95 protein-coding genes, 13 tRNA genes, 1 other RNA gene and 1 riboswitch (1 of these 110 running past the window's edge) are annotated in these 115,343 nt (G+C 73.1%); of the genes, 58 read left to right on the top strand and 51 right to left on the bottom strand.

The features are described 5' to 3' along the window. Nucleotides 1–782, top strand: partial view of a DUF4232 domain-containing protein gene (locus tag AC07FV_RS33440; RefSeq protein WP_479091403.1) — the 3' portion only. Its footprint begins 112 nt before the window's first position; only the last 782 of its 894 coding nucleotides appear in the window; its start codon lies off the left edge, out of view; its stop codon occupies nt 780–782. A gap of 77 nt (nt 783–859) precedes the next feature. On the opposite strand, the gene AC07FV_RS33435 is transcribed toward AC07FV_RS33440, so the two are convergent. Together AC07FV_RS33435 and AC07FV_RS33430 are read right to left on the bottom strand one after the other, a co-directional pair. Further along, nucleotides 860–1,318 (bottom strand): hypothetical protein, encoded by a 459-nt coding sequence (locus tag AC07FV_RS33435; protein ID WP_479091401.1) that lies wholly within the window; start codon nt 1,316–1,318, stop codon nt 860–862. Between the two features lie 121 nt (nt 1,319–1,439). Then, complete coding sequence (locus tag AC07FV_RS33430; protein WP_479091399.1) at nt 1,440–2,306, bottom strand: bifunctional DNA primase/polymerase; 867 nt, start codon at nt 2,304–2,306, stop codon at nt 1,440–1,442. Nucleotides 2,307–2,710: 404 nt separating this feature from the next. On the opposite strand from AC07FV_RS33430, the gene AC07FV_RS33425 reads away from it, so the two are divergent. The 3 genes from AC07FV_RS33425 (at nt 2,711) to AC07FV_RS33415 (ending at nt 5,806) form a co-directional block, all read left to right on the top strand. Then, a complete protein-coding gene (locus AC07FV_RS33425) occupies nt 2,711–3,037 on the top strand; it encodes a hypothetical protein (protein WP_384689369.1) in 327 nt (108 codons plus the stop codon). A gap of 281 nt (nt 3,038–3,318) precedes the next feature. After that, a complete protein-coding gene (locus AC07FV_RS33420) occupies nt 3,319–3,951 on the top strand; it encodes a SigE family RNA polymerase sigma factor (RefSeq protein WP_479091397.1) in 633 nt (210 codons plus the stop codon). Between the two features lie 178 nt (nt 3,952–4,129). Then, nucleotides 4,130–5,806: a long-chain fatty acid--CoA ligase gene (locus AC07FV_RS33415; RefSeq protein ID WP_479091395.1), complete on the top strand. Its 1,677-nt coding sequence runs from the start codon at nt 4,130–4,132 to the stop codon at nt 5,804–5,806. 47 nt (nt 5,807–5,853) lie between these two features. Here the strand turns inward: AC07FV_RS33415 and AC07FV_RS33410 are convergent, their stop codons facing one another. After that, the gene (locus AC07FV_RS33410; RefSeq protein WP_479091393.1) at nt 5,854–7,092 is read right to left on the bottom strand and encodes an MFS transporter; all 1,239 of its coding nucleotides are present in this window, start codon (nt 7,090–7,092) and stop codon (nt 5,854–5,856) included. Between the two features lie 134 nt (nt 7,093–7,226). On the opposite strand from AC07FV_RS33410, the gene AC07FV_RS33405 reads away from it, so the two are divergent. Continuing rightward, complete coding sequence (locus AC07FV_RS33405; protein ID WP_479091392.1) at nt 7,227–7,805, top strand: TetR/AcrR family transcriptional regulator; 579 nt, start codon at nt 7,227–7,229, stop codon at nt 7,803–7,805. A gap of 107 nt (nt 7,806–7,912) precedes the next feature. Here AC07FV_RS33405 and AC07FV_RS33400 read toward each other — a convergent pair whose 3' ends face one another. Next, nucleotides 7,913–12,247: a PAS domain-containing protein gene (locus AC07FV_RS33400; protein ID WP_479091391.1), complete on the bottom strand. Its 4,335-nt coding sequence runs from the start codon at nt 12,245–12,247 to the stop codon at nt 7,913–7,915. A 202-nt stretch (nt 12,248–12,449) separates the two neighbouring features. Next, nucleotides 12,450–12,911, bottom strand: a complete 462-nt coding sequence (locus AC07FV_RS33395) for an SSI family serine proteinase inhibitor (RefSeq protein ID WP_479091389.1) — start codon at nt 12,909–12,911, stop codon at nt 12,450–12,452. A gap of 179 nt (nt 12,912–13,090) precedes the next feature. Here AC07FV_RS33395 and AC07FV_RS33390 point away from each other — a divergent pair. The 3 genes from AC07FV_RS33390 (at nt 13,091) to AC07FV_RS33380 (ending at nt 15,094) form a co-directional block, all read left to right on the top strand. Next, a tRNA-Ser gene (locus tag AC07FV_RS33390) sits at nt 13,091–13,181 on the top strand. 203 nt (nt 13,182–13,384) lie between these two features. Beyond that, nucleotides 13,385–13,457, top strand: a tRNA-Arg gene (locus AC07FV_RS33385). A gap of 149 nt (nt 13,458–13,606) precedes the next feature. After that, nucleotides 13,607–15,094: a peptidoglycan D,D-transpeptidase FtsI family protein gene (locus tag AC07FV_RS33380; protein WP_479091387.1), complete on the top strand. Its 1,488-nt coding sequence runs from the start codon at nt 13,607–13,609 to the stop codon at nt 15,092–15,094. 49 nt (nt 15,095–15,143) lie between these two features. Here the strand turns inward: AC07FV_RS33380 and AC07FV_RS33375 are convergent, their stop codons facing one another. Then, nucleotides 15,144–15,536, bottom strand: coding sequence for a winged helix-turn-helix transcriptional regulator (locus AC07FV_RS33375; RefSeq protein ID WP_479091385.1), 393 nt, complete (start codon nt 15,534–15,536; stop codon nt 15,144–15,146). Nucleotides 15,537–15,674: 138 nt separating this feature from the next. Between AC07FV_RS33375 and AC07FV_RS33370 the strand changes: the two genes are divergently transcribed. The 9 genes from AC07FV_RS33370 to AC07FV_RS33330 all read left to right on the top strand — a co-directional run bounded on the left by AC07FV_RS33370 (nt 15,675) and on the right by AC07FV_RS33330 (nt 26,437). Further along, complete coding sequence (locus AC07FV_RS33370) at nt 15,675–16,091, top strand: hypothetical protein (protein WP_479091383.1); 417 nt, start codon at nt 15,675–15,677, stop codon at nt 16,089–16,091. A gap of 76 nt (nt 16,092–16,167) precedes the next feature. Next, complete coding sequence (locus tag AC07FV_RS33365) at nt 16,168–17,049, top strand: DUF2797 domain-containing protein (RefSeq protein WP_479091382.1); 882 nt, start codon at nt 16,168–16,170, stop codon at nt 17,047–17,049. 72 nt (nt 17,050–17,121) lie between these two features. After that, a complete protein-coding gene (locus AC07FV_RS33360; RefSeq protein WP_479091380.1) occupies nt 17,122–18,027 on the top strand; it encodes an amidohydrolase family protein in 906 nt (301 codons plus the stop codon). A 98-nt stretch (nt 18,028–18,125) separates the two neighbouring features. Further along, the gene (locus tag AC07FV_RS33355; protein WP_171991118.1) at nt 18,126–18,866 is read left to right on the top strand and encodes a response regulator transcription factor; all 741 of its coding nucleotides are present in this window, start codon (nt 18,126–18,128) and stop codon (nt 18,864–18,866) included. Beyond that, nucleotides 18,863–20,437, top strand: a complete 1,575-nt coding sequence (locus tag AC07FV_RS33350) for a sensor histidine kinase (RefSeq protein ID WP_479091378.1) — start codon at nt 18,863–18,865, stop codon at nt 20,435–20,437. The genes AC07FV_RS33355 and AC07FV_RS33350 overlap by 4 nt, the downstream gene beginning before the upstream one ends. Before the next feature lie 14 nt (nt 20,438–20,451). After that, nucleotides 20,452–21,834 carry a bifunctional glycosyltransferase family 2/GtrA family protein gene (locus AC07FV_RS33345; protein WP_479091376.1) on the top strand — a complete coding sequence of 461 codons (1,383 nt, stop codon included), beginning with the start codon at nt 20,452–20,454 and terminating at the stop codon, nt 21,832–21,834. Beyond that, nucleotides 21,831–23,969, top strand: a complete 2,139-nt coding sequence (locus AC07FV_RS33340; RefSeq protein ID WP_479091374.1) for a glycosyltransferase family 39 protein — start codon at nt 21,831–21,833, stop codon at nt 23,967–23,969. The genes AC07FV_RS33345 and AC07FV_RS33340 overlap by 4 nt, the downstream gene beginning before the upstream one ends. Before the next feature lie 68 nt (nt 23,970–24,037). Then, nucleotides 24,038–25,543 carry an MFS transporter gene (locus tag AC07FV_RS33335; protein ID WP_479091372.1) on the top strand — a complete coding sequence of 502 codons (1,506 nt, stop codon included), beginning with the start codon at nt 24,038–24,040 and terminating at the stop codon, nt 25,541–25,543. A 135-nt stretch (nt 25,544–25,678) separates the two neighbouring features. Continuing rightward, the gene (locus tag AC07FV_RS33330; RefSeq protein ID WP_479091370.1) at nt 25,679–26,437 is read left to right on the top strand and encodes a TetR/AcrR family transcriptional regulator; all 759 of its coding nucleotides are present in this window, start codon (nt 25,679–25,681) and stop codon (nt 26,435–26,437) included. A gap of 75 nt (nt 26,438–26,512) precedes the next feature. Here AC07FV_RS33330 and AC07FV_RS33325 read toward each other — a convergent pair whose 3' ends face one another. Further along, the gene (locus AC07FV_RS33325; RefSeq protein ID WP_479091368.1) at nt 26,513–26,983 is read right to left on the bottom strand and encodes a PPOX class F420-dependent oxidoreductase; all 471 of its coding nucleotides are present in this window, start codon (nt 26,981–26,983) and stop codon (nt 26,513–26,515) included. A gap of 9 nt (nt 26,984–26,992) precedes the next feature. After that, nucleotides 26,993–27,400: an STAS domain-containing protein gene (locus AC07FV_RS33320; RefSeq protein WP_479091366.1), complete on the bottom strand. Its 408-nt coding sequence runs from the start codon at nt 27,398–27,400 to the stop codon at nt 26,993–26,995. A 262-nt stretch (nt 27,401–27,662) separates the two neighbouring features. On the opposite strand from AC07FV_RS33320, the gene AC07FV_RS33315 reads away from it, so the two are divergent. Together AC07FV_RS33315 and AC07FV_RS33310 are read left to right on the top strand one after the other, a co-directional pair. Further along, nucleotides 27,663–28,370: an ANTAR domain-containing protein gene (locus AC07FV_RS33315; RefSeq protein ID WP_479091415.1), complete on the top strand. Its 708-nt coding sequence runs from the start codon at nt 27,663–27,665 to the stop codon at nt 28,368–28,370. Between the two features lie 18 nt (nt 28,371–28,388). After that, nucleotides 28,389–29,090, top strand: coding sequence for a GAF and ANTAR domain-containing protein (locus tag AC07FV_RS33310; RefSeq protein WP_479091365.1), 702 nt, complete (start codon nt 28,389–28,391; stop codon nt 29,088–29,090). Here the strand turns inward: AC07FV_RS33310 and AC07FV_RS33305 are convergent. The 3 genes from AC07FV_RS33305 to AC07FV_RS33295 all read right to left on the bottom strand — a co-directional run bounded on the left by AC07FV_RS33305 (nt 29,073) and on the right by AC07FV_RS33295 (nt 33,064). Further along, complete coding sequence (locus tag AC07FV_RS33305) at nt 29,073–29,894, bottom strand: YceI family protein (protein ID WP_479091363.1); 822 nt, start codon at nt 29,892–29,894, stop codon at nt 29,073–29,075. The two genes, AC07FV_RS33310 and AC07FV_RS33305, sit on opposite strands and share 18 nt — an antisense overlap. A 109-nt stretch (nt 29,895–30,003) precedes the next feature. Continuing rightward, nucleotides 30,004–32,478, bottom strand: a complete 2,475-nt coding sequence (locus tag AC07FV_RS33300) for an MFS transporter (protein WP_479091361.1) — start codon at nt 32,476–32,478, stop codon at nt 30,004–30,006. 85 nt (nt 32,479–32,563) lie between these two features. Further along, on the bottom strand, nt 32,564–33,064 hold the full coding sequence (locus AC07FV_RS33295) for a MarR family winged helix-turn-helix transcriptional regulator (protein WP_479091360.1): 501 nt from the start codon (nt 33,062–33,064) through the stop codon (nt 32,564–32,566). 205 nt (nt 33,065–33,269) lie between these two features. Between AC07FV_RS33295 and AC07FV_RS33290 the strand changes: the two genes are divergently transcribed. After that, nucleotides 33,270–33,467, top strand: coding sequence for a hypothetical protein (locus AC07FV_RS33290; protein WP_356602829.1), 198 nt, complete (start codon nt 33,270–33,272; stop codon nt 33,465–33,467). Nucleotides 33,468–33,571: 104 nt separating this feature from the next. On the opposite strand, the gene AC07FV_RS33285 is transcribed toward AC07FV_RS33290, so the two are convergent. The 8 genes from AC07FV_RS33285 to AC07FV_RS33250 form a co-directional block, all read right to left on the bottom strand. After that, entirely contained in the window at nt 33,572–34,510 is a 939-nt protein-coding gene (locus tag AC07FV_RS33285) for an RNA polymerase sigma factor SigF (protein ID WP_383643017.1), read from the bottom strand. A gap of 292 nt (nt 34,511–34,802) precedes the next feature. Next, a complete protein-coding gene (locus AC07FV_RS33280) occupies nt 34,803–35,714 on the bottom strand; it encodes an RNA polymerase sigma factor SigF (RefSeq protein WP_479091359.1) in 912 nt (303 codons plus the stop codon). Nucleotides 35,715–35,928: 214 nt separating this feature from the next. Next, entirely contained in the window at nt 35,929–36,222 is a 294-nt protein-coding gene (locus AC07FV_RS33275; RefSeq protein WP_479091357.1) for a Dabb family protein, read from the bottom strand. Then, nucleotides 36,222–36,398: a hypothetical protein gene (locus AC07FV_RS33270; protein ID WP_356602837.1), complete on the bottom strand. Its 177-nt coding sequence runs from the start codon at nt 36,396–36,398 to the stop codon at nt 36,222–36,224. Before AC07FV_RS33270 ends, AC07FV_RS33275 begins: the two co-directional genes overlap by 1 nt. 87 nt (nt 36,399–36,485) lie before the next feature. Continuing rightward, nucleotides 36,486–36,570, bottom strand: a tRNA-Ser gene (locus AC07FV_RS33265). A gap of 55 nt (nt 36,571–36,625) precedes the next feature. Further along, nucleotides 36,626–37,057 (bottom strand): tRNA adenosine(34) deaminase TadA, encoded by a 432-nt coding sequence (tadA, locus tag AC07FV_RS33260; protein ID WP_479091356.1) that lies wholly within the window; start codon nt 37,055–37,057, stop codon nt 36,626–36,628. A 101-nt stretch (nt 37,058–37,158) separates the two neighbouring features. Further along, on the bottom strand, nt 37,159–37,707 hold the full coding sequence (locus tag AC07FV_RS33255) for a tRNA adenosine deaminase-associated protein (protein ID WP_479091413.1): 549 nt from the start codon (nt 37,705–37,707) through the stop codon (nt 37,159–37,161). A 333-nt stretch (nt 37,708–38,040) separates the two neighbouring features. Then, nucleotides 38,041–38,283, bottom strand: a complete 243-nt coding sequence (locus AC07FV_RS33250) for a hypothetical protein (RefSeq protein ID WP_383643030.1) — start codon at nt 38,281–38,283, stop codon at nt 38,041–38,043. Between the two features lie 140 nt (nt 38,284–38,423). Here AC07FV_RS33250 and upp point away from each other — a divergent pair, with 140 nt between their 5' ends. Then, on the top strand, nt 38,424–39,059 hold the full coding sequence (gene upp / locus AC07FV_RS33245; RefSeq protein ID WP_383643033.1) for a uracil phosphoribosyltransferase: 636 nt from the start codon (nt 38,424–38,426) through the stop codon (nt 39,057–39,059). 40 nt (nt 39,060–39,099) lie between these two features. On the opposite strand, the gene AC07FV_RS33240 is transcribed toward upp, so the two are convergent. From AC07FV_RS33240 to AC07FV_RS33210, 7 genes are all read right to left on the bottom strand, one after another. Further along, the gene (locus AC07FV_RS33240; RefSeq protein ID WP_479091411.1) at nt 39,100–39,720 is read right to left on the bottom strand and encodes a LytR C-terminal domain-containing protein; all 621 of its coding nucleotides are present in this window, start codon (nt 39,718–39,720) and stop codon (nt 39,100–39,102) included. Nucleotides 39,721–39,867: 147 nt separating this feature from the next. Next, on the bottom strand, nt 39,868–40,164 hold the full coding sequence (locus AC07FV_RS33235) for a type II toxin-antitoxin system VapB family antitoxin (protein ID WP_003999914.1): 297 nt from the start codon (nt 40,162–40,164) through the stop codon (nt 39,868–39,870). Between the two features lie 175 nt (nt 40,165–40,339). Beyond that, entirely contained in the window at nt 40,340–40,495 is a 156-nt protein-coding gene (locus AC07FV_RS33230; RefSeq protein ID WP_479091354.1) for a hypothetical protein, read from the bottom strand. 100 nt (nt 40,496–40,595) lie between these two features. After that, nucleotides 40,596–41,123: a hypothetical protein gene (locus tag AC07FV_RS33225; protein WP_479091352.1), complete on the bottom strand. Its 528-nt coding sequence runs from the start codon at nt 41,121–41,123 to the stop codon at nt 40,596–40,598. Nucleotides 41,124–41,213: 90 nt separating this feature from the next. Beyond that, a complete protein-coding gene (locus AC07FV_RS33220; RefSeq protein ID WP_479091351.1) occupies nt 41,214–41,897 on the bottom strand; it encodes an HdeD family acid-resistance protein in 684 nt (227 codons plus the stop codon). Between the two features lie 150 nt (nt 41,898–42,047). Further along, nucleotides 42,048–42,650 (bottom strand): HhH-GPD-type base excision DNA repair protein, encoded by a 603-nt coding sequence (locus AC07FV_RS33215; protein ID WP_479091350.1) that lies wholly within the window; start codon nt 42,648–42,650, stop codon nt 42,048–42,050. 238 nt (nt 42,651–42,888) lie between these two features. Continuing rightward, the gene (locus AC07FV_RS33210) at nt 42,889–43,614 is read right to left on the bottom strand and encodes a siderophore-interacting protein (RefSeq protein ID WP_479091349.1); all 726 of its coding nucleotides are present in this window, start codon (nt 43,612–43,614) and stop codon (nt 42,889–42,891) included. Between the two features lie 82 nt (nt 43,615–43,696). On the opposite strand from AC07FV_RS33210, the gene AC07FV_RS33205 reads away from it, so the two are divergent. The 4 genes from AC07FV_RS33205 (at nt 43,697) to AC07FV_RS33190 (ending at nt 48,960) form a co-directional block, all read left to right on the top strand. Next, the gene (locus AC07FV_RS33205) at nt 43,697–45,769 is read left to right on the top strand and encodes a penicillin acylase family protein (RefSeq protein WP_479091348.1); all 2,073 of its coding nucleotides are present in this window, start codon (nt 43,697–43,699) and stop codon (nt 45,767–45,769) included. Then, on the top strand, nt 45,762–46,370 hold the full coding sequence (locus tag AC07FV_RS33200) for a GNAT family N-acetyltransferase (RefSeq protein ID WP_479091346.1): 609 nt from the start codon (nt 45,762–45,764) through the stop codon (nt 46,368–46,370). The genes AC07FV_RS33205 and AC07FV_RS33200 overlap by 8 nt, the downstream gene beginning before the upstream one ends. Further along, nucleotides 46,367–46,861, top strand: a complete 495-nt coding sequence (locus AC07FV_RS33195) for a cupin domain-containing protein (protein ID WP_479091345.1) — start codon at nt 46,367–46,369, stop codon at nt 46,859–46,861. The genes AC07FV_RS33200 and AC07FV_RS33195 overlap by 4 nt, the downstream gene beginning before the upstream one ends. 209 nt (nt 46,862–47,070) lie before the next feature. Continuing rightward, nucleotides 47,071–48,960, top strand: a complete 1,890-nt coding sequence (locus tag AC07FV_RS33190) for a copper resistance CopC/CopD family protein (RefSeq protein WP_479091344.1) — start codon at nt 47,071–47,073, stop codon at nt 48,958–48,960. Nucleotides 48,961–49,045: 85 nt separating this feature from the next. Here the strand turns inward: AC07FV_RS33190 and AC07FV_RS33185 are convergent. Continuing rightward, nucleotides 49,046–49,133 (bottom strand) — tRNA-Ser (locus AC07FV_RS33185). Between the two features lie 74 nt (nt 49,134–49,207). Between AC07FV_RS33185 and ffs the strand changes: the two genes are divergently transcribed. From ffs to AC07FV_RS33155, 6 genes are all read left to right on the top strand, one after another. Further along, nucleotides 49,208–49,302: signal recognition particle sRNA small type (ffs, locus tag AC07FV_RS33180), an RNA gene on the top strand. A 65-nt stretch (nt 49,303–49,367) separates the two neighbouring features. Then, nucleotides 49,368–51,737 carry a DNA polymerase III subunit gamma and tau gene (locus AC07FV_RS33175; RefSeq protein WP_479091343.1) on the top strand — a complete coding sequence of 790 codons (2,370 nt, stop codon included), beginning with the start codon at nt 49,368–49,370 and terminating at the stop codon, nt 51,735–51,737. A 140-nt stretch (nt 51,738–51,877) separates the two neighbouring features. Then, nucleotides 51,878–53,143, top strand: a complete 1,266-nt coding sequence (gene purD / locus AC07FV_RS33170) for a phosphoribosylamine--glycine ligase (RefSeq protein WP_479091342.1) — start codon at nt 51,878–51,880, stop codon at nt 53,141–53,143. Between the two features lie 306 nt (nt 53,144–53,449). Further along, nucleotides 53,450–55,396 carry a M48 family metalloprotease gene (locus AC07FV_RS33165; protein WP_479091341.1) on the top strand — a complete coding sequence of 649 codons (1,947 nt, stop codon included), beginning with the start codon at nt 53,450–53,452 and terminating at the stop codon, nt 55,394–55,396. Between the two features lie 189 nt (nt 55,397–55,585). Continuing rightward, nucleotides 55,586–57,085, top strand: a complete 1,500-nt coding sequence (locus tag AC07FV_RS33160) for a N,N-dimethylformamidase beta subunit family domain-containing protein (protein WP_479091340.1) — start codon at nt 55,586–55,588, stop codon at nt 57,083–57,085. Nucleotides 57,086–57,170: 85 nt separating this feature from the next. Beyond that, complete coding sequence (locus tag AC07FV_RS33155) at nt 57,171–58,070, top strand: phosphoribosylaminoimidazolesuccinocarboxamide synthase (protein WP_479091338.1); 900 nt, start codon at nt 57,171–57,173, stop codon at nt 58,068–58,070. Between the two features lie 59 nt (nt 58,071–58,129). On the opposite strand, the gene AC07FV_RS33150 is transcribed toward AC07FV_RS33155, so the two are convergent. From AC07FV_RS33150 to AC07FV_RS33115, 8 genes are all read right to left on the bottom strand, one after another. Beyond that, nucleotides 58,130–58,202 (bottom strand) — tRNA-Gly (locus tag AC07FV_RS33150). Between the two features lie 57 nt (nt 58,203–58,259). Continuing rightward, nucleotides 58,260–58,874 (bottom strand): response regulator, encoded by a 615-nt coding sequence (locus tag AC07FV_RS33145; protein ID WP_479091337.1) that lies wholly within the window; start codon nt 58,872–58,874, stop codon nt 58,260–58,262. Further along, nucleotides 58,871–60,112, bottom strand: coding sequence for a sensor histidine kinase (locus tag AC07FV_RS33140; RefSeq protein ID WP_479091336.1), 1,242 nt, complete (start codon nt 60,110–60,112; stop codon nt 58,871–58,873). The genes AC07FV_RS33145 and AC07FV_RS33140 overlap by 4 nt, the downstream gene beginning before the upstream one ends. Nucleotides 60,113–60,168: 56 nt before the next feature. Beyond that, nucleotides 60,169–60,984 carry an ABC transporter permease gene (locus AC07FV_RS33135; RefSeq protein WP_479091335.1) on the bottom strand — a complete coding sequence of 272 codons (816 nt, stop codon included), beginning with the start codon at nt 60,982–60,984 and terminating at the stop codon, nt 60,169–60,171. Then, nucleotides 60,981–61,952: an ABC transporter ATP-binding protein gene (locus AC07FV_RS33130; RefSeq protein ID WP_479091334.1), complete on the bottom strand. Its 972-nt coding sequence runs from the start codon at nt 61,950–61,952 to the stop codon at nt 60,981–60,983. The genes AC07FV_RS33135 and AC07FV_RS33130 overlap by 4 nt, the downstream gene beginning before the upstream one ends. 155 nt (nt 61,953–62,107) lie before the next feature. Then, nucleotides 62,108–62,180, bottom strand: a tRNA-Gly gene (locus AC07FV_RS33125). An 80-nt stretch (nt 62,181–62,260) separates the two neighbouring features. Further along, a tRNA-Gly gene (locus AC07FV_RS33120) sits at nt 62,261–62,332 on the bottom strand. 202 nt (nt 62,333–62,534) lie between these two features. Beyond that, nucleotides 62,535–62,852, bottom strand: coding sequence for a histone-like nucleoid-structuring protein Lsr2 (locus AC07FV_RS33115; RefSeq protein ID WP_479091333.1), 318 nt, complete (start codon nt 62,850–62,852; stop codon nt 62,535–62,537). A 339-nt stretch (nt 62,853–63,191) separates the two neighbouring features. Here AC07FV_RS33115 and purS point away from each other — a divergent pair, with 339 nt between their 5' ends. The 8 genes from purS to purM all read left to right on the top strand — a co-directional run bounded on the left by purS (nt 63,192) and on the right by purM (nt 72,219). Continuing rightward, nucleotides 63,192–63,464, top strand: a complete 273-nt coding sequence (purS, locus tag AC07FV_RS33110; RefSeq protein WP_063482444.1) for a phosphoribosylformylglycinamidine synthase subunit PurS — start codon at nt 63,192–63,194, stop codon at nt 63,462–63,464. After that, entirely contained in the window at nt 63,461–64,141 is a 681-nt protein-coding gene (gene purQ, locus AC07FV_RS33105) for a phosphoribosylformylglycinamidine synthase subunit PurQ (RefSeq protein ID WP_366767635.1), read from the top strand. Before purS ends, purQ begins: the two co-directional genes overlap by 4 nt. Beyond that, on the top strand, nt 64,138–66,396 hold the full coding sequence (gene purL / locus AC07FV_RS33100; protein WP_479091332.1) for a phosphoribosylformylglycinamidine synthase subunit PurL: 2,259 nt from the start codon (nt 64,138–64,140) through the stop codon (nt 66,394–66,396). Before purQ ends, purL begins: the two co-directional genes overlap by 4 nt. 240 nt (nt 66,397–66,636) lie before the next feature. Continuing rightward, nucleotides 66,637–67,854: a hypothetical protein gene (locus tag AC07FV_RS33095; RefSeq protein ID WP_479091331.1), complete on the top strand. Its 1,218-nt coding sequence runs from the start codon at nt 66,637–66,639 to the stop codon at nt 67,852–67,854. 10 nt (nt 67,855–67,864) lie between these two features. Next, complete coding sequence (locus AC07FV_RS33090; protein ID WP_479091330.1) at nt 67,865–68,662, top strand: sterol carrier family protein; 798 nt, start codon at nt 67,865–67,867, stop codon at nt 68,660–68,662. Nucleotides 68,663–68,715: 53 nt separating this feature from the next. After that, complete coding sequence (locus tag AC07FV_RS33085) at nt 68,716–69,504, top strand: META domain-containing protein (protein ID WP_479091329.1); 789 nt, start codon at nt 68,716–68,718, stop codon at nt 69,502–69,504. A gap of 62 nt (nt 69,505–69,566) precedes the next feature. Next, nucleotides 69,567–71,093, top strand: a complete 1,527-nt coding sequence (gene purF, locus AC07FV_RS33080; RefSeq protein ID WP_479091327.1) for an amidophosphoribosyltransferase — start codon at nt 69,567–69,569, stop codon at nt 71,091–71,093. A gap of 43 nt (nt 71,094–71,136) precedes the next feature. Then, entirely contained in the window at nt 71,137–72,219 is a 1,083-nt protein-coding gene (gene purM / locus AC07FV_RS33075; protein ID WP_479091326.1) for a phosphoribosylformylglycinamidine cyclo-ligase, read from the top strand. A gap of 78 nt (nt 72,220–72,297) precedes the next feature. On the opposite strand, the gene AC07FV_RS33070 is transcribed toward purM, so the two are convergent. Further along, nucleotides 72,298–72,549 carry a DUF3073 domain-containing protein gene (locus AC07FV_RS33070; RefSeq protein ID WP_053133512.1) on the bottom strand — a complete coding sequence of 84 codons (252 nt, stop codon included), beginning with the start codon at nt 72,547–72,549 and terminating at the stop codon, nt 72,298–72,300. Between the two features lie 310 nt (nt 72,550–72,859). After that, nucleotides 72,860–73,954, bottom strand: a complete 1,095-nt coding sequence (locus AC07FV_RS33065) for a Leu/Phe/Val dehydrogenase (protein WP_479091324.1) — start codon at nt 73,952–73,954, stop codon at nt 72,860–72,862. Nucleotides 73,955–74,174: 220 nt separating this feature from the next. Between AC07FV_RS33065 and AC07FV_RS33060 the strand changes: the two genes are divergently transcribed. Then, on the top strand, nt 74,175–75,026 hold the full coding sequence (locus AC07FV_RS33060) for a DUF8083 family protein (RefSeq protein ID WP_479091323.1): 852 nt from the start codon (nt 74,175–74,177) through the stop codon (nt 75,024–75,026). 532 nt (nt 75,027–75,558) lie between these two features. Next, nucleotides 75,559–75,765 (top strand): developmental transcriptional regulator BldC, encoded by a 207-nt coding sequence (gene bldC, locus AC07FV_RS33055; protein WP_003949541.1) that lies wholly within the window; start codon nt 75,559–75,561, stop codon nt 75,763–75,765. 431 nt (nt 75,766–76,196) lie between these two features. Here bldC and AC07FV_RS33050 read toward each other — a convergent pair whose 3' ends face one another. From AC07FV_RS33050 to AC07FV_RS33020, 7 genes are all read right to left on the bottom strand, one after another. Then, the gene (locus tag AC07FV_RS33050; RefSeq protein ID WP_053133502.1) at nt 76,197–76,391 is read right to left on the bottom strand and encodes a DUF6274 family protein; all 195 of its coding nucleotides are present in this window, start codon (nt 76,389–76,391) and stop codon (nt 76,197–76,199) included. A gap of 247 nt (nt 76,392–76,638) precedes the next feature. Continuing rightward, nucleotides 76,639–76,713: transfer RNA gene (locus AC07FV_RS33045), tRNA-Asp, on the bottom strand. A 95-nt stretch (nt 76,714–76,808) separates the two neighbouring features. Then, nucleotides 76,809–80,786 carry an ATP-dependent RNA helicase HrpA gene (gene hrpA, locus AC07FV_RS33040; RefSeq protein WP_479091321.1) on the bottom strand — a complete coding sequence of 1,326 codons (3,978 nt, stop codon included), beginning with the start codon at nt 80,784–80,786 and terminating at the stop codon, nt 76,809–76,811. Between the two features lie 130 nt (nt 80,787–80,916). Next, nucleotides 80,917–80,990: transfer RNA gene (locus AC07FV_RS33035), tRNA-Phe, on the bottom strand. Between the two features lie 24 nt (nt 80,991–81,014). After that, nucleotides 81,015–81,089, bottom strand: a tRNA-Asp gene (locus AC07FV_RS33030). A gap of 36 nt (nt 81,090–81,125) precedes the next feature. Next, nucleotides 81,126–81,198 (bottom strand) — tRNA-Glu (locus AC07FV_RS33025). Between the two features lie 80 nt (nt 81,199–81,278). Beyond that, complete coding sequence (locus tag AC07FV_RS33020) at nt 81,279–82,919, bottom strand: metallophosphoesterase family protein (RefSeq protein WP_479091320.1); 1,641 nt, start codon at nt 82,917–82,919, stop codon at nt 81,279–81,281. Between the two features lie 127 nt (nt 82,920–83,046). Here AC07FV_RS33020 and AC07FV_RS33015 point away from each other — a divergent pair, with 127 nt between their 5' ends. The 13 genes from AC07FV_RS33015 (at nt 83,047) to AC07FV_RS32955 (ending at nt 98,023) form a co-directional block, all read left to right on the top strand. Further along, nucleotides 83,047–83,397, top strand: a complete 351-nt coding sequence (locus AC07FV_RS33015) for a metallopeptidase family protein (RefSeq protein ID WP_043383624.1) — start codon at nt 83,047–83,049, stop codon at nt 83,395–83,397. A 96-nt stretch (nt 83,398–83,493) separates the two neighbouring features. Next, entirely contained in the window at nt 83,494–84,051 is a 558-nt protein-coding gene (locus AC07FV_RS33010; RefSeq protein ID WP_479091319.1) for a hypothetical protein, read from the top strand. A gap of 352 nt (nt 84,052–84,403) precedes the next feature. Continuing rightward, nucleotides 84,404–86,593 carry a DEAD/DEAH box helicase gene (locus AC07FV_RS33005; protein WP_479091318.1) on the top strand — a complete coding sequence of 730 codons (2,190 nt, stop codon included), beginning with the start codon at nt 84,404–84,406 and terminating at the stop codon, nt 86,591–86,593. 297 nt (nt 86,594–86,890) lie between these two features. Next, the gene (locus tag AC07FV_RS33000) at nt 86,891–89,236 is read left to right on the top strand and encodes an FG-GAP repeat domain-containing protein (protein ID WP_479091317.1); all 2,346 of its coding nucleotides are present in this window, start codon (nt 86,891–86,893) and stop codon (nt 89,234–89,236) included. 75 nt (nt 89,237–89,311) lie between these two features. Beyond that, a complete protein-coding gene (locus AC07FV_RS32995; RefSeq protein ID WP_479091316.1) occupies nt 89,312–90,847 on the top strand; it encodes an amino acid permease in 1,536 nt (511 codons plus the stop codon). A 118-nt stretch (nt 90,848–90,965) separates the two neighbouring features. Next, nucleotides 90,966–91,038: transfer RNA gene (locus AC07FV_RS32990), tRNA-Lys, on the top strand. 222 nt (nt 91,039–91,260) lie between these two features. Then, nucleotides 91,261–91,554, top strand: coding sequence for a hypothetical protein (locus tag AC07FV_RS32985; RefSeq protein ID WP_479091314.1), 294 nt, complete (start codon nt 91,261–91,263; stop codon nt 91,552–91,554). Next, on the top strand, nt 91,551–92,810 hold the full coding sequence (locus AC07FV_RS32980; protein ID WP_479091312.1) for a PP2C family protein-serine/threonine phosphatase: 1,260 nt from the start codon (nt 91,551–91,553) through the stop codon (nt 92,808–92,810). Before AC07FV_RS32985 ends, AC07FV_RS32980 begins: the two co-directional genes overlap by 4 nt. Before the next feature lie 46 nt (nt 92,811–92,856). Continuing rightward, nucleotides 92,857–93,987 carry a dihydrofolate reductase family protein gene (locus AC07FV_RS32975; RefSeq protein WP_479091311.1) on the top strand — a complete coding sequence of 377 codons (1,131 nt, stop codon included), beginning with the start codon at nt 92,857–92,859 and terminating at the stop codon, nt 93,985–93,987. A 55-nt stretch (nt 93,988–94,042) separates the two neighbouring features. Next, a tRNA-Met gene (locus AC07FV_RS32970) sits at nt 94,043–94,116 on the top strand. A gap of 185 nt (nt 94,117–94,301) precedes the next feature. Beyond that, nucleotides 94,302–95,519, top strand: coding sequence for a PP2C family protein-serine/threonine phosphatase (locus AC07FV_RS32965; RefSeq protein ID WP_479091309.1), 1,218 nt, complete (start codon nt 94,302–94,304; stop codon nt 95,517–95,519). 224 nt (nt 95,520–95,743) lie between these two features. Next, nucleotides 95,744–95,901: riboswitch (cyclic di-AMP (ydaO/yuaA leader) on the top strand. A 10-nt stretch (nt 95,902–95,911) separates the two neighbouring features. Beyond that, complete coding sequence (locus AC07FV_RS32960; protein WP_479091308.1) at nt 95,912–96,946, top strand: M23 family metallopeptidase; 1,035 nt, start codon at nt 95,912–95,914, stop codon at nt 96,944–96,946. Nucleotides 96,947–97,078: 132 nt separating this feature from the next. Further along, the gene (locus AC07FV_RS32955; RefSeq protein WP_479091306.1) at nt 97,079–98,023 is read left to right on the top strand and encodes an aldo/keto reductase; all 945 of its coding nucleotides are present in this window, start codon (nt 97,079–97,081) and stop codon (nt 98,021–98,023) included. 43 nt (nt 98,024–98,066) lie between these two features. On the opposite strand, the gene AC07FV_RS32950 is transcribed toward AC07FV_RS32955, so the two are convergent. The 4 genes from AC07FV_RS32950 to AC07FV_RS32935 all read right to left on the bottom strand — a co-directional run bounded on the left by AC07FV_RS32950 (nt 98,067) and on the right by AC07FV_RS32935 (nt 103,064). Further along, a complete protein-coding gene (locus AC07FV_RS32950) occupies nt 98,067–99,440 on the bottom strand; it encodes a PrsW family intramembrane metalloprotease (RefSeq protein ID WP_479091304.1) in 1,374 nt (457 codons plus the stop codon). Between the two features lie 10 nt (nt 99,441–99,450). Beyond that, on the bottom strand, nt 99,451–100,239 hold the full coding sequence (gene trmB, locus AC07FV_RS32945) for a tRNA (guanosine(46)-N7)-methyltransferase TrmB (protein ID WP_479091409.1): 789 nt from the start codon (nt 100,237–100,239) through the stop codon (nt 99,451–99,453). Nucleotides 100,240–100,334: 95 nt separating this feature from the next. Further along, nucleotides 100,335–101,567 carry an L-2-hydroxyglutarate oxidase gene (lhgO, locus tag AC07FV_RS32940; RefSeq protein WP_479091302.1) on the bottom strand — a complete coding sequence of 411 codons (1,233 nt, stop codon included), beginning with the start codon at nt 101,565–101,567 and terminating at the stop codon, nt 100,335–100,337. Between the two features lie 75 nt (nt 101,568–101,642). After that, nucleotides 101,643–103,064 (bottom strand): MFS transporter, encoded by a 1,422-nt coding sequence (locus AC07FV_RS32935; RefSeq protein WP_479091300.1) that lies wholly within the window; start codon nt 103,062–103,064, stop codon nt 101,643–101,645. A gap of 679 nt (nt 103,065–103,743) precedes the next feature. Here AC07FV_RS32935 and AC07FV_RS32930 point away from each other — a divergent pair. Next, nucleotides 103,744–105,867: an asparagine synthase-related protein gene (locus AC07FV_RS32930; protein WP_479091299.1), complete on the top strand. Its 2,124-nt coding sequence runs from the start codon at nt 103,744–103,746 to the stop codon at nt 105,865–105,867. A 367-nt stretch (nt 105,868–106,234) separates the two neighbouring features. Here the strand turns inward: AC07FV_RS32930 and AC07FV_RS32925 are convergent, their stop codons facing one another. Together AC07FV_RS32925 and AC07FV_RS32920 are read right to left on the bottom strand one after the other, a co-directional pair. After that, nucleotides 106,235–108,172 (bottom strand): sigma-70 family RNA polymerase sigma factor, encoded by a 1,938-nt coding sequence (locus AC07FV_RS32925; protein WP_479091297.1) that lies wholly within the window; start codon nt 108,170–108,172, stop codon nt 106,235–106,237. A gap of 234 nt (nt 108,173–108,406) precedes the next feature. After that, on the bottom strand, nt 108,407–109,225 hold the full coding sequence (locus AC07FV_RS32920; protein ID WP_479091295.1) for a TetR/AcrR family transcriptional regulator: 819 nt from the start codon (nt 109,223–109,225) through the stop codon (nt 108,407–108,409). Nucleotides 109,226–109,597: 372 nt separating this feature from the next. Between AC07FV_RS32920 and AC07FV_RS32915 the strand changes: the two genes are divergently transcribed. Beyond that, the gene (locus tag AC07FV_RS32915) at nt 109,598–110,977 is read left to right on the top strand and encodes an NAD(P)/FAD-dependent oxidoreductase (protein ID WP_479091294.1); all 1,380 of its coding nucleotides are present in this window, start codon (nt 109,598–109,600) and stop codon (nt 110,975–110,977) included. A 182-nt stretch (nt 110,978–111,159) separates the two neighbouring features. Continuing rightward, nucleotides 111,160–112,809 carry an ATP-binding SpoIIE family protein phosphatase gene (locus AC07FV_RS32910; RefSeq protein ID WP_479091293.1) on the top strand — a complete coding sequence of 550 codons (1,650 nt, stop codon included), beginning with the start codon at nt 111,160–111,162 and terminating at the stop codon, nt 112,807–112,809. Nucleotides 112,810–112,853: 44 nt separating this feature from the next. Here AC07FV_RS32910 and AC07FV_RS32905 read toward each other — a convergent pair whose 3' ends face one another. Further along, nucleotides 112,854–114,116, bottom strand: coding sequence for an MDR family MFS transporter (locus tag AC07FV_RS32905; protein WP_479091292.1), 1,263 nt, complete (start codon nt 114,114–114,116; stop codon nt 112,854–112,856). 148 nt (nt 114,117–114,264) lie between these two features. On the opposite strand from AC07FV_RS32905, the gene AC07FV_RS32900 reads away from it, so the two are divergent. Continuing rightward, nucleotides 114,265–114,813 carry a MarR family winged helix-turn-helix transcriptional regulator gene (locus AC07FV_RS32900; RefSeq protein WP_356602947.1) on the top strand — a complete coding sequence of 183 codons (549 nt, stop codon included), beginning with the start codon at nt 114,265–114,267 and terminating at the stop codon, nt 114,811–114,813. Nucleotides 114,814–115,343 lie beyond the last annotated feature (530 nt).

Genomic DNA, 115,343 nt, shown 5'->3' with positions numbered 1-115,343 from the left:
AGAGCCGGCGGCCCGGGGTGTCCGTGACGGCGGACAGCCTTCCGGGGCTGCCGGAGGCGAGCGCGTCCTCGTGCGTGGTCGCGTACTCGGTGACCAACCAGGGGGCCGAAGCCTTCACCTACACGATCACCTTCTCCCTGCTGGACGACCAGGGCAGGGCGATGTCCGACGCCACGGAGACGGTGGCGTCCGTGGGCGCGGGGCGGACCGTGCGGCGCACGCTGGACGCCGTAGGGCATCTGAATGGCGCGGGCCTCGACGCGGAGCACGTGCGGATCCTGGACGTGAAGCGGGTGCCCGCGGACGAGGCGCCGGCGGCCGCCGGTTCCTGCCCGCCGTCCGGGCTGCGGCTCACGGCGGACGAGGGCGACGCCGCCATGGGGCTGCGGGTGGTGGGGCTGCACCTGGAGAACTGCGGCGCCCGCCCGTACTCCGTCGAGGGGTATCCGGTGCTCCAGCTGCTCGACGAGGAGCTGGCACCGGTCGAGGGGATCGAGATCCTGCGCGGCACCGAGGGCATCCCCATGGCGGGCGGGAGTGAGCCGGTCCGGCGGGTGACCCTGCGGCCGGGCGAGTCGGCCGCGGCGAGCATGGCGTGGCGCAACACCACGCAGGCCGGCGAGGCGGTGAACGTGCCGTACGTCAGGGTGCGGGCCGCGTCCGGGTCGGACCCCGTCGTGGTCGCGCCGGGGCTCGACCTCGGCACCACGGGCGAACTCGGCGTCGGTCCGTGGCGGAAGGACGAGACCGCCGCCGTGCCGGACCGGCCTCGGAGTTCGTAGTCCGTGCTGGATCGGCCTCGGAGTTCGTAATCCGTGCTGGGCCGGCCTCTGAGTTCGTGGTCCGTGCCGGACCGGCCTCAGAGTTCGTAGTCGCGGGCCAGGCCGGCCCAGTCGACCTCCCGCTGGGCGGGCTCCGTGTCCCGCGCCGACGGGACGCGCGAGGTGGGCTGGAACCAGACGACGGTCAGCGCCGAGCGGTGCAGGAACGGGTCGTTGGCCGGATCGAGGGCCGCGGAGGAGAAGCGTCCCACGCAGGCCACGCGCGGCAGCACCTCCACCGGGCCGAGGGCACCCGCGTACTGGTCCGGGTACTCGCGCGGGGGCGGCACCAGATGCACCGGTGTGTTCGGGGACATCCGCTCGGCGGTGTGCACCAGCTCCCTGATGCGCAGGTCGTTGACGGGGCCGCACGGGTAGCCCTCCAGCAGGCCGCCGTACGTCGACGCGAGGTGCAGCTCGGCCAGGTCGACGCTGCGGCCGGAGGACAGGACGACCCGGGTCAGTGACAGGGCCGGCACTCGGGGGCGGTCGTGCATCGAAGGCTTTCGGGTTCGTGCCGAGAGGGCTGGGGGGAGGGAGGAAGGAGGGAGGGCTGGGGGAGGGGGCAGGGGTGGAGGTGGACGCCGGTGGCGGGGGTGGGGGCTCCGGTGCGTCGGGTCAGGGGTGGTGGCCCGTCATGCGGGCGGCGGACGCGATCGTCGCGCGGGCCTCGCGCTCGGTGAGGCCGGTGTCGAGGGCCGCCTCGACCAGCGGAGCGACGAGCGCCGGGCCGATGCCGTCCTCGTAGGCGCGGCAGGCGGCCCAGAAGAGGCGGGTGTTGCGCTGGCCCTCGTGGGCGGCGAGGACGAACTGGACGAGGCCCTGGCCGTGCTCCTCGGTCCGGGCCGGGGACGGCCGGGGCGTACGGGGCGGTGGCAGCAGGAGGCGCAGGAGCGCGGGCGGGCAGGCCGCGGGGGCGAGGTGGGCCGTGCCGGGCGCGGCGGTGTACGTACCGTGCCGGGTGCGGGAGCCGGGGCCGACCAGGTAGCCGCCGGCACCGCGGATGTCGATGCCGGTGGCCAGGCGCCCGGCCGAGTTGGGCACGACGGCGTCGGGCGGGCCGCTCAGCCACAGGTGGCGGCCTCCGCTGGGGGTCAGGACGACGACCGTGGGCGGGATCGTGAACAGGTGGCGCAGGGCGAGTTCGCGCAGGGCGGCCGAGGAGTCCGTCTCCGACTTGGTGTCCAGGTCGACGCCGATGAGGTGGTACGGGGGCAGGCCGCAGGCGATGCCGTAACCCGTGGCCCAGGGGGCGGCGGCGAAGAGTGCGCGGATGCGGGCCGGGTCGGTGGTGGCGTCGTGCACCCCGTGGCCGGGGCGGCCGCACTCACCGTGGCAGGGGGCCGGGGCCGGATCGTCGCGGTGGGGCGAGCGCAGAGCCGGGAGCTTCGTCCTCGACAGGGGGATGACGGCCAGCCCGCGCTCGGCGGCTGACAGGGCGTGGGCGAGGGCCAGGGTCGTGGCCTGCCGGTCTGGGGTGGCCATGCCTCTATGTTCGTACGTACGTTCGAAAAAGGGAAGGGCGGCCGCGTGCGACGCGCCGGGGAGGTGCGGTGGGTGGAGAAAGTGGCGGAACGCTTCACCTCTTGCGGCACTTGGGTAGGACCTGTCCGTGCTGCCCCGGGCTGGTACGGAAGGGACGCAAAGGGGTTTATCGACTTGTCATCACGCTTGAGGGCGAATCGGGCCTTCGGGGGTGGTTCGCCGGGGATGCGGTGGGCAACTCTGATCACGCGACGTCGTGCACAGCGTCGAGGCGGTCGGCCAACTGCCTCGGCCCAAGCTCTGGTTGGAATCCGCTTCACGCAACTTCACGCAGGTCCAGGCAGCTTCACGTACTTCTCGCGTGCTCGGCTCCGGTCGACACGCACTTGTTCTGGAGGAACAACATGGCAAGCATCCGTACCGCTCGCGTCGTCGCCGCCGTCGTCGCCCTGCCGCTCGCCGCCGCGCTCCTCGGCGGGGTGGCGACGGCGGACAACGGCGCACTCGCGAACGACGGATCGAACGCGACCGCCGCGGAGGCCTTCGCGGGCATCCTCGGCAGTGGTGTCGGCGGGGACAACAACGGCAATTCGTCCACCACGCAGCAGCAGGCGGTCGGCTCGGGGGCCTCGAACCAGAGCAACACCGCCCAGGTCGACGGCTCCGCCTTCACCGCGATCAACCAGGGCAACGAGAACGTGGCCGTCAGCTTCACCCCGCTGTGGTGGTGATCTGAGGGGCCGGCGCGGGTGCGCTCCCGCGCCGGCCCCTCGCTCTTCGGACGGGTGTGCTTCATGGGGTCGCAAGACGCCTGGGCGGCGGTACTCCGGTATCGCCGCCCAGGCGTTTTCGTGTGCGTCCGGCGAGCCCCCAGGGGTGAACCCGCAGTACGTCTCCTCCTCTCGTCCACCTACAGGAGGTGCAGCCGGCACCACCCCTACAACCTGAGGCGGACTCTGCTTCGGGACCTGCGGCCGATCCGCCGGGCATCCCCCGCTCATAGCGTTGAGTCATGACCACACTCGTCTGCACCAGCGCTTCGGACGCCGCCACGGCCCAGGCTCCGGCCAAGGCCCCGGCCAGGGGCTCGGCCAAGGGCTCGGCCATGGCCACAGCCCTGGCGGCAGCGAGGACGCAGGCCTTCGCCTACCCGTCGTTCTCCTCGTACGTGAAGGCCCGCCAGCCGGTGCTGCTGCGTACCGCCCGGTCGCTGACCGCGAACCCGAGCGACGCGGAGGACCTGCTGCAGACCGCGCTCACCAAGACGTACGTGGCCTGGGACCGCATCGAGGACCACCGCGCCCTGGACGGCTACGTGCGCAGGGCGCTGCTGAACACCCGGACCTCGCAGTGGCGCAAGCGCAAGGTCGACGAGTTCGCCTGCGACGAGCTGCCCGAGCCGGAACCCGCCCCCGGTGGCGACGACCCGGCGGAGCGGCAGGCCCTGCGCGACGCGATGTGGCGGGCGATCATGAAGCTGCCGGCCCGGCAGCGGGCGATGGTCGTCCTCAGGTACTACGAGGACCTCAGCGAGGTCCAGACGGCCGAAGTGCTCGGAGTTTCCGTGGGCACGGTGAAGTCGGCGGTCTCCCGGGCGCTCGGCAAGCTCCGCGACGACCCTGAGCTGGGGATTGTCCGGTCCTAGGAGGGCCTCCGGAGGGTCTCAGGAGGGTCTCAGGGGGGTCTGAGAGGGCTCTGAGGAGGGTACGGGGAGGTCCGGCCGGCCGCCGCGTCGGGGAACGCCCGTTGATCGATCACCCGGGAGTAGTGACATACCGCGCGGTATGTGCGCAGAATCAGCGCAACCCTTGCCGCCGCAGGCAATGTCGCCCCGGGAGGACACCGTGCTGAGCACGATGCAGGACGTACCGCTGCTGATATCGAGGATTCTCACCCACGGGTCGACGATCCACGGCAGCTCACAGGTGACCACCTGGACCGGCGAGGGCGAGCCGCACCGCCGCTCCTTCGCCGAGATCGGCACCCGGGCCGCCAGGCTGGCCCACGCGCTGCGCGAGGACCTGGCCGTCCAGGACGACGAACGGGTGGCGACACTCGCCTGGAACAACGCGGAGCACGTCGAGGCGTACTTCGCGATCCCCTCCATGGGTGCGGTCCTCCACACCCTCAACCTCCGCCTCCCGCCGGAGCAGCTGGCCTGGATCGTCAACCACGCCGCCGACCGCGTGGTGATCGCCAACGGTTCGCTGCTGCCGCTGCTCGCCCCGCTGCTGCCGCACCTGAAGACGGTCGAGCACGTCGTCGTCACCGGCCCCGGCGACCGCTCCCTGCTGGAGGGGGCGTCCGTGCGGGTGCACGAGTACGAGGACCTGCTCGCCGGGAAGCCGGACACCTACGACTGGCCCGAGCTGGACGAGCGTGCCGCGGCCGCCATGTGCTACACGTCCGGCACCACCGGCGACCCCAAGGGCGTGGTCTACAGCCACCGTTCCATCTACCTGCACTCGATGCAGGTCAACATGGCGCAGTCGATGGGCCTGACCGACGAGGACACCTCGCTGGTCGTCGTCCCGCAGTTCCACGTCAACGCCTGGGGACTGCCGCACGCCACCTTCATGACCGGCGTGAACATGCTGATGCCGGACCGCTTCCTCCAGCCCGCGCCGCTCGCCGAGATGATCGAGAGCGAGAGGCCGACGCACGCCGCCGCCGTCCCCACCATCTGGCAGGGGCTGCTCGCCGAGCTGACCGCGAAGCCCCGGGACGTCTCCTCCCTCACGCAGGTCACCATCGGCGGCTCCGCCTGTCCGCCGTCGCTCATGGAGGCCTTCGACGCGCTCGGCATGCGGGTCTGCCACGCCTGGGGCATGACGGAGACCTCGCCGCTGGGCACGGTCGCGCGGCCGCCGGCCCACGCGGTCGGCACCTCGGAGGAGTTCGCCTACCGCCTCACCCAGGGCCGCTTCCCGGCCGGTGTCGAGGCCCGCCTCACCGGCCCCGGCGGCGAGCGCCTGCCCTGGGACGGCGAGTCCGCCGGTGAGCTGGAGGTCCGCGGCAACTGGATCGCGGGCGCCTACTACAACGGCCCCGGCGCCGAGCCGCTGCGCCCCGCCGACAAGTTCAGCGAGGACGGCTGGCTGAAGACGGGTGACGTCGGCACCATCTCCGCCGACGGCTACCTCACCCTCACCGACCGCGCCAAGGACGTCATCAAGTCCGGCGGCGAGTGGATCTCCTCGGTGGAGCTGGAGAACGCCCTGATGTCCCACCCGGACGTCGCCGAGGCCGCCGTGGTCGCCGTCCCCGACGACAAGTGGGGCGAGCGTCCGCTGGCCACGGTCGTCCTCAAGGAGGGCGCGCGCATCGGCTTCGAGGAGCTGCGCACCTTCCTCGCCGAGGACGGCAAGATCGCCAAGTGGCAGCTGCCCGAGCGCTGGACGGTCATCGAGGCGGTGCCGAAGACCAGCGTCGGCAAGTTCGACAAGAAGGTGCTGCGCCGGCAGTACGCCGACGGGGGCCTGGACGTCACCCGCCTATGAGGGGAACCGGCGTGCCGGGTGGCTCCCCGCCCGGCACGCCTCGGACCTCACCGCCCCCGTACTGCGGTGGCCGCCCACCCCAGCACCAGCCACGCCCCCGCCACCGCGCAGACGCCGGACCAGCCCCAGTGGCCGTACGCGGGTCCCGCGAGGGCCGAGGCCAGGGCACCGCCCGCGAAGCCGGCGACGACGTACGCCGTGTTCGCGGTGGCCGGGGCGGAGGTGGTGGTCAGGGCGAGGGTCTGGTTGGCGACGTGGGAGGCGACCAGGGCGGCGTGCACCAGGACCGCCGCCGCGCACAGGGCCGCCATCACCTGCCCGCCCAGCCAGAACAGCGGCACCGACACCGCCGCGAGCACATACGCGGACCGTACGACCTTGGCGGCACCGAACCGGTCGACGAAGCCGCCCGCGAGCGGCGCGACGACACTCGCCGCGAGCCCGAAGAGGCCGAACAGTCCGGCCGCGGCGGTGGTCATGCCGTACCCGTCGTCCCCGGCCAGGAGCAGCGCGAGCGTGGTCCACAGGGCGCTCCAGGCGCCGTACATCCCGGCCTGGCGCACGCACGCCCGCCACAGGTCCGGCGAGTGGCGCAGCACGCCCGGCAGCGCGGCGAGCCCCGAGAACAGCGGGCCCCGGCGCCGCCGCCGCTCCACGGGCAGGGCGTACGCGGTCGCCAGGCCCAGCAGCACGGTGAGCGCGGCCGCGCCCACGAACACCACGCGCCAGCCGAAGGCCTGCCCGACCAGCCCGCCCAGCACCCGGGCGGCCACCACGCCGGTGAACAGGCCCGCGATGACGGCCGCGACGTGCCGGGCCCGGCGGTCGGCGGGGGCGCGCTCGGCGACCAGTGGGACCAGCAGCTGCGGGACGACGGTCGCGGCGGAGGCGACCAGAACGGCGCCGGCGAGCACGCCGGTGGTGCCCGAGGCGGCGCCGGCGACCAGCGCGGCCGCGGCGACCAGCGAGAGGACGGCGACCAGCCGCCGCCGGTTCACGCTGTCCCCGAGCGGGGCGAAGAAGAGCAGCCCGGCCGCGTACCCGAACTGCGCGACCGAGGCGAGCCAGGCCACCGCCGACGGGGTGGAGCGGAAGTCCTCGGCGATGAGCGGGAGCAGGGGCGCCGCGAGGTAGATGTTGGCCGCCGTGACGGCGGTGCACAGGGCGATCAGGGGGAGGAGGAGGCGGGAGGCGGCGGCGGGCCCTCCCCGGAGAGCGCCGTGGGCGTCGGTCTCCGGCGTGGTCCGGGTGGCTGCTGACGGTGACGACGCTGAGGGTGACGACATGGGCGGAGCGACTCCTTCGAGCGCACACTAACAACTAACTGGTTGGTTGGAACTAACCACGGGAGTCTCGTCTTCCTTCCCGCGTCTGTCAACCAAACGGTTGGTTACCTCCACCGCCCCGCTACCCTGGCTCCATGGGAGCAAGAGACCCCGAGGCGACCAAGGCCCGGATCTTCGAAGCCGCGGTCGCCGAGTTCGCCCGCCATGGCATCGCCGGTGCCCGCATCGACCGCATCGCCGCCGAGGCCAGGGCCAACAAGCAGCTCATCTACGCCTACTACGGCAACAAGAACGAGCTGTTCGCGTCCGTCCTGGAGAGGAAGATGCTCGACCTCGCGATCTCCGTCCCGGTCGACCCGGACGACGTCGAGGGCTGGGTCGACCGCCTCATGGACTACCACGCCGCCCACCCGGAGCTGCTCCGCCTCCTCTTCTGGGAGGGCATGGAGTACGGCACCGCCGAACTCCCCCACGAGGCCGAACGCCAGGAGCACTACGCCCGCAAGGTCGCCGCCGTACGGGACGGCCAGGCGCGCGGCGTGGTCACCGACGCCATCCCGGCTCCCGACCTGCTCTTCCTGCTGGTCGCGATGGCCAACTGGGCCTCCGTCGTGCCGCAGATGAAACGGGTCCTGGTCGGCGGCGAGGACACGGACGCCGACCGGCTGCGCGCCTCGATCAAGAAGGCGGCCCGCAGGATCGTCGAGGGATAGCGGGGACCCGGTCGGCCCGGTCGGCCCGTTCCGACAGAGGAACGGGGGACCCGGAGAAGCCGGAGAAGCCGGGGACGCTCCCCGGCTCACCCGACCCCCTCCGAACGTCAGTTGGTGCCGATCCGCGAGAGCAGCTCGACGATCCGGGACTGCACCTCGCCACTGGTGGAACGCTCCGCCAGGAACAGCACCGTCTCGCCCGAGGCCAGCCGCGGCAGGTCGGCCGGGTCGACGGCGGCCGTGTAGACGACGAGCGGGGTGCGGTTGAGCTGCCCGTTGGCGCGCAGCCAGTCGATGATCCCGGCGTGGCCCCCCTGGTGCCGCTCGACCTGCATGAGGTCCATCACGACCAGGTTCGGCCGGAACTGCCCCGCCAGCGCCACCGCGTCGGCGTCGCTCGCCGCCCGCGCCACCTGCATCCCGCGCCGCTCCAGCGTCGCGGTCAGCGCCAGCGCGATCTCCGCGTGCTCCTCGATCAGCAGGACGCGCGGCGGGTGCTGCTCGCTGTCCCGCGGCGCGAGCGCCTTCAGCAGGACGGCCGGATCGGCACCGTAGGCGGCGTCGCGCGAGGCCTGGCCGAGGCCGGCCGTGACCAGCACCGGCACCTCGGCGGCCACGGCCGCCTGCCGCAGCGACTGGAGCGCGGTGCGGGTGATCGGCCCGGTCAGCGGGTCCACGAACAGCGCGGCGGGGAACGCCGCGATCTGCGCGTCGACCTCCTCGCGCGAGTGCACGATGACCGGCCGGTAGCCGCGGTCGCTGAGCGCCTGCTGGGTGGAGACGTCCGGCGCGGGCCACACGAGCAGCCGGCGCGGGTTGTCCAGCGGCTCCGGCGGCAGCTCGTCGTCCATCGGCTGCGGACGCGGCGGGTCGGCCACCTCCACGGCACCGCCGGGCCCGTCCAGCGGCTCGGGCCCCTCGGCGGCGTTCTTGTCCGGCGCCCCTATGGCGTACGACCGTCCGACGCCCTCCGTGCCCGGGGCGCGCCGGGGCTGGCCGCCGGCCAGGGGCGGCTGTTCCGGCCCCGGCGCCGCGGGCTGGGGCTGGGGCTGCTGCGGTGCCGCGGGCTGCGCGGCGGTAGGCGGCTGCTCGGGCGACGGGTGCGGGCGGACCGTGGCCGGGTCGGGCGGCGTACCCAGCTTGCGGCGCCGCCCCGACCCGCTCGGCTGCTGCGGGGCGGGGGTGGCCGTCGGCTGCTGCACCTGGACCGCCTGCCGGTTGAACGGCACGCCCTGGCCCAGCGTCCGCACGCTGATCGACCGTCCCTGGGTCGAGTTCGGGTCGACGGGCGCGGTCGCCTCCGCGGGCAGCGGCTGCGCCGCGCGGGGAGCGGGAGCGTTCTCGGGCGGCAGCGGGGTGCCCCGGCTCGGCGTGGTGACGGGGGCGGTCCGCGGGGGCGCCGGGGCCTGCGGCGCGGCGGGGACGGCTCCGGTCGCGCCGGGGGCGGCCGCGGGAGCGGGGCCGGGGACACCGTCGGGCGGTACGGGTACGCCGGCGGGCTGCGCGGGCGCCCCGGTGGGCGGTGGCGGGGCGCCGTGGGGCGGTACGGGGGCTCCGGCTGCGGACGCGTCCGCGGCACCGGGCCACGGCTGCGCGGCGCCAGGGGCACCGGCGGGGTGCGGAGCGGCGGCGGCCGGCGGGGACACCGGCCCGGGTACGCCCGGGGCCGGCACCTGTGCCGGGACCTCGGCCGGTACGCCCTGACCGGCGGCGGAGGTGTCCCGCGGCGGCACCGGGGGCCCGTGCACGGGCGCGCCCGGCGCCGGCACGGACTCCGCGTCCTGCGGGGCGCCGGCCCCGGCTCGGCGGCGGCGACCCGTGGGCGCCTCGGTCGGGTGCGGCTGCGGCGGGGTGTGGTCGTCGGCCTGGTGGTGCGGCACGGCGTCGTGCCGACCCTCGTCGAGCGGGACGTCAGCGGGCACGGCCTGACCGGGCACGGGGGCCCGTCCGGGCACGGGGACCTGACCCGGCGTCACCGCGGCGGGCGCCCCGCCCGGCTCCACCGGCCCGTCGGACGGCCGGTCCGCGTCGGCGGGCGGCAGGGCGAAGACCTGACGCGGCGCCGCCTCCTGCGCGGCGGCCCGCTCGTTGGCGGATGCCAGGGCACGGCGCCGGCGTCCGGTCGGCCGGTCCCCGTCGGCGCCGGTCGCGTCGGCGGGGTCGGCCGACCCGGCCTGCGCGGGCAGGGCCGGAGGCAGCGCGTGCTGCTCACCGCCGTCCCGCCGGGCGCGCCGGCCGCCGGGCGCGGGGACGCCCTGCGGCGGTACGGTCCCGCCGAGTCCGGTGTTGGAGGCCGCGGCCCCGCCGCCGTGCTCGCCGGCCATGACCACGGCGCCCTCGGACACCCCGGCGAGCGCCGCCGGGAGCGGGCCCTCGCCGGCCGCGTCCGCGTTCTCCGCGGGACGTCCGCGCCGGCGCCCGGTCCCGCCGGACCCCTCGCCCGGCGCCGCCTGCGCGGGGACGGGCAGCGGGGCCGGTGTCCGGATCTGCTCCCCGGCGGCCTGTTCCTGGTCCTGCGCGGCACGCCGCCTGCGCCGTCCGGTCGGTACGGAGTCCCCGTCGGGGCCGGTCGGATCGGCGTCGGCACCCTCGCCCGCCGCGCCATCGGTCCCGCTCTCCAGGAACGCGTCGACCGAAGCCCGCCGGGCACGCCGCCGTCCGGCGCCCGACGCCGGCTCCCGGACGGCCAGGGCGCTGCCCGCCTCCGCGGCACCGGCGGCCGACGCCTCCGCGTGGGCCGGTGCCTCCGGTGCCGGGGCGTCGGCGACGACGGCCCCCGCCCCACCGCCGACGGGCACCTCCAGCACGTAGGCGCTGCCGCTCATGCCCGGCACCTGGTGCGTCTGCAGCACGCCACCGTGCGCCCGCACGATCCCGCGCACGATCGGCTCGTGCACCGGGTCTCCCCCGGCGTACGGTCCGCGCACCTCGATGCGGACGCCCTCGCCGCGCTGCGCCGCCGCGACCACGACGGTGTTGTCGAGGTAGCCGCCGGTCGCCGACACGGGCGAGTTGCCGGTGGCGTCGACGCCCGCGACGTCCGCGACGAGATGGGCCAGCGCGACGGCCAGCAGTCGCGGATCGACCTCCGCCTCGATGGGCGGCGCGTGCACGGCGAACTGGACGCGGCCCGGCCCGATCAGCTCGACGGCCCCGTCGACACCGGCGGCGACGACGGCGTCGAGCATCACCTTGGTGCGGGCGACGTTCTCGTTGCCGACGTCGAGACGCTGGTAGCCGAGGACGTTGTCGATGAGGGTGGTGATGCGGGAGTAGCCGGCCGACAGGTGGTGCAGCACCTGGTTGGCCTCGGGCCACAACTGCCCGGCGTCGTCCGCGGCCAGCGCGGCCAGCTCCTGGCGCAGTTCGTCCAGGGGCCCGCGCAGGGAGCCCCCGAGGAGGGTCAGCAGCTGTTCGTGCCGGGCGGCGAGCGCCTCGTAGCGGTCCTTCTCCCGCTCGCCGAGCGCGGCGTAGCGGTCGGCGTCCGCGGCGGTCTCCTCCGCGTGCTTCTCCCGCAGCTCCGCCAGTTCGCGCGCGTGCTCCTGGCGCAGGGCGGTCAGCTCGGCGGCGTGCTCCTCGGCGAGCCGCTCCCGCTCCTCGGCGTGCCGCCGCTCGGCGTCCTCGTGCTCCTTGACCAGCGCGTCGTACGGGCGCCGGTCGGTGAAGGTCATGACGGCGCCGACGAGCTGGTCGCCGTCGCGGACGGGCGCGGTCGTCAGGTCGACCGGCAAGGGGTCGCCGTTCTTGGCGAACACCACCTGCCCGCGCACCCGGTGCTTGCGCCCGGAGCGCAGGGTGTCGGCGAGGGGGGACTCGTCGTACGGGAAGGGGGAGCCGTCGGCCCGCGAGTGCAGGACGAGCGTGTGCAGTTCGCGGCCGCCGAGGTCGCTGGCCCGGTACCCCAGTATCTGGGCGGCGGCCGGGTTGACGAGGACGATCCGGCCGTCGGTGTCGGTGCCGACGACGCCCTCGGAGGCGGCCCGCAGGATCATCTCGGTCTGCCGCTGCGAACGCGCCAGCTCGGCCTCGGTGTCGACGGTGCCGGAGAGGTCGCGGACGACCAGCATCAGCAGTTCGTCGCCGGTGTAGCCGTAGGTGTCGTAGGCCTGCTGGCCGGTCTCCAGGTTGGCGCTGGTGACCTCGACCGGGAACTCGGAGCCGTCGGTGCGCCGGGCGACCATCCGCGTGGGCTTGGTGCGCGCCCGCGGGTCGATGTGGTCCGGCCGCCGCATGGACCCGGGGATGAGCCGCGAGTCGAACTGCGGCAGCAGATCCAGCAGCCCGCGCCCCACCAGCGCGGTGCCCGGGGTCTCGAAGGCCTCCAGGGCGATGGTGTTGGCGTTGACCACGGTGCCGTTGGCGTTGACCAGGACCAACGCGTCAGGCAGCGCGTCCAGTATGGCTGCGAGGCGAGCAGCGCCTCGGGATGGCCTGCTGCTCACGAGACGCTTCCCTCCTGTTACCGCACTTGCCGACCGCTCGGGCCATCTTGCCAATCGGCCCGCAGCGTGTCACGCGAGGGAGTCTAAGGGTTGGGGCCCGCCGGGCGGGGTGGGACGGGACGGAGGTCGCACGCGGAAGTGACGTGGAACGTGTGACCGGCCGCCCGCGCGCCACCCCTCGCGCGCTCCGGGAGGCGCCCGGTCAGGACCGTCCCGGCGCCCCCACCTCGGGCAGCAGCGGCACCATGCGGTCCCAGCGGGAGATCTCGCAGCCGTCCCGCCGGTCGTACGTCACGTCGACGGGGCGCCCCGACCAGACGCCCGTGACGTGCGCGGTGGCCGGTCCGCCGTACTGCATGGTGCAGAAGCTGCCCTCGGGGACCGGGGCGAAGGCGTCCTGGCCCCAGCGCGTGTCGCGCTCGACGACGTCGCAGGCGCCGGCCGGGTCGGGGTGGCTGCCGCCGGCGGGGCCGCAGTGCAGTTCGTAGGTCCCGTCCGCGCCCGGCCCCGCGTCCCGGACGGTGACGGTGAGGTGATCGCCGTGCGGTGCGCCGGGGCCGTGGGCCGCGGCCGGGTGCGCGGCGGCCAGGGAGGCGAGGGAGGCGACGGACAGCGCGGCGGCGCCGAGGAGGCGGGCGGCGGGGGTGCGGGTGACCTGGAGCATGCCCTGACTAACGCGCCGGCCCGCCGTTCGTTGCGCGGCCGTCCGTGGACCGCACCGCAACGGCTTTGCCCCGCGGCCCGCCCGCCTAGTACCGTGGGGGTCGATTGGTGACAGCGCGCTCGACTGTGTCATCATCGGCACGCGCCACTCGCGCTCGCACGCGAGAGGTGATGTTGTCTGGAGGCGTCGCCTAGTCCGGTCTATGGCGCCGCACTGCTAATGCGGTTTGGGTCTTAAAGCCCATCGAGGGTTCAAATCCCTCCGCCTCCGCACGATCACCGAAGCCCCGGCCCACACGGCCGGGGCTTCGGTGCTGTCCGGGGTCCCCGCTCGACGTCCTTAAGGGCGTTTTCGCAGCTCACAAGGGGTGGGGCTAACGGATTTCACATGACGGCGGCAGTCATGTAATGTTCTTCCTGTCGCCGCGAACGGGCCGGAAGGAACGGGAGCGGCGGTAAAACTGAACAAGACAAGCACTCGTAGCTTAACGGATAGAGCATCTGACTACGGATCAGAAGGTTGCAGGTTCGAATCCTGCCGAGTGCACATCTTCCAGAGGCCCCGTCGAGCAGTCGACGGGGCCTCTGGCTTTTCGCCACCCGGATGAACGGCCTCCGTGACTGTGTCTAGGGTGTGCCCATGTTGCGAGGACGCGTCTTCATATCCGTCCGGCCGAGTCTCGACGGGGGAAACCGGTGAACAAGCCACTGAGGGCCGTGGCGATCTTCTGTGGGCTGCTGGTGCTCGGTCTGCTGATCCGCGCGAACTGGCTCCAGTACGTCCGGGCGCCGGAGCTGGCCTCCGACACCAAGAACCGGCGGGTGCAGATCGAGCAGTTCGCCACCCCGCGCGGGGACATCGTCGTCGGGGGCCGGGCCATCACCGGCTCCACCGAGGTGAACGGCACCGACCTCAAGTTCAAGCGCACCTATGTCAACGGGCCGATGTACGCGCCGGTGACGGGGTACGCGTCGCAGGCCCAGGGTATGACGCTGCTGGAGAAGACCTACGACGGCATCCTCACCGGCAAGGACGACCGGCTGGCGTTCCAGCGGTTCGCCGACGTCGTCAGCGGTGAGGGCCGGCGCGCCGGTTCGGTGGTCACCACCATCGACCCCAAGGCGCAGAAGGCCGCCTGGGACGGGCTGACCGACCTGAAGGGCGCGCGGGGCGCCGTGGTCGCGCTGGACCCGCAGACCGGGAAGGTGCTGGCGCTGGTCTCGGCGCCCTCCTACGATCCGTCGGCGTTCGCGGGCAGCACCTTCAAGGAGTCCGACCGCTTCGTGGCGCTGGACAAGCAGAAGAACAAGCCGCTGGCCAACCGCGCGCTGCGCGAGACCTACCCGCCGGGCTCCACCTTCAAGATCCTCACCGCGGCCGCCGCGCTGGAGCACGGGATCGTCAGCGACGTCGACGCCCGCACGGACGCCGCCTCCCCCTACCAGCTGCCGCAGGCCAGCAACAAGATCGGCAGCGAGGCCGGCGACGCGGTCTGCAACAAGGCCTCGATGAAGACCGCCATGCAGTACTCCTGCAACAACGTCTTCCTGGACGCCGCCTCCAAGCTGGGGCAGGACAAGATGCGCGAGACGGCGCAGAAGTTCGGGTTCAACGAGAACGTCTACTCCGAGGACTTCGGCGATCTGCTCGCCACCAAGAGCCTCTACCCGGAGGACCTCGACGCGCCGGGCACCGCGCTCACCGGCATGGGGCAGGGCAGCCTGACCAGTACGCCGATGCAGATGGCCCTGGTCACCGCCGGGCTGGCCAACGACGGCAAGGTGATGCAGCCGTACATCGTCGACGAGGTCAAGGGGCCGGATCTCGGCACGCTGGAGAAGACCGAGCCCAAGGTGATGAGCGAGGCCGTCTCCGCCGAGACCGCGCAGAAGGTCCAGGAGATGATGGAGTTCACCGCCAAGGAGGGCAGCGCCCGCCGCGCCCAGATCGACGGCATCACGGTCGGCGGCAAGACCGGCACCGCGCAGCGCGGTGTCGACGTCAACGACGAGGTGCCCTACGGCTGGTTCGTCTCCTACGGCAAGAAGGACGACGGGTCCTCGGTCGCCGTGGCCGTCTTCATCGACCCGACCGACATGGACATCTCCCGTGAGGACATCTCCGGTGGCGGTCTCGGCGCGCCCATCGCCAAGAGCGTCATGAAGGCGGTCCTGCAGCAGTGACGCGGCCGAGGGCGGCGGCGCGCCGGGTACGCCCGGCGCGCCGGGCGCCTCAGGCCTTCGCCGCGTCGTAGGCCGCGCGGGCCCGCTCGACGGCCGCCATCCGCCGCTCCGTCCACAGCGCGAGGTCCCGCACCTGTTCGGCGGCCTCCCGGCCCAGCTCCGTGAGGGAGTAGTCCACGCGGGGCGGGATCACGGGTCTGGCGTCCCGGTGGACCAGGCCGTCGCGCTCCAGCGTCCGCAGGGTCTGCGCCAGCATCTTCTCGCTCACCCCGCCGATCTCCCGGCGCAGTTCGCTGAAGCGGTACGGGCGGTCGAGCAGCGCGATCAGGACCAGGGTGCCCCAGCGGCTGGTGACGTGTTCCATGAGCAGGCGCTCGGGGCACATCGTCACGGCATCGGCGGCGCGTGCGCGGTTCACGAGGGTCGTCCTGCTGTCGTCCATGTTCGTACCCTACGCACGGGTGGGTACTTTCGGTAGGAAAGTGCATTTTCCGGCCAGCCGAGACGGCCCTTTTCGATCTACTGTTCGTCCGCGGCCCCCTTGTACGGTGATCGCTGTCGATCAGGGGGAGGACACGACATGCGTGGATTCGTGCGGGCGACGGCCATCGCCGGAGCGCTGGGAACGGCGGCTCTGCTCGCGGTGCCGACGGCCTCGGCCGCCTCGGGGCAGCGCGCGGCGGCGCCCGAGTGCGTCACCGACGCCCAGACGCACAAGTACGGCAAGGGCGAGATCAAGATCTGCGTCGAGAACGGGCAGGCCCGGGTGACCGGCTGGCTCGAGGATCTGCTGCCGGGCGGCGGCTGGGGAGCCCCGGACGGTGGCTGCGTCATCTGGTGGGTCACCTTCCGGACCGCCTCGGGCACCGAGCTGGAGGGTTCGACCATGGCCTGCCCCCACTTCGGGGGCGCCGCCTACAAGGAGTTCGACTACGACAGCGACGTCCAGAACGTCACCGGGGTGGAGAAGCTGACCCTGGGGACCGCCTGGGCCTGACGCACCTGCTGTCCGGTACGACGCCCCCCGGTTCGCCGGGGGGCGTTGTCAGTGGTGGCCCGTAGTCTCGACGGCGATGGCACAGGCGTGGAAGTGCGCGGGGCTGCGATGGGCGGCGGACGGCCCCGTGCTGCGGTGGGTCGGCGGGCGGGGCAGTGCGCTGACCCGGGGGAAGCGGGTGGCCTTCGCGGTCGCCGAAGGGGGTGTGCGGACGTGCACGGGAGCGCGGGGGCACGCGTGTCCGGCCGGGGCCGCGGTGCCGGGGCGGAGCACGGGGGCGCGGTGCGAGGAGTGCGCGCGGCTGGACCGGGCGCACTCCGTGGCCGCCGACACGATCGCGGACGATCCGCGGCCGTACCGCGTGTACCTGGCGTGGTTCGGGCCGGGCCTGGTCAAGGTGGGGATCACCGCGTACGCACGGGGAGACGCCCGGCTCCTGGAGCAGGGGGCCGTGTGCTTCAGCTGGCTGGGCCACGGGCCGCTGATGGCCGCGCGGCGCACCGAGGAGCTGCTGCGGGCCGCGCTGCGGGTGCCCGACCGTATCCCGTACGCCCGCAAGCGAGCGGTGCGGGCGGGGCTGCCCGAGTCCGAGGCGGAGCGGCTGTCCGAGATCGCGGAGCTGCACGCGCGGGCGGTGGGGCTCGGTGGCTGGGCTGAGTCGCTGACGCCGGAGCCGTTCCGGGGCGTGGACCACGCGGAGGTGTTCGGGGTCGCGGGGGCGGGACCGGGGCCGGCCGCGGTGGCGGAGGTGGCCGAGCTGGTGGCGGGCGGGGCGGTCGGAGGTGAGCTGGTGGCGGCCGCGGGCCCGGATCTGCATCTGTCGACGGAGCGCGGGGTCGTCGTGCTGGACACGCGGCTGATGACCGGGTGGGAGCTGGTGCCGGCCGGCGGCGCGCCGTGTGCCGTGCCCGTGCGGGATCTCAAGGGAGCGGCCGGAGTACAGGACGGGCTGTTCTGACCTCGCGCCGGATCCTCGGTTCTCCCTCGCCCCCCTCTTGTCCCCGGGCGCTGCGGGGGCGATCGTGGCCGCATGAGTGATCACGAGGCCGGACGGGTGCGTCGGTTCTGGGAGGGGCTGGGGCTGCCCGGACTGGTCGACGTGCACACGCACTTCATGCCCGAACGCGTGCTGCGCAAGGTCTGGGGCTACTTCGACGCCCTGGGACCGCTGACCGGCGGCGTCGAGTGGCCGATCACCTACCGGCAGGAGGAGGACGAACGCACGGCGCTGCTGCGGCGGTTCGGGGTGCGGGCCTTCACGGCCATGCTCTATCCGCACAAGCCGGGCATGGCCCGCTGGCTGAACGGCTGGGCGGTGGACTTCGCCCGCCGGACGCCCGACTGCCTGCACACCTCCACGCTCTTCCCCGAACCGGGAGCCGGGAGTTACGTCCGGGAGGCCGTCGAGGCGGGCGCGCGGGTCTTCAAGGCCCACGTGCAGGTGGGTGCGTACGACCCGGCCGACGAGCTGCTCGACGAGGCGTGGGGGGTGCTCGCCGAGGCGGGGGTCCCCGTCGTGATCCACTGCGGGTCCGGGCCCGCCCCCGGCAAGCACACCGGGCCCGAGCCGATCGCACGGGTACTGGCGCGCCACCCCCGGCTGCGGCTGGTCGTCGCGCACCTGGGGATGCCCGAGTACGAGGACTTCCTGGACCTCGCCGAGCGGTACGGCGAGGTGCGGCTGGACACGACGATGGCGTTCACCGACTTCAGCGAGCGGCTGGCGCCCTTCCCGCGCCGGGCGCTGCCCCGGCTGGCGGACGTCGGCGACCGCGTGCTGCTCGGGTCGGACTTCCCCAACATCCCCTATCCCTACCTGCACCAGCTGCACGCGCTGGAGCGGCTGGAGCTGGGGGACGACTGGCTGCGCGGCGTGTGCCACGACAACGCGGCACGGCTCTTCGGGCTGCCGGAACCCGACCGGGCGGGAGTCTGAGGCCCGGCGGCGGTACCTGAGAGCCCCCTGTGGGTTTCTCAGGGAAATCACAGCCAGGGAAAAGGGTGCTCTCAGAGCACCCCGACATCGTGTCCAGTATGACCACGATCTCGCCCCAGGGGCGCACCGAACTGCTGAGGCCGGACGGGAGCCCCGTCCGGGTGCTCGTGGTGGACGACGAGCTGTCCATCACCGAGCTGCTGTCCATGGCCCTGCGCTACGAGGGCTGGCAGATCCGCAGCGCCGGGGACGGGCACGGTGCCGTCCAGGCCGCGCGGGAGTTCCGGCCCGACGCCGTCGTGCTGGACATGATGCTGCCCGACATGGACGGCCTGAGCGTGCTGGGGCGGCTGCGCCGCGACCTGCCGGACGTGCCGGTGCTGTTCCTGACCGCGAAGGACGCGGTCGAGGACCGGATCGCCGGGCTGACGGCCGGCGGGGACGACTACGTCACCAAGCCGTTCAGCCTGGAGGAGGTCGTCGCCCGGCTGCGCGGACTGATCCGGCGCTCCGGCGCCGCCGACCGGCGCTCCGACTCCGTGCTCGTCGTCGGCGACCTCACCCTCGACGAGGACAGCCACGAGGTCACCCGGGGCGGCGACGGCATCCACCTCACCGCCACCGAGTTCGAGCTGCTGCGCTTCCTGATGCGCAACCCGCGGCGGGTGCTGAGCAAGGCGCAGATCCTGGACCGCGTGTGGTCCTACGACTTCGGCGGTCAGGCCAACGTGGTCGAGCTGTACATCTCGTACCTGCGCCGGAAGATCGACGCCGGGCGCGAGCCGATGATCCACACCCGGCGCGGTGCCGGCTACCTGATCAAGCCCGCCGTCTCATGAGCCGGCGGCGACGACCGCGGCCGCGGACCCTGCGGACGCGGCTCGTCGTCGCGTCCGTGGCGCTGATCGCGGTGGTGTGCGCGGTGATCGGCACGGTGACGACGGTGGCGCTGCGCTCGCACCTGTACGAGCAGTTGGACACGCAGGTCGGCGAGGTCGTGCGGCGCGTGTCCGGCTTCGGGCCGCCGGGCGACCCCGGGCCCGGCGGCGGGGTGAAGCAGCGGATGGACCTCGCCGAGTTCGTCACGCACGGCGGCCCGCAGCCGCGCGACACGATCGTCGCCGAGACGCGGGACGGGGCCGTCGTCGACGCCAAGTACGGCGAGAAGGACGACGAGAGCACGGACCCCAGCAGGACGACGGCCGTCTCCCTCGACGAGACCCAGCGCACCGCGCTCGCCTCCGTCCCCCGCGACGGCGACGCGCACACCGTCGGGGTACCCAGCCTCGGCGACTACCGCGTCGAGTACCACGACGGCTACTACGCCGCCCTGCCCACCGCCGACGTCACCGAGACCATCAACACCCTGATCCTCGTCGAGGCCAGCGTCACCGCCGCCGGTCTCGTCGCCGCCTCCCTCGCCGGAGCCGTCATCGTCGGCGTCGCCACCCGCCCCTTGCGCCGGGTCGCCGCCACCGCCGGCCGGGTCTCCGAACTCCCGTTGCACGCGGGCGAGGTGAACCTCGACGAACGGGTACCGGAATCCGAGTGCGACCCGCACACCGAGGTCGGCCGGGTGGGCGCCGCGCTCAACCGGATGCTGAACCACGTGCACGGAGCGCTGCACGCACGGCAGGAGAGCGAGACGCGGGTACGGCAGTTCGTCGCCGACGCCAGCCACGAGCTGCGCACCCCCCTCGCCTCCATCCGCGGGTACGCCGAACTCACCCGCAGGGGCCGGGAGGAGGTCGGCCCCGACACCCGGCACGCGCTGGGCCGGATCGAGTCCGAGGCCGGACGGATGACGCTGCTGGTCGAGGACCTGCTGCTGCTGGCCCGCCTGGACGCCGGACGGCCGCTGCGGTTCGAGCGGACCGACCTCGTACCGCTGGTCGTGGACACCGTGAGCGACGCCCGCGCGGCCGGGCTCGACCACGTCTGGCGGCTCGACCTGCCCGAGGAACCCGCGCTGGTCTCGGCCGACGCCGCCCGGCTCCAGCAGGTGCTGGTCAACCTGCTGGGCAACGCCCGCACCCACACCCCGCCCGGCACGACCGTCACCGCGCGCGTGCGGCGCCGCGGCGCGTGGCTGTGCGTGGACGTGGAGGACGACGGGCAGGGCATACCGGCCGCGTTGCTGCCGCGCGTCTTCGAACGGTTCGCGCGCGGCGACTCGGCACGGTCCCGGGCGACCGGCTCGACGGGCCTCGGGCTCGCCATCGTGCAGGCGGTGGCGAGCGCGCACGGTGGTGCCGTGACGGTCGGCAGCGTGCCCGGACGGACGGTCTTCACCCTGCACCTGCCCCCGCTCGCACCGGACGGGCCGGCCGGCGGGGGCGGCGAGGACGACGGCCGGGGCCACTCACAGGCACGGCACAGTCTCACCACACGGGTGCGACAGGGGACTTGAGAAGAGTCGGTCCCATGCGAACCGACTCTTCTCCCGGCTCCCTGCCGGCGCGGGAGCACCTCCCGGCCGCAGGAGCCGGTACGCCTGTCCTGGACGTCGTGGTCCCCGTCTACAACGAGGAGAAGGACCTGAGGCCGTGCGTCCTGCGGCTGCACGCCCACCTCACCCGGACGTTCCCCTACGCCTTCCGCATCACGGTCGCGGACAACGCCTCCACGGACGCCACCCCGCACGTCGCGGCCCGGCTCGCGGCCGAACTGGCGGAGGTCGTGTCCGTACGGCTGGAGCAGAAGGGGCGGGGCCGGGCGCTGCGCACCGTCTGGTCGGCCTCGGACGCGCCCGTCCTCGCCTACATGGACGTCGACCTGTCCACCGACCTGAACGCGCTGCTGCCGCTGGTCGCCCCGCTGATATCCGGGCACTCCGACCTCGCCATCGGCTCCCGGCTCGCCCGCAGCTCGCGGGTGGTGCGCGGCGCCAAGCGGGAGTTCATCTCCCGGTCCTACAACCTCATCCTGCGCGGCTCCCTCCAGGCCCGCTTCTCCGACGCCCAGTGCGGCTTCAAGGCGATCCGCCGGGACGTGGCCCAGGTGCTGCTGCCCCTGGTGGAGGACACCGGCTGGTTCTTCGACACCGAGATGCTGGTGCTCGCCGAACGGGCCGGCTGCCGTATCCACGAGGTGCCGGTCGACTGGGTCGACGACCCCGACTCGACCGTGCACATCGTGCGGACCGCGACCGAGGACCTCAAGGGCGTCTGGCGGGTCGGCAGGGCCCTGGCCACCGGTTCGCTGCCGCTGGACCGGCTGGCCCGGCCCTTCGGCGACGACCCGAGGGACCGGGAGCTGACGGACGTACCGCAGGGCCTGGCCCGGCAACTCGTCGGCTTCTGCGTCGTCGGTGTCCTGTCCACCCTCTTCTACCTGCTGCTCTACAGCGGCTTCCGGCCCTTCTGCGGCTCCCAGACCGCCAACGCGCTGGCCCTGCTGGTCTCGGCGGTCGCCAACACCGCCGCCAACCGGAGGCTGACCTTCGGGGTGCGGGGCCGGGCCGGCGCCGCACGGCACCAGGCGCAGGGGCTGGTCGTCTTCGGCATCGGTCTCGTCCTGACCGCCGGTTCGCTCGCCGCGCTGAACGCGGCGACCGCCGACCCGGACCACTCCACCGAGCTGGCGGTGCTGATCGCCGCCAACCTGGCGGCCACCGTGCTGCGGTTCCTGCTCTTCCGCGCCTGGGTGTTCCCGGACGCGCCGCCCACCGTGCCCGCGGTGACCCCGGAGGCGCCCCGCGCCGCGCCCGCGCCCCCGGTCCCGGACGCGGGCCGCCCGTGGAGCGAGGCCACCGTGCCGCTTCGGCCGGCCCACCCCGCCGACACGCACCCGAGGGACGGACGATGACGACGCACCTCGACCGGACGACGGACGCGGAAGCCGAGCGCCCCCCGGGCGGGACCGCGCCCGGGGCACCTCGGCGGCTGCGGCGGCTGTGGCGGGGCCGCCCCGAGGACCCCCGCTGGGCGCGCCCGGCCTTCCTCGGGCTGCTCCTCGCCACCGCCCTGCTGTACCTGTACGGCCTGAGCGCCTCCGGTTACGCCAACTCCTTCTACTCGGCGGCCGTGCAGGCGGGCAGCGAGTCGTGGAAGGCGTTCTTCTTCGGTTCGCTCGACGCCGCGAACGCCATCACCGTCGACAAGCCCCCGGCCGCGCTGTGGCCCATGGCCCTGGCGGTACGGGTCTTCGGGCTCGGCTCGTGGTCGATCCTGGTCCCCGAGGTGCTGATGGGCGTCGCGACGGTCGCCGTCGTGTACGCGGCGGTGCGCCGCCGGTTCACTCCCGCGGCCGGGCTGATCGCCGGTGCCGTGCTGGCGCTGACGCCCGTCGCAGCGCTAATGTTCCGGTTCAACAACCCGGACGCGCTGCTGGCGCTGCTGATGTCCGTCGCCTGCTGGCTGGTCGTCCGCGCGCTGGAGGACGGCCGGACCAGGTGGCTGGTGTGGGCGGGCGTCGCGATCGGCTTCGCGTTCCTGGCGAAGACGCTCCAGGCATTCCTGATCCTGCCGCCGCTCGCCGTCGTGTACGGCCTCTGCGCGCCGGTGCGGCTGCGGAAGCGGCTGGGGCAGCTGGCGTCGGCGACCGGCGCGATCGTCGTCTCCGGCGGCTGGTGGGTCGCGGTCGTGGAGCTGTGGCCCGCGTCGTCGCGGCCGTACATCGGCGGCTCGCAGAACAACAGCTTCCTGGAGCTGACCTTCGGCTACAACGGCCTCGGCCGGCTCAACGGCGAGGAGACCGGCAGCGTCGGCGGCGGGGGCGGCACGGGCGGCGGGGGCCAGTGGGGCGAGACCGGCTGGGACCGGATGTTCGACTCCGAGATCGGGGGCCAGATCTCGTGGCTGCTGCCGGCCGCCCTGATCCTCCTCGTCGCGGGGCTCGTCGCCACGCGGCGCGGCGGCCGTACCGACCCCGCCCGCGCGGCCTTCCTGGTCTGGGGCGGGTCGCTGCTGACGACCACGGCCGTCTTCAGCTACATGGCGGGCATCTTCCACCAGTACTACACGGTGGCCCTCGCGCCCTACCTGGCGGCCGTCGTCGGCATGGGCGCCGCGGTGCTGTGGGAGCGGCGCGAGCGGATCTGGGCGTCCCTCGTCCTCGCCACCGCCGTCACGGCGACCGCGGCCTGGGGGTACGTCCTCCTCGGCCGCACGCCCGACTACCTGCCCTGGCTGAAGTGGCTGGTCCTCGTAGGGGGCCTGGTCGCCGCTCTCGGGTGCGTCTTCGTCGGGCGGCTGGGGCGGCGGACCGCGCTCACGGTGGCGGGGCTGGGCCTGGTGGCGTCGCTGGCCGCGCCCACCGCGTACACGCTGAGCACCGTGCGGGAGGGGCACAGCGGCTCCATCGTGACCGCCGGTCCGGCCGGCGCGAGCATGATGGGGGGCCCGGGCGGCGGTGGCGGTGGCGGTGGCCGGGGGGCCTTCCCCGGCGGCGGGACCGCGCCCGGCCGGGGTCAGGGCCAGGGCGGCCCCGGCAACGGCGGCCTTCCCGGAGGCGCACCGGGCCAGAACGGCCAGACGCCCCCGACCGGCCGGACGCCCCCGACCGGCCGGACCGGCGAAGGCGGCCCCATGGGCGGGGGCGGCGGTGGCATGGGCGGCCTGCTCAACGGCGCCCAGGTCGGTTCCGAGGCCAGGGAACTGCTGGAGGCGGACGCCGACCGCTACACCTGGGTCGCCGCCGCGATCGGTGCCCAGAACGCCGCGAGCTACCAGCTCAGCACCGGCGACCCGGTGATGGCGATCGGCGGCTTCAACGGCACGGACCCCTCTCCGACGCTCGCCGAGTTCAAGCAGTACGTGGCCGACGGGGAGATCCACTACTTCGTCGGAGGCGGAGGCGGCGGAGGCGGCGGAGGCGCCACGGGCGGCACGGGCGACGACTCCGGCACCTCGGCGCAGGTCACCTCATGGGTGGAGGCCACCTTCCAGGAGGTCACGGTCGGTTCGGCCACCTTCTACGACCTCACCCGGCCGAACACCTGACCCCGACCTGACCCCGACCCCGACCCGTCTGCTGTACAGCGTATGGGAGCCCTTATACGCTGTACAGCATGACGACGTCCTCCCCGGAACAGGAAGAAGGGCGGGCCCAGACCCCGCCCCCCGTCCAGGGCCACCCGCAGCGCTGGCTGATCCTCGGAGTCATCAGCCTCGCCCAGCTGACCGTGGTGCTGGACAACACGGTGCTGAACGTGGCCATCCCCTCCCTCACCGACGAACTCGGCGCGGCCAACTCCGACATCCAGTGGATGATCAACGCCTACTCCCTGGTGCAGTCGGGCCTGCTGCTCACCGCGGGCAGCGCGGCCGACCGCTACGGCCGCAAGAAGATGCTGGCGGCGGGCCTCGCCCTCTTCGGCCTGGGCTCGCTGGCCGCGGGTCTCGCGGACACCACCGGCCAGCTGATCGCCGCGCGGGCCGGCATGGGCGTCGGCGGCGCCCTGTTGCTGACCACCACGCTCGCCGTGGTCATGCAGATCTTCACGCCCGAGGAGCACGCCAAGGCGATCGGCATCTGGAGTGCCGTCAGCGCGCTCGGCTTCGCCTCCGGGCCGCTGATCGGCGGTTTCATGCTGGACCACTTCTGGTGGGGCGCGATCTTCCTGATCAACCTGCCGGTCGTGGCCCTCGGGCTGGTCGCCGTCGTGACCCTGGTCCCCGAGTCGCACAACCGGCAGGGCGACCGCCCCGACCTCCTGGGCGCCGTACTCTCCACGATCGGCATGGCCGCGCTGGTCTTCGCGATCATCTCCGGGCCCGAGCACGGCTGGACGTCCGGCCGGGTCCTGACCACGGCGGCCGTCGCGGTGGGCGTGCTGGCCCTCTTCGCGTACTGGGAGAGCCGCATCCCGTACCCGATGCTCGACCTGGCCTTCTTCCGCAACCGGCAGTTCACGGGCGCGGTGGCCGGGCTGGTGCTGATCACCTTCGGCATGGGCGGCGCGCTGTTCCTGCTCACCCAGCACCTCCAGTTCGTGCTCGGGTACGGCCCGCTGGAGGCGGGGCTGCGGACCGCGCCGCTGGCCCTGACGGTGGTGCTGCTGAACTTCTCCGGGGTGGCGGCGAGGTGGCTGGCCAGGCTCGGCACGCCGGTGGCGGTGCTGCTGAGCATGGTGCTGATGTCGGCGGGCCTGGTGGCCATCGCCACGCTCACCGGCGAGGGGTACGCCGGGACACTGCTCGGCCTGCTGCTGATCGGCGTCGGCTGCGCGCTCGGCAACCCGGCCATGGCCCACGCCATCATGAGCGCGATCCCGCCGGCCAAGGCCGGGGTCGGCGCGGGCGTCAACGGTACGTTGGCCGAGTTCGGCAACGGGCTGGGCGTGGCCGTGCTGGGAGCGGTGCTGAACTCGCGGTTCGCGGCGCTCGTACCGGTGACGGCGGCGTCGCTGCCCGCGGCGCTGGCCTCGGCCCGGGGGGAGGCGGAACGGGAGCGGGTGATCGACGCGTTCTCCGCGGGGCTGGAGAGCAGCCAGTTGGTGGGGGCGGTGGCCGTGCTCCTCGGCGGGGTGTTGGCGGCCGTACTGCTGCGGCGGGCGGAGAAGGACGGTGCCTAAGGGCCCGGGTGGTGGGGTAGGGGTGCCGCAGCGGGCTCGTCGTGGCTGGTCACGCCGTTGTCGGCGTCCCTGACGGGGCACCTGGCGGGGCACCTGGCGGGTCCGGCGGGCGAGGGGTCGAGGAGAAGAGCGCAGATGACCGAGGCAGGACGGCAGAGGCCGCGGGCCAGTGTCTGGCTGGCGGGCGAGGACCGTCGTGGTGGACGGCGCGGTGGGCAGCCGTCCGGACTGGACCGGGAGCGGATCACCGCGGTCACGGTCCGGCTGCTGGACGCCGAGGGCCTCGCCAAGTTCTCCATGCGCCGTCTGGCCGCCGAGCTGAACGTCACCGCGATGTCCGTCTACTGGTACGTCGACACCAAGGACGAACTGCTCGAACTCGCCCTGGACGCCGTCTTCGGCGAGCTGCGCGAACCCGGCCCGGAGACCGGCGCGGACTGGCGCGCCCGGCTGCGCGCGCTGGCCCGGGAGAACCGCCGGCTGCTGGTGCGCCACCCCTGGCTGTCCCAGCTGACCGGCACCTACCTGAACATCGGGCCGCACTCGATGGCCTTCTCCCGGTCGGTGCAGGAGGTGATGCGCCTGAGCGGCCTCCCGCCGCACCGTCTGACCGGCGCCATCTCCGCCGTCTTCCAGTTCGTCTACGGCTACGGCACGATCGAGGGCCACCTCCTCGCCCGCGCGGCGGCCACGGAGAGGAGCCCGGACGACTACTTCCGGGACTCCATGGAGGCGGCGGCCGAACTGCCGTACAGGACGGAGGTCGTCGAGGAGTCCCGGGCCATCATGTCGGCCCGCGGCGGCGACACCGTGGAGGAGATGCTGGACCGGGACTTCGAGTTCGCGCTGGACCTGCTCGTGGCGGGCATCGAGGCGATGGTCGAACGCGGGTGACCGGTCCCCGGCCCGACCCCGGCCCCCACCGCCCCGGCCCCGGCCTCCGCCCGCGCGTCAGCAGCCGGACGCGCGTCAGCCGTCGGACGCCGCCCGCGCCGGGAAGCCGCCCGTGGCCACCGGGCCCCACGTCTCCGGCGTCACCCGGATGATCGACTTGCCCTGCTCCACCATGGCCCGCCGGTACTCGTCCCAGTCGGGGTGCTCGCCGGCGATGTTGCGGTAGTACTCCACGAGCGGCTCCACGGAGTCCGGGGCGTCGATGACCTCGGCGGTGCCGTCGATCTGGACCCAGGGGCCGTTCCACTCGTCGCTGAGCACGATGAGGCTGACCCGGGCGTCCCGCTTCGCGTTGCGCGTCTTGGCCCGCTCCGGGTACGTCGAGACGACGATCCGGCCGGAGTCGTCGACCCCGCAGGTCAGCGGCGACCCCTGGGGACCGCCGCCGGCCCGCCGGGTCAGCAGGACCGCCCGGTGCCGGGGACGTACGAAGTCCAGCAACTCGTCGAGGGACACACGGGTGTTCGTCGCGATGTTCGGTGCCATGCGGCCAGCCTAGGCCGCTGCCCCGCCGCACGCCCCGCCGCCGGGCCCCCGCGCCGCACCGCTGTGCGGACGCAGCGCCTCCGCGAGGTTGTCGTACACCGGCACGTCCCGGCGCAGGCCGGACAGCTCCAGGACGCGGCTCGGCACACCCTCCCGGGCGGCCACCACCCGCAGCTCGGCCCGGCCGTGCAGGCGGGCGCGCACCTCGGAGAGGAGGCGGATGCCCTGGGAGTCCATGAAGCGGGTCGCGGTCAGGTCCAGTACGAGGGTGTGCAGGGCGCCGGAGTGGTGGTCCACCGCCGCCATGATCATGGGCAGCAGTCCCTCGGCATTGCAGTAGTCGATTTCCGGGGGCAGGTCCAGTACGGCGTGACCGCGCGGATCGCACGGCTCGCAGGAACGGGGGAGGAGGGGCACAGCAGTCACCTGGCAGACGTCCGTCTTGCTTCCGGCTAGGCCTCTTCCTGACCCGTTCCCCTCATTCCACCACGCCGCCGACGGGACGCGTAGGGCGCCTGCCCGGTCCGTCGCCCGGGCGTCACCGGAGCGCAACCAAGCAGCTAGAGTGCTGTCCGTCCTGTGCTCGCAGTCAGGAATGTGCTGCGGAGCTCTCCTGCGCACGGTCGCCAGACCGTGCACGCCGAAGAGGTTCGTGGTGGCTACGTCCGAATTTACTGATTTGCCGCGTTTTCCGGTGGGCTTCGAGCTGGCCGAAGCGCTGACGGCGGCGGCTCGGCAACTGCACGCGACGGCCACCCCCGACAAGACCCTGAGCACCGCGGTCGAACTGACGGTGCGCCTGCTGCCCGGCGCCGAGCACGCGGGCATCTCGGAGATCCAGCGCGGCAGCCGCTTCCGCACCCTCGCCTGGACCGACGAGGCCGTACGCTTCGCCGCCGAGTCCCGGCCCGGCGGCCGCGAGCCGCACCCCGACTGGGACCGCCTGTGGACCGCGCCGGTGGTGCGTACGGACGACAGCGAGGCGGACGGCGGCGGCAACGCCCTCTCCCGCCTGGGCCTGCGCTCGGCGCTCTCGCTGCGGCTGCGCGCCGACCGGCGCCGCCTGACCGTGCTCACGGCGTACGCCCGCAAGCCCCAAGCCTTCGACGAGTACGCGACCCGCCTCGGCCGGCTGTTCACCGCGCACGTCAGCCTCGCCCTGGACGCGGCGACCGTGCGCGAGCAGCTCACCGAGGCCATGCGTACCCGGGACCTGATCGGCCAGGCCACCGGCATCCTCATGGAGCGCCTGGACATCGACGCGGCCGGTGCCTTCGACTCCCTGGTCAAGGCCTCGCAGTGGGAGAACGTGAAGCTGCGCGACCTCGCCCGGCGCATCGTCGACGCGAACACGGGTTCGGGTGGGCGAGGCGTCAACGAGCGATGAGGGGATATCCGTACGGGCATGACCCAGGAGATCCCCGACACGCTGGACCAGGCCATCGCCCGCAGCCAGGGTCTCGACCCGCTGCTGCGTGACCTGACCGACCGCGCGGTCGCGCACGTGCCCGGTGCCGACGCGTGCTCCGTGACGGTGCGCCGAGCCGACCGGCTGATGACCCTGGCGGGCAGCTCGGGGCTGCCTGCCGGACTGGACCTGCGGCAGTACGAGAACGGCTCGGGCCCCTGCGTCGACGCGGCCGAGACGGGTGAGACGCAGTACTCCCCCGACCTGGCCGCGGAGACCCGCTGGCCCACGTACACGGAGTACGCGCTGGCCACCGGGGTGCGCTGCGTACTGGCGCTGCCGCTGCCCGTCCGGGGCGAGACGGGAGCCGCGCTCAACCTCTACGGCCTGGAGCCGGAATCGCTGGCCGAGGGACGCGAAGCGGCCCGCACCTTCGCGGTGCGGGCCGCGGACGCCGTGAACGAGGCCCTGCGCCTGGAGCGGCAGCAGGCGTCGGCGGCCGACGTGCGCACCGCCCTGCTCTCCCGCAGCGTCATCGACCAGGCGGTCGGCATCCTGATGGCCCGGGAGCGGATCGACGCGCACCACGCCCTGGACCGGCTGCGGCGGGCCTCGCAGCACACCAACGTCAAGCTCCGGGACCTGTGCGACGAGCTGGTGGCCCGGGCGTCCGGCGGGGCGTCACGCCGTCGGCAGTGACTCCCCCTGGACCGCCTGGATGTCCAGCTCGACCCTGAGGACCGTGCCGATGGCGGCGATGCCGGCCTGGAGGACCTGGTTGTAGTTCATGGCGAAGTCCTCCCGCCGCAGCTCCGTGACCGCGCGGAACGCCGCCCGGGTGCCGCCCCACGGGTCGGCGCCGGTGCCGAGGTAGGACAGGTCCAGGTCGACCGGGCGGACCACGCCGTGCAGGCCCAGCTCACCGTGGACGGTCCAGCGGTCCCGGCCGGCCTGCGTCACGCCCGTGGAGCGGAACGTGATGTCCGGGAACCGCTCGACGTCCAGGAAGTCGCCGGAGCGCAGGTGGGTGTCGCGCATGCCGTTGCCGGTGTCGATCGAGGCGGCCCGGATCACCGCCTCCACCCGGGACTTGGTGACGTCGTCCGGCGCGATCTCCACCACGCCGGAGAAGTCCGTGAACCGGCCGTGCACGCTGGAGATGCCCAGGTGCTGGGCGACCGCGGCCACGCTGGAGTGCGCCGGGTCGATGGTCCACGGCCCGGGCGGCGGCAGTTCGGTGCCGCCCTGGCGGGCCAGGGTCACGGTGCCGACCTCGGCCCGGCCGCTCGCGGTGACGATCGCGCTGGACGCGGCGGGCGCGTAGCCGACGGCCGTGACGATGACGGTGTACGCCCCCGGCGTGAGCGGGGTGGTGTCCCGCACGGCGCCCTCGGTGTCCGCCTCCGCGCGCAGCACCTGCGCGCCGGTCATGTCGGTCACCGTGACGACCGCGTGCGACACGGCCCATCCGTCCCGCGTTCGGATCCTCGCGGTCAGTCCCATCCCGTTTTCTCCCTGCAAAGGCTCAGAAAGTGGTCGTGAAGAAGCCGGCCCGTGGTGGGCGTGCGCACCTCCGCTCAGAGCGCGCACGCCACCACGGGCCGGGGTCTCGCTACTCGCCGGGGTGGGCGAGCTCGATGTCGTGGCCGTCGGCACCCGGGCCGGCGACCGTCAGGGCCGTCGCCACCGGCGGGTAGCCGGTCGCGATGACGGTGTACTCACCGGCGTCCAGGTCGGTGAAGGCGTACGCCCCGTCCGCGCCGGTGGTGGCCGTGCCGACCACGTTGCCCGCCGCGTCGACCAGGGTGACGCGGGCGTCGGCCAGCGGGCCGTGCGGGGCCCGCACCACGCCCTGGACCTGCGCGCCGGCCTGGAGGTCGACCTCGACCCGGGTGACGCCGGTGCCGCCCACCTCGACGGGCAGGGCGCGCGGCCGGTAGCCGGCGGCGTTGACCGCGACGGTCACCGTGCCCGGCACCAGCTCGGCGAAGGAGAACTCGCCGGCCTCACCGGTGGCGGCGGTGGCCAGCAGGTCCCCGCGCACATCGGTCACGATCACCATCGCGTCCTTGACCGGCAGCCCGTTCTCCACGGCCCGGACCAGGCCGTTCAGCCCGCTGGTGCCGCTGAGCAGGATGTCGTACGCGACCGGCTCGTCGTTCACGACGATCGTCGAGGCCTGCGGCTGGAAGCCGTCGGCGGAGGCGATCAGGACGTACGAACCCGCGCTCGGCGCGTCGATCCCGTAGGAGCCGTCGGCCTGGGCGACCGAGCGGCCCAGCTGCCGGCCCGCCAGCGAGATCAGCGTGACGGCGGCCTGCGGGACGGGGGCGGACTCGGCGCCGCGGACGAAGCCGCGGACCGCGATGCCGCCGGAGACGGGCGCCTGCGGTGCGCCGGAACCGGTCGCCGTGGCGACGGCGGCGAGGCGCTGCGTGGCCGTGTCCCGGGCACCGGCGTCGGTGGAGGAGACGGCCGCCGCGACACCGGCCGGGACCGGCGCGTCGGTGACCCGGGCGGCCTCGGACGGAGCCGGGGCCGCGGGGGAGGCGGTGCCGGCCGAGGCCTCGGCGGCCTGGGCGAGTGCGCCGGAGGTGCGCAACGGGACCTCCTTGATGAAGAGGGTGACGAGGAACGCCAGCAGGGCGATCGGGGCGACGATCAGGAAGATGTCGGCGATGCCGTGCCCGTAGGCGCTCTCCAGCCACTCGCGGATACCGGGGGGCAGCAGGTCCATGTCGGGGATCGCGCCGCTGCCGGAGGCCTTGGCGGCCGCCGCCTGCTCCTGCGGGCTGAGCGAGCCGATGGTGTCCGAGGCGTAGTGGCTGATCCGGGTCGACATCACGGAGCCGAGCACCGAGACGCCCACCGCACCGCCGAGGGACCGGAAGAAGGTCACGACCGAGGAGGCCGCGCCCAGGTCGCTCGGGGCCACCTGGTTCTGCGTGCACAGCACCAGGTTCTGCATCATCATGCCGACGCCGAGGCCCATCAGCGCCATGTAGATCGCGATGTGCCAGTAGGGGGTGTCGTAGCGCATGGTGCCGAGCAGGCCGAGGCCCGCCGTCAGCAGGACGCCGCCGGCCAGCAGCCAGCCCTTCCACTTGCCGGTCTTGGTGATGATCTGACCGGAGAGCGTCGACGAGACGAACAGGCCGCCGATCATCGGGATGGTCATGACGCCCGACATGGTCGGGGACTTGTCCCGGGCCAGCTGGAAGTACTGGCTGAAGTAGACGGTGCCCGCGAACATCGCGATACCGACGAACAGCGAGGCCAGCGAGGCCAGCGTGATGGTGCGGTTGCGGAACAGGCGCAGCGGGATGATCGGCTCGTCGGCCTTCGACTCGACGAGCAGGAAGAGCAGCGTCAGCACGATCGCGCCGCCGACCATGGCGCCGGTCTGCCACGACATCCAGTCGTACTTGTCGTCCGCGAAGGTGACCCAGACGAGCAGCAGGCAGACGGCCGCCGTGACGAAGAAGGCGCCGGCCCAGTCGACCTTGACCTTCCGCTTGACCACGGGCAGGTGCAGCGTCTTCTGGAGCACGATCAGCGCGAGGATCGCGAAGGGCACGCCGACGTAGAGGCACCAGCGCCAGCCGAGCCAGCTGGTGTCGGTGATGACACCGCCGAGCAGCGGACCGCCCACGGTCGCGACCGCGAAGGTGGCGCCCAGGTAGCCGGAGTAGCGGCCGCGCTCACGCGGGGAGATCATCGCGGCCATGATGATCTGCGCCAGGGCGGACAGACCGCCTGCGCCCAGGCCCTGGATGGCCCGCGCGGTGATCAGCATCGCCGGGTTCTGCGACAGGCCGGCCACGACGGAGCCGATGACGTAGACGATCAGGGCTATCTGGACCAGGGCCTTCTTGCTGACCAGGTCCGCGAGCTTGCCCCACAGGGGGGTGGAGGCGGTCATCGTCAGCAGCGAGGCGGTGACGACCCAGGTGTAGGCGCTCTGGCCGCCCCCGAGGTCACCGATGATCTCGGGCAGTGCGTTGGTGACGATGGTCGAGGACAGGATGGCGCAGAACATGCCGAGCAGCAGCCCGGACAGCGCTTCCATGATCTGCCGGTGCGTCATCGGAGCGTCTCCGGTGGAGCCTCCCCCGTGCTTGGCATGAGCCCGCACACCGGCTGGTGTGGTCGTTGCCATGGACTTCCTTTGCTTACGTGGTGATCGCGGGTGTACGGGTGGTCTTCTCGACCTCGGTCGGTGCGGCGGCCCGTGTCTGGGGCGCGCGGCAGTCGTCGAAGCTCGCCCTCAGCCTGGTCATGAGCCGGGTGAGCTGGCCGACCTCCTCGTCGGTCCAGTCGCCGAGGCGGTGGGCCAGCAGCTGCGTCGTCCGCTCGGACAGCTCGTCCAGCTGGGCCTGGCCCTCGGGCGTCAGGCGCAGGATGCGCGAGCGCTTGTCCGCCGGGTCGGGGGAGCGTTCGATCCAGCCCCGGTCGGCGATGTGCGCGACGTGGCGGCTGGTCACCGACATGTCCACGGCGAGCAGCTCCGCGAGCTTGCTCATGCGCATGTCGCCATGGCGGCCCAGCAGCGTCAGCACGGCGGCGGAACCGCCGGGACACTCGGCCGGCAGGATCCGGCTCATCTCCCGTTTCACGGCGCCGAAGGCGCTGAACTGGCGGATCAGCTCCTCGTACTGCGCCCTCTCGGCCATGCGCACCTCCCGCTTTGTTGCTTAGGGCAACCATAGGAGCGGTTGGTTGCTACAGGCAAATAAAAACGGGCGCCTCGGCATAAAAAGTTGGCAAAGGCAAGTATTGCGAACGTAAACGCCCAGGTAGCGCAGGGTGAGGGGTCGGAAGGAGGTGCGGCGGCCCCGCGCTTGGGCCCGATCCGCGGATTCGCTAGTGTCTCGGCCCATGGCTAACAACCAGGGCCCCCAGGGCAATTACGACCCCGCAGGCAGCACCCAGATGTTCCGCGCGTTCGTCGACGACGCCCCCCAGACCCGGCAGGCGGCCCCGGCAGCCTCCTCCGGACCCCGCATCGGCCTGATCGCCGGCATCGTGGCCGCCGTGGTCGTCGTCGCGGCGGTGGCCTGGCTGGCGCTCTCGTAGCACCGGCGCGGATCCGCGCGCACGGACGGCTCACGCACGACGACGGCGACCGCCGCGGCACCCCCGAGGTGCCGCGGCGGTCGCCGCTGTGCCGTACGCCGGACTCAGTCCGAGATGAGGCCCTCGCGCAGCTGCGCCAGGGTGCGGGTCAGCAGCCGGGAGACGTGCATCTGCGAGATGCCGACCTCCTCGCCGATCTGCGACTGGGTCATGTTGGCGAAGAAGCGCAGCATGATGATCCGCCGCTCCCGGGGCGGCAGCTTGGCCAGCAGCGGCTTGAGCGACTCGCGGTACTCCACCCCCTCCAGCGCCGTGTCCTCGTAGCCGAGGCGGTCCGCCAGCGAGCCCTCGCCGCCGTCGTCCTCCGGGGCCGGGGAGTCCAGCGAGGAGGCGGTGTACGCGTTGCCCACCGCGAGGCCGTCGACGACGTCCTCCTCGGACACGCCCAGCACGGCGGCCAGTTCGCCGACCGTGGGTGAGCGGTCCAGCTTCTGGGACAGCTCGTCGCTGGCCTTCGTCAGGGCCAGGCGCAGCTCCTGGAGGCGGCGCGGGACGCGCACCGACCACGAGGTGTCGCGGAAGAACCGCTTGATCTCGCCGACCACCGTCGGCATCGCGAACGTCGGGAACTCCACGCCCCGTTCGCAGTCGAAGCGGTCGATCGCCTTGATCAGGCCGATGGTGCCGACCTGGACGATGTCCTCCATCGGCTCGTTGCGGGAGCGGAAGCGCGCGGCGGCGTAGCGCACCAGCGGGAGGTTCAGCTCGATGAGGGTGTCCCGGACGTAGGCGCGTTCGGGGCTGTTCTCGTCGAGGGCGGCGAGCCGCAGGAACAGGGAGCGGGACAGGGTGCGGGTGTCGATGGCCCCCGGGGCCGGAAGGGCCTGTGCCGGCACGGCGTCGAGGGTCGGTACGGCTTCGACGGCCTGCACGTCATCGACGGAGCCGATGGGGCCGACGGGGCCGAGTGCCTCGATCGTGTCGGGCGCGGTCTCGCTCTCCGCGAGCGCGAGCACCTTCGAGCTGCCCTGGTCTGCGGACATGCCACCCCCTTTGGGTCGCGGGACGGTCGCGGCACACGCTCCCACGCCGGGAACGCAGCCTTCACCTGAATACCGGAGCCGAGGCTCCGGCAAACGCGTCTCCGGCAGAATGTCACATGTCGGCAACGCGCTGTAGTGACATGTCGACATCCAAGACGCGAAAACCCCCTGGAAACAGGGGGTCTGACGGCCTTTCGGCTCGATTCCGCCCACAACGTCCCTGGTGAGCGATTCGCTCGACCCGGTGACCCGTCGCTCGTGCCTTCGATTGCGTGTCGAGGCGCTTTCGAGACTACGCCTCGATCCGGTTCGCCGACCTCAATCGCTGGAAACTGCGCGCCAGGAGCCGGGAGACGTGCATCTGGGAGACGCCCAGTTCCGCGCTGATCTGCGACTGGGTGAGGTTGCTGTAGTAGCGCAGCAGCAGGATGCGCTGTTCCCGTTCGGGGAGCTGGACGAGCAGGTGCCGGACCAGGTCGCGGTGCTCGACGCCGTCGAGGGCGGGGTCCTCGTAGCCGAGCCGGTCGAGCAGTCCGGGGAGTCCGTCGCCCTCCTGGGCGGCCTCCAGCGAGGTGGCGTGGTAGGACCGTCCCGCCTCGATGCAGGACAGCACCTCCTCCTCGCTGATGCGCAGCCGTTCGGCGATCTCGGCGGTGGTCGGGGAGCGCCCGAAGGCGGTGGTGAGGTCCTCGGTGGCGCTGTTGACCTGCACCCACAGCTCGTGCAGCCGGCGCGGTACGTGCACGGTGCGGACGTTGTCGCGGAAGTACCGCTTGATCTCGCCGACGACGGTCGGCATCGCGAACGTCGGGAACTGCACGCCGCGTTCCGGGTCGAAGCGGTCGATCGCGTTGATGAGCCCGATGGTGCCGACCTGGACGACGTCCTCCATCGGCTCGTTGCGGGAGCGGAAGCGGGCGGCGGCGTAGCGCACCAGCGGAAGGTTGGCCTCGATGAGCGCCGCCCGTACCCGGTCGTGTTCCGCGGTGCCCGGTGCCAGGTTCTTCAGCTGGCCGAAGAGCACCTGGGTCAGGGCCCGGGTGTCGGCCCCCCGGCTGCGCTGCGGTGAGGACTCCGGCGCGGGCGGCTCCTGGGCCTGGGCGGGCGGTGCCGGGGTTTCCTGGGCCTGGGCGGGCGGTGCGGGCGGCTCCGGGGCCTGGGCGGGCGGTGCGGGCGGTGCTTGAGGCGCAGTACTGGCCGGCACGGTCAACTCCACCTCGTGATCTGTCAACTCTTCCGTCACTCATCCGTCAAAAGCGGTCATAGCATCACAAGACATGTGCACTGTGTGCAAGCACCGCATAACGTCGTGTTGAGTGAATGCGGAGGGGCGCACGGGCCCCGGGCCGTGGTGAAACGGGCAGCGGCCCCGCACCTGTCAGGTGCGGGGCCGCTGCGTACGGCGGTACCGGAGGTCCCTAGAACTCGTAGTCGGCGATCACCCAGGTGGCGAACTCCCGCCACAGGGCGACGCCCGCCTGGTGCGCGGGGTGGTCGAGGTAGCGCTGGAGGGCGTCGGCGTCGTCCACGGCGGAGTTGATGGCGAAGTCGTAGGCGATGGGCCGGTCGCTGATGTTCCAGGCGCACTCCCAGAAGCGCAGCTCCTCGATCCGGCCGCCGAGCGACCGGAAGGCCTCGACGCCCTCCTCGACGCGCGGGTCGTCGCGCTCCACGCCGTCGTCGAGCTTGAACAGCACCAGGTGGCGGATCATCACTTTCCTCCGTTGGCGGCCCAGGTCATGAAGTCGCCGACGGCGCCCGCCGCGTCGGAGATGCCCTGGAAACCTATCTGGACGTAGTCGGCGGCCTTCGCCGGATCCGTGATGATCACATAGAGCACGAAGACCACGAGTGCGTAGACGGCGATCCTCTTCGCGTTCACCGCCACCGCGGCCTCCCCTGTCCCTTTGCCGACGCCTTTTGGTCGCTCATGATCGCACGAAGGGCCCCGTCTTTCGACGGGGCCCTTCAAGAGCGGTAGCGGAGGGATTTGAACCCTCGGTGACTTGCGCCACACTCGCTTTCGAGGCGAGCTCCTTCGGCCGCTCGGACACGCTACCGAGAGAGACCTTACAGCACGGTGCGGCGTGCTCAGAAATCGGAATCCGGCGGGCGTCAGCGGTCGCGGAAGAAGTCCGTGAGCTGCCGGGCGCACTCGTCGGCCAGGACGCCTTCGATCACCTCGGGACGGTGGTTGAGCCGACGGTCGCGCACGACGTCCCACAGGGAGCCGGCCGCGCCCGCCTTGTCGTCGCGGGCGCCGTAGACGACGCGGTCCACGCGGGACTGCACCAGCGCGCCCGCGCACATAGTGCACGGCTCCAGGGTGACGACGAGCGTGCAGCCGGAGAGCCGCCACTCGCCCGCCTCCGCCGCGGCCCGCCGGAGGGCGAGGACCTCGGCGTGGGCGGTCGGGTCGCCGGTGGCCTCGCGTTCGTTGTGCCCGGTCGCCAGCACCGTCCGGCCGTCCGGTGCCAGCACCACGGCGCCCACCGGGACGTCCCCGCCCCGCGCCGCCCGTCCGGCCGCGGCCAGGGCGAGCCGCATCGCGGCCCGCCACCGGTCACGTACGGGATCGGGCGGTACGGAGTGGTCGGGCGGCGCCGTGCCCGGTGCCGGGCCTCCCGGGCCCTCCCCGGCCGGCGCGGTCAGCGGACGGTCTCCAGGACCTCGGAGGCGCCCAGGGCCTCGGCGATCTCGCCGACCGCGTCCCCGGACATCGCGCGCAGTTCCTTCTCGCTCAGGCCGAGGTCGTCGAGGACCTCGGCGTCACCGACCGGTCCGTGCGGCACGGCCTCCGCGCTGCCGGCCGCCGCGTCACCGCCGTCGGCACCGTCCTCGTCCTCGTCGTCGGACTCGCCGTCCTCCGTACCGTCGAGGTCGAGGGCGTCGAGGTCGTCGCCCTCGTCACCGGGGTCCCGGCCGAGCAGCTCGTCGGTGAGGAGGATCTCGCCGTAGCTGCTGCGGGCGGCCGCGGCCGCGTCCGAGACGTAGATACGGGGGTCCTCCTCGCCGTCCACCCGGACGACACCGAACCACGCGTCCTCCTGCTCGATCAGCACGAGCACCGTGTCCTCGTCGGGAGAGGCTTCCCGGGCCAGGTCGGCCAGATCCGACAGGGTCTCCACATCGTCGAGCTCCGTGTCGCTCGCTACCCATCCGTCTTCGGTGCGCGCGAGCAGTGCGGCGAAGTACACCGTGACTCTCCCACTGGTCATAGGCGTGCCGGTTGGGGGTCCCCCCGGCGGAGGCTGCGGGTGGGGGAGCGGTGCTCCGAGCCCACCCACTCGGAATCGTGGCAGAAACAAGGGCCTCAGGGGATGTCTTCGGCGCCCTGTGTCCGGCAGTTTCGACCCGCCTCCCGGAAGTACATACCCGGGTGGCCGCCCATCAGCGCTCTCGTCGCCGCCACGTGCGGATCGTACGCGGATTCCCGCCGCGCCCGCGTACGCCGCCGCCGTGACACCGGCGCGGCGCGCTCCGCCCGGCCGGACGGGGGCCGCCGCGCGCTCCGCCCGGCCGCACGGGGGCTACCAGCGGAAGGTGCGCATGCGCATCGCGTGACGCAGCCGCGCGGTCTTGGCGCGGCGCGGCTGCACGCGGTCGCGCAGCTCCCGGGCCTCGGCGAGGTCGCGCAGGAACTGGGCCCGCCGCCTGCGGCGTTCGGCCTCACGTTCCGGCTCCGTACTCCGCTCCGTGCTCCGCTCCGTCCCGCGCGTCGTCCCCGGCTCCTCGCCGGGGGACGGCGTGTTGTGGAAGTCCCGGTCAGGCACAGTCTCACCACCCAGCGTCCGTCCCTCCCACCTTCCCCCGGCCGGGGGGTTTGACGCCCGCGGAGGAGCGCGGTCGTGGCACGGGCCGGTCCACGGCCGCGGGGACGCCGGCCCCACGGGGCCCGGTTACTGTGGGGGACATGCGTCTCCACGTCGTCGACCACCCCCTGGTCGCTCACAAGCTCACCACGCTGCGCGACCAGCGCACCGACTCCGCGACCTTCCGTCGTCTCGCCGACGAGCTGGTCACCCTGCTCGCCTACGAGGCCACGCGCGACGTGCGCACCGAGCAGGTCGACATCCACACGCCGGTCTCGCGGACCACCGGCGTGAAGCTCTCCCACCCGCGCCCGCTGGTGGTGCCGATCCTGCGGGCCGGCCTCGGCATGCTCGACGGCATGGTGCGGCTGCTGCCGACCGCGGAGGTGGGCTTCCTCGGCATGGTGCGCAACGAGGAGACGCTGGAGGCCTCCACCTACGCCACGCGGATGCCGGAGGACCTCTCCGGCCGCCAGGTGTACGTCCTCGACCCGATGCTGGCCACGGGCGGCACCCTGGTCGCCTCGATCCGGGAGCTGATCAAGCGCGGCGCCGACGACGTGACGGCCGTGGTGCTGCTCGCCGCCCCCGAGGGCGTCGAGGTCATGGAGCGCGAGCTGGCCGGCACCCCGGTGACGGTCGTGACGGCCTCGGTCGACGAGCGGCTCAACGAGCACGGCTACATCGTGCCGGGCCTCGGCGACGCGGGTGACCGGATGTACGGGTCGGCCGAGTAGGCCCCTCCCGCCTCCGGGCCCGCGTCAGCGGTTCCTCTGCTCAGCAGCTCTTCTTCTCGGCGGCGGCGGTCGTCGTGCGCGGCGCGCTCAGCCTCGTCAGCGCCGCGTCGGCGTCCGGCCGCTTCGCCAGTTCCCTGAAGCCGTCGCCGATGATCAGGTCGACGGCGGTGCCCTTGCGGGCCGCCTCGCCACGGCGTTCGGCGCCGGGGAGCTGGGTGCCGAGCACGGGCAGCGCGCCCTTCAGGGACGCGGCCGGGCCCAGCAGGACGCCGGCGCCCTTGACCTTCTTGTCGTACTCCTTGGGCGCGTTGCCCACCTCGCCGACGCGGAAGCCGCGCTTCTTCAGCTCGTCGGCCGTCTTCTGGGCCAGGCCGCCGCGAGTGGTGGCGTTGAGCACGTTGACGGTGACCTGGGCCGGCTTGGGCACGGCCACGGCGGCGGGTGCGGGGCTCGCCTTCGCGGCGACCGTCCGGCAGTCCGCCCCGGCACCGATCGCGGAGGCCTTGTCGCCGCCGGTGAAGACGTCGATGAGCTGCAGCGTGCCCCAGCCGAGCAGTCCCAGCACGGTGACGCAGGCGGCGGCGACCGCGAACCGGCCGCGCCGTCGGGCCGGTCGCATCCGCGGGTACTTGTCCCCCGTGATCTTGTACTGGCCGCCCATGCCAGGGGGAGTGAGCATGCTCATGAGCGCAGCGTAGTGCGCCCGGGCGGCGATGCCTATTAGATGATCAGTCGGCGTTCCGAGGTTCACCGCAATGCAACCCGAAAGGGTCAAGCGGCGGCGTCAGAGGGCCTTCGAGGGTGCCGGTCAGTCGAGTTCGAGCACGCGCGCGTGCAGCACCTGACGCTGCTGGAGCGCCGCGCGCACCGCGCGGTGCAGGCCGTCCTCCAGGTACAGGTCGCCCTGCCACTTCACGACGTGCGCGAAGAGGTCGCCGTAGAAGGTGGAGTCCTCGGCGAGGAGGGTCTCCAGGTCGAGCTGGCCCTTGGTCGTCACGAGCTGATCGAGGCGGACCGGGCGCGGCGCGACGTCCGCCCACTGCCGGGTGCTCTCCCGGCCGTGGTCGGGGTACGGCCGGCCGTTTCCGATGCGCTTGAAGATCACACGGAAAGCCTACCGGCCGGGACGCTGCGGGCGCAGCCATGGCGGCGCAGTACGGCGCCGGAAATGACGCCGTAAACGGGGCAAACGGGGATGGTGGCCGGTGAGGGCCACCCCGTCGGCGTGCCGGCGGGGGCGGGACCGGTCGGGGCCCCGCCCCGCCGCGCGGGCGCTCGCGTCAGTCGCGTCCCCCTTCTCGGTCGCGCCCCCCTTCTCGCGCGGGCGGCCGGGGTTCGCTCGGGGTCTGCCGGGTGCCGGTGCCGGGTTCGGGGGTGCGGCGGGCGGCCTCGGCGCGCAGGAGGGCGCGCAGGACGGCGTAGGGGTCGTTGAGCATGGGTGGTCTCCTCGTTCCTGGTTCCGTGTGTCCCGTGGCGGGGCGCTCCGCGTGCGCGCGGAGGGCCGGTGGACCGGCGCGGGAGGCCGGCCCGGCCCCGTCAGCAGCGCAGGACCACGGAGCGCGGGGCGCGCGAGGCGGGCGGCGGCCCGGCCGGAACGGGGGGCAGGGGTACGCGGTCGGCGCGGACGCGGAGGCCGGCCGCCGGGGCCGACCGGGTGACGACGGCGCGGCGGGCGCCGCGGGCGGGTGCGCGCAGGGCGGTGTCGAGGTGGTCGTACTCGCCGGCCGCGCCGCCGCCGGGGGCTCCCCCGTTCGCACCGGCCGCCGCGGCGGCCGGCGTGGCCTGGGCCGACGCGTGCGTGCAGGGCACGAGCAGGACGAGCAGCAGGACCAGGACCCGCAGCCGGACCGCGCGGCGGCGCGACGAGGGCGCGGGCCGGGGCGTGCGGGTCGGTCGTATCGCGCGTACCGCGCGGGCCGGCCGTGTCGCGCGGGCCGCCGTTCCGGCGTGTGCCGCCCTTGCGGCGTGTGCCGTGCGTCCGGTGTGTGCCGTGCGAACGGTGCGGACGGTGATGGCGCTTCGGGGGGCGCGCGCGTCCGGGGCGGCATGCGGTGCGGGACTCACGTCAGGTCGTGTCCCTCCGGCGGCTCACCGGCCGTCGGGCCGGTCCGGGAACCCCTCGCACGGTGCGCGGCCACTCGGCGCGGGCGGCGTTCACAGGGCGTGCGGGACCTGGTGGGCGCGCCCGCGCAGACGCACCGACGTGACGATCTCGACCACGCCGACGACGACCAGCCACCAGCCGCCGACCAGCATCAGGACGGCGGCCGACTCGACCGGCGAGTCGATCAGGACGACGCCGGCGGCCACCGTGACCACGCCGAGGAACACGTGCCAGCCGCGCGCGGGCATCGCCGGGTCGTGGACCGCGGCCACGATCTGCGTGACGCCCCGGAAGAGCCAGCCGATGCCGATCCACAGGGCGAGGAGCAGCACCGACTGGAGCGGGCCGCGGAAGCAGAACAGGCCGAGCAGGATCGACACGGCGCCGCTGACGAAGGCGAGGACCCGCAGGGCGGTCCTCCGGTGGGTGCCGAAGGCGGCGGCCAGTTGGAGGACGCCGCTGACGACGAGGTAGAGACCGAAGAGCACGCCGGCGGCGCGCAGCGAGGCACCCGGCCAGACCAGGACCAGCACGCCGAGGACGAGCGAGGCGGCCCCGGTGAGCAGCACGGTCCGCCAGGCGGTGCGGGCCAGCAGGTGCAGGGGCCCTTCCAGGGCCGGTTCGGGCTCGTGCGGCCCGGCGTCCGGCGGGCCCGTGCGCGTGCCGTGCCGGGCGTGCACCCCGCGATCGTCGTACGGCTGTCCCCCGGGGGATCCGCTCGGTGGCTCGGTCATGCTCCATGCTGGGAGCGCCCCGACGGGCCCTGCCACTCGGGACGGTCCAGCGGACTGACGGCGCGGGCGCGGCGGACGCCGGGGGCCGGGCGGTCGGCGCCGTGCCCGCCCGGGGAGCCCGGGCGGGCCGGCCGCTCGTCGGCGGCCCGGCTACGCGTCGGCGGCCTTCGCTGCCTTGGCCGCCTTGGCCGCCGCCTTCATCTCCTGCTTGTGGGCGCGCACCTTGGTCAGGGACTCCGGCCCGGTGATGTCGGCTACCGACCGGAAGGAGCCGGAGTCGCCGTAGGCCCCCGCCGCCTCGCGCCAGCCCTCGGGGCGGACGCCCAGCTGCTTGCCGAGCAGGGCGAGGAAGATCTGGGCCTTCTGCTTGCCGAAGCCCGGCAGGTCCTGGAGCCGCTTCAGCAGCTCCCTGCCGTCGTCGACGCCCCGCCAGACCGCCTCGGCGTCACCGTCGTAGGTGTCGACGAGGTACCGGCACAGCTGCTGGACGCGACCCGCCATGGACCCCGGGTAGCGGTGCACGGCCGGCTTCTCGGAGAGGAGCGCGGCGAAGGCATCCGGGTCGTGGGCCGCGATGTCGTGGGCGTCCAGGTCCTCCGCCCCCATCCGCCGGGCGATGGTCGACGGGCCCTTGAACGCCCACTCCATGGGGACTTGCTGGTCGAGCAGCATGCCGACCAGCGCGGCGAGCGGACTGCGGCCGAGCAGCTCGTCGGCCTCCGGGTCCTGGGCGAGGTGAAGTGTGACGTCCATGCCCCGATGATCGCGCGTGCGGGTCGGGGGCGCGCGCCGTCCCCGGGGTGAGCGCCGTCCCCGGGGTGAGCGTGCGCTCCGGGGTGAGTGTGGCCCCCGGGGGACGCCGTGCGTTCCCGCGCCGGTCCTCAGGGTGAGGGCGCGTCCGGCGCCGGTCCCCGGGGGAGGGTGCGTGCCGCGCCGGTCCCCGAGGGAGGGTGCGTGCAGCGCCGGTCGCCGGGCCACCGCGCCCGCAGGTTCAGGTCGCGCGCCAGTACCCCAGCGCGTTCACCCGCTGCTTGGGCACCCCCAGCTCCTTGCGGGCGTACGTGCCCAGCGCCCGTGTCGTCGCCGTGTCGCAGGCGATCCACACGTACGGCTCGGGGGTGGCCCGCAGCAGCTCCGGCAGGTCCTCCTTGACCCGGGCGACCAGGTGGGCGCCCGCGTCGCGGCGCGGGACGGTGCGGACCTCGTGGCGGGCGGGGTCGGTGCGGAAGGGCAGGCCGTCGTCCGCGTCGCCCTCGAACCAGATCGTCGCGGGGACCGGCCCCAGCGCGTCGAGGAGCGAGTTGAGGGCGGGCAGCGACGCCGGGTCGGCGACCGCGAAGAGGCGCGAGGGCAGCGGCTGCGGCACCTCGAAGCCGGTGCCCTGGACCGTCACCTCGATGGTGTCGCCCGGCTTCGCCGCCCGGGCCCAGTCGCTGGCACACCCCTCGTGCAGCGCGAACTCCATGCCGAAGGTGCCGGACGCCGGGTCGGGGTCGACCAGCGTGTAGGCCCGCTGGTGCGGCTTGCCCGCGTCGTCGAACCACAGCCGCACCCACATCGTGGGGTGGACGCCGGTCGCCGCCAGCATGCCGCCGTCGGCCAGGCGCAGCCGCCGGAAGTCCGGAGTCACGTCCTCCGCTTCCGTCACCGTGCATGCGAAGTCCTTGCCCCGCATCAGCTTGAGGACCGCGCCCTCCCAACCCCGCCCCTGCCTCATCGTTTCTTCACCCTTCACGTACTATTCGGCCACGACTGAAGACTTAGGTGAGCCTAACCTAAAGGAAAGTAGAGGCACAGGGGTGAGCGCCGAGACCTACCGCGACGCCTGGGGAATCCCGCACCTGCGCGCGGACAGCGCGCACGAACTCGCCCGTGCCCAGGGCAGGGTGACGGCCCGTGACCGGGCCTGGCAGCTGGAGGTCGAGCGGCACCGCGCCCAGGGCACCTCCGCATCCTTCCTCGGGGCCGAGGCCCTGTCCTGGGACCGGTTCGCCCGGCGGGCCCGGCTCGCCGACACCGCCCGCCGCTGCTACACCGCCCTGGCGGAGCAGGACCCGGAGACGGCCGCCTGGGTACGGGCGTACGTGGACGGCGTCAACGAGGGGCTGGCCGAAAAGGAACCCTCCCCCGAGTTCGCGCGCACCGGCCTCGCCCCCGGCCGCTGGGAGCCCTGGACGCCGCTCGGCGTCTGGCTCGCCACGCACATCCTCTTCGCCGGCTTCCCCGCCAAGCTCTGGCGCGAGCACATCACCGCGCACCTCGGTCCGGAGGCCGTCGCGCTCTTCGCCACCGACGGCCCCGGCACCGCCGGCAGCAACGGCTGGCTGGTGAGCGGCGAGCGGACCACCACCGGGCACGCGGTCATCGCCGGCGACCCGCACCGCTGGATCGAGGACCCCGGTGTCTACCAGCAGATCCACCTGTCCTGCCCGGAGTTCGACGTCGTCGGCCTCGCCGTGCCCGGCGTCCCCGGCATCGCCCACTTCGGCCACACCGGCACGGTCGCCTGGGCCATCACCAACGCCATGGCCGACTACCAGGACCTGTACCACGAGCGGCTGCGCCGCACCGGCGCCGGCGTCGAGGCGCTCGGCCCCGACGGCAGCTGGCACCGCGCCGCCCGGCACACCGAGACCATCGCCGTCGCGGGGGAGGGGACCGTCGAGGTCGAGGTCGTCGAGACGGACCGGGGCCCGGTGATCGCCGGCGGTCCCGAGGGCCTCGACGACGGCACCCCGGCCGCGCTCAGCCTGCGCTACCCGCCCCGCGTCACCGGCGACCTCGGCTTCGGCGCGCTGCTGCCGCTGCTGCGGGCCCGCCGGGTCGCCGACGTGGACCGCGCCCTGGACGCGTGGGCCGAGCCGGTCAACGTCGTGCAGGCCGCCGACACCGAGGGCGGGCTGCTGCACCGGGTCGCGGGGCGCGTGCCGGTCCGGGCCGAGGCCAACCGCCTGCGTCCGGTGCCCGCGTGGACACCCGGCCACGAGTGGGACGGCTGGCACACCCCGCCCCGCGCCGGTCTCAGCGACGGGGTCGCCGTCATGGCCAACCAGCGCGGACCGGCCGGCCCGCTCGGCGTCGAGTTCGCCCCGCCGCACCGCGCCGACCGCATCGCCGCCCTGCTCGCGGGGAAGGAGCGCTGGTCGGCGGCCGACATGCCCGCCCTCCACACCGACACCCACCTCGGCTCGGCCGGCCCCCTCCTCGACCGGCTCGCCGCCCTGGACGACCTGAGCCCCGAGGCCGGCGTCCTGCGCGACCGCCTGCTCGCCTGGGACCGGCACATGGACGCCGACAGCACCGGCGCCGCGCTCTACGCGGCCCTGCGCTCAGCGGTCGTACGCCGCCTGGCCGCGCACCCGTCCCTCGCCCCGGCCGCCGTGCCGCCCGCCCACCCCGAGGTGCTCCAGCCGTGGCTGGCGCTGCTGCCGCGCGTCGGGTACGCCCTCGAACACCTGCTGCGCGCCGAGGACCTGTACGGCATCGACCGCGCCGCCGAGGTCCGCGCCGCGCTGGAGGAGGTGGCCGCGCGGCCGCCCGCCGGCACCTGGGGCGACACCCACCGCCTCGCCCCCTGGCGGGCGCTGCCGACCGGCTCGCCCGGGGAGGAACCCGGCCTGTCCGGGGACCACGACTGCGTGCTGTGCACCTCCGCCCTGCCCGGCCTCACCGACCGGGCCGCGCGCGGCCCCGCCGCCCGCTACGTCTGGGACCTGGCCGACCGGCAGGACAGCCGCTGGGTGGTGCCCCACGGCGCCTGCGGCGTCCCCGGCTCACCCCACCACCGCGACCAGCAGCCCCTGTGGCTCGCGGGCGCGCTCGCCCCGGTGGTCACCGACTTCGACCGGCTCACGAAGGAGACCGATGTCTGATCCGTACGCCTCCCGCACCGCCGTCCACGAGCAGCACCTCGACGGCTTCGGCGCCGTCCGCGTCCTCCCCCTGGACGCCGCCGCGGACGCCGCCGTGCTGCACCGCTGGGTGAGCGAGGAGCGAGCCGCCTTCTGGGGCATGAACGGCCTGACGCGCGACCAGGTCGCGGACGTCTACGCCCACATGGAGACGCTCGACACACACCACGCCTTCCTGGTGGTCAAGGACGGCGAACCGGTCGCGCTGCTCCAGACCTACGACCCCGAGGCCGACCGGGTGAGCGAGTGCTACGACGTCGAGCCCGGCGACATCGGCGTCCACCTGCTGCTCTCCCCCGCCGGGGCCGAGGGCGCCCGGCCCGGCTGGACCGCCGCGCTGGCGGCGTCCCTCATGGCGTACGTCCTGCTGGGCCTGGACCGGCAACGGATCGTGGTCGACCCGGACGTGGCCAACGACAAGGCGATCGCCCGCTTCCTCAAGCAGGGCTTCACCGCGGGGCCGGCGGTGGTCCTGCCCGAGATCGACCTGCCGGACGTCCACCTGCCGGAGAAGAAGGCGCAACTCGCCTTCCTCCGCCGGGAGGTAGCCTTCCCCGCGTGACGCCGCCCCCGCCGACCGCCGAGGACCTGATCGCGCACTACGGGCTGGAGCCCCTCCCCCGGGAGGGCGGCCTGTACCGGCAGACCTGGGCCGGGCCCGGACGCCCGGACGGGCGCCCCACGGGCTCGGCCATCGTCGCCCTGCTGACCGCCCGCCCGGACGACTTCTCCGCCCTGCACCGCCTCCCCACCGACGAGGTCTGGCACTTCTACCTCGGCGACCCGCTGGAGCTGCTGCTCCTCGACCCGGGCGGCGGCGCGCGTACGGCCGTGCTCGGGTCGGACGTCCTCGGCGGGCAGCACGTGCAGTTCACCGTCCCCGCCGGGACCTGGATGGGCGGCCGGGTCGCGGCGGGCGGCGCGTGGTCGCTCTTCGGCTGCACGATGGCACCGGGCTTCACCTTCGGCGACTACGAACACGGCGACGCGTCCGCCCTCACGGCCCGCTGGCCGGCCGAGGCCGCACGCATCGCGGAGCTGTCCCGCCCCTGACCCCGTCCGGCGGACCGTGACCGCACACGGGCCGCGGCGGGGAAAACCGTCGCGCATCCGGTGAGCACGGCGGCCGCCGCGTCCGTACACATCGCCGAGGCAGCGGGCCCCGACGACGGAGACGCGACGTGAAGCGTGGTGGCGATGCAGGAGCCGGAGCCGGAGCCGGAGCCGGAGCCCGGTGGCGACCGGTCCGGCAACGCGCCGGGGTGGCCGCGCTGCTGGGTGCCGTACTGGTCCTGCTCGTCCTCGCCGGCGCGGGACCGGCGTCCGCCCACGCCGCCCTGCGCTCCACCGACCCCGGGGACGGCACCGTCCTGCCGCGGGCCCCGCGCCACGTCACCCTGACCTTCACCGAGTCCGTCGGCCTGCGCGACGACTCCTTCCGCGTCCTCGACCCCGGCGGCCACCGGGTGCGCACGACGCGGGCGGAACGCGCGGACGGCCGCGCCGACACGGCCCGCGTCTCGCTCTCGGGGGAACTGGGCGAGGGCACGTACACCGTGGCCTGGCGCGTGGTGTCGGCGGACAGCCACCCCGTCTCCGGCGCCTTCACCTTCTCGGTCGGCAAGCCCTCCGCGACGACGGCGCCGCCGGACGCCGGCCCCACCGAGGACCCGCTGACCGCCGCCCTCCACCAGATCGCCCGCCTCCTCTCCTACCTGGCCGCCACCCTGCTCATCGGCACCGCCGCCTTCGTCGCCCTGTGCCGCCCACCGGACCGCGCCCCGCTGCGCCGGCCGCTGCGGGCGGGCTGGTGGACGCTGCTGGGGGCCACCGTCGCCCTGCTGGTGCTGCGAGCCCCGTACGAGGCGGGACGGGGCCCCTCGGCCGCCCTCGACGCCGCTGCCCTCGGCGCCACCCTCACCTCACGGCCCGGAGCGCTGCTGCTGGTCAGGCTGGCGCTGCTGGTGCCGATCGCGCTGCTCCTGCTGCGCGCGTCCCGGGCGGAGGGCCACCCCGGACGAGGCCCGCTGCCCCTCGCGCTCGGCGCCGCGACCGCCGTCGGCCTCGCGCTGACCTGGGCCGGCGCGGAGCACGCGTCCGCCGGGATCCAGGTGCCGCTGGCGATGACGTCGTCCGTGCTGCACCTGCTGGCGACCGCGGTGTGGCTCGGCGGTCTGGTCTCCCTCCTCATGACCCTGCGCGGCAGCCCGGACGGCGCCACGGTCGCCCGCTTCTCCCGGGTCGCCCTCACGTCCGTGACCGTCCTGGTCGTCACCGGCGTCTACCAGTCCTGGCGCGGCCTCGGTTCCTGGACGGCGCTCACCGGGACGCCGTACGGCAGGCTGCTGCTCGCCAAACTGACGCTGGTGGCCGTGCTGCTCACCGCCGCGGCGGTCTCCCGGCGGTGGACCGCGGCCCTGGCGGCCCCGCACACGGAGACGGGGTCGCGGGAGCGCCTTCCCGAGCGTGCCGTGTCCGCGCAGGTACAGGTACCGGTACGGGTTCCGGTAGAGGTGCCGGTTCCGGTTCCGGCAGGCGGACCGCCACCGCGGATGCCGGAGCCGCCGGAGCCGTCGGAGCCGTCGGAGCCGTCGGAGCCGTCGGAGCCGACCCTGCCGGAGACCGGGCTGCCCGACTCCGACCCGCCCCCCGCCCGGGACACCGCCGCCCACTACCGGGGGCTGCGCAGGTCCGTCCTGACGGAGGCCGTCGTCGCGGGCGTCGTCCTGGTGGTCACCACCGTGCTCACCGCCACCCAGCCGGGCCGGGCGGCGGACGAGGCCGCGCGGTCCGTACCGGCGGGCGGCGTGCTGCCCGCGTCCGTCACCACGATCCCCTTCGACATCGGCCCCTCCGGCCGCGGCACCGTCCAGATCACCCTGGACCCCGGCCGCACCGGCGACAACGCGGTGCAGGCCGTCGTCTTCGGCCCCGACGGCAGCCTGGCCGCCGTACCCGAACTGCGCCTGTCCTTCACCCTCCCCGACCGCGGGGTCGGCCCGCTCCACGCGGAGCTCGTCGACCGGGGCGGCTACTGGAGCGCCAACCGCCTCACCCTCCCCCTCCCCGGCACCTGGACGATGCGGACGACGGTCCGGGTCTCGGAGATCGACCAGGTGACCGAGTCGAGACGGATACGCATCGAGCGCTAGCGGCACGGCATCGCCGGCTGACCGAGACATGTCGAAGGGCCCGCTGCAAGCAGCGGGCCCTTCGACATCGTGCCCGGTGAGGCACTGGCGGAGGATACGAGATTCGAACTCGTGAGGGGTTGCCCCCAACACGCTTTCCAAGCGTGCGCCCTAGGCCTCTAGGCGAATCCTCCGCGGCAAACATTACATGACGTCGGAGAGTGCTTGCGAACTCGTTCTGGGCCCCCCGCATCGGGTAACGTGTGCCCCAGCCCCTCACGCGGCGCTATCTGACTGAACTCCCCCAGGGCCGGAAGGCAGCAAGGGTAGGTCGGCTCTGGCGGGTGCGTGGGGGGCGCCTTGCGTCTCGGGGTGGCCGGGTTCACGGGGCGCTCCGGTTGTCAGTGGGCGCCTATAACCTCGTATGCGTGTCGTCTCTCGCGCTCTACCGCCGTTACCGCCCGGAGTCCTTCGCCGAGGTCATCGGTCAGGGGCATGTCACTGACCCGTTGCAGCAGGCGCTGCGGAACAACCGGGTCAATCACGCGTACCTGTTCAGCGGTCCGCGCGGCTGCGGCAAGACGACCAGCGCCCGCATCCTGGCGCGCTGCCTGAACTGCGAGCAGGGCCCCACCCCGACGCCCTGCGGCGAGTGCCAGTCCTGCCGCGACCTCGCGCGCAACGGGCCGGGTTCCATCGACGTCATCGAGATCGACGCCGCCTCGCACGGAGGCGTGGACGACGCCCGTGACCTGCGCGAGAAGGCCTTCTTCGGGCCCGCCTCCAGCCGGTACAAGATCTACATCATCGACGAGGCCCACATGGTCTCGCCGCAGGGCTTCAACGCGCTGCTGAAGGTCGTCGAGGAGCCCCCGGAGCACCTCAAGTTCATCTTCGCGACCACCGAGCCCGAGAAGGTCATCGGGACCATCCGCTCGCGCACCCACCACTACCCCTTCCGGCTCGTGCCGCCGGGCACCCTGCGCGAGTACCTCGCCGAGGTGTGCGGCAAGGAGCAGATCCCCGTCGACGACGGAGTGCTGCCGCTCGTCGTCCGGGCCGGCGGGGGCTCCGTCCGTGACTCCATGTCCGTCATGGACCAGCTCCTCGCGGGCGCCGGTGCCGACGGTGTGACGTACGACATGACGACCGCCCTGCTCGGCTACACGGACGGCTCGCTGCTCGACTCGGTCGTCGAGGCGTTCGTCACAGGGGACGGCTCGGCCGCCTTCGGGGTCGTGGACCGCGTCATCGAGGGCGGCAACGACCCGCGGCGCTTCGTCACCGACCTGCTGGAGCGCCTCCGCGACCTGGTGATCCTCGCCGCCGTGCCCGACGCGGGGGAGAAGGGGCTGATCGACGCCCCGGCCGACGTCGTCGAGCGGATGCAGGCCCAGGCGCGGTCCTTCGGCGCCGCCGAGCTGAGCCGGGCCGCCGACATCGTGAACGAGGGGCTCACCGAGATGCGCGGCGCCCACTCGCCCCGTCTCCAGCTGGAGCTGATCTGCGCGCGCGTGCTGCTGCCCGCCGCGTACGGCGACGAGCGTTCGGTGATGGCCCGCCTGGACCGGATCGAGCGCGGTGTGCAGTTCTCCGCGGGCGCGGGGGCGCCCGCCATGGGGTACGCGCCCGGGCCCGAGGCCCACGGCGCGACGGGAATCGCCCAGGGCGGGCCCGCACCGGCCGCCGCGGCTCCGGTCGCGCCCGGCGGCGGGCCCGCCGCCGCCCGGGCCGCGGTCCGGGCTCCCGGCCCCGGCGGAGGCGCGCCGGGACAGGGCGAACCGCCTTCGGGACCCGGTGTCGGTGATGGTTCCGGCGCTGGTTCCGGTTCCGGTTCCGGTTCGTACGAAGGTGGGGGTGCGGGCGGAGGTGCACAGCCGCCAGCCGCCCCGACGCCTCCCCCCGCCGCCGCTGCCCCCCATCCGACCCCGGCTCCGGCCCCGGCCCCGGCGTCTGCCCAGGCCGCCGCGCCCGGTGCCTGGCCGACCGCGGTTCCCGCGGGGGGCGGGCGCCGCCCGGGCGGATGGCCCACGGCGACGCCCACCGGCGGTGGTCGGCCCGCGACACCCGCCGACCCCCCTCCCGCCGCACCGCCGGCCCCCGCCCCGTCCGCGCCCCCGGCGCCCGCCCCGGCCGCCGCCGCGCCCCTCGCCTCCCCGCCGCCCGGCTCCGGAGTCGACCCGCGCACGATCTGGCCCAACATCCTGGAGGCGGTCAAGAACCGCCGCCGGTTCACCTGGATCCTGCTCAGCCAGAACGCCCAGGTGACCGGCTTCGACGGCACGTCCCTCCAGATCGGCTTCGTCAACGCCGGCGCTCGCGACAACTTCCTGAGCAGCGGCAGTGAGGACGTGCTGCGCCAGGCCCTGGCCGAGCAGTTCAACGTGCAGTGGAAGATCGAGGCGGTCGTCGACCCCTCGGGCGGCTCGGCACCCCCGCCCCCGGCCGGCCCCTCCGGTGGCTACGGCGGGCCCGGCGGCGGCTTCGGGGGCGGCGGTGGCTTCGGAAGCGGCGGCGGCCTCGGGGGCGGGGATGGCGGCGGCGCGCCCGCGCAGCGTCCGGCACCCGCGCCCGCGGAGCAGTCGTCGGCACCCGCGCCGTCGTCCGCGCCCGCCGCACCGGCACCGGCCCCGGCTCCCGCACCGTCGCCCCCGGCCCCCGAGCGGCGTCCGGTCTCCCCCGAGGACGACACCCCCGAGGACGACGACCCGGACCTCGACGAGTCGGCCCTCTCCGGCAAGGAACTGCTGGTACGCGAGCTGGGCGCGACCGTCGTCGAGGAGATCGCGCACGAGTAGCGGGGTGGCCGGGTGCCGGGTGACTGATCGGCCGAGCGGCCGGCCGCGGAGGCGCGCTGGAGGAAGCCACAAGCCCTCCCGCCCCCTCCCTTCGGAAGGCCGCACAAACCGGCCCGCCCCGTTCCCATTAGGCTGACCCCGTGAAGGTCCTTGTCATCGGCGGCGGCGCCCGCGAACACGCCCTGTGCCGTTCCCTGTCCCTCGACCCCGACGTCACCGCGCTGCACTGCGCCCCCGGCAACGCCGGTATCGCCGAGGTCGCCGAACTGCACCAGGTCGACGCCCTGGACGGCGCGGCCGTGACGGCGCTGGCCACCCGGCTCGGTGCCGAGCTGGTCGTGGTCGGTCCGGAGGCGCCCCTCGTCGCCGGGGTCGCCGACGCCGTGCGCGAGGCCGGCATCCCGGTCTTCGGACCGTCCGGCGAGGCCGCCCGGCTGGAGGGCTCCAAGGCCTTCGCCAAGGACGTCATGGCCGGCGCCGGCGTTCCCACGGCCCGCTCCTACGTCTGCACGGACGCGGCCGAGGTCGACGCCGCCCTCGATGCCTTCGGCGCCCCGTACGTCGTCAAGGACGACGGGCTGGCCGCCGGCAAGGGCGTCGTCGTCACCGATGACATCGAGGCGGCCCGCGCGCACGCGGCCGCCTGCGACCGCGTCGTCATCGAGGAGTACCTGGACGGCCCGGAGGTCTCCCTCTTCGCCATCACCGACGGCGAGAACGTCCGCCCGCTCGTGCCCGCCCAGGACTTCAAGCGCGCGCTCGACGGCGACGAGGGCCCCAACACCGGCGGCATGGGCGCCTACTCGCCGCTGCCCTGGGCCGACCCCAAGCTGGTCGACGAGGTCGTGGAGAGCGTCCTCCAGCCGACCGTCGACGAGATGCGCCGCCGGGGCACCCCGTTCTCCGGGCTCCTCTACGCGGGCCTCGCGATCACCTCGCGCGGCGTCCGCGTCATCGAGTTCAACGCCCGTTTCGGCGACCCCGAGACGCAGGTCGTACTGGCCCGTCTGAAGACCCCGCTGGCGGGCCTGCTGATGGCCGCCGCCACCGGCAACCTCGCCGACCTGGAGCCCCTGCGCTGGAGCGACGACGCGGCCGTCACCGTGGTCGTCGCCTCGCACAACTACCCGGGCACCCCGCGCACCGGCGACCCGATCACCGGCCTCGACGAGGTGGCCGCCGAGGACGCCCCGCACGCCTACGTCCTGCACGCCGGCACCCGCGGTGAGGGCGGCGCCGTGGTCAGCGCGGGCGGCCGCGTGCTGTCCGTCACGGCCACCGGCACGGACCTCGCCGAAGCCCGCGACCGCGCCTACCGGGCCGTCGCCCGCATCGGCCTCGACGGCTCCCAGCACCGTACGGACATCGCGGCGAAGGCGGCCGCCGAAGCCGCGGCGGGGGCCTGACCCGGCCCCTGAGGACGCCCTGCGCGTCGAACCCGACAGGCCCCGGTTCCGTCTCAGGAACCGGGGCCTGATCGTTGCTGTCCGTCATCCACCTTTCCCCAAAGCCATTCCATCGAGTGACCGATGGTCCATACGGCTGACGGGCGCGGAGGCCCCAACTATGGTGCCGCGCAAGCGTTCCGGCACTTGGCCCACCGGCATTGCGATGTCAGTGGCGGGTGCCACAGTGGGGGAGTGAGCCAGCACGGAAGAACAGCAGGACAGCCCGGAACAGACAGGACAGCGAGGAGGGGGTGAGGTCCGGCCGTGACCGTCACCGGTGGTGTGGAGATGGGCGCGCAGGCCGCGCGCTCCCGGGCTCTTGCCGTGCTGCGCGTCCGCAGCCGTGCGCTGGCCGTCGCCCTGTTGCCGGCCGCCGCCGCCGTGATCCTGTTCGTCGGCGACTCCACCGGGCACCTCACGGGCGGTGGCTGGACGGTCGTCCGCTGGGCCGCCCTCGTGCTCACGCTCCTCGTCCTGCCGGCCGCCGCCGGTGTCGCGCTGGTGGTGGCCCGTTCCCGGCCCGCCACGACCCCCACGGTCACGATCGCCGAGGAGTCCGCCCCGGACCTCTACCGGATGGTGCGTGACCTGGCCGACCGGCTGGACGTGCCGCCCCCCTCGGCGATAGCGCTCACACCGGACTGCGACAGCTGGCTGGAGGACCGCACCCACCCGGCCCACGGCCCGCCCCCCGCCGAGAAGCACGACGACGTCGCCGGGGTCGACGCGCCCGCCCCCCGCCGGACCGTCGCCGCCCCCGTGCTGGTCATCGGCTCGCCCTTCCTCTGGTGGATGCGCGTCGGCGAGCTGCGCGCCGTCCTCGCCCCGGTCGTCGCGGGCACGGGACCGTCCGCGCACCCCGACATAGCCGCGGCCCGCCGCTTCATACGGGGCCTGGACGCCGCGGTCGCGGTGGCCTCGGCGGACCGGCGCGAGCCGTTCTCCCGCGCGGTGTGCGCGGGGATCGGCCGGGTGTGCCGGCTCCTGCTGCGCAGCTGCCGCGTGCACGCGGCGGAGATGGAGCGCGGAGTCGCCGCGGCCGCCGCCGAGCGCGCGCAGGCCGTCGACTACGGCCTGCGGATCGTCGCGCAGGACCAGGTCGGACTCGCCTACGCGGGCTGGGACCGGCTGCTGACCCGGGTGGCGCTGCCCGCCTGGCGGATGGGCCGCTGGCCCTCCCGGCTGGACGTGGGCGTCGTCGCCGCCCTCACGGAGCTGTCCCGCCGCGACCGCCTGGCCGAGGGCTTCGCCTCCCGTCTGGGCGAGCGTCCCGCCTGCGACCTGCTGGAGGAGCCCGGGGTGATGGACGAGGCGGTCTCCCTCCTCGCCGCGCGCCTCTTCCACGGAGGGCCCGCCGAGACCGGCACCGACTGGTCGCCGGTCGGGTGGGACGAGTATCCCGAGGAGGTCGTCGACCGCACCTGGCGCACCGACGCGGCCCGCCTCCACCGTGTGCTGGACACCCTGGGCGTCCGCCGCGCCACCGAGGACGCCGCGCCGGGCGCCGAGGGCCCGACCCTGGCCCGCGTCCTGGACCACCTCGCGACCACCCCGGCCCCGCCTCCCGACTCCCCGCAGGCCGGACCCGGCCCGCGCGACGGGACGGACGCCCCGTACCCGGCGCCCGACGAGCGGGACACCCGGCCCGCACGCCCCGCCCACCCCGGCCCCGGCGGCCACCCGGACAGCCCGGACAGCCCGGACAGCCCGGACCATCCACACCACCCGCCCCACCCGAACCACCCCACCCCCGACGACGATGACGACCTCGCCGGCACCACCGCCCGCGGTGCCGCCCTGGCCGCCGGGCTCAGTGCACAGCTGGCCCGCGAGGAGGCGGAAGCCCGGCCGGCCGGAGCCGGGCCCGCGGCCGGCGCCGCCGGAGCAGCCGCGGCGCCCCCCGGCCCCGACGCCGCCGCCCTCTGGGACGACCGCGCGCTCCCCCTCCTCCCCCTGCAACCCCCGCGCACCGCCCGCGAGATCCTCACCGCCCATGTCACGGCGATGGTGTGCTGCGCGGCCATGGACACCGCCGGCGCGGCCCCGGGCCTCGACTGGCTCGACGGACCCTCCCTGCTGATCGACGGCGCCCGGGCCGCCGAAGTGGCCCCCTGCGTCAGGAGTCTCGTCGAGACGGGCGACCCGGGCCCCCTGCGCATCTGGATGACCGAGCGCGGCATCCGCCCGGAGAAGCCGGTGCGTCTGGTCTGACCCCCTCGCGCGCACTGTGCGCCCCCCGCCCGCCGTCGAATCGGAGGTCCCGATTCCACTTTCGGCCACTTCGCAACGAACAGTGACAGCACGCGCGCGAAATGTGATGTGCTGGAGACCGAATCGCGCACATGGCAAAGGCGTTCGTCATACGCACGACCACGGGGGCACGAGGGAGGGGACTGTCCCATGGGGCCCGAGCAGATCCGCCGCTGGGAGTCGGGAGCACTCGCGCACGCCGTGACGGACCCCTTCGGACAGGGGCCCGTCCCCTGGCTGCGCGGCGGCGAGACCTACTTCGGCGACACCGGCCAGGTCGTCCCCTGGTACGCGGACCCGGACGCCGTACCGGACCCGGACGGCAGGACCGGCACACGGACCCGATCGCGCGCCGACGGCGGCGGCCCGCGCGCGGCCGACGACGTCCGCCGCCAGATCAAGGGCTTCACCGCCACCGGAGCCGCCGCCCCCGGCGAGGCCATCGACTTCCACATCACCGTCGACCCGCCGCAGGAGTTCAGCGTCGACGTCTACCGGATCGGCCACTACGGCGGTGACGGCGCCGCCAAGATCACCACCAGCCCCCGCCTGTCCGGCATCGTCCAGCCCCCGCCGCTGACCGCCGACCGCACGGTCTCGTGCCACCACTGGTGGCTCTCCTGGCGGTTGCAGATCCCTTCGTACTGGAACATCGGCGCGTACGTCGCCGTGCTCACCACGGCCGACGGCCACCGCTCGCACGTGCCGTTCACGGTCCGCGACGGCCACCCCGCCGACCTGCTGCTCCTGCTGCCGGACATCACCTGGCAGGCGTACAACCTCTACCCGGAGGACGGCCGCACCGGCGCCAGCCTCTACCACGCCTGGGACGAGGAGGGCCGGCTGCTCGGCGAGTCCGACGCCGCGACCACCGTCTCCTTCGACCGGCCCTACGCGGGCGCGGGCCTGCCCCTGCACGTGGGCCACGCCTACGACTTCATCCGCTTCGCCGAGCGCTACGGCTACGACGTCGCCTACGCCGACGCCCGCGACCTGCACTCCGGCCGCATCGACCCGACCCGCTACCGCGGCCTGGTCTTCCCGGGCCACGACGAGTACTGGTCCGCCGCGATGCGCCGCACCACGGAAGCCGCCCGCGAGCACGGCACGTCGCTGGTCTTCCTCTCCGCCAACACCATGTACTGGCAGGTCGAGCTGGCCCCCTCCCCGTCCGGAGCCCCCGACCGCCTCCTGACCTGCCGCAAACGCCGAGGACCCGGCCGCCCGGCGCTCTGGCGGGAGGTCGACCGCGCCGAACAGCAACTGCTCGGCATCCAGTACGCCGGACGCGTACCCGACCCGCACCCGATGATCGTCCGCAACGCCGGCCACTGGCTCTGGGACGCCACCGGCGCCCACGAGGGCGACGAGATCGAGGACCTGGTCGCGGGCGAGGCCGACCGCTACTTCCCGCGCACCCCGCTGCCCGGCCACGAGGAGCGGGTCCTGCTCGCCCACTCCCCGTACACCGACGTGGACGGCGCCCGGCGCCACCAGGAGACGTCGCTGTACCGGGCGCCGTCCGGCGCCTGGGTCTTCGCGTCCGGGACGTTCGCCTGGTCTCCGGCCCTGGACCGCCCGGGCCACGTCGACCCGCGTGTCCAGCGCGCCACGGCCAACCTCCTGGACCGCATCTGCAAACGCGACTGACGACGGACGGGACCGCCCCGCTGTCCCCGGCCACCCCTCCGTGCGGGACAATCGGAGGGATTGGACAGAACCACGGGGAGGAACCGTGTCCGGATTCGTCGAAAAGCCCGAGCCGCTCCAGGTTCCGGGTCTGGTGCATCTGCACACCGGCAAGGTGCGCGAGCTGTACCGGAACGAGGCGGGCGACCTCGTGATGGTCGCCAGTGACCGCATCTCCGCCTACGACTGGGTGCTGCCGACCGAGATCCCCGACAAGGGCCGGGTCCTCACCCAGCTCTCCCTGTGGTGGTTCGACCAGCTCGCCGACCTCGCCCCGAACCACGTCCTGAGCACCGAGCTGCCCCCCGGCGCCCCCGCCGACTGGGAGGGCCGCGCCCTGGTCTGCAAGTCCCTGCGGATGGTCCCCGTGGAGTGCGTGGCCCGCGGCTACCTCACCGGCTCGGGCCTGGCCGAGTACCAGGAGACCCGCACCGTCTGCGGCCTCGCCCTGCCCGAGGGCCTCGTCGACGGCTCGGAGCTGCCCGCCCCGATCTTCACCCCGGCCACCAAGGCCGAGGTCGGCGAGCACGACGAGAACGTCTCCTACGAGGAGGTCGCCCGCCAGGTGGGCGCGGACACCGCTGCCGCCCTGCGCCAGGCCACGCTCGCCGTCTACTCCCGGGCCCGCGACATCGCCCGCGAGCGCGGCATCGTGCTGGCCGACACGAAGTTCGAGTTCGGCTTCGAGGGCGAGGACCTGGTCCTCGCCGACGAGGTCCTCACCCCGGACTCCTCCCGCTTCTGGCCGGCCGACCAGTGGCAGCCGGGCCGCGCGCAGCCCTCGTACGACAAGCAGTTCGTGCGGGACTGGCTGACCTCGGCGGAGTCCGGCTGGGACCGGAAGAGCGAGCAGCCCCCGCCGCCGCTGCCCGAGCACGTCGTGGACGCCACCCGCGCCAAGTACGTGGAGGCCTACGAGCGCCTGACCGGACTCAGCTGGTCGTAGGAGACCGGTTCGCGCATACGAAGAAGCCCCCGGCCGGAACCGGGGGCTTCTTCGTACGGAGCGAACGACGAGGTTCGAACTCGCGACCTCAACCTTGGCAAGGTTGCGCTCTACCAACTGAGCTACGTTCGCACTGCGCCGTGCGGGTCCTCGACCGGAGTCGCGGGCTTCGCCGTGGCGCGAGAGCCACTATACCCAACCCCGCTCCCGGGCGATCCGCACCGCCGCGTGCCGGTTCTCGGCGCCGAGCTTGCCGACGGCCGACGAGAGGTAGTTCCGTACGGTCCCCTCGGCCAGCGCGGCGCGCTCGGCGATCTCCGCGACGGACGCCCCGTCGGCGGCGTGCTCCAGCACCTCGGCCTCGCGCGCGGTCAGCGGCGAGTCCCCGGCGGAGATCGCGTCGGCGGCCAACTCGGGGTCGACATAGCGGTTTCCGGCGTGCACCGTGCGGATCAGCTCGGCGAGCCGCTGGGCGCTGACCGTCTTGGGGACGAACCCGCGCACCCCCGCCGCAAGCGCCCGCTTCAGATGGCCGGGCCGTCCGTGACTGGTCACGATCAGCACCTTGCAGCCGGGCAGCTCGGTCCGCAGGGATGTGGCGACCTTCACACCGTCCGCGCCGGGCATCTGGAGGTCCAGGACGGCCACGTCCGGCGCGTGGGCGCGGGCCATCGCCAGCGCCTCCGGACCGGTGGCCGCCTCGGCGACCACGGTGAGGTCCTCCTCCAGGGACAGCAGGGCGGCCAGCGCCCCGCGGATCAGGTGCTCGTCGTCGGCGAGCAGCACCCGCACCGGGGTCGTCACGACGCGGCCTCCCGCACGGTCGCGGCGGCGGGCGGCAGCGGCACCTCGGCCGTGAGCCGGAACACGCCCTTGCCGGGCGACCCGGCGCGCAGGGTGCCGTCCACGGCGGACAGCCGCTCCCGCAGCCCCGCGAGCCCGGACCCCCCGCCGGCGGGCACCGGCCCGGACCCGTCGGCCACCCCGTCGTTCTCCACCGTCAGCACCACACGTCCTTCCCCCAGCCTCACCGTCACGGAGCACTTCTCCGCGTCACCGTGCCGCAGCACGTTGGTCGTCGCCTCCCGCACCACCCAGCCGAGCGCCGACTGCACCTCGGCGGGCAGGCCCGCCGTCTCACCGGTGACCCGGGCGTCGATGCCGGCCGCCGAGAGCACACCCCGGGCGCCGGCCAGTTCGACCTCGAGCACGACCTCCCGGTACCCCCGGACGACGTCCCGGACCTCGCGCTGCGACTCCTGCGCGATGCGCTGGACCTCGATCATCTGTTCCACCGCCTCGGCCCGTCCGCGCCGGGACAGCTGCACGGCCAGCTCGCTCTTGAGGGCGATCACGGCCAGGTTCCGCCCCATCACGTCGTGCAGGTCCCGGCCGAAGCGCAGCCGTTCCTCCGCGACCGCGAGCCGGGTGCGGGTCTCCTTGGCCTCGTCGAGTGCGTAGACGGCGTTGAGCAGCCAGACCGAGAAGACCGAGGTGAAGGCCATGAACGCGCCGGCCACCAGCACGGCGCAGGCCATCGCGAGCGCGGCGAGGGCGGGCGTGCCCACCGCGAAGGACAGCAGCCCGGCGCCGAGGGCGAAGCCGCCGACGACGGCGGCCACCCGCAGCCGGCTCCGCACCCCGAGCGCGATGACGCCGGCCCCGAAGCACAGCACCACGCTGAAGGTGGTGCCCGCCACGGTCTCCACCGCGTCGCCCCCCGGACCGTGTTCCGCGAGACCGATCGCGCCGAGGGCGATCACCGAGGTGAAGGCGGCCAGCCCCCACAGCAGCCGCACCGGCTGCGCCCGCCGGCCCAGGGTCCAGTCCAGGGACCGGGAGGCGACCAGCATGCAGACCGAGGCGTGCGCCACGACCACCAGGGACGCCCCGGCGGCGAGCCGCGCTCCGCCCTGTTCGACACCGGTCAGGAGGATCACGAGGAGTTCGATGACCCCGAAGAAGTGGAACGACCACCGCGTGTACGTCTCCACCTTCGCCGGTGTGCTCTTCCGGCCCCACCAGCGCGTCGGCCTGCGCATGTCCCCGTTCGCCCCGCTCTCCCTGATCCTGGCCCCGGTCCGGGTCCTCCCGTACGTCAGTGCCGCGGCTCCCAGCGGAACCACCGCCGTACAGCAAACACCGACACCACGGTCCAGGCCACCGCCGTGGCCGCGGCGCCCAGGGCCTCGTAGGCCGACAGGTCGCCGGTCCAGCCGCCGCGCACCAGCGTGATCACGGGCGTCAGCGGCAGCAGCTCGCACACGGAGGCGAGCCGGTCCGGGAGCAGCTCCAGCGGGACGAACAGGCCGGAGCCGAAGAGCGCGACGAACATGAACGGCAGCGGGGTGACCTGCGCGCTCTCGCCGGTGCGGGTGAAGCTCGCGGTGACCGCCGCGAGCGCGGCGCACATCACGAGGCCGAGCAGCAGTCCGAGGACGGCGAGGTGCGGGGCCGAGGGCGCGGACAGGTCCAGCAGGACGAAGCAGCCCACCGTGAGCAGCACGCTCTGGACGAACCCGCTGAGGACGGCCGGCAGCGCGGACCCGCTCAGGATCTCCACGTCCCGCAGCTCGCCGGTGCGCAGCCGCTTGAGGACGAGTTCCTCGCGCCGGACGACGAAGACGCCGACGAGGGCCGAGTAGACGGCGAAGAGCAGGGAGAAGCCGATCGCGGCGGGCAGCACGAGGGTGCCGGTGGTCAGCCCGGCCGAGGCGAGGTCCATCTCCTTGGACGCCTGCTGCACGCTGAACGGCAGCATCAGCGGCACGAACAGGGCGGCGAAGAGGGTGCCCTTGTTCCGTCCGAGCAGGGTCATCTCGGCGCGGGCGAGGGCGGCCATGCGCCGCGTCGGCGTGGTGGCCGGCCCGTGCGCGGCGCGTGCCGGGGGGTGCTCCGTGGCCGTGGTGTTCATGCCGCGTACTCCTTCGTCGTCGTTCCCTCGGCGGTCCTCGCGGACGCCTCCCGCGCGATCCCCAGGAACGCCTCCTCCAGGGATGCCGACCGGACGTCGAGGCGGCGCAGTTCCACCCCGGCCCGGGCGGCCCAGGTGAGCAGCTCGGTGGCCGCGCGCTGGAGTTCACGGGTGCGCAGCCGGACGATCCGGCCGTCGATCTCGTGGTCGCTCACCCCCAGTTCGCCGAGCGGCGGCAGATCGCCCACGAAGTAGCCCTCGGGCAGTTCGAAGGAGATCCGGGAGGGCTGGGCGGCGGTCACCTCGGCGGGCGTTCCGGTGGCGGCGATCCGGCCCTCGTGCATGATCGCGAGCCGGTCGGCGAGGTTCTCGGCCTCCTCCAGGTAGTGCGTGGTCAGCAGCACGGTGGTGCCGCCGTCGCGCAGCGCGCTCACCAACTCCCAGGTGTCCCGGCGGCCTTCGGCGTCCAGTCCGGTGCTGGGCTCGTCCAGGAAGAGCACCTCGGGGTCGCCGAGCAGCGCGAGCGCCAGGTCCAGGCGGCGCCGCTGGCCCCCGGAGAGCTGCTTCACGCGAGTGTCGGCCTTCGTCTCCAGGCCGACCACCGCCAGCACCTCGGCCGGCGGCCGGGCCCCGCTGACGCACCCCGCCCACATCCGGGCGGTCTCGGCGACGGTCAGCTCGGAGGGGAAGCCGCCCTCCTGGAGCATCACGCCGGTGCGGGAGCGCACGGCGGCCCGCTCGGTGTACGGGTCGTGCCCGAGGACGCGCACCCGCCCGCCGGCCGGAGCGGCGAGGCCCTCCAGCAGTTCCACCGTCGACGTCTTGCCCGCGCCGTTGGTGCCGAGCAGCGCGAAGACCTCGCCGCGGCGCACGGAGAAGTCGATTCCGCGCACGGCCTCGAACCCGCCCCCGTACACACGCCGCAGGCCGGTGACCTCAATCACGTGTTCGTGTCCGTCTGATCGCATGCCCCCAGCATTCCGGCGCCCCGGGCGGTGCGGCAGTGCGGCGCGTCATCACCCGGCATGACAAATGTCAGGGGCGGGGCTCGGGGGTGACCTCCGCACGGGAGCCGGACGCACGAAAAGACCCCGGTCCGTGGAGGACCGGGGTCTGATTCCCGAGCGGACGACGAGGCTCGAACTCGCGACCTCAACCTTGGCAAGGTTGCGCTCTACCAACTGAGCTACGTCCGCATTGCCGCCGACCGGCCTTCACCGATCGGTGCGAGCACCAGCCTACCTGATCGAATACGATGATCGGTACGGCGATGCAGAGCGGGTGACAGGAATTGCACACTGCGCCTTCCCCCTGGAAGGGGGATGTTCTACTACTGAACTACACCCGCATGTTCCGTGAGCTGGGCCTTTCGGCCTCGCCCCTCGGCGTGCTCCAGACTTTAGCTGATCACCCGGGGTGCTGCGCAAGTCGGTTGCCGCGGGGGGCGGCTGAGCGGCCGTCGGCCCGCGTGCGGGGAGCGGCCGCGAGCCGCTCCCCGGCGAAAGTGGCGTGAGCGGCGCGAGCGGCGTGGGCGAGCCGCCGCGCCCGGCTCACTGCGCCTCGGCGAACGCCTCGTACACCTTCTTCGGGATCCGGCCCCGCGCGGGCACGTCCATCTTGTTCGCCTGGGCCCAGGCCCGGACCGCCGCCGGGTCGGGGGCGACCTCCGTCTGCCGGTACGCCTTGCCGGAGCGCGACCGCTTGCGGCCGGCCGACACGTACGGCTCGAGAGCCGTGCGCAGTTTCCGGGCATTGGCTTCGTTCAGGTCGATCTCGTACATCCGGCCGTCGACACCGAAGGCGATCGTCTCCGCCGCTTCCGAGCCGTCGATGTCGTCAAAGAGAGTGACCACGACACGCTGCGCCACGAATATCGGTCCCTTCGTGCGGCATCTCCGCGGTGACGTGCCAGGACGTCGCGATGATGCCGACTGTTCGCCTGTAATTGGGCAAAGTATCGGCTAATGACATTTCATTTGTACAGTGCCCGGCATTGCAATGGGAAGCTCGACTAAATCCTCCCGCGTGTCCCCGCGCAATAGGCCACCGAGCCCGATCCGGGATCTTTCCCGAAGTTTTTCGAAGACGCCTCCGTCCGATGCCCGATCGTGATGGGGCTCACGTAGTTTCCTACAATGCTACGCGCGTAGAAATTTTGTACGGGTAGTCTGAAGGGACCTGCTCAGCACCACACACCGGGAGTGCCAGTGGCACGCGTCGTAGTCGACGTCATGCTCAAGCCGGAGATCCTCGACCCCCAGGGCCAGGCGGTGCAGCGCGCACTGCCGCGGCTGGGTTTCGAGGGGATCTCGGACGTACGTCAGGGAAAGCGATTCGAACTGGAAGTGGACGGGCCGGTCGACGACGCCGCCCTCGCCCGCATCCATGATCTTGCGGAATCCTTCCTCGCCAACACCGTGATCGAGGACTTCACCGTCAAGGTCGAGTCCGATGACGTGGTCGCGGGAGCCGCGAAGTGACCGCTCGTATTGGCGTCGTCACTTTCCCCGGCAGTCTCGACGACCGGGACACGCAGCGTGCGATCCGCGTCGCCGGCGCCGAACCCGTCGCCCTCTGGCACAAGGACAAGGACCTCAAGCAGGTCGACGCCGTCGTGCTCTGCGGCGGTTTCTCGTACGGCGACTATCTGCGGGCCGGCGCCATCGCGCGCTTCTCGCCGGTGATGGACACCCTCATCGACCAGGCGAAGGCCGGCCTCCCGGTGCTCGGTATCTGCAACGGCTTCCAGATCCTCACGGAGGCCCACCTGCTGCCCGGCGGGATGCTCGGCAACGACCACCTGCACTTCATCTGCCGCGACCAGAAGCTGCGGGTGGAGAACGCGGACACCTCCTGGACCAGCGACTACAGCGCCGGTCAGGAGATCCACATCCCGCTGAAGAACATGGACGGGCGCTACGTCGCCGACCGGCGCACGCTGGACGAGCTGGAGGCCGAGGGACGGGTCGCCTTCCGTTACGTCGACTTCAACCCGAACGGCTCGCTCAACGACATCGCCGGCATCACCAACGCCGCCGGGAACGTCGTCGGTCTCATGCCGCACCCCGAGCACGCCGTCGAGCCGCTGATCGGCACCGGCCGCACCGACGGCCTCCCCTTCTTCACGTCGATCCTCAAGAAGCTGGTCAACGCATGAGCCGGACGCCTCTGGACACGGTCGAGCACGCGGCCGAGACCCCCGACGTCGAGCTGCCCTGGGCCGAGCTGGGCCTGAAGAAGGACGAGTACGAGCGGGTCGTGGAGATCCTCGGCCGCCGCCCCACCGGGGCGGAGCTGGCCATGTACTCCGTCATGTGGTCCGAGCACTGCTCGTACAAGAGCAGCAAGGTCCACCTGCGCCAGTTCGGCGAGAAGGCCCCCGAGTCCGACGCGATGCTCGTCGGCATCGGCGAGAACGCCGGTGTCGTCGACGTCGGCCAGGGCTACGCGGTCACCTTCAAGGTCGAGTCGCACAACCACCCCTCCTACGTGGAGCCCTACCAGGGCGCGGCCACGGGTGTGGGCGGCATCGTCCGCGACATCATCGCGATGGGCGCCCGCCCGGTCGCCGTCGTGGACCCCCTGCGCTTCGGCGCCGCCGACCACCCCGACACCAAGCGCGTCCTGCCCGGCGTCGTCGCCGGCATCGGCGGCTACGGCAACTGCCTGGGGCTGCCCAACATCGGCGGTGAGGTCGTCTTCGACGCCTGCTACCAGGGCAACCCGCTGGTCAACGCCGGTGCCATCGGCGTCATGCGGCACGAGGACATCCACCTCGCCAAGGCGTCCGGCGCGGGCAACAAGGTCATCCTGTACGGGGCCCGCACCGGCGGCGACGGCATCGGCGGCGCCTCGATCCTGGCCTCCGAGACCTTCGACGACGCCAAGCCCTCCAAGCGCCCCGCCGTCCAGGTCGGCGACCCCTTCCAGGAGAAGCTCCTCATCGAGTGCACCCTGGAGGCGTTCGCCGAGAAGCTGGTCGTCGGCATCCAGGACCTCGGCGCGGCCGGCCTGTCCTGCGCCACCTCCGAGCTGGCCTCCAACGGCTCCGGCGGCATGCGCGTCACCCTGGACGACGTCCCCCTGCGCGACTCCACGCTCTCGCCCGAGGAGATCCTCATGAGCGAGTCGCAGGAACGGATGTGCGCGGTCGTCGAGCCCGGCAAGGTCGACCGCTTCCTGGAGATCTGCGAGAAGTGGGACGTCATCGCCACCGTCATCGGTGAGGTGACCGACGGCGACCGCCTGGAGATCTACTGGCACGGCGGCAAGATCGTCGACGTCGACCCGCGCACGGTCGCCCACGAGGGCCCGGTCTACGAGCGCCCCTACGCCCGCCCCGAGTGGCAGGACGCCCTCCAGGCCGACGACGCGAACAAGCTGCCCCGGCCGGAGACGGGCGAGCAGCTCAAGGACCAGGTCCTGAAGCTGGTCGGCTCCCCGAACCAGGCGTCCAAGAAGTGGATCACCCAGCAGTACGACCACTTCGTGCAGGGCAACACCGTCCTCGCCCAGCCCGAGGACTCCGGCATGATCCGCGTGGACGAGGAGACCGGCCTCGGCGTCGCGATCGCCACGGACGGCAACGGCCGCTACGCCAAGCTCGACCCGTACACGGGCGCGCAGCTGGCCCTCGCGGAGGCCTACCGCAACGTGGCGACGACCGGCGCCAAGCCGCTCGCCGTCTCGGACTGCCTGAACTTCGGCTCGCCGGAGGACCCGGCGGTCATGTGGCAGTTCGCGGAGGCCGTGCGCGGTCTGGCGGACGGCTGCCTCCAGCTCGGCACCCCGGTGACCGGCGGCAACGTCTCGCTGTACAACCAGACCGGCGAGGCCGCCATCCACCCGACGCCGGTGGTCGCGGTGCTCGGCGTCATCGACGACGTGGCCCGCCGCACACCGGTCGCCTTCCAGGAGGAGGGGCACCTGCTGTACCTCCTCGGCGACACGCGTGAGGAGTTCGGCGGCTCGGCCTGGTCCCAGGTGATCCACGACCACCTCGGCGGCCTGCCCCCGAAGGTCGACCTGGAGCGCGAGCGGCTGCTCGGCGAGATCCTGATCTCCGCCTCCCGCGACGGCATGATCGACTCCGCGCACGACCTGTCCGACGGCGGTCTGGTCCAGGCGGTCGTCGAGTCGGCGCTGCTCGGGGGCAAGGGCGCGCGTCTGGTCGTACCGGACGGGCTCGACGCCTTCACCTTCCTGTTCTCGGAGTCGGCGGGCCGCGCGGTCGTCGCCGTCCCGCGCTCGGAGGAGCTGCGTTTCACCGACATGTGCGGCGCGCGCGGCCTGCCCGCCACCCGCGTCGGTGTCGTGGACGGGGACGCGGTGGAGGTCCAGGGCGAGTTCGCGCTCCCCCTGGCCGAGCTGCGCGAGGCCCACGAGGGCACGATCCCGGCGCTGCTGGCCTGACGGCCGCCCGCCCTCCGAAGCCCCCGCCCGGTCCGCCGGACGGGGGCTTCGGCGGTTCCGCACCCGGGCCCGGTCGCCCGGAGAGGCGGGAGGGGCGGGCGGACGGTGCACGCCGGGCCCACCCAGGACACGCCGGTCACCCCGCCGGCCACGGCTGCTAGCTTCGTCGCGCGGTCACCGGGCGGAAGCGGCCGCACCACGGGGGAACGGGGAACGGGAGCGATGCGGGTGCCGGACGGTGTGCGCACGACCGTGAACGTCCTGCTCTGCCTGGCGGCCGTGGTCGCCGTCGGCTGGAGCGGGCACGAGATCTGGCGGGTGTGGGACGCCCGCCGGCAGATCGACGCGGCCTGCGACGGCCTCGTCCCGGCCGGGCGGGTGCTGGCGCTCTCCCCGGCCGGCGGCACGATCACCCACCGCGATGCCGAGGAGGGCGTGATCGACCTCGGTGCCCAGGCCGCCCAGGACTGCGAGATCTTCAGCACCGGGGCCGGGCGGAAGGACGGCGAGGAGCGGGGCGGGCGGTGGTTCTTCACGGGCGCCGTGGGTGTGCTGCCCGACGAGCGGCCCCTCGTCGCCGACGGCCCGCTGGAGGACCTCGTCGACAGCGGGGGCGGCCCCACCCACCCCGACCAGCCGCTCGGCGGCGGCATCGCGGGCCGGGTCACCGACTCCGACGTCGTCGTCCAGCTGCCGTGCCCCGAAGGCCGGCTGAACGGCCGTCCGGTCGCGGCCCTGTGGGCCCGGGCCTCGCTCCAGAGCCCCGCGCCGCGCTTCCTCGACGGCGGGCAACTGCGCGCCGACGACCGCGCCGTCCTCGCCGAGACCGCCGTGCTCACCGCCAACAACCTCGCCGGCCGCCTGGGCTGCGCCGACCGGCTCCCCGACCCGCCCGAGGACATCCCCGCGCTGCCCGAGGGCCCGGTACCGGCCGCCCGTGCCGAGGGCACCTGCGCCTTCTACCGCGAGGGCGGCTTCGCCCGCCGGGCCGGGCTGCCGGACCAGGTCGTCGAGAGCCGCACGGACGACCGGCTGTGGGACGAGCGGTGCGGGCTCGTGCTCGGCGAGGACGGGGCGAGCGCGCTCCACCTCGCCGAGGCGGACGACCACGAGTACCTCGTCCGCCCCGACCGTCCCGGCCGGTGGTTCGTCTCCCTGCACACGTACGCCGGCGAGGAGGCGAAGAACGTCCTGCTCACCAGTACCGACCTGCGCGAGGAGCCCGAGCCCGCGACCCCCGGCCGCGCCGGACGCAGCGGCGAGGACCCGGTCTGGTGGGCCTCCTCCGTCTGCGACGGCCGACCGCAGATCCACACCATGACCCTCGCCCTCGGCTACCACCGGCTGGTGACCCCCCAGGCGGAGCAGGTCTTCCGCGCCTACGTCGACGACGTCACCGCCCGCCGCCACTGCACGGACCTCGTCCTCCCCGAGGGCTCCGCCTTCCGCGCCGACTAGGCTCGCCGCCATGCCGCCCGCCAGGAGACGCGCCCGCGCCTACGACCCCGCCCGGACCCGCACCGCCGTGCTGGCCCAGTTCGCCCACGTACGGGCCGCCGCCCGCGGCCTCACCCCCGAACAGCTCGCCCTGCCGACCCGGCTCGGCGACTGGACCGTACGGGAACTGCTCGCGCACCTCGGCGCGGCGCTCTCCGCCGTGCCCCGGCTGCTCGACGAGCCCGAACCCGCGCGCCAGGACGCCCGCCTGCTCGACTGGCCGTTCGCGACCGCCGCCGACGCGGAGCCCATCGCCGCTACCGCCCGGCGCCTCGCGGCGGACCACCCCGACCTCGACGCCCACCTCGCCGACGTGGAGCGGCGCTTCACCGACGCCCTCGCCGCCCACCCCGGGAGCCGGCTGCTGGCCACCCGGGCGGGCGCCCTGCCGCTGGACGACTACGTGGTCACGCGCACCGTGGAGCTGGTCGTCCACACCGACGACCTCGCCGCGGCCGTCCCCGGCCTCGACATCCCCTACGACCGGCAGGCCCTGGCCGCCGCGACCCGGCTGCTGGCCGACGCGCTCGCCGCCAGGGCGCCCGGCGGCTCGACCGAGGTGCGCATCCCGCCGTACGCCGTGGTGCAGTGCGTCGAGGGGCCCCGGCACACCCGCGGCACCCCGCCCAACGTCGTCGAGACCGACCCGCTGACCTGGGTCCGGCTGGCGTCCGGCCGGCTCGCCTGGAAGGACGCGGTGACCGGGGGGCAGGTGCGCGCGAGCGGCGAGCGGGCCGACCTCGGGGCGCTGCTGCCCCTCCTCGGCTGAGAACGGATCGCGGCCGAGGGGAACCCAACCCTCCGCACGTCCGTCGAATCGGCATGTACAGGCAGAAGCAGCAGCGCAACGTGACCCTGACCGTGGTGGCGCTCGCCGCGCTCGTGCCGCTCGCGGCGGCCTGCGGCGGCGAGAAGGCCGACAGTGGCAGTGGCTCCGTCGGTGCCGGCGAACCCCTCACCGGTGTCCGCTGGAGCATCGACAGCGTCACCGTCGACGGCACCACCCACCAGGCGCCGGACTCGGCGCACGTCCGGATCGAGGAGAGCGGCGAGGCGGTGGGCAGCACCGGCTGCAACACCTTCGGCGCCCGCGCGACCGTCGAGGGCGGGCGCGTGCGGGTCAGCGACGCCATGTTCACCGAGAAGGCCTGCGACAAGACCCCGGCGGACTTCGAGAAGTCCCTCGGCCGCGCCCTCGCCGACGGCTCCCTCACCACCGAGAACAAGGGCGAACGCCTGACGCTCACCACCTCCGACGGCGACACCGTCCGGCTGAGCAGGCCCGAGGAGGCCTCCCTCCACGGCACCCGGTGGACCGTCACCGCCCCCGGACTGCGGGGCACCGCCCACCTCACCTTCGACCGGGACGCGAAGACCGTCGTCGGCCGGCTCCCCTGCAACCACGTCAACGCCAAGGCCACCGTCAGCGACGGCAGTATCACCCTCGGCGCCCCGTCCACCACCCGAATGATGTGCGAAGGCTCACTCATGGACGCCGAGAAGCGCCTGCTGCGGCTCTTCGGCGGGACGGTCGAGTACCGCATCGACCACGAGACCCTCACGCTGACCAGCAAGGACGGCACGACCGTCCGGGCCTTCGCCGATCGGTGATCCCCGGGTGAGCCGCCGTACCCAATTCGGACCAGTGGTCGACCTCGCCTACACTCGGAGGCGTGCCACGTGGTGACGGTCGACTCAATCACGATCTGCTTCCGGGCGAGAAGGGCCCCCAGGACGCATGCGGCGTCTTCGGTGTCTGGGCTCCCGGTGAAGAGGTCGCAAAACTCTCCTACTTCGGGCTCTACGCCCTCCAGCATCGAGGCCAGGAATCCGCGGGAATCGCGGTCAGCAACGGCTCACAGATCCTCGTCTTCAAGGACATGGGACTGGTCTCCCAGGTCTTCGACGAGACCTCGCTCGGTTCGCTCCAGGGTCACATCGCGGTCGGACACGCCCGCTACTCGACCACCGGTGCCTCCGTGTGGGAGAACGCCCAGCCGACGTTCCGTGCCACCGCGCAGGGCTCCATCGCGCTCGGGCACAACGGCAACCTCGTCAACACCGCCCAGCTCGCCGAGATGGTCGCCGACCTGCCCAAGCAGGACGGCCGCTCGACGCGGGTCGCGGCGACCAACGACACGGACCTGCTGACCGCGCTCCTCGCGGCCCAGGTCGACGAGGACGGCAAGCCGCTGACCATCGAGGAGGCCGCTCACAAGGTCCTTCCCCAGGTCATGGGCGCCTTCAGCCTCGTCTTCATGGACGAGCACACCCTCTACGCCGCCCGGGACCCCCAGGGCATCCGCCCGCTGGTCCTCGGCCGGCTGGAGCGCGGCTGGGTGGTCGCCTCGGAGTCCGCCGCCCTCGACATCTGCGGCGCCTCCTACGTCCGCGAGATCGAGCCGGGCGAGTTCGTCGCCATCGACGAGAACGGCCTGCGCACCTCGCGATTCGCAGAAGCGAAGCCCAAGGGCTGTGTCTTCGAGTACGTGTACCTGGCCCGCCCGGACACCGACATCGCCGGCCGGAACGTGTACCTCTCGCGCGTCGAGATGGGCCGCAAGCTGGCCGCGGAGGCCCCCGCCGACGCCGACCTGGTCATAGCGACCCCGGAATCCGGCACCCCCGCCGCGATCGGGTACGCCGAGGCCTCCGGCATCCCCTTCGGCAACGGCCTGGTGAAGAACGCCTATGTGGGCCGCACCTTCATCCAGCCCTCGCAGACCATCCGCCAGCTCGGCATCCGCCTGAAGCTGAACCCCTTGAAGGAAGTCATCAAGGGCAAGCGGCTGGTCGTCGTCGACGACTCCATCGTCCGCGGCAACACCCAGCGGGCCCTGGTCCGCATGCTCCGCGAGGCAGGCGCCGCCGAGGTCCACATCCGGATCTCCTCCCCGCCCGTGAAGTGGCCCTGCTTCTTCGGCATCGACTTCGCCACCCGCGCCGAGCTGATCGCCAACGGCATGAGCATCGAGGAGATCGGCACCTCGCTCGGCGCCGACTCCCTGGCCTACATCTCCATCGACGGCATGATCGAGGCGACCACGATCGCCAAGCCGAACCTGTGCCGCGCCTGCTTCGACGGCGAGTACCCGATGGAGCTCCCCGACCCCGAGCTGCTCGGCAAGCAGCTCCTGGAGACCGAGCTGGCCGCCGGGCCCGCCGCCACGGCCGCCGCCGACGCCATCCGTCGCCCGTAGCCGTCCGCAATACCTGCCGTACGACACGAAGGTTCTCATCGTCATGCCTGACACAACTGGTGCCAGCAGCGCAGCAGCCTCCTACAAGACCGCAGGTGTCGACATCGAGGCGGGCGACCGCGCCGTCGAGCTCATGAAGGAGTGGGTGAAGAAGACGCAGCGCCCCGAGGTCCTCGGCGGCCTCGGCGGTTTCGCCGGCCTCTTCGACGCCTCCGCCCTCAAGAACTACGAGCGCCCCCTGCTCGCCTCCGCCACCGACGGCGTCGGCACCAAGGTCGACATCGCCCGGCAGCTGGGCGTCTACGACACCATCGGCCACGACCTGGTCGCCATGGTCATGGACGACATCGTGGTCTGCGGTGCCGAGCCGCTCTTCATGACCGACTACATCTGCGTGGGCAAGGTCCACCCCGAGCGTGTCGCCGCCATCGTCAAGGGCATCGCCGAGGGCTGCGTGCTGGCCGGCTGCGCCCTGGTCGGCGGCGAGACGGCCGAGCACCCCGGCCTGCTGGGCGCGGACGACTTCGACGTCGCCGGCGCCGGCACGGGCGTCGTGGAGGCCGACCGGCTGCTCGGCCCGGATCGCATCCGTACGGGTGACGCGGTGATCGCCATGGCCTCCTCGGGGCTTCACTCGAACGGGTACTCGCTCGTCCGCCACGTCCTGCTGAACGAGGCCGGGCTGGCCCTGGACGCGCACCTGGACGGCCTCGGCCGCACCCTCGGCGAGGAACTGCTGGAGCCGACCAAGATCTACTCGCTGGACTGCCTGGCCCTCACCCGCACCGCCGAGGTCCACGCCTTCAGCCACGTCACGGGAGGCGGTCTCGCCGCCAACCTGGCCCGCGTGATCCCCGACGGCCTGCACGCCGTCGTGGACCGCTCCACCTGGACCCCGGGCGCGATCTTCGACCTCGTCGGCACGACGGGCCGGGTGGAACGCCTGGAGCTGGAGAAGACCCTGAACATGGGCGTGGGCATGATCGCGATCGTGCCCGAGGAGTCGACGGACGTCGCCCTGACGACCCTGGCCGACCGCGGAGTGGACGCCTGGGTGGCCGGTGAGATCACCGACCGCGGCGACCACGCGACGGGCGCCGCGCTCGTCGGCGACTACGCCGGCTGAGAGCCCGGCGGCCGTGCGGGTAGCACTAAACCCGGTCGGTGACCTGAGTCACCGACCGGGTGAGTGTTCCGTGCAGGGTCAAGCGCCGCGTCGCTGTTGCGGGGACTGGCCGTCCTCGTCCTGGTCGTCGTCCCCATAGAGGTCGGCGTACCGCGCGTACACGTCATCGTCCTGCTCATCGTCCTCGAATTGCTCGCCATTCGGCGGTTGCGAATTCGACGGCGATGCGCCCAGCTCCTCGGCCAGGCGGGAGAGATCAGTCCCACCGCTGTTGTACTTCAGCTGGCGGGCGACCTTCGTCTGCTTGGCCTTGGCCCGGCCGCGCCCCATGGCTCGACCCCCTCAACGACGGGGCTCGACGGCCCCAGAGTCTTGACACGCGTTCATGGTCCGGCACGGACTCTCCGTGGAGAGACCGGTCCGTAGGGCTTCCACGGTACCTGAGCCCACGCCCATACGGTACGTCGCCCGTAGGACGTGGCTACGCCCATGACCTTCGAGGCGCCCCGTCCTCGCTGGTCAAAGGCGATTTTAACCACCTTTCGGCGGTCGACCCGCCGGGAGAAGTGAGAGTTCTCTCCAAGTGCCCCCCGGCAGGTACCGCTCACAGCTTCGGAACGCCTTCCCGATCACCGCGGGATCACACCCGGGAGCGCGCCTCCGCCATCCGCTGCTCGGCGATCCGGTCGGCCGCGGCGGCCGGCGGGATACCGTCCTCATTCGCACGTGCGAAGATGGCGAGCGTGGTGTCGAAGATCTTCGCCGCCTTCTCCTTGCACCGCTCGAAGTCGAAGCCGTGCAGCTCGTCGGCGACCTGGATGACACCGCCGGCGTTCACCACGTAGTCCGGCGCGTAGAGGATGCCGCGGTCGGCGAGGTCCTTCTCCACGCCCGGGTGGGCGAGCTGGTTGTTGGCCGCGCCGCACACCACGCGCGCGGTCAGCACGGGCACCGTCTCGTCGTCCAGGGCGCCGCCGAGCGCGCAGGGGGCGTAGATGTCGAGGTTCTCGACCCGGATCAGCGCGTCGGTGTCGGCGACGGCGATCACCGACGGGTGCCGCTCGGTGAGCGCGCGGACGACGTCCTTGCGCACATCGGTGACGACCACGTGGGCCCCCTCGGCGAGCAGGTGCTCGACCAGGTGGTGGCCTACCTTGCCGACGCCCGCGACACCGACGGTGCGGTCGCGCAGTGTCGGGTCGCCCCACAGGTGCTGGGCACAGGCCCGCATGCCCTGGTAGACGCCGAAGGCGGTCAGCACGGAGGAGTCCCCCGCGCCGCCGTTCTCCGGGGAGCGGCCCGTCGTCCAGCGGCACTCGCGCGCCACGACGTCCATGTCGGCGACGTACGTGCCGACGTCGCAGGCGGTGACGTACCGGCCGCCGAGCGAGGCGACGAACCGGCCGTAGGCGAGCAGCAGCTCGTCCGACTTGATCTGCTCCGGGTCGCCGATGATCACGGCCTTGCCGCCGCCGTGCTCGAGGCCGGCCATGGCGTTCTTGTACGACATGCCGCGGGCGAGGTTCAGCGCGTCGGTGACGGCCTCCGCCTCGTTCGCGTACGGGTAGAAGCGCGTACCGCCGAGCGCGGGGCCCAGGGCGGTGGAGTGGAGGGCGATGACGGCCTTCAGGCCGCTGGCACGGTCCTGGCAGAGCACGACTTGCTCATGGCCCCCCAGCTCCGAGTGGAACAGGGTGTGGAGGACATCAGCAGGTGCGCCGGTTACGTCGGTCACGGTGGTGACTCCTGTGTAGGTGCGGCGGGTGGAGACGGGTCCCCGTGCGGGTGGCGGGGACTGTGGCACGAGATTAGGGCCTGGCGGTGGCCGCCCGCCGCACAGTGCTCAGGATCACCTCCGCACGGAGTACACGCGTGCGACGATTTGCAGAGGTTCCCGCGCGTTTGTGATCGACCGACGCAGGTTTTCGCAGCGTCGCGCGGGGGAGGGAGCAGGCGTGCCCAAGGTGTCCTCGGTGATCGTCCCGTACGCGGCGTACCTGCGCGTGTACGAGCCGCTGGCCGCCTTCCCGGAGGACGAGCGCGGCCACTGGACCCGCTACGCCCGCCGAACCGACCTGCCCACCTACCAGGACGAGCTGCGCCGCTCCCTCGCGGACCTGCTGCCCGTCCCGCCCGTCCCCGTCCCGGTGCACGAGAGCGCGGACGCGTTCGTGACCGAGGTCGACGGGGTGGTCTGCGTCTGCCCGTGGCGGACCCGGCTGCGCGGCTGGCTGGCGCTGGAGGAGCTGCCGGAGGACTTCCCCGAGCCCGTCCTCGACGCCCTGCTGCCCCCGGTCGTGCGCCGGCAGAGCGCCCAGGACTACGAGCGCTGGCTGCGGCGCAACCCGGACGCCCGCCCCTGGATCCGCACCGCCACCTGGCAGGTGCCGATCAACTGGTTCGTCCTGGTCTCCGACGCGGAGCGGGAGTACGAGAAGGCCGGCGACGGCGAGGGGGCGGCCGCGCCGGTGCTGCGGTACCGGACGCCGATGGTGCAGGCCCGCCGACGGGTCGCCCGGGGCCTGCGGGCGCTGCGGGAGGCCATGGACGAGGGACCGCTCATCGACGGTCTGGTGGACGTGGGGCGCTGGCTGGAGGAGTTCCACCCGCGTTCGCTGGTGGAACTGGACTACGGAGGGCTGGTGCACGCGGTGCCGTCCGGTGAGCTGGAGGACGACCACTCGGCCGCCGACGTGGCCGAGGGCATCGAGGCACTGCGCCACGGTGACGGGGCGGCGGCGGGGGCGGCGTACGGGCGGCTCGTGGAGCGCTGGCGGGCGGTCCGGGACCGGCGGTCCGCGAACTGACGTTTGACGTACCGCCCGATGTGGGGTTTCGTCTTCCGCTCCGACACGTGGCTCGAGTGGGCTGATGTTTCGTCAACAAGGGACGTAGGTCCCGATCCGGGCGTAAGCGTCAAGCGTGACGGACCGCACGTACATCACTCTTGCGCCCCTTCCCCCTCCTCATGCCAAAATAGGACAAGGAGTCCGGGGAGGGCTCCGTCCGTCCTGCTGTGATGCACTGTGGGCGGAATCGCAGCATTGCACGCTTTGGGGGGTCTGGTGACTCCTGATCGCCCTGTGACTGATCGTCACAGTGGCGTGACTGTCCGCTATGGCATGGTCCATCGGCTTCCGTCGCTGATGAACACCTGGGAGGGCAATTCCATCGGTTTGGCCGACGCGGCTGGACGGATGGTGTAGTTGTAGTGCCGAGGACAAGCCGTTCGTCCTATAACCGACTCGACCCGTGTCCGCCATTTCGGGCAACGCGGGTCAAGGTGCAGAATTTAAAGGAAAGAACCGAGAAGGTTCGGTTCTCCCGAGGAGGCCGCTCATGACCGCTCGCACCCCTGATGCCGAGCCGCTGCTGACCCCGGCTGAGGTCGCCACCATGTTCCGCGTCGACCCGAAGACGGTCACGCGCTGGGCGAAGGCCGGCAAGCTCACGTCGATCCGCACGCTCGGCGGGCATCGCCGCTACCGCGAAGCCGAGGTCCGCGCTCTGCTCGCGGGCATTCCGCAGCAGCGCAGCGAGGCCTGAACAACTGAATAACCGGGCAGAACGGCAGGTCCCCCAACCCGCCGAGGCGCTCGGAACCACAGCTCAACACGATGCCGTTCCTGCCCCAACAGGGGTGCGTCGTGGATCGCGCTGGACTCCGCCGGGTCCAGCGCGATCTTTTTTGTGTGCGGTCCTGTGGCCGGGGGAGGACCGTCGGGCGGCTCTGTGAGCGGCCTTGTCGGAGTCTGGGGAGGGGTGTCGGATCAGCTGTGCGAGGGCCGCGTAGAGGTAGTGCAATTGCACATATTAAATGGACCCGTTGTAGGGGAGCCATAAGTGCCACGGTTCCAGAAACTCATGCGGTGACACCCGTCACACCGTCCTCCGCTTGTTGGCCCCGGCGTCCGTGCGCTAGAGGAGACGTGAACTCCAGCAAGGCGGCGTGGCAAGGGTGTTGGGGGCGGCACCCCTCAGGCGGTGGGAGCGCTCTCGTCCTCGAGGCCCTCTTGACGCTCCGTCGGAGACTGTGGGGCGGACGAGTCCAGCGCCAGTCGCAGCAGCCGGTGGCAGATCGGGCAGTGCCGCGTCAGGTGGCGGTACGACGACGCGGCCGCCAGGTGCGCGCGGAGCAGGGCCCGTGTCTCGTGCCTGACCGATGCCGCCATGCGCCACCTCCGGGGACCGCGCGGAGAACGTGCCCTGTCTCTGAAGTACCGAGGGAATGTGACGCCGTCAAGGCCACCAGGGGGCGCTGAGGGCCTCCGGTGGGCGTGGGGCGGGGTTCGGGCGTACGAAGGGGGCGGCGCGGTCCCACGGGGCGCTTGGGCGCCGCGGGCGCACGGCCCTTGGCCGGACCGGACCGGGTCCGGGGCAACGAAAAGGGCCCGCACCGATCGGCGCGGGCCCTTGCTGCGGTCCTGACGGGATTTGAACCCGCGGCCTCCACCTTGACAGGGTGGCGAGCACTCCAAACTGCTCCACAGGACCAGGTTTTGCGGCGCTTGTTTCTGCGTTGCGCTGCGAGACGAGACTCTACAGGAGGGCGAGCCCCTGGGTCGAACTCACCCTCCGTACGGCCCTGGTCACGGTGCGAGGGCGTCGATGGCCTTGACGATCCGCTTGTCGGAGACGGGGTAGGCCGTGCCCAGCGCGTGCGCGAAATAGCTGACCCGGAGCTCCTCGATCATCCAGCGGACCTCCAGCACCTGCCGCGGCACCGGCCGCCCCTGGGGCAGCTGCTCCAGCAGCCACGCGTACTCGTCCCGCATCTCGTGGACCTTCTCCATCCGGGACGTGTCCCGCTGGACCCCGGTCGGCATCTGCTGGAGCCGCCGGTCCGCGGCGACCAGATACCGCATCAGGTCCGGCAGGCGCCTGATGCCCGCCTCCGTGACGAAGCCGGGCTTCACCAGCGCGTCCAGCTGCCCCCGTACGTCCTGGAGGTTGGCCAGCAGCGCGGGGCTCCGTACGGCCTTCAGGCGGCGCTCGCAGGCCTGCCAGGCCGCCAGCACCTGCTGCACCTGGCCCACCGTGCGGACGGTCGTGTCGACGATCTCCGCGCGGACCTTGTCGTAGAGCTTCCGGTAGGACTCCTCGTCCCACGCCGGTCCGCCGAAGTCGGCGATCAGCCGGTCCGCCGCCGCCGTGGCGCAGTCGTCGAACAGCGCCTGGATCGAACCGTGCGGATTGGCGGACAGCCCGAGCTTCTGCTGGTTGGTCAGCTTCTCGGACGCGAACTTCGCCGGATTCACCGGGATGTTGCGCAGGATCAGCCGGCGCGTGCCCTTCCACATCGCCTGCGCCTGCTCGGCCTCCGTGTCGAAGAGCCGTACCGAGACGGTGTTCGCCGTCGGCCCGTCGTCCACCAGAGCCGGGTAGGCCTTCACCGGCTGTCCGGCGCGGCGCGTCTCGAAGACGCGCGTCAGGGTGCCGATCGTCCAGTCCGTCAGCCCCGTGCGCTCCAGGGACTCGCCGCCGCTGCGCTCCGCGGTGGCGGCGGCGGCCTGCGACAGCGCCTTGCGCGCCTTGGGCCTCAGCCGCAGCTTCAGGGCCTCCAGGTCCTTGTCCTCGGCCAGTTTGCGGCGCCGCTCGTCGACGATCCGGAAAGTGATCTTCAGGTGGTCCGGGACCCGCGACCAGTCGAAGTCCTCCGCGTCGAACGGCACTCCGACCATCCGGCGCAGCTCGCGCGCCATGGTCACCGTCAGCGGCTCCTGGAGCGGCACGGCCCGCCGCAGGAACTTCTGCGCGTAGTCCGGCGCCGGTACGTAGTTGCGGCGGACCGGCTTGGGCAGGGAGCGGATCAGCTCCGTGACGACCTGCTCGCGCAGACCGGGGATCTGCCAGTCGAAGCCCTCGTCCGTGACCTGGTTGAGCACCTGGAGCGGAACGTGCACGGTCACGCCGTCGGCGTCCGCGCCCGGCTCGAACTGGTACGTCACCCGGAACTTCAGCTGCCCCTGACGCCACGAGTCCGGGTAGTCGTCCTTGGTGACCGCCCCCGCCTTCTCGTTGATGAGCATCTCGCGCTCGAAGTCGAGGAAGTCGGGCTGCTCGTGCCGCTTGTGCTTCCACCAGGAGTCGAAGTGCGCGCCGGAGACGACGTGCTCGGGCACCCGCTGGTCGTAGAAGTCGTAGAGGGTCTCGTCGTCGACCAGGATGTCCCGGCGCCGGGCGCGGTGCTCCAGCTCCTCGACCTCGGTGAGCAGCCGGCGGTTGTCCGCGAAGAACTTGTGGTGCGTGCGCCAGTCGCCCTCGACCAGGGCGTTGCGGATGAACAGCTCCCGGCTGGCCTCCGGGTCGATGCGCCCGTAGTTCACCTTGCGCTGGGCCACGATCGGCACGCCGTACAGCGTGACCTTCTCGTAGGCCATCACGGCCGCCTGGTCCTTCTCCCAGTGGGGCTCGCTGTAGGTGCGCTTGAGGAGGTGCCCGGCGAGGGGCTCGACCCACTCCGGCTCGATCCGCGCGTTGACGCGGGCCCACAGGCGGGAGGTCTCCACCAGCTCGGCGGACATCACGAACCGCGGGGGCTTCTTGAAGAGCGCGGAGCCGGGGAAGATCGCGAACTTGGCGTTCCGGGCGCCCAGGTACTCGTTCTTGCCCGTGCTCCTCCCGCCCTCGCCTCCGGCGTCCTTCACGTCCTTCATGCCGACGTGGGAGAGGAGCCCGGCCAGCAGCGACACGTGGACGCGGTCGTCGGGGGCGTCCTCCTCGTTGAGGTGGATGCCCATCTGCTTGGCGACCGTGCGCAGCTGCGTGTAGATGTCCTGCCATTCGCGGATGCGCAGGAAGTTGAGGTACTCCTGCTTGCACATCCGGCGGAAGGACGACGAGCCGCGCTCCTTCTGCTGCTCCCGCACGTACCGCCACAGGTTCAGGAAGGCCAGGAAGTCGCTGGTCTCGTCCTTGAAGCGGGCGTGCTGCTGGTCGGCCTGGGCCTGCTTCTCGGACGGCCGCTCCCGCGGGTCCTGGATGGACAGCGCCGCCGCTATGACCATGACCTCGCGGACACAGCCGTTGCGGTCGGCCTCCAGGACCATCCGGGCCAGCCGGGGGTCGACGGGCAGCTGGGCCAGCTTCCGGCCGGTGTCGGTGAGCCGCTTGCGTACGTCCTTCTGCGCCGGGTCCAGCGCGCCCAGCTCCTGGAGGAGCTGCACGCCGTCGCGGATGTTGCGGTGGTCCGGCGGGTCGATGAAGGGGAACTTCTCGATGTCGCCGAGGCCGGCGGCGGTCATCTGGAGGATGACGGAGGCGAGGTTCGTGCGGAGGATCTCCGCGTCGGTGAACTCCGGGCGCGCCTCGAAGTCGTCCTCGGAGTACAGCCGGATGCAGATGCCGTCGCTGGTCCGCCCGCAGCGGCCCTTGCGCTGGTTGGCGCTGGCCTGCGAGACCGGCTCGATCGGCAGGCGCTGCACCTTGGTGCGGTGGCTGTACCGGGAGATCCGGGCGAACCCGGGATCGATGACGTACTTGATGCCGGGCACGGTCAGCGAGGTCTCGGCGACGTTGGTCGCCAGAACGATCCTGCGTCCGGTGTGCTGCTGGAACACCCGGTGCTGTTCGGCGTGCGACAGCCGCGCGTAGAGCGGCAGCACCTCCGTGAACCGGTACTTCTTCTTCTCCAGCGCGTCGGCGGTGTCCCGGATCTCCCGCTCTCCGGAGAGGAAGACGAGGATGTCACCCTTCCCCTCCGCCATCAGCTCCTCGACGGCGTCGGTGATCGCGGTGATCTGGTCCCGGTCGGCGTCGTCGCCGTCCTCCTCCAGCAGCGGCCGGTACCGCACCTCCACCGGGTACGTCCGTCCGCTCACCTCGATGATCGGCGCGTCGCCGAAGTGCCGGGAGAAGCGCTCCGGATCGATCGTCGCCGAGGTGATGACGACCTTCAGATCCGGCCGCTTGGGCAGCAGCTGGGCGAGGTAGCCCAGCAGGAAGTCGATGTTGAGGGACCGCTCGTGGGCCTCGTCGATGATGATCGTGTCGTAGGCGCGCAGTTCACGGTCGGTCTGGATCTCGGCGAGCAGGATGCCGTCCGTCATCAGCTTGATGAACGTGGCGTCCGGGTTCACCTGGTCGGTGAAGCGCACCTTCCAGCCGACGGCCTCGCCCAGGGGCGTGTCCAGCTCGTCCGCCACGCGTTCGGCGACGGTGCGCGCGGCGATCCGCCGCGGCTGGGTGTGGCCGATCATGCCGCGCACGCCCCGGCCCAGCTCCACGCAGATCTTCGGGATCTGGGTCGTCTTGCCGGACCCGGTCTCACCGGCGACGATGACGACCTGATGATCGCGGATGGCCTCCGCGATCACGTCCTTCTTCTGGCTGACGGGCAGCTGCTCGGGGTAGCTGACGGCGGGCACACGGGACCGGCGTTCACCGATGCGCTGCTCGGCCTTGGTCACCTCTGCGTCGATCTCGGCGAGGACGGCGGCGCGGGCCTCCGGCTTGCGGATCTTCCGCGCGCCTTCGAGCCGCCGGCCGAGCCGGTGCGCGTCGCGCAGGGACAGCTCGGTCAGCCGGGGGGCGAGGGTGCCGAGCGCGGGGGCGGGGTGCGTAGACATACGGGTTCCAGGATCTCATCCCCGAGAAAATCCTGGCGAGCCATTTCCGCCCGGGCACTCCGGCCTCGGCACTGCGCCCGTCACCGGGCGACACAAAACCCCCGTCGATGATCTCGACGGGGGTTGAATGTGGCTGGGGCCGGGGTCGAACCGGCGACCTATCGCTTTTCAGGCGATCGCTCGTACCAACTGAGCTACCCAGCCGCGAGGTTTCACGTGAAACCTCAGCGGTCCTGACGGGATTTGAACCCGCGGCCTCCACCTTGACAGGGTGGCGAGCACTCCAAACTGCTCCACAGGACCAAGCTTGTGTACGACAGTGTCGCACACCGTACTGCGTGCCCCCAACGGGATTCGAACCCGTGCTACCGCCTTGAAAGGGCGGCGTCCTAGGCCGCTAGACGATGAGGGCTATCGGCCCGCCTGGGCGCTTCGCAGCGCGTCGGGGACGTGAGAAGCATATGGGATGGCGGGAGCTATCGCCAAAACGGTTTACGGCCGGGTGGGGGTGGGGCCGGTCGGGGACGGGCCGCTGCCCGAGGCCGCGGGGCGCGTGCCGGTGGAGGACGGGGCCGGGCCGGTGGGGCTCGGGGTCGCGCCGGGCTGGTTCTCCTTGGGGAGGTGCCGGCTCACCTCGGCCGTCGTCAGGCCCAGGCCACCGAGTTTGATCTCGTCCCAGGCCTGGAGCCGCCGGCTGTCCCGGTCGAAGTACAGGATCGACGCCTGGATGGGGTCGGGGTGCTTGCCCTCGACCGCGCGCAGGCCGCTGCCGCCGGTGGAGCCCTCGATGCGCAGGCGGGTGCCGTACTTCATGACCTCCATGTCCTCGCGGTGGACGTGCCCGGCGAGGACCAGCGGGACCTCGCCGTCGACCTGGCGGGCCGCCGACGGTTCGTGGGCGACGGCCACGTCGACGGGGGTGCCGGCCGCACGCTGGTCGCGCAGGGCCGAGGCCAGGCGGGCGCCGGCCAGTTCCTGGGACGCCTCGGCACCTTCCGGTCGCGAGCGGTCGGGGGTGAACTGCGGGTCGCCGATGCCGGCGAAGCGCAGGCCCGCGACGTTCCGCGCCCGGCCGTCGTCCAGGACGTGCGTGTTCTTCAGGCCCTCGAGGTACTCCTGGGTGACGCGGGAGTCGTGGTTGCCGCGGACCCAGACGTAGGGGGCGCCGAGATCCTCGACGGGGTCCAGGAAGCTGTTCTCCGCGGCGGTGCCGTGGTCCATGGTGTCGCCCGAGTCGACGATCACGTTCACCTCGTACTGCTCCACCAGCGAGGCGATGATCTTCCAGCTCGCCGGGTTCAGGTGGATGTCCGACACGTGCAGGACGCGGATCGTGGTCGGGTCGGGCTGGTAGGCGGGGAGGGTGGAGGTGACGTCGTAGAGCTTGGTGACGTTCGTGACCAGGCGGGCCAGTTCCTTCTGGTAGATGTCGAACTCGGTCACGATGCTGCGCGCGTTGCCGACGAGGGAGGGTGCGGAGGAGAGCAGGCCGGAGAACTTCGGTTCCAGGACGGAGTCGGGGTTCAGGGTCGCGTAGGCGGTGCCGCCGGAGGCGACCAGCAGGGTGAGGGCCATGCCGCCGGCGGCCAGCGCGGGGCGCGGGCGGCGGTAGACCGCCAGCCCGAGGGCGGTGGCGCCGGTGACCACGGCGACGCAGGAACGGACGGCGAGGTCGAGCGTGCCGTGCGCGACGTCCCGGGCGACCTCGTCCTGGAGACCGGAGAGGCGTTCGGGGTGGTCGACCAGGGCCTGAGCGCGGTCGGGGTCGAGTTGGTCCACGTTGACGTCGAGGCGGACCGGGGCGATGTGGCTGTCCAGGCGGAGAGCGCCCAGCGGGGAGACGTTGATCTTCGTGCCGCCGCTGACGGAGGGGCGCAACGTCATGGTCGTGTTCATGGGGCCGACGGGGACGCGGACGTCCCCCACGACCAGCAGCCCCAGCCAGGCGCCGAGCAGCACGACGGTGACGAGACCGACGGCGCGGGTCCAGGGACGCGGCCGGGGGGCGAGTTCCGGCGCCGCGGCAGCCCGGTGGGTCCGGGGGCGGCGGCGGAACAGGGCGCGCGGGGCGTTGCGGATGGGGTTCATCACCTCGGCCAGGACGTGCGGGACGGCGGCGGGGACGCGAGCCATTGGGCCCGTATGCCCAGGCCCCGGGGCGGGTATGCGGACGCCGGCTCGCGGCCGCCGCACGGGGTGGGGTGCGGGGTGCCCGCGGACGGCTGTGTCGTACTCCACGGTCGTACCCGACAATGGGCCTGTGCTGGAGATGACGCGCGAGGAGTTCGAGGAACTGGTCGCCGAGGCCCTGGACCGGATTCCGCCGGAGTTGACGCGGCTGATGGACAACGTCGCCGTGTTCGTCGAGGACGAGCCGCCGGCGGACGACCCCGAGCTGCTTGGGCTGTACGAGGGGACGCCGCTGACGGAGCGCGGGGAGTGGTACGCCGGCGTGCTGCCGGACCGGATCACCATCTACCGGGGGCCGACGCTGCGCTTCTGCGAGACCCGTGAGGACGTGGTGGCCGAGACCGAGGTGACGGTGGTCCACGAGATCGCGCACCACTTCGGCATCGACGACGCGCGGCTGCACGCCCTCGGGTACGGGTGAAGCGCTCGGGTCAAGGTCCGCGGTGCGCGGCGCGTGTCCTCTTGTGGGTGACGGGAGTTGGGCACGGTGACTCCTGACCCCCGGAGGTGGCCGCCCGTGCGCCCCTTGAACGTTCCCGTCCGACTGGCCGCCACGGCCGTGGCCGTCGCCGCCGCCGCCGGCTGCATGAGTGTCGGCGACGGCGCGTCCGGCGGGGGCGCCAGGCCGTCGCACTCCACGGGGGAGCGGGGCGACGAGGCACCCGGCGGCGGTCCGGCGCTGACCGGCGGGAACGCCGGGTACGGCGCGGCGGCGGCCGACGAGGGACGTGGCCGCGGCAGGGGGAAGAAGGACAAGCGCGACGGCGCGGACGCGGGCGGGGACAAGAGCGGGGACAAGGGCCGGAAGGGTACGGACGCCACTCCGGCGACCGCGCCGCCCGGACGGGCGACCGGGGCTCCGCCCGCGCAGGGCGGGGGCGAGGAGCCCGTGCCCACCCGGACGCCGCCCCCTGAGCCCACGCGCACGGTCGAGCCGGAGCCGACACCGACCCCGGAGCCGCCGCTCACGCCGACGCCCGAGCCGACCCCGGAGCCGTCCTCGTCGGCGCACGAGCCGCCGGGGACGCAGCTGGCACAGAGGGAGCCGGCCCCCGAGGCCGGGGCACCGGTGTAGGGGCGGCGGGTGGCACCGAGGGACGGACGCGGCAGCGTCACCGGGGGCCGCGGCCGGGCGGGTGACCTGGTCGGCGACCGGGGCTGCGAGCCGGTCGGCAGTCGGGGCCGCGGCCGGGTCGGCAACCGGGCTGAGCTGGGCATGTGCTACCCGGTTTGCCTTCGGGGGTGGAGGGTGCGTATGGTGGTAGATCGTTTGATCCCATTTGCCCGGCGCCACCGCAGAGCGCGCCGTGTGGCGCGTACTCTCCCTTGCCGTGATGGACCGCATCGAGGCGGTCGTATTGCGAATCGCGATTCACGGAGTTGACGGGCGCGTGCCGACGAGAGACTCCGGAAGGTTTCGCATTCGCATGTCCATCACCAGTACTGATCACGTCGTCGTGCCCGAGAACGCCGAGGGCGTGGAAGGTACGCCGGAGGCCGTGGAGGCCCCCGCGACCCCCGAAGTCACCTTCGCCGACCTCGGTCTGCCCGAGGGCGTCGTGCGCAAGCTCGCGCAGAACGGCGTGACCACCCCCTTCCCGATCCAGGCCGCGACCATCCCGGACGCGCTGGCCGGCAAGGACATCCTCGGCCGGGGCCGCACCGGCTCCGGCAAGACCCTCTCCTTCGGTCTGCCGACCCTGGCCACGCTGGCCGGCGGCCGCACCGAGAAGCACAAGCCGCGCGCCGTCATCCTGACGCCGACCCGTGAGCTGGCCATGCAGGTCGCCGACGCGCTCCAGCCGTACGGCGACGTCCTCGGCCTGAAGATGAAGGTCGTCTGCGGCGGTACCTCCATGGGCAACCAGATCTACGCCCTGGAGCGCGGCGTCGACGTCCTCGTCGCCACCCCGGGCCGCCTGCGCGACATCATCAACCGCGGCGCCTGCTCCCTGGAGAACGTGCAGATCGCCGTCCTCGACGAGGCCGACCAGATGTCGGACCTGGGCTTCCTGCCCGAGGTCACCGAGCTGCTCGACCAGGTCCCGGCGGGCGGTCAGCGCATGCTCTTCTCGGCCACGATGGAGAACGAGATCTCCACGCTGGTCAAGCGCTACCTGACCGACCCGGTCACGCACGAGGTCGACAGCGCCCAGGGCAACGTGACGACCATGTCGCACCACATCCTGGTCGTGAAGCCCAAGGACAAGGCGCCGGTCACCGCCGCGATCGCCTCCCGCAAGGGCCGCACGATCATCTTCGTCCGCACCCAGCTGGGCGCCGACCGCATCGCCGAGCAGCTCTGCGACGCCGGTGTGAAGGCCGACGCGCTGCACGGCGGCATGACGCAGGGCGCGCGCACCCGGGTCCTGGAGGACTTCAAGAAGGGCTACGTCAACGCCCTCGTCGCCACCGACGTCGCCGCGCGCGGCATCCACGTCGACGGCATCGACCTGGTGCTCAACGTCGACCCGGCCGGCGACCACAAGGACTACCTGCACCGCGCGGGCCGCACCGCGCGCGCCGGCCGTACCGGCACGGTCGTCTCCCTCTCCCTGCCGCACCAGCGGCGTCAGATCTTCCGGCTGATGGAGGACGCGGGCGTCGACGCCACGCGCCACATCATCCAGGGCGGCGCGGCCTTCGAGCCGGAGGTCGCCGAGATCACCGGTGCCCGGTCGATGACCGAGGTCCAGGCCGAGTCCGCGGGCAACGCGGCGCAGCAGGCCGAGCGCGAGGTCGCCCAGCTCAACAAGGAGCTGGAGCGGGCCCAGCGGCGCGCGACCGAGCTGCGCGAGGAGGCGGACCGACTGGTCGCCCGCGTCGCGCGGGAGCGTGGCGAGGACCCGGAGACCGTACTGGCCGAGGTGGCCGCGGCGGTGACCGAGGCCGAGGTCTCGCTGCCCGAGCAGCCGGGCGCGCGGGACGTCGAGCAGGTCGAGAAGGCCGAGCGCGGCGGCGGCAACGGCCGTGACCGCTTCGCCGACCGTGACCGCTCCTTCGAGCGTCGTGACGACCGTGGCGGCCGTTCCTTCGAGCGCCGTGACGACCGCGGTGGCTTCCGCCGTGACGACCGGGGTGACCGTGGTGACCGTGGCGGGCGTTCCTTCGAGCGCCGTGACGACCGTGGTGGCCGTTCCTTCGAGCGCCGTGACGACCGCGGTGGCTTCCGCCGTGACGACCGGGGCGACCGTGGTGACCGTGGCGGGCGTTCCTTCGAGCGTCGTGACGACCGTGGCGGCGACCGCGGTGGCCGTTCCTTCGAGCGTCGCGACGACCGGGGTGGCGACCGCGGTGGCTTCCGCCGTGACGACCGGGGCGACCGTGGTGACCGTGGCGGGCGTTCCTTCGAGCGCCGTGACGACCGCGGTGGCGACCGTGGCGGCTTCCGCCGCGACGACCGCGGCGGACACCGCGGCAGCGACCGTCCGTTCAACCGCGACCGCCAGGGCGACCGCCCCGGCAGCGACCGTCCGTTCAACCGCGACCGCCAGGGCGACCGCCCCGGCTTCCGCTCCGGCGGCCACGACCGCCCGTACGGCCGTCGTGACGACCACCGCGGTTCCTCCTCCTTCGGCCGCCGCGACGACAAGCCGCGCTGGAAGCGCAACGGCTGACGCCGCAGCCTGACCGGCTGAGTGCACTGAGTGCCGTGGCCCCTGCCCTGACGGGTGGGGGCCGCGGCATTTCTCCTCGTGCTGCGACCGTCCTCCCCGTTCCGGATGCGGTGAGGGTGTCCGTACTCGGTGAACCCGCTGTAAGATCAGCCGACTTCCGAGGGGGATGTGACGGCGGAGACCGGGGGGTCACGCGGAACCGGCGGTACGGTACGCGGCGCGCGCTCCCTCTCGTACCACTGGGAGGGGCTCGCCTTGGCTCGACATGTCTTCCTACCCCGCTCACGCGGCCGGCGCGTGGCCGTCGCCGTCACCGCTTCCGCCGCGCTGGTGGCCGCCCTGAGCCCGATGCTGCCGTCGGTGCCCGCGTCCGCCGCGGAGGTGGCCGAGGAGACGGTGGTGCCGGCGGCACCGCGCTACGAGCGGATGCGAGGGCAACTGCTCCACAACAGCAACATCCGCGCCGGCGTCTACGGCGCAGGAGCCCAGGGCTTCTTCCACAGCCTCGAAGGCCATCAGGGGACGGTGTGGACGCGCTACTCGGACGGCAGGACCGTCCCGGCACCGCTGAGGGGGGAGTACGTCTCTCTCCGCGGCACGAGCAGTGACGTTCTCGCCTACGTTCACGGCGACAACCGGGTCGAGCTGTGGGATGCGGTCGATGGCACCACGCGTACGTTCAGGATGCCCGACGGCCAGTCGCTTCTCGGCGTCTACGGCGGCACGGTGTTCTCGACCCACTACGAGCGCCCGGGCGAAACGAGCACGCGAGTGCTGCACCTGCTTCATCCGCAGGACGACGGGACGGTCGTCGACACCGTGGTCACCGGCGCGCCGGAGGGGATGCGCCTGGGCGGGGCCGTGGGGGCCGACGCGGACACCTTCCTCTTCTCGGCCCGGATGAACGAGACCTCCCCGCGGATCGTGGAGGTCGACCGGTCGACCGGACGGGTGCTCGGATCGACCCAGGACCTGCCCGCCGAGTACTACTACACGACGGTTTCGCCTTCCCATGTGCTGATGTACGGCAAGACCGCCGGTGCTCCGGTCCTGTCGGTCCCACGCCACGACCTGTCGGCGACGCCGGTACCGCTCCCAGCGGGGCACGGGGTGGACCCGATGAACGGTGTGGCCGTGGTCGGCGACTGGGTGGTCCACCGACCGGCGTCCGGGCAGGCCGTGCAGGCCGTGCCGATCGCGGGCGGCGAGCCGGTCACCCTGCTCAGCGACTCCTACCCGGCCATCAGCGTCACGCCGGAAGGGGGTGCGGTCATCGTGGGCGGGCGCACCCGGTCACGCGACGACTGGGGTTTCCAGCGCATCCGGCCGGGTGCCGGCGGCGGCCAGCCCGTGGTGGAGCAGGTCAAGTCGCTGGCACCGCCGCCGATCCCGATCCGTGGGCTGTCGCTCGATCAGGGGCGCCTGGTCGCCGCACAGCACGACGGCCCCGGCCTGCGCGACGACTACCTGCGGCTCGTGGCACCCTCGGGCACGCCGGAGTTCGGCGATCGGAGCAGATTCCGGCCGTCGGGCTACGGAATGGGCGGATGTCCGACAGGCGAAGGCCGCTGCACGCCGATACGCGGCACCGCGGACGGGCGGGTCGTCTGGCTGGAACAAGACGTCTCCGCATCCGGCTGGGTCCGGGCCGACGGTCCGGGCGAGTACGACAACTGGGAACGGACGAACCTGCCCGCCGGCGGCCAGATCACCGACGTCTCCGGCCGGTACTTCCTCTACTCGACCGCCAAGCTGCTGTACGCGTACCCGCTCGACGGCCGTGTCCGGCGCCCGGCCCCGGCGGGCGACGCCCAGGTCACACGCCCTCCGGCCGTCATCCGCCCGGCCGGTGCCGCCGCCCTCTCCGGTGACCTGCTCTGGACGGCCGCGAAGGTTCCGGGCAGTCTCACCGCCCACCACCTCTCCACCAGGAAGAACACCGAGACCGTCACCACCGGTGCCGACTGCCGGCCCACCGAGATCCAGGCCCTGGGCCGCTGGCTGTACTGGACCTGCGAGGGCAGGGCTGGGGTGTACGACCGTACGGCGAAGAAGTCCGTGCCGGTGCCGACGGGCGAGGCGAAACTGGGGGACGGCTTCGTCGTCACGCACGACCGGCGGGCCGGGAAGCTGACCCTGACCGCGGTCGTCGGTGGCAAACCCGTGAGCCGGGTGATCGGTGACCTGCCCGACACCGGTGCCTCCCAACGCGACCTGCGCTGGACGGTCGACGAGTCCGGCCCGAACGCCGCCTACGTCGATGCCCAGGAGCGCGTCCACCTCGTGCCGTCCGGTGTGCCGCAGCAACCGCTGCGCCTGCTCGATCCGGTGGAGAACGCCGCCTCCGTCACCCGCCGCGAGCAGGACACCGTCCCCGAGACCCTCACCACGGTGCTGCTGTCCAAGCCGGCCGCGAGCCGACGGCTGACGGTGCGCAGCAGCACGACCGGCAAGGTCGTCGACACCCGGGACGGAGGTTTCACGCGCGGCGAGCTGATCGTCGGCTGGCACGGCAACCAGCGCGCGGACTCGCGGGAAGTGGCCCTGCCCGCGGGCCTGTACGACTGGACGCTGTCCGTCGTGCCTGCGGACGGCACCGGCGCTCCGCTGGAGGTGCGGGGCACGGTCCGGCTGGTGCGCTGACCGGTCCCACGGCACGACGGTATCCGGCCTTCGAGTGACGCATGTCACGCCCCCGGCGAGGGAATTGCTGGGGGCATGACAGATGACGCCAAGGCGAGTGGGCTGTCGGACGAGGAACGGCTGGCCCAGCTCGGCTACACCCAGGTTCTGGCCCGCCGCATGTCGGCGTTCTCCAACTACGCGGTCTCCTTCACCATCATCTCGGTCCTCTCCGGCTGCCTGACCCTCTACCTGTTCGGCATGAACACGGGAGGTCCGGCCGTCATCACGTGGGGCTGGGTCGCCGTCGGCCTGATGACCCTCTTCGTGGGCCTGGCGATGGCCGAGATCTGCTCGGCGTACCCGACGTCGGCGGGCCTGTACTTCTGGGCGCACCGTCTCGCGCCACCCCGCACGGCCGCCGCCTGGGCCTGGTTCACGGGCTGGTTCAACGTGCTGGGCCAGGTCGCGGTCACCGCCGGCATCGACTTCGGCGCCGCGTCCTTCCTGGGCGCCTACCTGAACCTCCAGTTCGACTTCGAGGTCACCCCCGGCCGCACGATCCTCCTCTTCGCCGCCATCCTGATCCTGCACGGCCTGCTCAACACCTTCGGCGTCCGCATCGTCGGCCTGCTGAACAGCGTCAGCGTCTGGTGGCACGTCTTCGGTGTCGCGGTCATCGTGGGCGCGCTGACCTTCGCGCCCGACCAGCACCGGTCGGCGTCCTTCGTCTTCGGCGAGTTCGTCAACAACACCGGCTGGGGCAGCGGCGTCTACGTCGTCCTGATCGGTCTGCTGATGGCCCAGTACACCTTCACCGGCTACGACGCCTCCGCCCACATGACCGAGGAGACGCACGACGCGTCGACGGCCGGCCCGAAGGGCATCGTCCGCTCCATCTGGACCTCCTGGATCGCCGGCTTCGTCCTCCTCCTCGGTTTCACCTTCGCCATCCAGTCCTACGACGGCGCCCTCGCCTCCCCGACCGGAGCACCGCCCGCGCAGATCCTGCTCGACGCGCTCGGCGCGACCGCGGGCAAGCTGCTGCTGCTGGTCGTCATCGGGGCGCAGCTGTTCTGCGGGATGGCCTCGGTGACGGCCAACAGCCGCATGATCTACGCCTTTTCCCGGGACGGCGCGCTGCCCTTCTCCCACCTCTGGCACACCGTGAACCCGCGCACCCGCACGCCGGTCGCGGCCGTCTGGCTGGCGGCGCTGGCCGCGCTGGTCCTCGGCCTGCCGTACCTGATCAACGTCACGGCGTACGCGGCGGTGACGTCGATCGCCGTCATCGGCCTCTACATCGCGTACGTCATCCCGACCCTGCTGCGGCTGCGCAAGGGCGACGACTTCGAGCGCGGGCCCTGGCATCTGGGCCGCTGGTCGCGGGCGGTGGGCGTGGTGGCGGTGACGTGGGTCGGCGTCATCACGGTCCTGTTCATGCTCCCCCAGGTCTCCCCGGTGACCTGGGAGACCTTCAACTACGCGCCCGTCGCCGTCCTGGTGGTCCTCGGTTTCGCCGCGACCTGGTGGCTGGCCTCGGCCCGGCACTGGTTCCTCAACCCCGACCACGCACGCACCCGGGCCCGTGCGGCGGCCCGGGCGAACACCCCGGAGCCGGTGGACCCGTAACCGCCGGACCGCGCGACCGGGGCCGACGCGGCCGTGTCTCCGATACCCGATCGGCGTCCCGGCCGCGTCGGGCTATGCTCGGTGTGGCAACATCACGCATCACCGTGCAACACCCCCTGGGCCCTTAGCTCAATTGGCAGAGCAGTGGACTTTTAATCCATTGGTTGTGGGTTCGAGTCCCACAGGGCCTACCGGTGGCGGGCGGGCCGCTAGCCCCCTGCCCGGTCACGCAGCGTCCGAGTCGGCACCGCCCGCTCGGGCGCTGCCGCGTTGTCGGCCCGGACCGCGGCTTGCTCTCTGCCTGTCTGTCTCTCCGCCTTCGACGGAGAACAGGGACGGATGGTGTGAATATGGGTTATATGGACATCGGAGCCGGGAATCGCGTCACCTTGAAAGGCCGGGAGGACGGGCCTGTGGTGATGCCGGCGCACGGGCTGGTGGTGCCGTTCCTGGAGCACGACTCCGGGCCGGTCCTCTTCGGTCGCGTGAGGGCCGGACGCCCGGACCCGGCGGCCCGGAGTGAGCAGCGCCAGGCAAACCTCGACGCGTACGCGGAGGACGTGCCGGAGATCTGCCGCGAGCCGGGGGAACGGCGCACCGACGGCTTCCGCCGCACCGGACCGAGGATGGCATGCGTCCTCGCCCGGGCCGCTTCCCTGTACGCGAACGACGCGATCGCCTCCTCCGCTGCCGAGGTGGACCGGTGACCGGCGCGTCCCACGACGGACACGGCGTCGACGGCGGCCCGGGCGGTGCGTGGCCGTCCCCCTCCGAGCTGCCGGAGGACAGCGTGGAGGACCTCTACGAGAACGCGCCCTGCGGCTACCTGTCCACGCTGCCGGACGGGCGGATCACCAAGGTCAACAAGACGCTGCTGGACTGGCTCGGCCACCGGCGCGACGACCTGGTCGGGCGCCTGCGCTTCGCCGACCTGCTCACCGTCGGCGGCAAGCTCTACCACGAGACCCACTTCGCCCCCCTGCTGTCCATGCAGGGCGAGGTCCGCGGCATCGCGCTGGAGCTGAAGGCCGCCGACGGCTCGCGCCTGCCGGTGCTGGCGACCTCCACCGTCAGGACCGGCGAGGACGGGCGGCCGCTGCTGATCCGCACCACCCTCCTCGACGCCCGCGACCGGCGTGCCTACGAGGACGAGCTGCTGCGGGCCCGGCAGGTGGCCGACACCGAACGCGACCGCCTCAGAAGCCTGGCGACCACGCTCCAGCGGACCCTGCTGCCCCCCGCCCTGGACGACGTGCCCGGTCTGGAGGTCGCCGCCCACTACCACATCGCCTCCGTCGACGAAGTCGGCGGCGACTTCTACGACTTGTTCCCCCTCACGCAGGGGACCTGGGGTCTGTTCCTCGGGGACGTGTGCGGCAAGGGCGCCGCCGCCGCCGCGATCACCTCCCTGGCCCGCTACACCCTGCGCGCCGCGGCGGTCTACGACCCCGACCCCGCGGCCGTGCTCCGCAACCTCAACACCGTCCTGAACCACGAGGACACCGGCTACGACCCGCGGTTCTGCACGGTGATCTTCGGACTGCTGACCCCCGTCGGCGAGGAGGGTTCCTTCCGGATCACGCTGGCCAGCGGTGGGCACCCGCCGGCCCTCCTGCTGCGTGCCGACGGCAGCGCCGACTACCTGCCCACCCCTGGCGGCCAGCTCGTCGGGGTCCTGCCGGACGCCCACATCGCCACCACCACCGTCCGCCTGGAACCCGGCGACACCCTGCTCCTCTACACGGACGGCCTGACCGAGGCCCACACCGACCAGCCCGGTGGCCGCTACGGCGACGAGGCGCTCGTGGACTTCGCCCGCTCCCTGGCCCCCACCACCGCGTCCGGCACGGTCCAGGCCCTGAGCGACCTGCTCGACGCCCTCGGCACCGGCGTGGACGACGACACCGCCGTCCTCGCCATCAACGTGCCCCGGCCGCCCGGCGGGGAGTGCCGGGGCGCCTAGGGTTGCCCCGCCGGAACCCGCCGCCCCGCCCCACCGGAGTACGCCCATGCCCCTCCCGTACGTCCTGCTCTCCGCCGCCGTCTCCCTCGACGGCTGCCTGGACGACACCGGCCCCGAACGGCTGCTGCTCTCCTCCCCGGCCGACTTCGACCGGGTCGACGAGGTACGGGCGTCCGTCGACGCGATCCTGGTCGGTGCCGGCACGATCCGGGCCGACAACCCGCGGCTGCTGGTGAACTCCGCCGAGCGGCGAGGCGCCCGGATCGCGGCCGGGAAGGCCGCGTACCCGCTCAAGGTGACGGTCAGCGCCACCGGGGAACTGGACCCGGCGGCAGCGTTCTGGCACACCGGGGGCGAGAAGCTGCTCCTCACGACGGACCGGGGCGCCCGGCGGGCCCGGTCCCTGGGGCTCGCCGCCGACGTGGTGCCGCTCGGTGAGGCGCTCGACTGGCGGGCGGCGCTGGAGCACCTGCACGACGAGCGGGGAGTGCGGCGGCTCATGGTCGAGGGCGGGGGGACCGTGCACACCCAGTTGCTGCGCCAGGAACTCGCCGACGAACTCCAGCTCGTCCTCGCCCCCCTGCTGGTCGGCGACCCGGACGCGCCCCGCCTCTTCGGTCCCGGGGCCTACCAGCGCGGCCGGCTGCGGCTGGTCGAGTCCCGGCGCATCGAGGACGTCGTACTGACGCGGTACCTGCCGACCGCCCCGGGCGCCGGAGACCGGGTGACCGCCGCCGACCGGCACTGGCTCGCCCTCGCCTGCGAGCTGGCGCGGCTGTGCCCGCCGTCCGGGACGGCGTTCAGCGTGGGGGCGGTGGTGGTCGCCGCCGACGGGACCGAGCTGGCGCGGGGGCACTCCCGCGAGGGCGGGGACCCCGTCGTGCACGCCGAGGAGGCCGCACTCGCCAAGGCCGACCCCGCCGACGCCCGGCTGGCGACCGCCACGGTGTACAGCAGCCTGGAACCCTGCGCCCGCCGCGCCTCCCGGCCCGCGCCCTGCGCCCGGCTGATCCTCGACGCCGGGGTGCGCCGCGTGGTCACGGCCTGGCGGGAGCCGGACACCTTCGTGCCGGGCGCGGACGGCGGCGGGGTGCTCACCGCCGGGGGTGCCACCGTCGTCGTCCTGCCCGAGTACGAGGAGCGCGCGAAGGCTCCCAACCGCCATCTGGAGGGGTAGCGGGATACGGATGTGCATTCAGCCCCCGCGATGACGTACAGTGGAGACACAACGGCGCGGGGTGGAGCAGCTCGGTAGCTCGCTGGGCTCATAACCCAGAGGTCGCAGGTTCAAATCCTGTCCCCGCTACTGAAACCGAAGGCCGGAATCCCTTGAGGATTCCGGCCTTCGGTGCGTTCAGGTGCGTTGATGTGCGTTCACCCGGTCGGCCCTCACGGCTCGCCGCCCGCCCCCGATCCGGGAAACCTGGACACGGGACGGCAAGCGGCGCGGAGGTTCGGGGCGGCGGGAGACGAGTGGTGCGGCCAGGTCACGTGGACGACGAGGGAGCGTACGCCAGGGCCGGCGGCCGGCTCCCCGGCGACCCCGCGCCCGACCCGGGCCTCGGCACCGAGGCGATGGCGCCGCCCACCCAGGCCGAACGGCCCCCGAGGACCCCGTACGGGCGCCGCCTGGTGCGCCTGCTCCCGGTCCTGCTCATCGTCGTCGCCATCCTGTACGACATCTTCACCCCGAGATACTTCACGGCCGGCCCGCTCTACACGGCCGCGCCGCTGGTCGCCGCCCCCCTCTACTCGCGGCGGGGCACGGCGCTCACCGGTGTCGCCGTGGTCGCCGCCGTCGTCGGGCTGCAACTGAGCAAGGGCGTCGCCCACTACGTCGACTCCCTCACGGAGCTGATCACCATCGCGACGGTGGCCGCCCTCGCGGTCTTCGTCAACGCCTTCGTCCGCCGCACCGGTGAGCGCCTCGTCAGCGTCCGCGAGATCGCCGAGGCAGCCCAGCGCGCCGTGCTGCCCGAGCCCGCCGAACGGATCGGCGGCTTCGAGATCGCCGCCTGCTACGAGGCCGCGCAGGCCGACGCCTTCATCGGCGGGGACCTGTACGCGGTGCAGGACAGCGCGCGCGGCGTCCGGCTCATCGTCGGGGACGTGCGCGGCAAGGGCATGGGCGCGGTGGCCGCCGTCGCCGTCGTGATCGGCGCCTTCCGGGAGGCCGCCGAGCAGGAGGCCACGCTGGAGGCGGTGGCCCAGCGCCTGGAGCGGGCGCTGGCCCGCGAGGGCACCCGGCGCAACGGACTGGACGCCTTCGAGGGGTTCACCACCGCCGTCCTCGCCGAACTCCCGCACGGCGACGGGGTCGTGCGGATCGTGAACCGAGGCCACCCGCCCCCGCTGCTGCTGTACGCCGACGGCACCCTGCGCCCGCTCCCCGCCCGGGAGTCGGCGCTGCCCCTCGGGATGGGCGAGCTGGGCGTGTGGCCCGACCGGGCCCAGGAGGACGCCTTCCCGGGCGGAGCCACCCTGCTGCTGCACACCGACGGACTGTCCGAAGCCCGGGACGCGCGGGGCGAGTTCTACGACCCGTACGAACGGCTCGCCGGCTGCGTCTTCCGGCACCCGGGGAAACTGCTCGCCGCCCTCGCCGAGGACGTGCGCCGGCACTCCGGGGGCGGGATGGCGGACGACATGGCACTCCTCGCCGTACGCCGTCCCGCGCGCGAGGACCTTGATCATTGTCACGAACGGTGATCTGGTGAGCGCCCTGCGCATAACGACTGACACTCCGTCAGAAACTTGTGGCGTGAAGGGGAATACTGAGGGGCGGTCAAGTCGCCCGGATTTCACCGATCCTGAGGCGTACGTCCCGCCCGGATTCGTTAATGATCAAGAGGAACAGCTTGGAATCTCGGCCCCGCGTCTATTAACGTTCGATAACGCAGCGCGGTCGTCCCAGCCGTCACAGAAGGCGGCTCCGTGCGCACGCGCCGAATCCCGCGAGGGAACCGGGGAACCACCACCTTGGGGTGAATCGCTCGTACGACGCCGTGGAGACACGGCGGATATACGCGCGTAGGAGACCTTCCTGCTCCGAACCCGTCAGCTAACCCGGTAGGCGGAAGGAAGGAAAGGAGTACGCCCACGTGGCGTCCAACCGGCCTGCCCCCGAGGCCCCGTTCGTGCCCAGCGCGCGCGACACCGACACCTTCGGCTACGACGGCTACCGCACCGAAGAGGGCCCCTGGGAGGAGTGGAATCCCACCGCGGACTCCATCCGCCCCGTGCGCGGCCGGCACCGCGTCGCCAAGCAGCGCGGCGGACTCGCCCGCAGCTCCACCGTCCTCGGCGTCGGTGTCATAGCCGCGGTCGGCGCGGGCGGCATGGCCAGCGCGCAGACCGGCAAGCCGCCGGTGTCCATCTCCATGCCCGACCTGCCCAACGTCGGCTCGCTCATCTCGGACGACGAGGAGCCGGAGCCGCAGGGTTCCGCCGCCCCGCTCAGCGGCATCGGCGTGGCCGCGACCGCCGACACCGCGGAGGGTGCCTCCGACGCCGGCGAGACGCTGCGGGCCCGGATCATGGCGCAGGCCGAGCAGCAGCAGGCCCAGGTCGAGACCAAGGCCGCCGCCGAGGCCGCTGCCGCCGCCGAGAAGAAGGCCGCGGAAGCCGCCGCCAAGGCGGAGAAGGAGGCCGAGGCCAAGGCCGCCGCCGCCAAGAAGAAGGCGGAGGAGGAGGCCGCGAAGAAGGCCGAGGCCGAGCGGCTCGCGAAGCTGGCCAAGCAGTACACCCTGCCGACCTCCTCGTACACGATCTCCTCCAGCTTCGGCCAGGCCGGCGCGTACTGGTCCTCCGGCTACCACACCGGCCTCGACTTCGCCGCGCCCACCGGCACGCTGCTCAAGGCGGTGCACAGCGGCACCATCACGTCCGCCGGCTACGAGGGCTCCTACGGCTACAAGACCGTGCTGACCCTCGACGACGGCACCGAGATCTGGTACGCCCACCAGTCGTCCATCAGCGTCAGCGTCGGCCAGAAGGTCACCACCGGTGACGTCATCGGCCGCGTCGGCGCCACCGGCAACGTGACCGGGGCCCACCTCCACATGGAGGTCCACACCAGCGACGGCGGCGGGATCGACCCGATGGCCTGGTTGCAGAGCAAGGGCCTCACCCCCTGACCGAATCCGTGCACGGCCCCGCCGGTCCCCGGCGGCCCTGACGGCGACCCCCCGACGCCAGGGCTGCCGGTTTGCGGGATTTTTGCCCCGCTCCCGGAATCACCGGCTCCGTCGTGGCCGTTGACGCAGAACATGACTTCTCTGCGCAAGCTCGGCTCCTCGGACCTCGAGGTCTTCCCCCTCGCCCTCGGTGGCAACGTCTTCGGCTGGACCGCCGACCAGGACACCTCCTTCGCCGTCCTGGACGCCTACACGGCCGCGGGCGGCAACTTCGTCGACACCGCCGACTCGTACTCCGCGTGGGTCGACGGCAACAGCGGCGGGGAGTCCGAGACCATCGTCGGCAAGTGGCTCGCCTCCCGCGGCAACCGCGGTGACGTCGTCCTCGCCACCAAGGTCAGCCAGCACCCCGAGTACCCGGGCCTGTCCGCCGCGAACATCAAGGCGGCGGCCGACGCCTCGCTGCGCCGCCTGGGCACCGACCACATCGACCTGTACTACACCCACTTCGACAAGCCCGAGGTGCCGGTGGAGGAGATCGTCGGGGCGCTCGACGAGCTGGTACGTGCGGGCAAGGTCCGGCACATCGCCGCCTCCAACATCTCCGCCGAGCGGCTCGCGGCCTCCCTGGAGTTCTCCGACCGCGAGGGCCTCGCCCGGTACGTGGCGCTCCAGCCCCACTACAACCTCGTCTCGCGGGACACCTACGAGGGCGGGCTGCGCGACCTCGCGGAGCGGTCCGGCCTGGCCGCCGTGCCGTACTACTCCCTCGCCTCCGGATTCCTCACCGGCAAGTACCGGGCCGGGGCGGCCGTCGACAGCCCCCGGGCGGGCGGCGCGGCGAAGCACCTGGAGACCGAGCGGGGCCGGCGGGTCCTGGCGGCCCTGGACGAGATCGCCGAAGCCCACGACGCTCCCGTCGCCACGGTCGCCCTGGCCTGGCTGGCCGCGCAGCCGACGGTGGCCGCGCCGATCGCCTCCGCCCGCACGGTCGAGCAGCTCCCGGCGCTGCTGGGGGTGGCCGAGCTGTCCCTCACCCCGGACGAGGTCGCCCGGCTGGAGCGGGCGTCGCTCTGACGGACGGAGTCTTGGGGCCCGCGGCCGGCGGGGCGGGCAGGGGTTACCCGCGGTGCGGGTGGGGCGGGGCGTACGGGAGGTAGCCGTGAGGGGCGTGGTACTGCCCCGGTGAGAGTGCGGGGAGCGGTGCGCCGGGGGCGTACCCGTAGGCCCCCGGGCCGGGGTACGCAGCCCCGTACACCCCGTAGCCCGGCCAGGGCGGCACGGGCGGCGCCGTGGCCCGGGCCGCGTAGTCCAGCGCCGGGCGGGCGACGGCGCGCCGCTGCCACAGGGCCTCCAGCAGCTCCCGCTCCCGTACGGCGAAATCGGCGCCCGCCCTGCCCCGCCGCCCGCGGTGCCGCAGGAACGCCAGCGAGGTCGCGTACACCTCGTACCGCGCCACCGTCCGCGCCGCCTCCTTCCCGGCGTGCCGGCGCGCGTGCTGCCGGGCGATGCGGCGGGCGCGCATCGAACCGAGCGCGTGCGGCTCCGCGGGCGACAGCCATCCGGCCAGGACGTACACGGGCAGCTCGGCGCGCACGGCGCCCAGTTCGCGCTGCCGGGTCCAGATCGCCAGCCAGGTCAGCAGGCCGAAGGACGGGACCATGAAGGCCGCGTAGACGGCGAAGAAGCCGTACTCGCCGAACGCGGCCGAGCCGTTCCACAGGGCGTGCACGCCCATCGCGAGCAGCAGGCCGGCCAAGGGGAGCAGGGCCCGGCGCAGGCGGTGCCGGCCCGCGGAGAGCGCCGCGATGCCGAAGCCGATGCCGGTGAGCACGGTGAAGAGCGGGTGGGCGAAGGGCGACATCACGATGCGGACGAAGAAGGTCGCCGCGGTGACCGACGCGATGCCGCTGCCGCCGGTGAGCTGGTCGGTGCCGAAGGCGGTGCCCAGGTAGAGGATGTTCTCGGTGAAGGCGAAGCCGGTGGCGGTGACGCCGGCTATGACGACACCGTCGACGATGCCGCCGAAGTCGCGCCTGCGGAAGACGAAGACCAGCAGTACGGCGGCGGCCTTGGCGGACTCCTCGACCACCGGGGCTATGACGGTGGCGCCCAGGGTGTCCGCGCCGGACGGGTCCGCGGTGGCGGTCGCTATCCACCGCGTCGCGAAGCTGTTGGCGACGATGGCTATCAGTGCCGCCGCGCAGGCGCCCCAGGCGAAGCAGAACAGCAGGTTCCGCCAGGGCCCGGGCTCGACCCGGTCCAGCCAGCGGAAGGCGGCCAGGAGCAGCGGCACCGGCAGCACCGCGAGGCCCAGCCCGACCAGGAAGCCCTGGGTGCCGGTCTGTTCGCGCACCAGGGCCAGGATGACCAGGCCGGAGAGCGCGAGCAGGGTGACGAGCGCGCCGTAACGCACCCAGGCGCGCTGCCACCAGTGCGGATGCGTCCGGGGACGGGCGGGCGGACGCGTCGGGTACGGGGGACAGGTGGCCACGGCATGGACCCTAACCGGTGGGGGGCTGCTGCTCCTTGTGCTGATCGCGCTGCTGTACGCGGCGGAAGAGCAAGTCGTTCACCACATGTCCCTTGTCCAGTCCCTGGCCCTCGAAACGGGTCCGGGGCCGGTGGGCGGGGCGCGGCGCGAAACCACCGTCCGGCACGGTGTTCTCGAAGCCGGGGTGCGCGGTGAGCACCTCCAGCATCTGCTCGGCGTACGGCTCCCAGTCGGTGGCGCAGTGCAGCACGGCCCCCGGGGCCAGCCGCGTCGCCGCCAGGGTCAGGAACTCGGGCTGGATCAGCCGGCGCTTGTGGTGCCGCTTCTTCGGCCAGGGGTCGGGGAAGTAGACGCGCAGCCCGGCGAGGGAGCCGGGGGCGAGCATCTCGCGCAGGAGGATGATCGCGTCGCCGTTGCCCACCCGGATGTTGGACAGGCCCTCCCGCTCCGCGAGACCCAGCAGATTGCCCTGGCCGGGGGTGTGCACGTCCACCGCGAGGATGTTGGTCCCCGGGTCGGCGGCGGCCATCCGGGCGGTGGCCTCGCCCATGCCGAAGCCGATCTCCAGGACGACGGGCCGGTCGTTGCCGAACAGCTCGGCGAGGTCGATGACCCGCTGCCCGTCGATGTCCAGTCCCCACTGGGGCCACAGCCGCTGGAGCGCGTCCGCCTGCCCGGTGGTCACCCGGCTCCGCCGGGGCTGGAAGCTCCGGATCCGCCGCTCGAAGTGCGATCCGGCGGGGTCGGCCTTGGGTCCGTCGGGGAAGCGGGGCTCGCCCTTGGCACGGGAGTGCCGCAGGTCGTCACCGGTGTGGGGGGCGGCGGGCTGGGAAGCGTCGGAGGCGCTGCGGAAATCAGACACAGTGCCTTCGATTTTACGGTCGGTCGCGCCGGTCACGACGCTGCCAGCGCGGCCAGGGCCCTGCGTCCCACCTCCCGTCCGATCGGCAGCGCCGCCGTCGCGGCGGGGGACGGCGCGTTCAGCACGTGGACCGCGTGGGCGCCCTCGCGGATGAGGAAGTCGTCCACCAGCGTCCCGTCCGCCAGCACCGCCTGCGCCCGCACTCCCGCGGGCGATGCCACCAGGTCGTCCTCCGTCACGGCGGGCAGCAGCCTGCGCACGGCCGTGGTGAAGGCTCCCTTGGACAGCGACCGGCGCAGCTCGCCCGCGCCGTACCTCCAGTGCCGGCGGGCTATCCGCCACGAGCCCGGCCAGGCGAGGGTGGCGCCCAGCTCACGGGGCCGCACCACGTCCCAGCCGTAGCCCTCCCGGGCGAGGGCCGGCACCGCGTTCGGCCCGACGTGGACGCTGCCGTCGATGCCTCGGGTCAGGTGCACCCCGAGGAACGGGAACGCCGGGTCCGGCACCGGGTACACCAGGCCCCGCACCAGCTCCGGACGGGCCAGCTCGTAGTACTCGCCGCGGAAGGGGACGATCCGCATGCCCGGGTCGTCGCCGGTCAGGCGGGCGATCTCGTCGCACTGGAGCCCGGCGCAGTTGACCAGGACGCGGGCGCGGAGCACGTCCCCGGAGCGGGTGCGTACGGCCACCCCGAGGCCCGGGCGCCGGTCGACGTGCCGGACCCGCGCGCCGTAGCGGATGTCGGCGCCCGAGGCACGGGCCAGCTGCCGGGCCACGGCCACGTAGTCGCAGACGCCGGTGGTGCCGACGTGGATGGCGGCCAGGCCGCGCACCTCGGGCTCGTACTCCGGGATCTGGGCGGCGCCCAGCTCGCGGACCGGTATGCCGTTCTCCCGGCCGCGCTGGACGAGGGCGTGCAGGCGGGGCAGCTCGGAGCGGTGGGTGGCGACGATCAGCTTGCCGGTGACGGCGTGGGCGATGCCGTACTCGGCGCAGAACTTGACCATCTCGGCGGAGCCCCGCACCGCGTAGCGGGCCTTCAGGGAGCCCGGGCGGTAGTAGACGCCGCTGTGGATGACGCCGCTGTTGCGGCCCGTCTGGTGCCGGGCCGGGCCCGGCTCCTTCTCCAGGACCATGACCCGGGTGCCGGGCGCGGCGCGCGTGATCGCGTACGCCGTCGACAGGCCGACGATCCCGCCGCCGATCACCAGCACGTCGCAGTCGTACGCGACGCGCCGCGCGGCCGCCGTCCGCACTCGTTCCATCTCCCGGTCCACCTCCCGCCTCCGATAGTGCACTGCGCCACTGACAATGCCCTCAAACCCGGGAGGCGCGGCGGATCAGGCCGTGGTCATCAGGAGCGGCCGGGCGCGCTCGCGCAGCTCGGCCACGCGCGGCTCGTCGCCGTACGGCTCGAGGCGGTGCAGGAGGTCCTTGACGTACTCGGTGGTGCGGGCCGAGGAGATGCGGCCGGCGACCTCCACCGCCCGCACGCCCTGCTCGCAGGCGGCGTCCAGATTGCCCGACTCCAGCTCGGCCACCGCCGAGACGACGAGCCGGAGGCCGTGCGAGCGTACGAACTCCTCCGTCGGTTGCGACAGGGCCTGCTCGGTGAAGCGGCGGACCTGGCGTGGTGCCTTCAGGTCGCGGTAGCACTCGGCGGCGTCGGCGGCGAACCGGTCGTAGGAGTAGAAACCCAGCCACGAGGGGTCGCTGTCGCCGGGCCGGGCGCGCTCCAGCCAGCTCTCGGCGGCCTTGAGGGCGGCCCCGGCCGCCGGGGCGTCGCTCGCGCGCGCGTGGGCGCGGGCCTCCACCAGCCGGAAGAAGCTCATGGTGCGGGCCGTGGCGAGGCCGCGGTTGCGCTCCAGGGCGGCCTGCGCCAGGTCCACGCCCTCGTCGCCGAAGCCGCGGTAGGTGGCCTGGAGCGACATGGAGGCGAGGACGTAGCCGCCCAGGGGCACGTCGGCCGCCGCGCGGGCCAGCCGCAGGGCCTGGATGTAGTACCGCTGGGCCGCTTCCTGCTGGCCGGTGTCGAAGGCCATCCAGCCGGCCAGGCGGGTCAGTTCCGCCGAGGCGCCGAACAGGGCGCGGCCCACCTCGTCGGAGTAGGAGCCGAGGAGCAGCGGGGCCGCCTCCACGCGTAAGCACTCGGGGACCATCGACGAACGCCAGTCGCCGCCGCCGTACTTGGAGTCCCAGCGGCGGGCGTCCTCGGCGGCCTCCCGTAGTTTCCGTACGTCACTGTGGCCGACTTTGAGCGGTGCGCCGGAGCCCTCGGCCGGGCTCGCGTCGCGCGCCACCGAGCTGTCGGCCGGGGTTATCAGCCATCGCGAGGCGGGTGTCGCGTACGCGCTCACGGCGAACGACCCGGCGAGGGACTGCCAGATGCCGCCGCCCGCGCGGCGCCCGGCGAGGTCGAGGCGGTACAGCTCGGTGGCGGACCGGACGGCCTGCCCGACGTCCCGGGGGAAGGCGAGGCCCACCTCGGGGGCGGGATCGGCGTCCGCGAGACCGATCTCGTGCAGCGGCACCGGGCGGCCGAGCTTCTGGCCGATGGCGGCGGCGATGAGGTGCGGCGCGGCACCCTGCGGCACCATGCCCTTCGACACCCAGCGCGCCACCGACGTCTTGTCGTAGCGCAGCGTCAACCCGCGCTGGGCGCCCAGGTCGTTGACCCGCCGGGCGAGGCCGGCGTTGCTGATTCCCGCGAGGGCGAGAACGGCGCCGAGCTTTTCGTTCGGCCCGCGTTGCTCCCTGGACATGCGCCACCCCTCGACACAGACGGCTGCCGTGCTGGCATAACCACGCGGCATTCGTAAACCCAGCGTAGTTCGCCGGATCCCATGCGTTAAGAGGCATTGTTCCGGATGGCGGGATTGTGGTCCGTACGGAAGTGCGGTGCCTGTACGGTCCGTTGCCGCGTGCTCCCGGTGTGTGGCCGTGCGCCCGCCCGTGCGCTCTTCTCCGGCCACCGGGGGAGCGGTTCCATGGTGACGCGTGGGTCGGCCCGCTGTACTGGATCCAGTGGGCTGGGGGACACCGCCGCCTACATCCCCGCGGGCGGCGGACGGGTCCGGGGGGTGTGCCTCGCCTCCCGGACCGCGCACCGCCGGCCGGTGCGCAAAGCCTGTACGGAGCGTGTTCGTACGTGTCCGCGTGACGCCGATTTGGCTGAAAAAAGCCCCTGTCGTTTCCGGGGTTCCGCGGCCCTCACCACGGGAGTTGAGGGCGCGTCGGGGAGCCAAGGGGCGCGTTGCGGGGGCGCATTCGCGTCGACTTCACGCTCTCCGGACAGGAAGTTGCCCTCCTCGGGCGGACATCCGGGGAGGCGCATTCACGGGAGCACATGCGGCTCCGCCGATGCTCTGCGGCGCGCCCTTCATGGCAGCATGGGACCAGTTCGTACGGTGCACTGGTTGTCCCCAGCCTGTGGAGGCGTCGATGCGGTGGTTGGTGGGGTGGAGCAGCGCCGCCGTGGGAGCAGCGGGGATCGCCGGCGCGGCCGGCTCCGCGGGGGCCACCGGGTACGACGGCGAGACCGTACAGCCCGTGGGCGCCCAGCCGTTGTGGGGCGACCCCGATCCCCTGTGGGCGGTCGGCGACTGGCGCCCCGACGAGGTGCGCGTCGTCACGGTCGATCCGCAGACCCGGATCGCCGTCCTCGGTATCTGCGGTGCCAGCGACGAGCAGCTGCGCGTCGGCCTGTTCGCCGCGCGCGGAGGGGCACTTCGGCATCTGACGGCATGGCCCGGCAGCTACACGGCCGTCGTCCAGGTGGGGCGGCGGATCACCGTCTGCGGCGATCTCGCGGGCGCGCGCCCGGTGTTCCACACCCCCTGGGAACGCGGCACGGCGTACGCGACGGCCGCGTTGCCCCTGGCCGACCTCGTCGAGGCCAACCTCGACTTCGGCTACCTCGCCGCGCTGCTCGCCGCCCCCGACGTGCCGGCCGCGCTGGACGACTCCACCCCGTACGACGGCGTGAAGCGCGTTCCGCCGGGGCATGCCCTGATCCTGCGCGCCGGGGCGCGTGAGATCGCCGGGTACGAGCCGGTGGCCTCGCTCGCCGTGGCGGCGCCCTCGGCCGACCCCGACCGCGCGGTGGACGGCGTACGGGACGCCCTGGTGGAGGCCGTGCGCACCCGGCTCGCCGCTCCGCGGCACGTCCCCGGTGACGGCATCGACCCCGGCCCGGTGCCCGGCATGGGTCCAGCGGAACGGCGTGCCGCGCGCGGGATGCCGGTCCCGGGCATCGGCGCCGACCTGTCCGGCGGGCCCGCCTCGGGGACGCTGGCGCTGCTGGCCGCCGGGCTGCCCGGGATGCCGGGGACCGTGCTCGGGCACGGTACCGGGGCGGGCGAGCGGCTGCTGGCCGTCACCTTCAACGACCTGGCCGTCGGCGGGCAGGAGGCCGAGCTGGAGCGGGCGGGCGCGCTGGCCGCCAACCCCCGGCTGCACCACGTCGTCGTCGCCGGCGACGAGGAGGTGCTGCCGTACGCCGCGCTGGACGGGCCGCTCACGGACGAACCGGGCTCCGTCCTGGTCGCGGCGGCCCGGCACCGGGCGCGGCTGGCCGCGGGCAGCGCGGACCACTTCACCGGGTACGGGGCGCGGCAGGTGCTGGACGCGCACCCGGCACGCCTGGCCGACCTGCTGATGGACCGCAAGCGGCGCCATCTCGTACGGCCGGTCGCCGCGCTGGCCAAGGCGGACGGCTCGGTACTGGTCCCCGCGCGGGTGTACGGGGCGGCCCGGCGGCTGGCGCGGACGCCGTACCGCACCGGGCTCGAAGTGCTCGCCGAGCGGCTGCTGCGGCGGCGCTTCGACGCCCCGACGGACGGGGGCGGGGCCATGGAGGCCTCGCTGGCCGTGCTCGGCTGGGCGGGGCCCGGGCCGGCGGCGCGGTGGCTGACCGGGGAGGCGCTGGCTGAAGTATCGGTTCGCCTCCAGACGTCCTCGCAGCGGTCCGGGGTGGGCCCCGGGCAGCGGCCCGGTGACTTCCGGGCGCGGGCGGCGCTGGCCCGGCAGGCGGCGGAGGTACGGGTGCTGGAGCAGGCCGCCGAGATCCGCTTCCAGCGGCTGCACACGCCGTTCCTCGACAACCAGGTCGTCCGCGCCTGCCGCGCGCTGCCGGAGGCGCTGCGGGTGCAGCCGGGGGCGCGGGCGGCGATCCTGCGGACGGTGCTGGAGGGGGCGGGGGTGAGCGAGTTGCCGAGTGGCTGGGGGGCGCCTTCGCAGGCGGTGGCGGCCTCCGCTGCGCGGACGGGGCTGCGGGTGGCCGCGGACTCGCTGCTCGGGCTGTTCGACACGCCGCTGCTCGCGGAGGCGGGGCTGGTGGAGGCGCGGGTCGTGCGCAAGGCGGTGCGGGGGGCGGCCGCGGGGGAGGCGTTGCCGCTGGCGGGGCTGGCGGACCTGGTGTCGTTGGAGCTGTGGCTGCGGCGGTTGCTCGCGCGGCGGGGGACGTGCTGGACGGGGACGCCGGCGCGGCAGCGGGCGGTGCCGGCGGGGATCGCTCCGCAGCGGGGGGCGTTGGGTGGGGCGGGGGCGGTGGTTCGGCGGGGGTGAGGGGGCCTGCGGCGAGCTGTGCGGGTTCGGTGGGTGGGGCGGGGGCGGTGCTTGTGGTTGTGGTTGTGGTTGTGGTGCGGGGTGCCTGGGGTGGGCTGTGGGGGTTCGGTGGGGGTGCGGTTGCGCGGTGCGGTGGTCTTGGGGTCGGGGCCGGGCCGGGGGGTGTCCGTCCTCGGAACGGCGCGGAATCGGTCGGGGAACGGGGTGGCCCTCGTTGACGCGCCAACCGCTGCGGGCGGACACCCCCCGGCCCGGCCCCTTCTCGCCGTGCGCGGGTGCGGGTCCTCGCCCGTTCGGGGCGCCTCTTCTCGCCGTACGCGGGTGCGGGTCCTCGCCCGCTCGGGGCGCCTCTTCTCGCCGTACGCGGCTACGCGCAGGTGAACCGTGACTGTGCCCAGTCCGCGAGGGTCAGGGTGTCGTCGGGGCCGTGCGGCTCGACCACCAGGCGTACGGTCTCGCGGCCCGTGAGGTCCACGTGGACGGGTACCGCCGGGTCGCCGCCCTCCACCACGCCCGAGGTCCACAGGCGGGTGCCGTCGGCGTACACGGAGAAGTGGACCCTGCCCAGGCGCATCGTGAGGTCGTCGGTGCCCACCAGGGCGTCGTACGACGAGCAGGAGGCGTTGAGGGTGATGGTCACGGAGGAGCGGCCCTGCACCGTGACCCCGTGCGGGTAGCGCTCGCCGCCGATCGACAGGGCGGTCCGCTGCCACACCCAGCTGCTGTCGGCGAGCCTCATCTCGGGACCGGTGCCGTCGCCGGTGAGGTCGTACGCCAGCTCGTTCCACTGGTGGACGGTCGGGGCGGGGGGTGGGGGCGGGGGAGGGGGAGGGGGAGAAGGCTCGGGGGGCGGAGTGGGAGCAGGGGTGGGAGTGGGGGGTGGCTCCGGGCTGGGGGGTGGAGTCGGAGTCTGGGTGGGTGTGGGGGTCGGGGTGGTCGAGGTGGTCGGGCTGGGGGGTGGGGGAGGCGGGGGTTTCGGGGTGGTCGCCGGTGGGTGGGGGTGTGTCGGGGGTGCGGGGGTGTCCGGGGCGGGCTCGGCCACCGGGGAGGAGGCGGGTGGGCCCGCCTGGGGCGGTTGTCCGGCCGGGGCGTCGTCGCCGATCAGCGCGAAGACCAGCGCGGCCGCGGCGGCCACCGCCACCACACCGGCCGCGATCCCGGCCTTCACCGGTGCTCCCAGGCCCTCGGAGGCCGCGGCACCGCCCCCGGCGCCGGTCCCGCCCGAGCCGGCCGCCGCGCCCGCGGCACCGGCCCCCGCGCCGCCGGCGATGAGCGCCGCCGCCTTGGCGTACCCGGCGGCGCCGAACCAGCCGATGACCGCGACCGGGACCACGGCCGGGATACCGCCGGCGACCTCCTCGATCTGCGTGGCGGCCAGTCGGCACCTGGCGCACTCCTCCAGGTGCTTGCGCAGCCCCCGCTGGGCCCGGGTGCGCAGCCTCCCGCGCGCGTACGTGCCCAGCTGGTCGGCGTAGCGGGCGCACTGTTCGTCGGCGGCGAGGGTCTCGCTGACGTGGGCCTGGAGGTAGGCCTGCTTCAGGCCCTCGCGGGCGCGGCTGGCGAGCACGCGGGTGCCGTTGGCGTCCAGCCCGAAGAGCACGGCCACCTCGCTCGGCGACTCGTCCTCGACCTCGGTGTGCCACAGCACGGCCTGCCACCGTTCCGGCAGGGAGCGGAAGGCGCGCATGGCCATCGACTGCTCGGCCTCGCGCAGGGCGCGGACGTCGGCGCCCAGCTCCAGCGTGTCGTCGTCCGGCGTGCGGGGGGTGCGTGCGGACTGCGCGGCGAAGACCGCGAAGTCGTCGACCAGTTGCTCCCGCCCCGCCGACCGGGTCCAGCCGGCGGCGACGCGCCGGACCGCGGTGAGGAGGTAGGCGCGTACGGCGTGCTCCGGGCCCGAGCCGCCGCGCACCGCCTGGAGCATGCGGGCGAAGACCTCCGCGGTCAGGTCGTCCGCGGTGTGGGCGTCGCGGCAGCAGGTGCGCGCGTACCGGCGCACCGCGTCCGCGTGGCGCCGGTACAGCTCCTCGTAGGCCGTGTCGTCGCCCGCGCGCATCCGCTGGATCAGCACCGCGTCGGACGACGGCAGCTCGCGCGGCGGGGGCAGCACGCCCTCGTCGTACGGCTCGCGCAGCGGTGGGAGGACGCTGTCCTCGTGCACCTCGCGCTGGGCCGGGACGCCGCTCTCCGCCGGGGTGCCGCGGTGCGGGACCCGGGTCGGTCCGCCCTGGCCGGGAACCTGCGGTGGACCGCCGGGTCCGGTGAGGTCGTCACCGGGTGAGCCGTTCCGCCCGTCATCACTCATCGCGGAAGGCCTCCGCCACCTGCCCAGCCAGTCCCGAACACCGGGTCAGCGTGGCACACGGGCCTTTGGCCAGGTCCCCACGGAGCGGAGCATCACTCGTCCGTGGGCTTTTCGGGCGAGGGGGTGATGACGCTCAGCCGTTCGGGGAAGGAAGGGCCGCCCCGTCCCGACGGGCGGGGGGCGAGACACGCGGGTACGCCCGTCGCGGCCCGCCCACCCGGTGGCCGCGCGCTCTCACGCCGGCCGTGACCGCAGCCCCTCCAGCAGGATGTCCAGCAGCCGGGCCGAGGCCGCGGCCTGCTGGGCGGCGTCCGGCAGCGAGGGCGCGGCGGTGGCTATCACCAGCAGCACGTCCGACACCGAGACGTCCGGCCGCAGCTCACCCGCCGCCCGCGCCCGCTCCACCAGCCGGCCCACGACCTCGAGCAGCGCCACCGCCCCGTCGTCGTCCGGCACGGAAGCCACCGCACCGACCGCGACGCCGGCGGACCCGGCCGCCTCGGACACCAGCCGCAGCTCCCCGGAGCCCGGCTGGAGCCGCTGCTGCGGCACCCGCGGCTCACCGGACGCGACACCGGCGGGAGCGCCGGTAGCGGCGCCGCCGCTGTCGGCCTCGTCCGCCACCCCGACCCGCAGGACCTGCGGCGGCAGCAGCCGGCCCGCGCCCGAGGCCACCGACGTCCGCAGGAAGCGCGACAGCGCCGACCACGGCTCGTCCTCCTGCCCGAGCGCCGTCCTGGCCTGGTCGGTCAGCCGGGCCGTCTCCTCCTCGGCTATGCGCCGCACGAGGACGTCCTTGCTCGGGAAGCGCCGGTACACCGTGCCGACACCGACCCGCGCGCGCCGCGCCACGTCCTCCATCGGCGCGCCGTACCCCAGCTCGCCGAAGACCTCGCGTGCCGCGCGCAGCACGTGCTCCAGATTCCGCTGGGCGTCCACGCGCAACGGCGCGGTCCGCGCCCCGTCCCCGCGTGCCCCGCCCGTCGTCGCGGTCATCGCACCACCGGGCGCGACGGCTGACGCGGACGACCAATGAGAGTCCTGAACATGCATGACAATCCCCCGGTAATGACGTCTCCCCCCGGAGACTCTCCCCGCCATCGAAAGCCGGAGTGCGTGGAACGGCTCGGCTCCTGGCTCCGCCCGTCGCGGACCCGCTGAGCGCATTCCCCCACACGCCGTGGGAGAGAACATAGTTGAGCCGGGGTCAATTCAGAAGGGGCAGGTTCCGCACGGAGCGCCCACCGATCGGAGTACGGATCGTATACGCCCCGTATGATCCGCCTTCCGCCCCCGAGTCCATCACCGCTGACCTGCGCAATCGTGTCGCGGTACGTCGCTCCCGCCCGCCCTGCGTCCCGGTGATCCCCGGTCACACAAATCGACGAGCCTGTGGACAAACGCGAGCGTCGGGTGCGTCATGGGATGGTGAAGGAACGTGCGCGCATTCTCGTTGTCGGCGGCGGCTACGTCGGGATGTACACGGCCCTGCGTCTGCAACGGAACCTGAGAGACGAACTGAGGCGGGGCGAGGCCGAGATCACGGTCGTCACGCCCGACCCCTACATGACGTACCAGCCGTTCCTCCCCGAGGCGGCGGCCGGCTCCCTCTCCCCGCGGCACGTCGTCGTGCCGCTGCGCCGTGTCCTGGACCGGTGCGACGTCGTCATCGGCGAGGCACGGTCCGTCGACCACACGACACGCACCGCCACCGTCACCACCCTCGCCACCGAGGAGGAGGGAGCGGGCTCCCGCCGGCTGACGTACGACGAACTCGTCCTCGCCCCGGGCTCCGTCTCGCGCACCCTGCCCGTCCCCGGCCTCGCCGACCACGGCGTCGGCTTCAAGACCGTCGAGGAGGCCATCGGGCTGCGCAACCACGTCCTGGAGCAGATGGACATCGCCTCCTCCACCCGCGACCCGGCCCTCCGCGACGCCGCCCTCACCTTCGTCTTCGTCGGCGGCGGCTACGCGGGCGTGGAGGCCCTCGGGGAGCTGGAGGACATGGCCCGCTACGCCGCGCGGTACTACCACAACGTCACCCCCGACGACATGAAGTGGATCCTCGTCGAGGCCTCGGGCCGCATCCTGCCCGAGGTCGGCGAGGAACTGGGCCGCTACACGGTCACCGAACTGCGCCGCCGCAACATCGACGTACGCCTGGACACCCGCCTAGAGTCCTGCGCCGACCGCGTCGCCGTCCTCAGCGACGGCTCCCGCTTCCCCACCCGCACGGTCGTCTGGACGGCCGGGGTCAAACCCCACCCGGTCCTCGCCGCCACCGACCTCCCCCTCGACGACCGCGGCCGGCTGAGGTGCACCCCCCAGCTGTCGGTCGACGGCGCCCCGCATGCGTGGGCCGCGGGAGACGCCGCCGCCGTCCCCGACGTCACCGCCGCTGCGCCGGGCCGGGACTGCGCCCCCAACGCCCAGCACGCCGTCCGCCAGGCCAAGGTCCTGGGCGACAACATCGCCCACGCCCTGCGCGGCGAGCCCCTGGACACCTACGCGCACACGTACGCCGGTTCCGTCGCCTCCCTCGGCTTCCACAAGGGGGTCGCGCACGTCTACGGGCGCAAGCTGAAGGGCTACCCCGCGTGGTTCATGCACCGCGCCTACCACCTCAGCCGCGTCCCCACCGTCAACCGCAAGGCGCGCGTGCTGGCCGAATGGGCCCTCGCCGGCCTCTTCAAGAGGGAGATCGTCTCCCTCGGTTCACTCGAACATCCGCGAGCGGAGTTCGAACTCGCGGCCGGTGGAAAGCCTTCTCAGGAACCTCCGCGCAACCCGAAGGGGTCGTCCTGACCGGACTCAGGAACTCCACCGGGCGGCCCGGCGTCTGACGGATGTCGGCCCGGTCGGCACCCTGCCAGACTGGGCCCGCACCGCGGGCGCGCCACCGCTCGCCCACGCGCGGCCCCCGGGCCCCGGCCGGCCCCGGCCCGTCCCGGACACCGGCCGTCGACAACTACACGAGGCAAGGATTCGTGAACTTCACGCGCTGGAGCGCCCGACTCCCCGGAACGCAGCGCCGCGCCGCAGCGCGGACCGACACGACCGTCTCTCCGGACCGGCGGGGAGACGGCTCCGTACCCGCCGCCCGCGCCGAACAGCTGACCGACGAGGCCCCGCCCGTCCCCGCCGTCGACGTCCTCCCCGTGCGCGACGTCCTCGACCGCGTCCCGGCCCTCGTCGCCCTGGTCCACGGCCCCGACCACCGCCTCGCCTACGTCAACGACGCCTACGTCGCGGCCTTCGGCACCCGCCCCCTGGGCCGGCGGGCCCGCGAGGCGCTCCCCGAACTCGACCAGCTCGGCCTCTTCCCGCTCCTGGACCAGGTCCAGCGCAGCGGCCGCCCCCGCACCCTCAAGTCCCGCAAGGCATCCGACGGCCGCTCCTACACCTTCACCTGCACCCCGGTCACCGAGGGCGACACCGGCGGCGACCGCGGCGTGCTCGTCTTCGCGACCGACGTGACCGACCACGCCGAGGCCGCCGCCCGCCTGCGCGCGAGCGAAGGCCGCCAGCGGGAGACCGCCGTCACCCTCCAGCGCTCCCTGCTCCCCCAGGAACTGGAGGAGCCCGACGACCTGCGCGTCGCCGCCACCTACCACCCCGGCGGCACCGAGGCCGCGGTCGGCGGCGACTGGTACGACGTGATCACCCTCGGCGGCGGCCGCACCGCCCTGGTCATCGGCGACGTCATGGGCCGCGGCGTCCGCGCGGCGGCCGTCATGGGCCAGCTCCGTACGGCGGTCAGGGCCTACGCCCGCCTCGACCTGCCCCCGCACGAGGTGCTCCAGCTCCTCGACGGCCTCGCCGCCGAGATCGACGCCAACCAGATCGCCACCTGCGTCTACGCCATCCACGACCCCAACGAGGGCCGGCTGGTCTACGCGTCCGCCGGGCACCTGCCGATCCTGGTCCGCGACGCGAACGGCACCGTCGAGCGCGCCGACGAACCCACCGGCCCCCCGCTCGGCACCGGCGGCTGGATGCACTCGTCCGGCTCGATCCCCCTGGCCCCCGGCTCCACGGCCGTCCTCTACACCGACGGCCTGGTCGAGCGCCGCAACGAGGACCTGGACGAGGGCATCGCCGCCCTGGAGCGCGCCCTGTCCGGCGCGACCGGCACCCCCCAGGTGGTCTGCGACCGCCTGGTCCGCTCGGCGGGCGTCACCCCGGACCACGACGACGACGTGGCCGTCCTCGTCCTCCAGCATCCCGCCCGCAAGGGCGCGGAGGCGGAGCGCTTCCGCAACGCCGCCCTGGAGCTGCTCGGCGGCGTCGAAGCGGCTCCCCGCGCGCGTGCCTTCGCCTCCGGCGTCCTGGCCAGCTGGCGCTTCCCCACCGAGCTGCGCGACCTGGGCGTCCTGGCGACCAGCGAACTGGTCGCCAACTCCCTCCAGCACGGCACACCCCCCATGCGGCTGCGGCTGCGCCGTACCGACCGCCGTCTGATCATCGAGGTCACCGACGGCGACGACCACCTCCCCAGACGCCGCCGCGCGGAGCCCGGGGACGAGTCCGGCCGGGGCATCGCCATCGTGGCGACGATCGCCTCCAACTGGGGGTCCAGACGCACGCCCGGAGGCGGCAAGGCGGTCTGGTGCGAGTTCATCCTGCCCAAGCCGTGATCAGCCGACCGTGAGCCGCCTCCGGGAGAGACGGCCGGCCGCGCTCACGCCTGCGCGGCCGCCACGGTGTCGGCCGGCGCCCCGCTCTGCGTGACCACCCGGCTCCGCGCGAGCGAGGGCTGGTTCTGTACGTCCGTGAGCTGCCGCCCCAGCCGCACCGCCAGCACCGTGATGCCCAGCGAGAAGAGCAGGAACGCCACGATGTACGGCGCGTGCAGCGAGGCCCCCAGCGGCCCGCCCACCGCCGGCCCGATCGCCAGCGCGAGCTGCTTCACCAGGGCGAAGGCGGAGTTGTACTGCCCGGCCAGCCCGGTCGGCGCCAGATCCGCGACCAGCGGTGCCAGCGTCGGCGACAGCATCGCCTCGCCCAGCCCGAACAGCGCGTACGTCGAGATGAAGGCGGCTGTGGCCATCGTCTGACTGCCGTGTCCGAGCCCGGCGTACCCGGCCACGGCCCAGGCGACCGCCCAGATCAGCCCGACAGCGGCGATCACACGGGACCGCTTGCGCCGCTCCACGAACCTCAGCACCGCGAACTGCGCGACGACGATCATCAGCGTGTTGGCCGCCAGCGCGGTCCCCAGCGCGGACGTGGTGATGCCGGCAGCTTCGACGCCGTACGCGCTCAGCCCCGACTCGAACTGCCCGTAGCAGGCGAAGAACAGTACGAAGCCCAGCACGCACAGCTGCACCATGGCCCGGTTGCCCAGCAGCTGCTTCCAGCCGCCGCCGGATTGCCCGGGGGCTTCCTCCATGAGAGGGGAGCGCGGCGTCCGCACCGTCGCCATCACCGCGACCAGCAGCAGGAACATCGCCGCCTCGATCGCGAACAGCAGGGTGAACGAGGAGGCGCTCGTGGTGTCGACCAGGTGGCCGCCGATGAGTCCGCCGACGCCGAGCCCCAGGTTCTGCAGGAAGAACTGCATCGCGAAGGCCCGCGACCGCGTCTCCGCGGTGGAGCAGTCCACGATCATCGTCGCGAGCGCGGGCTGCATCACGGCCTGCCCCGCCCCGAGCGCGGCCGCGGAGAGCAGCACCGTCGCCGCGGAGGCCGACAGCCCGAGGCTCAGCGCACCGAGCGCGGCGGTGACCAGGGCGACGAGCAGCACCGGCAGCGGGCCCCGCCGGACGATGGCCCGTCCGGCGAACGGCAGCACGATCAGCGCGGCCACGGCGAAGACGGCGAGTACGAGACCCGCCGTCACCGAACCCAGTCCCCGCACCTGCGCCACATAGACGTACAGGTACGGGACCGTGAAGCCGAGTCCGAACGCGCTGAGTGCGTTGCCCACATGAATCCGGCGCATCGCTGCGCCCCTTGCCCTGGTCACGTTCACCCTCTCCGGGTCGATCGCTCCAGCCGTTAGGCCTGAAGACTTAGAAGCTAAAGTTCGAAGCTAAAGAGTACACAGCGAAGGACTTCAAGGCAAAGGAGTCGCGTGCCATACTGCGCCCATGGGCGACACCTCCGGCGCCGGCGAGCCGACACTCGAAGAACAGATCGCCGCCTACCAGCGCGAGTTCCAGGACCTCGACCCCCAGGTCGAGAAGATCGTCTCGGCGCTCTCCCGCCTCAACCGCCGCATGAACGTCGCGTACGGCCGGCAGACCGCCGAGCTCGGCATCAGCAACACCGACTGGGAGGTGCTGAAGGCGCTCGTCCTGTCCGGCGCCCCCTATCGCCTGGGCCCCGGCGACCTCGCCAAGCGGCTCGGGCTGACGCCGGCCGCGATGACCCACCGCATCGACCGCATGGTGACGGAGGGGCTGGTCACCCGGGAGCGGGACGAGTCCAACCGGGTCCGCGTCATCGTGGAGCTGACGGCGGAGGGGAGGAGCAAGTGGCTGGAAGCCATGCGTCTCGCCTCCGGTTTCGAGGAGGACCTGCTCCAGGACCTCTCCGCGGACGACCGGACCGCGCTCGGTGAGGTTCTCACCCGCCTGCTGCGCAGGGTGGAACACGCCCAGCCGGACGCCGGGGGCCGGCTCAGCGACCTCGATTAAAGATCTTGACAGGCGTGCTTGACAGCCTCCCGGGGGATCCGTAAGGTTCTTCGGGTTGCCACGGGGCCGTAACGGTTCTGCGGTAGCACCTCCGCCGCATCAGTGGCACCCAAACCACCAGCACGACCCCCACCGGGAATGTATTCGGCATGTCCGAATTCAATTCCGATTGGGCTCGGCGGCCCGATCACCCCGATTGGGAATCGCCGAGAGAGTCCGCTAAGGTTTGAGACGTCGGAACGGCCCAACGGCCGCGAGGACAACCCCCTCTGACGGGGAATCAGGGCCGAAAGGATCTGATAGAGTCGGAACCGCCGGAAAGGGAAACGCGAAAGCGAGAACCTGGAAAGCACCGAGGAAATCGGATCGGAAAGATCTGATAGAGTCGGAAACGCAAGACCGAAGGGAAAGCCCGGAGGAAAGCCTGAGAGAGTATCTCGGGTGAGTACAAAGGAAGCGTCCGTTCCTTGAGAACTCAACAGCGTGCCAAAAGTCAACGCCAGATATGTTGATACCCCGACCTGATCGGA

It is taken from the genome of Streptomyces sp. NPDC045956, from assembly GCF_056430705.1.
The sequence above is the reverse complement of the archived record's forward strand: the minus strand, read 5'-3'. Positions and strand labels throughout refer to the sequence as shown.

Coding starts and splice junctions, on each gene's coding strand:
- AC07FV_RS33435 (WP_479091401.1), bottom strand. CDS start 1,318: ATGCACGACCGCCCCCGAGTGCCGGCCCTGTCACTGACCCGGGTCGTC.
- AC07FV_RS33430 (WP_479091399.1), bottom strand. CDS start 2,306: ATGGCCACCCCAGACCGGCAGGCCACGACCCTGGCCCTCGCCCACGCC.
- AC07FV_RS33425 (WP_384689369.1), top strand. CDS start 2,711: ATGGCAAGCATCCGTACCGCTCGCGTCGTCGCCGCCGTCGTCGCCCTG.
- AC07FV_RS33420 (WP_479091397.1), top strand. CDS start 3,319: ATGACCACACTCGTCTGCACCAGCGCTTCGGACGCCGCCACGGCCCAG.
- AC07FV_RS33415 (WP_479091395.1), top strand. CDS start 4,130: ATGTCGCCCCGGGAGGACACCGTGCTGAGCACGATGCAGGACGTACCG.
- AC07FV_RS33410 (WP_479091393.1), bottom strand. CDS start 7,092: ATGTCGTCACCCTCAGCGTCGTCACCGTCAGCAGCCACCCGGACCACG.
- AC07FV_RS33405 (WP_479091392.1), top strand. CDS start 7,227: ATGGGAGCAAGAGACCCCGAGGCGACCAAGGCCCGGATCTTCGAAGCC.
- AC07FV_RS33395 (WP_479091389.1), bottom strand. CDS start 12,911: ATGCTCCAGGTCACCCGCACCCCCGCCGCCCGCCTCCTCGGCGCCGCC.
- AC07FV_RS33375 (WP_479091385.1), bottom strand. CDS start 15,536: ATGGACGACAGCAGGACGACCCTCGTGAACCGCGCACGCGCCGCCGAT.
- AC07FV_RS33370 (WP_479091383.1), top strand. CDS start 15,675: ATGCGTGGATTCGTGCGGGCGACGGCCATCGCCGGAGCGCTGGGAACG.
- AC07FV_RS33365 (WP_479091382.1), top strand. CDS start 16,168: ATGGCACAGGCGTGGAAGTGCGCGGGGCTGCGATGGGCGGCGGACGGC.
- AC07FV_RS33360 (WP_479091380.1), top strand. CDS start 17,122: ATGAGTGATCACGAGGCCGGACGGGTGCGTCGGTTCTGGGAGGGGCTG.
- AC07FV_RS33355 (WP_171991118.1), top strand. CDS start 18,126: ATGACCACGATCTCGCCCCAGGGGCGCACCGAACTGCTGAGGCCGGAC.
- AC07FV_RS33350 (WP_479091378.1), top strand. CDS start 18,863: ATGAGCCGGCGGCGACGACCGCGGCCGCGGACCCTGCGGACGCGGCTC.
- AC07FV_RS33345 (WP_479091376.1), top strand. CDS start 20,452: ATGCGAACCGACTCTTCTCCCGGCTCCCTGCCGGCGCGGGAGCACCTC.
- AC07FV_RS33340 (WP_479091374.1), top strand. CDS start 21,831: ATGACGACGCACCTCGACCGGACGACGGACGCGGAAGCCGAGCGCCCC.
- AC07FV_RS33335 (WP_479091372.1), top strand. CDS start 24,038: ATGACGACGTCCTCCCCGGAACAGGAAGAAGGGCGGGCCCAGACCCCG.
- AC07FV_RS33330 (WP_479091370.1), top strand. CDS start 25,679: ATGACCGAGGCAGGACGGCAGAGGCCGCGGGCCAGTGTCTGGCTGGCG.
- AC07FV_RS33325 (WP_479091368.1), bottom strand. CDS start 26,983: ATGGCACCGAACATCGCGACGAACACCCGTGTGTCCCTCGACGAGTTG.
- AC07FV_RS33310 (WP_479091365.1), top strand. CDS start 28,389: ATGACCCAGGAGATCCCCGACACGCTGGACCAGGCCATCGCCCGCAGC.
- AC07FV_RS33305 (WP_479091363.1), bottom strand. CDS start 29,894: ATGGGACTGACCGCGAGGATCCGAACGCGGGACGGATGGGCCGTGTCG.
- AC07FV_RS33300 (WP_479091361.1), bottom strand. CDS start 32,478: ATGACGCACCGGCAGATCATGGAAGCGCTGTCCGGGCTGCTGCTCGGC.
- AC07FV_RS33295 (WP_479091360.1), bottom strand. CDS start 33,064: ATGGCCGAGAGGGCGCAGTACGAGGAGCTGATCCGCCAGTTCAGCGCC.
- AC07FV_RS33290 (WP_356602829.1), top strand. CDS start 33,270: ATGGCTAACAACCAGGGCCCCCAGGGCAATTACGACCCCGCAGGCAGC.
- AC07FV_RS33285 (WP_383643017.1), bottom strand. CDS start 34,510: ATGTCCGCAGACCAGGGCAGCTCGAAGGTGCTCGCGCTCGCGGAGAGC.
- AC07FV_RS33275 (WP_479091357.1), bottom strand. CDS start 36,222: ATGATCCGCCACCTGGTGCTGTTCAAGCTCGACGACGGCGTGGAGCGC.
- tadA (WP_479091356.1), bottom strand. CDS start 37,057: ATGCGGCTCGCCCTGGCCGCGGCCGGACGGGCGGCGCGGGGCGGGGAC.
- upp (WP_383643033.1), top strand. CDS start 38,424: ATGCGTCTCCACGTCGTCGACCACCCCCTGGTCGCTCACAAGCTCACC.
- AC07FV_RS33240 (WP_479091411.1), bottom strand. CDS start 39,720: ATGGGCGGCCAGTACAAGATCACGGGGGACAAGTACCCGCGGATGCGA.
- AC07FV_RS33230 (WP_479091354.1), bottom strand. CDS start 40,495: ATGCTCAACGACCCCTACGCCGTCCTGCGCGCCCTCCTGCGCGCCGAG.
- AC07FV_RS33220 (WP_479091351.1), bottom strand. CDS start 41,897: ATGACCGAGCCACCGAGCGGATCCCCCGGGGGACAGCCGTACGACGAT.
- AC07FV_RS33215 (WP_479091350.1), bottom strand. CDS start 42,650: ATGGACGTCACACTTCACCTCGCCCAGGACCCGGAGGCCGACGAGCTG.
- AC07FV_RS33210 (WP_479091349.1), bottom strand. CDS start 43,614: ATGAGGCAGGGGCGGGGTTGGGAGGGCGCGGTCCTCAAGCTGATGCGG.
- AC07FV_RS33200 (WP_479091346.1), top strand. CDS start 45,762: ATGTCTGATCCGTACGCCTCCCGCACCGCCGTCCACGAGCAGCACCTC.
- AC07FV_RS33160 (WP_479091340.1), top strand. CDS start 55,586: ATGGGGCCCGAGCAGATCCGCCGCTGGGAGTCGGGAGCACTCGCGCAC.
- AC07FV_RS33140 (WP_479091336.1), bottom strand. CDS start 60,112: ATGCGCAGGCCGACGCGCTGGTGGGGCCGGAAGAGCACACCGGCGAAG.
- AC07FV_RS33135 (WP_479091335.1), bottom strand. CDS start 60,984: ATGAACACCACGGCCACGGAGCACCCCCCGGCACGCGCCGCGCACGGG.
- AC07FV_RS33130 (WP_479091334.1), bottom strand. CDS start 61,952: ATGCGATCAGACGGACACGAACACGTGATTGAGGTCACCGGCCTGCGG.
- purL (WP_479091332.1), top strand. CDS start 64,138: ATGAGCCGGACGCCTCTGGACACGGTCGAGCACGCGGCCGAGACCCCC.
- AC07FV_RS33090 (WP_479091330.1), top strand. CDS start 67,865: ATGCCGCCCGCCAGGAGACGCGCCCGCGCCTACGACCCCGCCCGGACC.
- AC07FV_RS33085 (WP_479091329.1), top strand. CDS start 68,716: ATGTACAGGCAGAAGCAGCAGCGCAACGTGACCCTGACCGTGGTGGCG.
- purM (WP_479091326.1), top strand. CDS start 71,137: ATGCCTGACACAACTGGTGCCAGCAGCGCAGCAGCCTCCTACAAGACC.
- AC07FV_RS33070 (WP_053133512.1), bottom strand. CDS start 72,549: ATGGGGCGCGGCCGGGCCAAGGCCAAGCAGACGAAGGTCGCCCGCCAG.
- bldC (WP_003949541.1), top strand. CDS start 75,559: ATGACCGCTCGCACCCCTGATGCCGAGCCGCTGCTGACCCCGGCTGAG.
- AC07FV_RS33050 (WP_053133502.1), bottom strand. CDS start 76,391: ATGGCGGCATCGGTCAGGCACGAGACACGGGCCCTGCTCCGCGCGCAC.
- hrpA (WP_479091321.1), bottom strand. CDS start 80,786: ATGTCTACGCACCCCGCCCCCGCGCTCGGCACCCTCGCCCCCCGGCTG.
- AC07FV_RS33020 (WP_479091320.1), bottom strand. CDS start 82,919: ATGGCTCGCGTCCCCGCCGCCGTCCCGCACGTCCTGGCCGAGGTGATG.
- AC07FV_RS33005 (WP_479091318.1), top strand. CDS start 84,404: ATGTCCATCACCAGTACTGATCACGTCGTCGTGCCCGAGAACGCCGAG.
- AC07FV_RS32995 (WP_479091316.1), top strand. CDS start 89,312: ATGACAGATGACGCCAAGGCGAGTGGGCTGTCGGACGAGGAACGGCTG.
- AC07FV_RS32975 (WP_479091311.1), top strand. CDS start 92,857: ATGCCCCTCCCGTACGTCCTGCTCTCCGCCGCCGTCTCCCTCGACGGC.
- AC07FV_RS32955 (WP_479091306.1), top strand. CDS start 97,079: ATGACTTCTCTGCGCAAGCTCGGCTCCTCGGACCTCGAGGTCTTCCCC.
- lhgO (WP_479091302.1), bottom strand. CDS start 101,567: ATGGAACGAGTGCGGACGGCGGCCGCGCGGCGCGTCGCGTACGACTGC.
- AC07FV_RS32935 (WP_479091300.1), bottom strand. CDS start 103,064: ATGTCCAGGGAGCAACGCGGGCCGAACGAAAAGCTCGGCGCCGTTCTC.
- AC07FV_RS32930 (WP_479091299.1), top strand. CDS start 103,744: ATGCGGTGGTTGGTGGGGTGGAGCAGCGCCGCCGTGGGAGCAGCGGGG.
- AC07FV_RS32925 (WP_479091297.1), bottom strand. CDS start 108,172: ATGAGTGATGACGGGCGGAACGGCTCACCCGGTGACGACCTCACCGGA.
- AC07FV_RS32920 (WP_479091295.1), bottom strand. CDS start 109,225: ATGCATGTTCAGGACTCTCATTGGTCGTCCGCGTCAGCCGTCGCGCCC.
- AC07FV_RS32915 (WP_479091294.1), top strand. CDS start 109,598: ATGGTGAAGGAACGTGCGCGCATTCTCGTTGTCGGCGGCGGCTACGTC.
- AC07FV_RS32905 (WP_479091292.1), bottom strand. CDS start 114,116: ATGCGCCGGATTCATGTGGGCAACGCACTCAGCGCGTTCGGACTCGGC.
- AC07FV_RS32900 (WP_356602947.1), top strand. CDS start 114,265: ATGGGCGACACCTCCGGCGCCGGCGAGCCGACACTCGAAGAACAGATC.